We start from the raw sequence: 99,294 nt of genomic DNA, 5'->3' as shown, positions 1-99,294 counted from the left end.
CGCGGCGCGTGGCGCCGGCAGCGCCGGGCGCTGCACGCGCGGCGGCAGCGCAGCGGCGAGCTGCGCTGCATGCGCGGCAGCACGCTGCGCCAGCGCTGCAAGCTGCGCCAGCGCGCCAGCTTGCGAGCCAAGCCCCGCTAGCTGCGCTGCCGCCTCTTCCGCTGCGGTCTTACTCGCAGCGGTAACAAACTCCACAAGCACGTCGATAATATCGAACGCGTGCTTGCGGTAGATCAATTTCACTTCCGCGGCAATCTCTCGGGTATATACCATCGTATACTCGTTGCCGAAAGTAGCACCGGTATTTACGCTCTCAACCAGCCACTGAGGTTCTGGCTGCCATGACAAGCTTGCGATCAGCTCTGGCTCGATCCGCTCGGCTGGATAGCCTACCTTCTCCGCAGCTTTGCGCAGCATATCCTTGACATGCCAATCTACTGCAGCATTAACCTGCGAGGCAAATTCGGTGCGGAACGTTTCCAGTCTGCGCTCTTGCTCCGCAGCTGTCTTTGCCCCGGCGAATAGAAGCCCTGCCTTAAATCCAGGCTTCCGACTCTCGAGGAAGACATGTGCTTTATCCCGAAGTGGAGCAGGCGTAATAATCGCGTTATCAAGCAGCGACTGTACACTCCGACGGAGCTCCGTCCGAATACGATCTGGTTCGGCTGCGAGTCTATACTTTTCTGCTTCAAGCTGAGCCATCTCTTCCTTCACCTTGGCAGCCGCTTCTTCTCCACCTGCCTCGGCAATTAGACGCTCCCGCTCCGGTTCATCCCGCATATCCCACCATTTCTCATGTTCAACAACAAGATGCCGCAGCGAAGCATCCACGCTGTAAGCGGCCAAAGGCACTTTCTCCGCCGCCAATTGAGACAGCAGCAGCTCAAGCTGTTCCCACTCTTGATGAGGGTGATCCGGTTGGCGCAACGACAAATAAACGATTCCAGCTGGCTCCAAATGCCATGCTTGAAACGCTTCCTCCACACTCTTCCGGTATTGCTCGAATGATAATTCACGATCACGGTGTTTATCGATCTGATTAACAATAAAATATAAGGGCTTGCCCCAGTCCTTCAATTGCTTCGCAAATGCAAAGTTAATCTCGGATTGGACATGGTTATAATCCATCACATAAAAAACTACATCCGCCAAATGGAGTGCCGACTCGGTCGACATTCTGTGCGCATCATCCGTTGAATCAATACCCGGGGTGTCAAGAAGTACCGTATGATTGCCAAGACGCTCAGTAGGATAGTAAATCGAGACAGACTCGATATTTTCGCCATCCTTGCAATACTCGTCTAATTGTTCGAGCGGAATATCTACACTAACATGCTCACCATTCTTGATGCTGACCACACTGGCCTTAGCTGTCTCTCCACCGCGAATCGCAACGACATTGGCACTCGTCGGTATCGGGCTGGATGGCAGCAGCTGAGCGCCGCACAAACGGTTGACTAACGTTGATTTCCCCGCGGAAAAATGCCCGCAAAATGCAACAGTAAGCCGGCCCTCGGCCAGCTTACTGTTTAACTCCAATACTTGCTTTTCGTGCAGACTGTCGCCTGCCGCTTGCATCTCTGAAGCGGTCAAGAGCAGCGCATCCGTCATGCCTCGTACTGTCGTTTCCATCATTGTCTATACAGCTTCCTCTTCAGCAGGCAGGCAAATTTCAAATACATTACCATGCTGCAAAATCATAATGTTACGTTCTTTCTCTTTCATAACTACAACTTCAGGCTTCGCACGCATACGCTCGATATACTGGTCAGGTACGTCGCCGGAACCGCTAACCGTTACGCCCTCTACCAGAATATCTTCATTTTCTTGTGGTGGTGATTCCAGGACTTGCTCATAAATATCAGAGAACAGCTCAAAATTATTCGTATACACAGAAATACATTTCATTTGTCATCATCCTTCACTGGCTTTTTTCGGTTTGGTTGTCTTAATTTTAGTTTTCGTTTGTCCGCCCGGCTTCATACGCTGCTTTCCTTCTTTGCATAAATCAAGCAACGGGCATATTGGACATTGCGGGTTTTGTGCTTTGCAGTGATAGCGGCCGAAAAATATAAGCCGGTGATGGGTAAGCGTCCATTCCTCGCGAGGCACAAGCTTCATCAGCTTCTTTTCAACTTCGAGAACGGTATCATCCAGCTTAGCCACGCCAAGGCGTTTCGATACCCTATCGACATGCGTATCTACGGCAATCGCTGGAACGCCAAACGCATTCGAGACAACAACGTTAGCAGTCTTGCGTCCAACGCCAGGCAGCTCCGTTAACTGTTCATGCCCCGAAGGAACTTCCCCTTCATATTTATCGATTAGGATGCGGCATAGCTTTTGAATATTGGATGCCTTGCTGCGGAATAGCCCAATTCGGCGAATATCTTGCTCCAGCTCTTCCAGCGGCACCGATAAATAGTCTTCCGGCCGTTTGTATTTCTGAAACAGATTGACAGTTACTTTATTCACCGTCTCATCCGTGCATTGCGCCGACAGCAGGACCGCTAGGGTCAGTTCGAACGGATTGCTATGATGCAATTCACAATGTGCATCGGGGAACATCTCCGCTAACGTATCCAATATATGTCGCATCTTCTGCTTCGCATTCATCGTCTCTCTCCTAATCCCAAACACTATCGTTCAAAGTGTAGCGAAATTTGTCACGCGGCGCAACCTTATTACGCCTGAAAAAAAGAAAAAACCGCCCTATTGGATGGTTTTTTCACAAAATATAAGAATTTAGACTACTTTCAGCTCTTTTTACATTAAGATTTTACAATTTTGAGAGCTTTATTGTTGAAGGAGTAAATGGTAATTGAATCGCCATCCTTCAACGCAGTAACTTGAATGGCTGCGTTGTTATACAAAATTTTCGTGTCAGAAGTAATATAACTGAAGTTGCCGTTATCTTCCGAAGTTGTCTTGTATGTCCAGATAGTTGCATTAGGAGCATCATATTTCCAATACGTACGCTTCTCGCCTACAGCAACCGTTACGATCGCCTGCTCATTCTCGTCCTTGTACACTTGAATGATATCGCCTGATGCAATTGCTGAGGTAGAATACGTCGTTTGAGTGCCTTTAATTACTTTAACCCCTTTAGACAGGGATACAGTGCTTGTTGTGCCATTCGCTTCTGTGACAGACAAACTACTTGCCGAAACGGAAGATACCGTGCCATATCTCATATTGATCAGCTTAACGGACAAAATTGTGCTGCCGATGTAAGGGACATTAATAATCGTACCGTTCGTTAGCGCACTTATCGTTACGGCAGTACCATTCTCATCCGTAATTGGAACACTCACAAGCGAAATATCTTTTGACGCGTTATCAGCGGTCTTCACAGAGACAAGCTTAGTCGATGTATTAACGGCTGTAACTTGATATTGCAGCGTCTTGTGCACTTGAATAGTTGCTGCTTTCTCTTGATTTGCATCAAGCAGCACAGTAATTGTATCTCCTGCCTGCAAGCTGGATAATGTCGGCACCGAAACACCAGGAATTTGAAGCAGCGGCGATGTATAAGGAATGCTTACCTTCTCACCTGTATCAAGCTTAACAGACAGTAACTTGTCAGTTGAGTTTACCGAAACGAGTGTACCAGTCTGTTTATAGATAAAGCTTAACGAGATAATATTTTTTCCCGAGTATGTGATCTTAACTTTTCTGTTCGCAACGAGATACGCCCTCGCTTGGCTAACCGTAATGGACGATCCATTGTAATCAATTTTACTAGAATCCGTCAGGAACAATGCACTTGCATTCGTCGTGACAGGATCAACTACCGTAAGCAGTTTGTTATCGCCGCTGTAGTTCACAACCGTTGCAGAATCAAGTGTCGAGACATTCCGGTTAACCACTTCGATACGCGTAACTTCCTGCTCATCATTCAAGGTGAGCTTAATATTATCGATTCCTTTCAGCAGATCACTGACGGTAGGCTCTTCAATACCATTAATGATAACTTCCGCATTATCAGCCAGGAACTTGGACTGCAGGTTACCATCTACCAGGTAATTAATCAGGCCGCTGCCCGCTGAATAAAATTGACCTGTCGCCGTATTAGCAACCGTTTGTGCCTCAGCTGTTATAGAAACAACCTGAGGAGTAGTACGGAATGTATCTTCTACAATCGTCAGATTGGTATCACGCTTCAGATCGGAAACTGTCAGCGTCTTTCCTGTGCTGTCCTTTATCGTTACTGCGCTGCTGTAAGGGAATTTTACCGGCTCATCATTAACCCAAGCATAGAAGTAACGGTCCGTTGTATTTACACGGTCCAGCTTCGCCGTTATCGTTTTGATATGCTGCTCAGTACCTTGTGATTCCACATATGATGCTTTGCCCGATTTGCCAATGAGCATGATATCGGAGTAAAGCTTGATATCTGCGGCTTTGATTGGATTGTCGCTGTCCGCCGTATAGAACAAGGAACCTGAGTCCAGCGTGTAACTGGTTTCTTTCCCTTCGCTGTACAAAGTAATAGACGTTGCCGTTTGAGCAGTAACTATGCCACTTACCTGACCTTCGTACGGCACCTGATATTGCTTTTCAGCACGGCTGAACAGTGTCGCTAGACTCGCTCTGTTGACCGGTGCTTTTGGATCAAACTTGGTAGCGGAGACGCCTTTCACCAGTTCAAGCGACACCGCTGCATTCACATAACCCAAATACTTCGGAGTAATCTGGCTGCCGTCAGCAAAGGTAGAGGCAGTCTTGCTAAGATCATCCGCTAATTCTTTCTTATCAATGGCTTTAACCATCAGCTTCGTTACCCATTCCCGAGATGCAGGAGTTGAACCCCACGCCAGCTTAGGATTGGCAGCGGCGTTAGCATATTCCTCATTTTGATCAAGCAAGCCTTTCTTAAAGGCCAGCAGAATATAAGGCTTGAAGAAATTACTTACCTTGAAAGAATCCGGGTATGCAATAATATCATCCGCTTTGATTTCATCCGCAAGACCTGCGAAACGAAGAGCCATTACAACGGCCTCTTCCTGTGTAACGCTTTTTAACGGACGGAATTCCGCTCCGCCTGCGACATTGTAACCATTTACAATACCCTGCAGCGCGAGCTTAGCAACATGCTTCTCCGCCCAAGCAGGAATGGAATCTGTGAAAGGAGTATTGGAAACTGCAGCAGCATAAGCCTGTTGAGTTGGAATTGCGATGGTAGTGCCTCCGGCAAGCAAGGAGAAAGCTAATACGCCGGCAATAAGTTTGGAACGGGATGAATGCATAGGCATAGATGAATAATCCTCCTTAGGAAATGACTAATTATTAGTAGATCGAATCGTTGGATGTTCAAGATCGAAGTGGCCCATCAGGCTCTCCAAGGCTTGTCCATCTACTAAGAGATCATAAGATTGAACAAAGTCGAATTGGAACAAGGTTTTCTGAAGCGAATCCAGCAGCATCTGCTCGCCAGACGACCCAAGTCTAGCTTCGTCAGGAAGGTGAATATCAATGGTGACCGCGTTATTATCATCTAACGTTATCGATTTAAACTCTATCTTCTTCCATAACGATACGCTTCCTTCTGGTCCGTCCTCCTGCAAGGCCTCCAGGGCTTTCTTGACCAGATCCTGACCACTATCAAACTTCACATTGATTTCCTTAACAATCAGCTTCTCTAATTCCGTGTCCGAGTAATAAATTTCAATAGGATTAACCAGCTCTGAGGTGACGGTTTGTTCCTCAGTAGTAAGAGGAGTTGGCGTTGGCTCTACTGTTGCGGCAGTCCCTACAGTAGGACTTGGTGACGGCACATTGGCATTGGTAATACCACTTCCGCCTGACTGCTCGCCTGACTTATTCGTATTCCCACAAGCTGCTGCCGTTAACATAACAATGAATAACAGAATGATAAATGCCGGTTTACGCAATTTCGAATCCCCCGCTCTAAGAAAGTTTCAGATATTCTTTAATTCCAGCTACGATTTCGGCTGCCATCTTGTTTTGTGCAGCGTCATTGTACAAAATATCGGAATCACCTTTGTTAGATAAAAAGCCGGTTTCAAGCAAAATGGCAGGCATCGTTGTTTCCCTTGTTACATGAAGGTTTCCGTACTTCACACCACGGTCTTTCAGGCCAGTTGCTTTTACAAGATGCTTATGAATGACAGTCGCAAGCACCTTGCTGCTGTCGCGTGTATAATAGGTCTCCGTACCTGTAACGCTTGCTGTCGGATTACTGTTGGCATGTAAGGATATAAACAAATCCGCTTTATTGTTCTTTGCGAACGTAACACGGCCTTCAAGTGTGACAAATTTATCTTCCGGTCTGCTAAGCAGAGGCTTAATATATTTTTCTTTGTCCAGCAATGCTTTTACTTTGAGAGAAAGGCTAAGATTTGCTTCCTTCTCCCAACGTCCATTGATACTTTGTGCGCCAGGGTCTGTGCCCCCGTGGCCCGCATCAATAACGACGTTATAAACTTTATCCCCAGGCGTAGTAACTGGAGGCGTTGGATCAACCGGCGTAGTAGGGGTTGTCGTTGTTGGCTCTGTGAGATTAATCGTTAGTACCCCAGCCCCGTCATCTTGAACCTTTGCATCGGCATCTATATCCGTATTCAAGTCGAGCACAAGTCTAGCTGTTGCAGGATTCGTAGAAAACACAGAATATCGGAACATGGCTAAATACGGATTATCGGTAACACTAACACGTGCTTCTGCCCCCATGAATTGCGAGGAGAGCATATCTGAATAAGTTGTATTCGGGAAGTCGATTACGATACGTTTTGGATTGTCGAGCTTAAAAGGATTATTTGCCGTTATCTTACCGGTATAATTAATAATAATGCCGAAATTGCTGTCATACTGGATGGACGTAATTGTACTTGTCTCAACAGGATCAGGTGTTTCCGCTGGCTGTTCTGGCTCAACGGTTTTGTACAAAAAGACAGACCTTGTACTCTGCTCCCACTTCACTGTGACACCAAGCTGCTCACTTACAAAACGAACGGGAATTAATGTCGTTCTTCCGTTTTGAAGCTTTGGGGACATGTCCATTTGCACCTTGTTGTTATTTACGAGTGCCGTGTTGTCGTCAATAGTAAGGATAATTTCGTTTTGTCCGTTATGTATGGTAACTTTCTTCGTGGCTGACGACCAATCTACCTTATACCCCATATTTTCCGACACGACCCGGATAGGAACAAGAGTTACATCTTTTACGATCTGGGGATCATCAGTTGGGGTAAGTAATTGATCATTCAGATAAAGCTTGGGTACAACCGGTTTTGCAGTAGCAGCTTGTCCCACTCCAGAGAATAAAGAAAACAAAACCGACATAAACAACAAAATAGGCACAAACTTCTTTTTCATTTTCCACCTCGATGACTGAAATTGCCTGCATCGAATGTGCTCATTCGACTTTGCTAGACGAAATAATAGACGCTTCTTGTCAGAAAAAGTTGCGTATAGAGGAAAAAAGAGGGCAACTCTTCTTTGAATGAAGAGCTGCCCTCTTTCCTTTGCTATCTATTAACCGAGATAGGCAGGACGCTTTTGTTCATAAGCTGTAATTTTATCTTCGTGCTGCAGTGTCAGGCCGATATTATCCAGACCTTGAAGCAGGAACTGGCGGCGGTGCTCATCGATATCGAACGCAAGATCCAGACCGTATTCGTCTGTCAGCTTTTTGTTCTCAAGATCAACCGTCAATTGGTAGCCTTCATGCTGCGCTGTGCGTTGGAACAGGTCTTCGACTTGCTCTTCGCTCAGCTTGATTGGCAGAATGCCATTTTGGAAGCAGTTGTTGTAGAAAATATCTGCATACGATGGTGCGATAACGACTTTGAAGCCGTAGTCAAGAATCGCCCAAGGTGCATGCTCACGGGAAGATCCGCAGCCAAAGTTCGCACGGGAGATCAAGACGGAAGCGCCTTGGTAGCGTGGTTTGTTTGGTTCGAAATCAACGTTTAAGTCGCCGTTTCTGTGGAAACGCCATTCGTAGAACAAGAATTGGCCAAAGCCGCTGCGCTCGATGCGTTTCAAAAATTGTTTAGGGATGATAGCGTCCGTGTCGACGTTTACGCGGTCGACCGGGGCAACGATGCCCGTCAGTTGTTTAAATTCTTCCATATCGGTAATACCCCTCTCTCACACGTTCAATTAGTTCAACACTTCGGATTTAACATTCCAGTCACGTACATCTGTGAAGCGGCCTTTGATTGCTGCGGCAGCTGCCATTGCTGGCGATACCAGATGCGTACGTCCGTCACGACCTTGACGGCCTTCAAAGTTACGGTTCGATGTCGATGCACAACGTTGTCCTGGTTCCAGAACGTCAGGGTTCATCGCAAGACACATCGAGCAGCCCGCTTCACGCCATTCGAATCCAGCTTCTGTGAATACTTTATCGAGGCCTTCTTTTTCGGCTTGCAGCTTAACGCGGCCCGAACCTGGGACAACGATTGCTGTAACTTTCTCACTTACTTGGTAGCCGCGAGCGATCTCGGCAGCTGCACGAAGGTCTTCGATACGGCCATTCGTACAAGAACCGATAAAGACATAGTCGATTTCGATTTCTGTCATTGGCGTACCTGGTTTCAGATCCATATATTCAAGCGCTTTTTCTGCTGCTTTGCGCTCGTTCTCAGTTGGCAGAGATTGCGGGAATGGAACGGAAGAAGTGATGTCCGTACCCATGCCTGGGCTAGTGCCCCAAGTTACTTGCGGGATCAAGGAATCAACATCGAAATCAACGATAGTATCGTATGTTGCGCCTTCATCTGTAGTCAGTTGTTCCCATGCTTGTACCGCTTCCTCATAGTTAGCTGGCGAGTACTCGCGGCCTTTCAGGTATTCAAATGTTGTTTCGTCCGGTGCGATCAGACCAGCACGTGCGCCGCCTTCGATCGACATGTTGCAGACAGTCATACGCTCTTCCATTGTCAGGGTGCGGATTGCTTCGCCTGTATATTCGATAACGTAGCCAGTTGCAAAGTCAGTACCGTATTTTGCGATAACGCCAAGGATCAAGTCCTTTGCTGTTACGCCTGGTTTACGGCTGCCGTTGAAACGAACTTCCATTGTTTTTGGTTTTGCTTGCTGCAAACATTGTGTAGCCATTACGTGCTCAACTTCGGAAGTACCGATACCGAAAGCAAGTGCACCAAACGCACCGTGTGTCGATGTGTGGCTGTCGCCGCAAACGATTGTTTTGCCTGGATGTGTCAGACCGATCTCAGGACCCATAACGTGTACTACGCCTTGGTCGATGTTATCAAGGTCAAACAGTTTAACGCCGAAGTCTTTACAGTTCTGCGTCAGTGTATCGATTTGTTGTTTGGAGATTGGGTCTTTAATATTGAAACGGTCCTTCGTTGGAACGTTGTGATCCATCGTTGCGAACGTCAGGTCAGGACGGCGTACTTTACGGCCAGTCATACGAAGACCTTCGAATGCTTGCGGCGATGTTACTTCATGCACCAGCTGCAGGTCGATATAAATAATGCTCGGCTTGCCTTCTTCCTGATGAATGACGTGATTATCCCAGATTTTCTCAAATAGTGTTCTTTTCGTCATTATACTCACCCCATCGTTCAAGCGAATCATCGCTTTGCTCTATTAGATGTTCCTAGCATAGCATTTCCGTATTGATTGAACCAAGATATAATATCTATAATGATTATAGGCAATAACTATAAAATAACGATAACTATTCTCATTTGGACTATAAGGGGAATGATGGTAATGGAACTTAGACAACTACAATATGTAATACAAATTGCAATTGAGAAAAACTTTTCCCGTGCTGCTGAGAAGCTGCATATTGCACAGCCTTCTTTGAGTCAGCAGTTATCCAAGCTGGAGCAGGAACTCGGCGTTCTATTATTCCGACGCACCACCAACTCTGTAGAGTTGACGCAGGCGGGTCAGGTATTCGTGGATAAAGCACAATCAATCCTTGATGAAGTTGAACAATTAAAGCAGGAAATGGATGATATGGCACAAATGAAACGCGGCCGTCTAGTTGTTGGCACTTTGCCTATTACAGGCTCGCATATATTGCCGCTGGTTCTTCCTGTCTTTGGTGAGCTGTATCCGCAGATTGATGTGGTACTAGTAGAAGATACGACCGTTAAGCTGGAGCAACTGACGGCAAGCGGAGGAACGGATATCAGTCTGCTTACTTTGCCTTTAGTAGACCAGTCACTGGAATGGGAACCCTTAATGGAAGAGGAAATTTGTCTTGCAGTGCCGCCTAACCATCCTCTGGCTAGCCGGAAAGATGAGATTTCAATAGAAGAGCTTCGAGATGAGTCGTTTGTAGGCTTGAAGAAAGGCCAGGGCTTCCGGCAAATATTAGTTAATCTGTGTCAGCAGGGCGGTTTTACTCCTAATATCGTGTTTGAGAGCAGTAATATAGAGACCGTACAATCGCTTATAGCTGGCGGGATGGGCATCACTTTTGTTCCAAAGATGCTGACCCGGAGTGCAGGCGGAGAATTTGTTCCCGTCTATCTTTCGCTGAAGAGTCATCCCACTCGTACACTGATTATAGCCAGCCGCAAAGGACGTTACTTGTCCAAAGCGGCCGTGGCGTTTATTGAAACGATGACGAAGACAATCAGTCAATATAAATAAACTTTTCTCCTTTAATATAAGGAAGGCCTGCGATCCTCAAATACGGGGATTTTACCGCGTACGGTATCTACCAGAGATAAATCGATCTCCGCATAGACAATGGTCTCCTCTTCGCCCGCTTCTGCGATTGCTTCGCCCCATGGGTCAAGGACCATTGAATGGCCGAAGAAATGAGTTTCTCCACTAATACCTACGCGGTTGCAGGCAATAACGAACATTTGGTTCTCGATTGCTCTTGCAGTAAGAAGTGTCCGCCAGTGGTGCAGCCGTGGATGCGGCCACTCGGCCGGGACAAACAGCAGCTTTGCGCCATCAAGCGCAAGTTTCCGTGCAAGTTCCGGGAACCGGATGTCATAACAGATCATCATACCGGCACCTGCACCCTCAATCTCCAGCTTGCCCAGCTTATCCCCTGCTGCCAAATATTTTTCCTCATCCATCAGGCGGAACAAGTGAATTTTCGAATAATCCCCGATCTGATTACCTTCACGGTCAAAGGCAAAAATCGTATTGTATACACCATCTTCTCGACCTTCCGCAATCGAACCAGCAATAATATTAATGCTGTGCTGACGGCTGAACTCCGACAAGTATGTAATTGTACGCTCTCCATAAGGGTCAGCAAGCTTCGTGATCTCCGTCAAGGCATACCCCGTATTCCACATTTCTGGAAAAACAATAACATCAGGCTTATTTGTCTGGGAAGCTGCTTCCTCCAGCATCGCTGCCAGCTTGGCAAAATTCGCTTCCGGCTGTCCTACCTCTATATTCATTTGCAATAACGCAATTCTTAATGGTTGTGTCATTTGTGTCAGGTCCTTTCTTATATAAAATATCACTTAAAATGCTTTTCCCTAATGATACCTTCTCATGGTTCTGTGTCAAGATGGACAGATTAATGGAGAAGAGGTTAATCATTCCCGTTAAAGGAGAGAACAAATATGCGCCAGAAACGATTGGCAGCCCTGCTGCTCGTACTATCTTTAATGTTCGTATACGCATCCTCTGCCTTCGCTGCAGCACCAGAGGATCAGCCTTTTAAGCCTGTTCAAGTGTTTGATGTGAAAGCAGGCAAAGTTGTGCTCTCAACGCCAAACGACAAGCAATATCAAGAATTTGCAAACAAATGGATTGCATCCATAACCGGATTAGCCCCGCAGCTTACAAATGATGACAGCTGCAATTATGTATATCGTGTACCTCTGGAGAAGCCCGTTACGATTTCTGTCAACGGGACGAAGCTGGTGGCTGACGATGTCTTCTTATTCTATTGTGATGGCAAGCCGCCGCTTCTTCTCGTCTTTGATGAGCAGCGCAGACCGTACCTCCTTCTCTTCAAAGAAGATATTGCACCATTTATTAAGAAGGTCGGTATTCCTGCAACATAGGGTATTATGGGCTAATACCATTGCATCGCTCTATGCCGACTAATTCTTAGAATTCTCCGGAACGAAACGCGCACTACTGCCAATTAGCCAGCAGTGCCGTTTCGCCTCGCTCGACATAAACACTTTTGTCATGCTACATTTAATCTAATGTCGTTATACGATTAGAGAGCATCTATGGTGGAGTGTGAGCAAATGGAGACTCAAATTAATGAACATGTAATAAAACCAGCAGACCGCATGACGGTTCTGCCAACTCAATTTTTCGCCAAGCTTGTTGGCAAAGCAAATGCACAGGCAGCCAAAGGCCGTGATGTAATCAATTTGGGGCAAGGAAATCCCGATCAGCCTACCCCTCCCCATATTGTGGCCAAGATGCAGGAGGCTTCGGCTAATCCAATGTATCACCGGTATCCGCCTTTTAGCGGTTATTCCTTCCTGAAGGAAGCGGTAGCTACACGTTACAAGGAAGATTACGGTGTTGACGTTGATCCTGCTACTGAAGTTGCTATCCTCTTTGGCGGTAAGACAGGACTGGTTGAAATCAGCCAATGTCTTCTTAATCCTGGTGATGTCTGTCTCGTTCCAGATCCAGGTTACCCGGACTATTGGTCTGGTGTTGCTCTCTCCGGTGCAGAGATGAGCTTCATGCCGCTTACGGCTAACAATCGCTTCTTGCCTGACTACTCAGCAATAGATGAGGAAGCGCTGAAACGTGCAAAGCTGATGTTTATTAATTATCCGAATAACCCTACTGGTGCCATTGCTGATTCGGACTTTTATGAAGAAACGGTGCAATTTGCACGCCGTACGGGCGTTGTTGTAGCAAGCGATTTTGCTTATGGCGCTATCGGCTTTGACGGCAAGAAACCGGTCAGCTTCCTGCAAACGCCTGGAGCGAAGGAAGTTGGCGTTGAATTCTACACTTTATCCAAGACTTATAACATGGCAGGCTGGCGTGTTGGCTTTGCGATTGGTAATGCAAAGGTTATATCGCTGATTAACCTGATTCAGGATCATTACTACTGCAGCCTGTTTGGCGGCATTCAAGAAGCGGCAGCACTTGCTCTTACAGGCCCTCAGGATTGTGTTACTGAGCTTACAGCGAAATATGAAAGCCGCCGTGAAGCGGTGTTTGGCGCCCTCGATCGAATCGGCTGGAAAGCAGAACGCCCTGGAGGTTCCTTCTTCTGTTGGCTCCCTGTACCGGAAGGTTATACTTCCGAATCATTCGCGGATCTTGTGCTTGAGCAGGCAGACGTTGTTGTAGCGCCAGGTAATGGTTTTGGCACACATGGTGAAGGTTACGTCCGTTTAGGCCTGTTAACAAGTGAAGAACGGCTGATTGAAGCCATCGACCGGATTGGCAAGCTAGGCATCTTTTAATAGGCACAGCAGATCGGTAAATCCCCGGTCTGCTGCCTGTTTATATGGCGTTTGCCTTGCTTTACAGCAATCTTTGATCATGATATGCTAACATTAACTAAAGATGTAACGTGATGACGGGACTAGTAAGCGAGAATGGCCGTGAACAGAGAGCAAATTCATTAGGCTGCAAGATTTGCCTCGGCTCCTTGCTGAATCCAACCCCCGAGCGGCCGGCGAGAGCTGGACAGCGCCTCCTGTTATGAGGCTTGAGATGGATCGAGTGTGTTAGCTCGGTCAACAAAGGTGGTACCGCGGAAGCTATAGACTTTCGTCCTTTACAGGACGAAGGTCTTTTTATTTTGCCATGAAATGGGATGAGAACATGTCGGAACGAATCGTTGTCAAAATCGGCAGCAGCTCCTTAACATCAGAAGAAGGCGGCCTTAACCGCGAGCAAATCACCTATTTCGCTGCTGAGCTCGCTGCGCTTCATAAGCAAGGATGCCCTCTTATTCTCGTAACCTCCGGTGCAGTAGCTGCGGGGTTCCGCCAAATCGGATACGCTTCAAGACCAAAACTCGTTCATGAGAAGCAAGCTGCTGCTGCAGTAGGCCAGGCGCTCCTCATGCAGGCTTATCAAGAAGCCTTTGGAGAGTACGGCATTGGTGTCGCTCAAATTCTTCTGACACGGGCAGACTTTTCCAACCGGAAACGAATCCAAAATGCACTCATGACGATTGAAGAATTGCTTCGCCTGCACATTATTCCGATTATTAATGAAAATGATACGGTTGCTACCGATGAGCTTGAGCTGAAGTTTGGTGATAACGATAAGCTGTCCGCACTCGTCGCTGCCATGACGAAAGCTAACAAGCTGGTCATGATTACAGACATGGATGGCTTATATACAGAAGATCCTCGTAAAAATCCACAAGCCGTTAAGATCGAACGGGTAGATCAAATCTCAGAAGAGATTATGCAGCTCGCAGGCGGGGCTGGATCAGCTGTAGGTACCGGCGGCATGCGTTCCAAGATTGAAGCTGCACGTATCTCCATGCGAGGCGGAGTCAGAGCTTTTATCGGGAAAGTGCAACAGCCTGGCGACCTACAGTCAGCTATTGATGGCGTTGGCAAAGGCACTTATTTTGATACCCAGTTACATAGTCTTCCGATGAAGAAACAATGGCTTGGCTTCCACTCCATGCCTCATGGACGCATCGTTGTCGACGATGGTGCTGAGCATGCCCTGCTTGTTGGCGGTAAAAGTCTTCTGCCAGCAGGCATTCGTGAAATTCAGGGAGATTTCCATTCCGGAGATGTCGTTGAAGTAACCAGCCTTACGGGCGAAACAATTGGTCGTGGTGTCGTGAACTATGAAGCCTGGCAGATTCAGGCGGTCGCCGGACTTAGCACCGAAGAAGTAAAGCGCAGGGTTGATGTTGGCAGGATTGAAGTCATCCATCGTGATGAGTGGGTATCGCTGCGATAATCGATTTATGAGTTTATTTAAGGAGGAATTTAGAATGACTAGCGAAGTGAGACAAAAAGCAACACTTGCGCAAGCAGCCGCAAGTGTCATGAACAAAATGACAACCGCGCAGAAAAATACAGCTCTTGCAGCTATGGCTAATGCCCTTATTGCGAATCAGGCTTCTATTATTGAAGCAAATGGTAAAGATCTGGAGCGCGGACGGGAGCTTGGCACAAGTCCTTCCCTGCTCGACCGTCTTGCTTTAAATGAAGAACGGGTTGCTGGAATTGCTGAAGGCTTGCGGCAAGTGATTGACCTTCCTGATCCTGTTGGCGAGCTGCTCGAGCAATTCGATCGTCCGAATGGCCTTCGTGTAGAGAAAACACGTGTACCACTTGGTGTAATCGGAATGATCTATGAAGCTCGTCCGAATGTGACGGTTGACGCGGTTGGCCTATGTCTCAAAACTGGCAACTGCGTTGTGCTTCGCGGCGGCTCTGCTGCCCTTGAATCGAACCGCCGTATTGTTGAAGTATTGCGTCATGCACTCACAACAACGGATCTGCCTCAAGATGCTATTCAGCTCATTGAAGATTCAGATCGTGCGTCTGTTAACGAAATGCTGAAGCTGAACGGATTGCTTGATGTGGTTATCCCACGCGGCGGCGCGGCTCTGATCCGTAACGTTGTAGAGAGTGCAACGGTACCGGTAATCGAGACTGGCGCAGGTATCTGTCATACATTTGTGGACGAAAGCGCCGATTATAATATGGCAGAACAAATTGCCTTTAATGCAAAGGTACAGCGCCCTTCCGTATGCAACTCGATGGAGACGCTTCTGCTGCATGAAGCTTTTGCCGAACGCCATTTAGCTCAAATCACTGATCGTTTCCTTGCCGCAAATGTTGAATTACGTGGTGATCAACAAGCCGTCGAGCGCATTGCTCAGGTGAAGCTTGCGACGGAACAGGATTTTGCGACGGAATATAACGATTATGTTTTAAATATTCGTATTGTAGCAAACTTAGATGAGGCACTTGACCATATCCGTAAGTTTAGTACGAAACATTCGGAATGTATCGTAACCGAAGACGCTGCTCATGCTGAGCGGTTCCTGATGGAAGTTGATGCGGCAGCTGTTTATCATAACGCCTCTACCCGCTTTACAGATGGATTCGAATTTGGCTTTGGTGCAGAGATTGGCATCAGCACACAGAAGCTCCATGCTCGCGGCCCAATGGGCTTACCTGCGCTAACATCAACGAAATTCCGGGTTTACGGCAACGGACAAATCCGGGGTTAAAGATACAGTGAATAGGTTGGAGGGAAACAATATGTTATCTATGGAAAAAACAAATGCCAGCGCTAATGTCGAAGCTTTGAAAATCAGCTTTTACGGTGCAGGCTCGATGGCAGAAGCAATTGTACGTGGTCTAATTAATCAGAAGCTTACTAAGCCTGAACAAATTTCTATGCTCAACCGGCAAAATGCTGACCGCTTGAATGAGCTCACTGAACGGTACGGTATTCAAACCGTATTGAACGGCTCGAGCAATGAGCAGTTCCTTCAAGATGCAGATATTATTTTTCTGGCCATGAAGCCAAAAGATGCCGTTAGCGCGATTTCATCGATTAAACATTTGCTCTCGGACAATCAGCTGATCGTTTCCGTCATCGCCGGATTCTCGATCTCCTCCATGGAGCGTGTTCTCGGCAGACCTGCAGCGATTGTACGGACTATGCCGAACACGTCAAGCACGATTGGTCTTGGCGTTACGGGCATCAGCTATTCGGGTTCTGTAACGGCCGAGCAGCGTCAGCTGACAGAAACCATGTTCGCATCGATCGGTATCAACGCAGTTGTTGAAGAATCCCTGCAGGATTCCATCGTTGGCGTATCGGGCAGCGGCCCTGCTTATGTCTATTACTTCATGGAAGCAATGATGGAAGCAGCAGCTAAGCTTGGCCTTCCTGCCAATCAAGCCAAAGATCTGATTGTACAGACTGTTCTTGGCGCAGCCGAGATGGTGCGTACAACAGGTGAAGAACCGGCTGAATTAAGACGTAAAGTAACATCCCCTAACGGAACAACTCAAGCAGCAATTGAATCGATGACGGAGAGCAGACTGACAGAAGCTGTCGTACGCGGCATGCTTCGTTCCGCTGAACGCGCCGGTGAAATCGGAGCGGATATCGAAAGGAGTACGTTATCCTAATGAATCAAATGTGTGTTGCAACTTACCGCAGCTATGACGAGAAAGCGGATTTTGATAAAAAAGCATTATCCATCGCTGTTGGCCTGACCGTTGGCAGCTGGACAGAGCTTCCGGAAGCGCGCAAAGCTGAGATGGAAAAGCATCTGGGCAAAGTATTATCCGTTGATGTTCATGAACTAGCAGGCGGAGAACGGTATGCCGATATTCGAATCGCTTATCCGGATATCAACTTCAGCCGAGACATCCCTGCCCTGCTCGTGACCATCTTCGGCAAGCTGTCAATGGACGGCAAAATCAAGCTGATTGACCTTGATGTGTCGGAAGAGTTCCAATCTGCGTTCCCTGGCCCGAAATTTGGTCTAGAAGGTGTACGTCAGCTGCTTGGAGTTCATGACCGTCCACTTCTGATGAGTATTTTCAAATCCGTAGTTGGCCATGACCTGCCAAATCTGCAGGAGCAGTTCTACAAGCAGGCGCTTGGCGGCGTTGATCTGATCAAGGATGATGAGATTCTGTTCGAGAATCCACTCACTCCACTTGAGAAGCGTGTAGAAGTATGTATGGAGGCTGCTCGTAAAGCACAACAGGAAACGGGACAAAAGCTGCTTTATGCCGTTAACCTTACTGGCCCTACTTCACAGCTGGCAAGCCAAGCCCGCAAAGCGATTGCCGCAGGCGCTAATGCCCTGCTGTTTAACGTCCTGTCTTATGGTTATGATGTTCTGCATGAGCTGAGCAAGGATCCAGATATTAATGTGCCAATTGCAGCGCACCCTGCACTTGCAGGTGCCTTCTACCCGTCACCTCATTACGGAATCGGTGCTTCCGTGCTGCTCGGCAAGCTGATGCGTCTTGCTGGGGCTGATCTAGTTCTCTTCCCTTCTCCGTATGGCTCTGTTGTTATGCCGAAGGAAGAGAATCTGGCTGTTAAGGATGCGCTGCTCGCGCCGTCCTCAACCCTTCGTACAAGCTTCCCTGTACCATCGGCAGGTATTCACCCTGGACTTGTACCACTTATTCTGCGTGACTTCGGAACCGATGTTGTCGTGAATGCAGGCGGAGGCATCCACGGTCATCCAATGGGAACAGCTGCTGGTGGTCAAGCTTTCCGCAGCGCGATTACGGCAGCAATGAACGGAGTACCACTTCGCGAAGCTGCAACGCAGCCAGGTAATGAAGCACTTCAAGCAGCAATTGATGCATGGGGGATTAAAGAATAATGACAACAGCTAAGAAACGCATCATCTTCTGTGACTTTGACGGAACCATCACCGTCAACGATAATATCGTAGCGATTATTAAGCATTTCAACCCGCCGGGCTGGGAAGAGATTGCAACTAATGTACTCTCTCAGAAAATCTCGATCCGTGATGGTGTAGGCCAAATGTTCCGCCTTCTCCCTACTTGCAAGCAGCAGGAAGTTATCGAGTATGGCATCAACAATGTTCAGATTCGTGACGGCTTCGCGGAGCTGCTTCAATATTCTAAGGATGAACAAATTGAGTTTTACGTGACAAGCGGCGGTATCGACTTCTTTGTCTTCCCCGTTCTTGCCCGCTTCGGTATTCCTGAGGATCATATCTACTGCAACGGCAGTGATTTCAGCGGCGAACAGATCGAGATTACATGGCCGCATCCTTGCGACGGACATTGTACGAATGATTGCGGGATGTGTAAAACAACCATCATGCGTCGTTTCCCTGCAAGCGAATACGAACGAATCATTATCGGCGACAGTGTAACCGACTTCGAAGGTGCTAAGCTGGCTGACACCGTGTTCTCTCGCCACTATCTTACGGAAAAATGCAAGGAGCTTGGACTCCCGCATACCGAATTCACAACCTTCCATGATATTGTGCATGAGCTGAAGAAAGAAAGGGCGGTCTAATATGGCTTTTACAGATATTAAGCTGGAACACAAACAACAAGCGCTCGCCGACCTGCGCAGCGTTAAAGAACTATTCGCCTCTCGCGGCTGGTTTGCCGGAACTAGCGGCAACCTGTCGGTACGTGTAGGCGACTTCACGCCGGATGAATTCTATTTCGCCATTACAGCAAGCGGCAAAGACAAAACCGTACATACGCCAGAGGATTATCTGTTCGTAGACAAGAACGGCAAAGCCTGCGAAGCAACAAACCTAAAGCCTTCCGCTGAAACGTTGATTCATAATGAGATTTACCGTTTAACAGGTGCAGGAGCCATTTTCCACGTTCATTCCGTTTATAGTGCTGTAATGTCGGAGTGGTTCTGGGAGCGCAGAGCGGTTCCCGTAGACGGCGTTGAGCTGATCAAGGGACTGAACATCTGGGATGAGGAAGCTCACATCGATATTCCAATTGTCTCCAACTTTGCAGAAATTCCTCGTATCGTTCCAGAAGTAACAGAGCGTCTCGACAAGCGGATCCCGGGTATTATCCTTCGCAAACATGGCATCTACGCATGGGGTGCAAATGCATTCGAAGCGAAACGTCATATTGAAGCGTTCGAATTCCTGTTCGAATACGTGTATCGCTGGGAAATGCTGAACGGCAAAAAATAAAAAGAAGATAGAAAAAGAACTGGCCCTCTCGTTCGTTACGAGTAGGGCCAGTTCTTTATTTATAGGCTTATTTCCTCAGACTCAAATAATTCTTCCATCTTGAATAAGGAGTGAACCACGAATTCCGCATCTTCCAGGTTGGCTCTTCCGGCAGGGTCCCTCTCAATGACACATAATACTTCTTTCAATTCCGCGTCATGAGTAAGCAAATCGGCAGCACTCAGCAGTACTTGACCACCGGTTGTGATCACATCCTCGATAATACAGACCTTCTTGCCTGCAATATCCATACCTTCTGCTAGTTTGCTTGTTCCATACTCCTTCGCTCTCTTCCGAACGAAGACCACTGGAATACCCGTCTTTAAGGAAAGTGCTGTGGCGATCGGAATACCGCCCATCTCAAGTCCGGCTAATACTTCTGTTCCTTCAGGAACAAGGGGTGCAAGCTGTTCAGCAATCGCAGCTAGAATTACGGGATTGGATTCAAACAAGTATTTATCGAAGTAATGATTCGATGTTTTTCCTGAACGAAGCTTGAATTCTCCCGTCAATCTTGACGTCTGGATAATCTCTCTTGCAAGTTCTGTTCTGTCCATATATAGTCCCCTTCTCCATGAAAGTTGGATACCATAAAATTGCACCGTCGAACAGTTTAGCAAAACTTACTTGAATTGTCTATGCGGCTAAAGAGAGTTTTTTCTACAAATGGAGTTACAGGAAATTGTTGAATATCGTTTAGATCGATCCAGGCTGCACCCAGGGAGTCTTGACCATCCCCATCTGTCTTGAGCTCCACGTCATTCTTTAGCAATCGAACCTCATATAGGATACCGATATGGTGAAGCTCCTCCATAATATTCTCGCGATAAGGATAAATGATGGTGTACGATAAGGAATCGAGTATCGATCCCTGCACATCAGTAAGCCCAGTCTCCTCTTCAAATTCTCTTAGAAGTGTCTGATAAGGCTCTTCTCCAAACTCAATAGAACCTCCTGGCAAATCCCATTTTCCTGTATGAGGTCCCCTGCTTTTCTTTATTAGAAGCACTTTATTATCTCTAATCAATATGCCATATACCCCAAGATGAGTATGTCTTTGCATCGCCATGCTCCTCTTAGATTGAAGTCGATATATAGTCTTCTTTCAATTGTTGTTTCGCAATATAAAAGATTTGCCCCATATGCTCGGAAAAATGTGCTGCGCATTGATGCAGCATATCCAGATTTGTCCGTTCCTTGCCGCGAATAATCTGTGTTCGTTCAAATTGCTCATCAGCCATCGTTTGAATGGTATCCATAACCACCTGCATTCGAGAGCGGAATTTGAGCACCAACTCATCTCTCTTCATAAAGATAGGCTTTAATTCGGCTTCCCGATCTCGCACAAAATCTTGAAAAAGAATCCCTTTATTAACCCGTTCCAAAATATTGAATTTATTCGTTAACCACATCCGGTTAAAATCATATGGCATGGAGATCTCCTCTATCATTCGTATTAATCGCCTTTCAGCATGTTAAAAATGCCGCCAGCTACGCTGCCCTCATCCTTGCCGCCTGTACCAAAGCCGCGAGGAGCCGCAGCAAATACACGGCTCGCCAATCGGCTGAACGGCAGCGATTGAATATAGACGGAGCCTGGTCCTTCTAATGTTGCAAAGAATAGTCCTTCTCCGCCAAACAAGAAGGTCTTAACGCCTTTCACCATCTCGATACTGTAATTAACACCAGGAGTGAAGGCAACTAAGCAGCCGGTATCCACAAGCAATTTTTCACCCGGATTCAGTTCTTTACGGATAATCGTGCCACCTGCATGCATGAAGGCGAGGCCGTCACCCTCGAGCTTCTGCATAATAAAGCCTTCTCCACCAAAGAAACCTGTTCCGATCTTCCGCTGGAATTCAATGCCTACAGATACTCCCTTCGCCGCAGCGAGGAAGGCATCCTTCTGGCAAATCATTTTACCTCCAACAGCGTGAAGGTCGATCGGAATGATTTTTCCTGGGTATGGTGCAGCAAAGCTTGCTTTCTTCTTGCCCGAGCCTTCGTTCGTAAAAGCCGTCATAAATAAGCTCTCACCCGTTAAAATCCGTTTGCCTGCATTCATCAGCTTGCCCATTAATCCGCTCTGAGACTGACCGCTGCCATCACCAAATATCGCTTCCATATGTATGCCGTCATCCATCATCATAAGGCTTCCTGCTTCCGCAATAACCGTCTCTGAAGGATCCAGCTCAATTTCTACAAACTGCATATCGTCGCCATGAATGAAATAATCGATTTCGTGGTTGCTTTTCAACAAAATCCCCTCCTGATAAATAATTAACACCACTATCATACTATTATTATCCATCCCATTTCTAACAAAAAAGACATACGAAAATTTCGTATGTCTCCCTTCTATTCCAACTTAACCCTATGCTCGAATCCAAACGGTCATCTCGCCACGCTGACGATTCCCCCACAAATAGTACGGAACAGCCTTCAATTTTACCGGTAGCGAAGCCTGCTGCTGTCCATAAGGGCGATATGGCGTTTCTTCCTGCCAGGATCCTTGTTCATCCAAGCGGCCTTCCGCTTCAATCACAATAGCTCCTCCAAGCAGTTCCGAATCGAAGTTTACTTCCAGAGCCGATGATGTCACAAGGGATATGGCTGCAAGTGGACTAGTGTTGTCGATTTCCTCCAGACAGTAGACAAGTGGTCCACGTTCAATGGCAACCTTTCCGGCATTTGCCCGAATCTCAGGATGAGCCGCCGTCAGCTGCGCTTCCATAACTGGCTCCCACTCCACAATATCTCCATGCTGCCAATTCCGATTAACAAGAGCATAGCCATTCTCTGCTTTGTAATCCGCTGCTTCGCCGTTAATACGGAGTACTGCTTTCTCCCTGCACCAGGAAGGAATACGAAGGGCTAGCGTTACTGCTGCACCCGGTACTTCCGTAAACTCGAAACGGACATTCCCTTTCCAAGGCAGCTCTGACTCTTGCTTCAATGTGACAGAGCCGGCATCAAGCTCGAACTGAGCTATGCTGCCAATAAACAGATGTGTATAGATCGTATTTGTTGCGGCAGATACGGTATAAATATAATCGTTTAATGAACTAAGCAGACGTGCTACATTCGGAGGGCAGCAAGAGCAGCCGAACCATTTCTGGCGCTCTGCTTTTACATGATGACGACCCGGATTTTTCTCGGAAGCCTTCGGCCATACTTCAAGCGGATTAACATAGAAATAGTGCTTGCCATCCTGCGACATACTGCCTGCTACGTTGTTAAATAACGCCCGCTCCATGATATCTGCGTATTCGCTCTTTGCTTCCAGCTTCAACATACGCTGTGCAAAGAAGATAAGGCCGATGGACGCACAAGTCTCCGCATAGACCGTATCATTAGGCAGATCGTAATCGAAGGAAAAGGCTTCGCCATGATGAGTGGAACCAATCCCCCCTGTAATATACATCTGCTTTCTGGTCATGTTGTTCCATAAACGCTGGCATGCCTCAAGAAGCTGCTTGTCACCTGTTAATCTTGCCAAATCAGCCATTGCCGTGTACATATAGACTGCGCGGACGGAATGGCCAACGGCCACATCCTGCTCACGCACGGGCTTATGCGCCTGATTATAAGCTAAGTGCTCTACCTTGGGAATAGGCATTTTTCTTCCTGACCAAAGACTGAAACCTTCACGCTGTTTAATATCTTCAATCAGGAAATTCGGCTCCGCTCCACGTTCATCAATAAAGAATTGAGCAAGCTTCAGATAACGGTCTTCTCCTGTCGTCTGATAAAGCTTCACTAAAGCCAGCTCAATCTCCTGATGGCCGTCATACCCTCTCATTTTGCCGGGCTCCAGACCAAATAACGAATCAATATAATCGGCAAATTTGCACATCACATCAAGCAGCTTGCGTTTGCCCGTTGCGTCATAATAGGCAACTGCAGCCTCGATCATATGTCCTGCACAATACAGCTCATGTGCTTCATAGAGATTGGTCCATTGTTTGCCTGGGTCTTTAATTGTAAAATACGTATTTAAATATCCGTTCTCATGCTGCGCCATCGCAATGAGATCGATAACTTCGTCTGCCGTACGCTCTAGCTCTGCATCAGGATGATTCGCTAGAGAATAACCAACGGCCTCCAGCCATTTCGCCACATCACTGTCCTGGAACACCATACCGCCATAAGGCTGCTCTTCAAGCCCTGCCGCTACGCGGAAATTACGAATCGCATAACTTGGCTCTGCATCCGCAATTCGGTCATTCAGGGCATCCCATTGATAGGGAATTACAGTCTCACGTACCAATTCGGTAAAGCGATTCCAAAATGCATCCTTAATATGTACTTCGCTGCTTCCCAGCTGTCCGTTTAATTGCTTTACCATGAAAGTTCCTCCTGATCGAATATAAAAAATTTGATTCTTTCTGATTTCTAGTTTATTCTCGAAAGGATAAGGAAACTACATATAAAACGACCTTCTTTTATATAAAATATAACACTGCCTGAGGAGGCGCTTACCGTATGATTGATGACTCCTATATATCTTTACAGCTGCCTCCTATCCCTTATTACATTACAACCGGATTATCGGAGTACAAGCCTGGCGACCAGCATCCTGACCGTAGGAACCTCGGCTTGTTTGATTTATTGTGGGTGGTCAAAGGAACCTTGTACATCGGAGAAGAAGATAAACAGTGGGAGGTTAGTGCAGGAGAAACGCTGCTCTTGCTACCGAACAAGTATCACTATTCTATAAAGCCTTGTGAGGTTGACACCGACTTTTACTGGATTCATTTCGACTTCAAAGGTGATTGGGCACAGCATGAATCGGATCCAGCCAGTATGCCGCTGCCCATTCGTCAAACTTGGGAAAATCCATATCTCATCCATCTCCCCCAGTATGCCGCACCACCAGAGTTTGCTTTAGCAGAGCGGCATCTCAGCCAATTATTAGCCTATTCCAATGAGCATCAAAGAGGTGTCTACTGGCTGGAGCAGCAATTATTTATAGAGCTGATTGGTGTACTAGAGGAAAGACAAGATCGTTCCAATGCGGATTCGAGAGCCATGAAGCTTGCCAATAAAACCGAGGCTTATATCCGTCAGCATTACCAATCGGATCTAACCAATGCGGTGCTGGCGGAAGCCTTACATTTTCATCCCAACTATATCGTCAGATGTATGAAAGAAATCTATCACTGCTCTCCAATGGAGTATTTACATCGATACCGGTTAGAGCAGGCCAAGCTGCTCTTGATCAAGACAGAATGGTCGATTGCAGATATTGCGGATAAAACCGGTTTTCGTCACCAGCCTTATTTTTCGAACTGCTTCAAAGCCTATGCGGGCATCTCGCCGCTGCGATATCGCAAGCAATTCTCACCATAACGAGTCCACAGAGGAGTTATAAGAAGATGAATCCGTCTCCGAACAATGCCAATGCAGCCAACACTAGCTGATTCCCCGGCCGATATATTGGCGGTATTACATTAAGCGCTTATGTCTGCTCTTCCTCTGGGAGTACTGAAAGGCACAACCATGTTCTCCATTATTGCGGCTGCAGGTCTTTGTATAGCTCTTGTGCTGCTTAAGCACTGGTATGAAAAAAAGCCTTGTACTCTCCAAAAGAGAATACAAGGCTTTTGCTTGTTATAATCGTTATGATGGCTACCCGCGTGGTCCACGGAATTTCTGAGAATGTGCGCGAGCTTCATCCACATTCGTCACTCGATTGCGGCTCCACTCAATTAGAATACGGTCGATGTACCGGAAGTTAAGCTTGCCGGCAAAGACAGCTTCCTTCAAGGCAAAACGGATCAACTCATCCTGATACCGGTCCTGATCCACCCATCCTGTAATCGTCTCACATTCCATCGGTGATAACAGCCGGCCAAATTCCTGCTCGAAGACGGAGAATATATTGCCAGGATCAGGTGCCCGCTTCACCGTTCGGCGCTCTGCCTTCCTCGTCTCCCGCTTTTCTTCTGCTGCCCATTCTGCAGCCTTCAGCATCCACCCGCTCCAGTTATACGTCTCCGACTGGATGCCCGACATGGAATCAATTTGCTCATCAATCGTAAGGAAGCCTTCCTTCATCAGCCGACCAATGGTTGTTTCAACAACTCGTTCTGTAGACCCTGTCCGTTCTGCGAGCTGCTCCATCGTCGGGAACTCAATGCCTTCCGATTCACGGAACAACATCAGCTGCAAGAGCAGCATCACTTCAGCCTCAGAAAGATTCAAGTGGCGGTATGAGCGGAGCAGCAGTGCAGACACATGCACTCCGCCCTCATTCATTACGGCCGCCATGCCGCGCGAATAGGCTTTCCACATGTCTTCGTTGCTCATAATAACCGATCCCTCCGAAGCTTAACTACTCTATTCGATTATTTCGAATCGCCTTTTACAATCGTATACGTATCACGGGCAATCAGCAGTTCTTCGTTCGTGGGAACAACAAGAACTTTCACACGTGATATATCCGTCGAGATTTGGCGTACTTCCTTGCTGCGTACATTATTACGCTCTTCGTCCAACTCAACGCCTAGGAACGAGATACCTTCACATACTGCTTTGCGCAGAACATTCGAGTTCTCGCCAACGCCTGCTGTGAACAAGATAATGTCTACACCGTTCATCGCTGCGGCATAGGCACCAATGTATTTGCGTACACGATACGTATACATATCAAATGCCAGCTTGGCATTCGTATCACCTTCGCCCATTGCTTCTACAATTTCACGCATGTCGCTGCTGATCCCGGAGATCGCGAGCAAGCCGCTATGTTTATTAAGCATGGAGTTCACTTCATTCAAGGTCAAATCTTCTTTGTTCATAACATAAGGAACGATAGCGGGATCAAGATCACCGCTGCGCGTACCCATCATCAAACCTTCAAGAGGTGTCATACCCATGCTTGTATCAAATGACTTGCCATCCAGAATCGCCGTGCAGCTCGCTCCATTACCGATATGGCAGGAGATCATCTTCAGCGATTCAAGCGGCTTGCCAAGGAAGTCAGCAGCCTGCTGGCTCACATATTGATGCGATGTCCCGTGGAAGCCATAACGACGTACTTTGTGACGACGGTACAGGACTTTAGGAATGGGATACAGGTAAGAAGTATTAGGCATCGATTGATGGAAGGCTGTATCAAATACAACCACCTGCGGCACATTCGGCATATTCGCTTCTACCGCGGTAATCCCCATCATATGGGCCGGGTTATGAAGTGGAGCAAGATCAAATAGCTTACGGATCTCCTGCTTCACATCAGCTGTAACAAGCGCCGAGCTCCTGAACACTTCGCCGCCATGGACAACACGATGACCAACGGCATCAATCTCTTCCATTGATTTTACAGCACCATGCTCAGGATGAATCAACATATCTACAACTTTTTTAACCGCAGTGACATGGTCAAGAATCTCACTAACTTGTGTAACATCTGATTTGCCTGGAGACTCATGAGTAACGATCGAAGAATCCATGCCGATCCGCTCTACACGCCCGCTTGCAAGCACTTCTTCCGTCTCCATATTATAAAGCTGATATTTCAGCGAGGAACTTCCTGCATTAATTACGAGTACTTTCATTAGATACGGTCCCCATCCTTGTCATATTTGAAAAATCCTACGCCAGACTTCACACCAAGATGCCCAGCGCGTACCATTTTCTTCAATACAATGGACGGACGGTATTTCAGCTCCCCGTATTCCCGGAACATGCGCTCAAGTGCAGCAAGGATGGAATCAAGTCCAAATCGGTCAGCCATTTCGAACGGACCATTCTGGAAGGAATAACCGATTCGCATGGCATTATCGATATCTTCAGCCGATGCAACGCCTTCCTCAAGCACATGAAGGGCTTCATTAATGAACAGACAAATAAGGCGAGTCGTCACAAAGCCTGGAGACTCGAACACCATGATTCCTTTTTTCTGGATGACTTCATCAACAAATTCTTTCATCGCATCAAATGTAGCATCGGAGGTTTTCAGACCACGCACAATCTCGACTAGGTCGATCTTGGATACGGGATAAATAAAGTGGAGGCCAATGACACGCTCAGGATGGCTAGTTACACTTGCCAGCTCCGTTAAGCTTAACGTGGAGGTATTGCTTGCAATAATAACTGACTCATTACAAATCTCATCCAGCTGTTTAAATACGAGCTTCTTGCTTTCCAGATCTTCTGTTATGGATTCAATGACCAGTTCGCAGTCAGCCAGTTCGTTATACGTCTGGCAAGGATGAATACGATTCAGGATCAGTTTTTTCTCAGCTTGCGTTAGAGCCCATTTCTCGATTTGCTTATCTAAGTTGAGCTCAATCATTTGCATACCGTATGTTAAGCGTTCCTCAGAGCTTTCGATTAAATACACATCCAGCCCTTTAGAAGCAAGCATTTCTGCAATTCCTTGACCCATTGTTCCGGCGCCGATGACACCAATTTTTTTAATAACCATAATTCTTTTGTTTCTCCCCTTGTAGCTATTCTCTTTTTTCGGCATTGAGAATCATTCTCTTTACCTCTCGATCAAATCCATTATAACCTTTTTTACACAAATAAAGAAGGCAACTGGTGTTAATTTGGTGAACACCAAAAAGAGCGGCAGGTCTAACACCCTGCCGTTCTTTTTGTATATTTTTCCATGCTTAGAAGCCTTATTCTTATGCGCTTTTTGACAGTTGACTTAGTAATGTCCGGAACTCATCGCCGCTAAGCGTTTCTTCTCGAATCAGCACGTCCAGCGACTGAGTAAACACTTCTTTTCTTGCTTCCAGCATGGCTTTCGTCTTCATCATCAGCTCATTCAGAATGGAGCTCGTAATATTTGCCCATTTATCGGGAGTCATCATGTTCGCATCAATAATGCCAAGCTCAGTCAGCCCAGATTCGACCATTGTCCGAACAATGTTCAGCGCTTGGTCAAAATCACCACGGGAGCCTGTGCTGCGGCCACCGTAAAAAATTTCTTCCGCTGCAGCACCACCAAGTGCAATCATGATTTGGCTTTCCAGAAAATCCTTCGTGTACAAATATCGATCCTGCTGCGGGTTATGACGGACATATCCAAGCGCCTGACCACGCGGGGATAAAGCAACCTGCGAGACGCTGCCTGGACGCACCAGCTCTGCTGAGATCGCATGGCCCAGTTCATGAAGGGCCACGCGTTCGCGTTCCTCAGCTGTTGATTCCCGGTCTGTTTTCTCACCCATCATCACTTTATCAATTGCCATTGCCAGATGAGACTCCAGAATCGTCTCACTGCTCTCACGCATAGCGTAGATTGCACCTTCGTTCATCACGCTCTCCAGCTGTGCACCTGAGAAACCAAATGATTCAGAAGCAATACGCTCCAGATTAATACCTTCATTAAGCGATTTGTTCGCTGCATGCAGACGCAAAATATGAAGGCGCCCTTTTTTATCCGGCAGTTCAACTCCAATATGACGGTCGAATCGGCCTGGACGCAGCAAAGCGCTATCGAGTATTTCTTTCCGGTTCGTTGCAGCAATGATGAGAATACGTGGTGCTTCATCAGAATGTATACCGTCCATCTCTGTGAGCAGCTGGTTCAACGTCTGATCATATTCTTTATGCTGACCGCCGTCTCGTTTACCGCCAATGACATCAATCTCATCAATAAAGATAACGGCACTTTTCTTACCGGCTTTTTTCGCTTTCTCCCTTGCTTCCTTAAACAAATCACGAATCCGTCCTGCACCTACACCCACATACATCTCAACAAACTCACTGCCGGAGGCAGCTAAATAAATCGAATCGGTATAATGAGCAGCAGCCTTCGCAAGAAGGGTTTTACCAGTCCCTGGAGGGCCCGTCAGCAAAATCCCTTTCATCGGACGGATACCCAGCTTTGCGATCTCCTCTTGTTTAACAAGAAAATCAAGGGCTTCAATCAACTCTTGTTTTGCTCGATCCTGTCCGCCAATCTGGTCAAAGCTCATCGATTCCAGACGAAGCTCTTTGCTGCGTTTCGACCCTGAACTAGCCATCATCCGGCCTTTGCCGCGCGTAGAGAACCATACCCCCGCTCCTAATGCAGCAAGTAACAAGACGGGCATCACATTAACTCCTTTAAAAGCCAGGAAAATAAACAACATCAAACCAAAGCCAGCTGCGATCTCAATCACATATTTACGCATAAGTCGACACCTCCAGCTGCGCTGGAACGCGCGGAAGTACTACATACTTCGTCGAGGTATCATCCTTCAGCGTAATATAGACATTATTATCATCGAGTGCTGTTTCATAACGAACTCCTGCATTCGCAGCAGCTGCTTTTTGAAGGGCATTCGGAATTTCGGAATAATTCTTCTTCTCCATCGCTTCCGCAACATCGAATAAGACCGAAGACCATACTTTATCTAATTGACCACTGGGAACTGCATTTGTAATATCAAGCTGCAATTCGCGGTTGCCAATAGCGTCCTTGCCTTCTTTTGCAATGTTTTCATAGACATCTTTCAATTTCGCATCCGGCTCAAGTGTAACCTGAACCGACACATGATCTTGATCTATAGTAGGAGCATTCGCCGAGGCGACACCTTCAACCTGTCCAATAGACTTCTGAAAAGGAGAAACGACAGCAAATTGCTTATATAACATCCACCCGCCAAACAGCAGCAATGCTGTAGCAACAGCGGACAACACGAATGGGACAATGCGAAGTTTCATTCTTACTCCTCCTCTTAACTCGTTATATATCACTTCGTATATCATCTCTGCCATACGAAAGTATATCATATATCGACATCAAAGGGACGGTGTAAAAACAGGAAAAGGAGCCAGCCGCTTGCGCGGCTAGCTCGCTGTTTTGGCAGGAAGATGATACTCACTCACAAAAGTTCCCGTACGGAAATCGTAGAATGCGTAGCTGTATTTCTCGGGATTATGGCCTTCTGAATAGAAGACTTCCCACACAAGCTGTCCATTTAACGTACCCGGCTGAATTCGTTTGAATTCTGCAGCCGGTTTGGCTTTCAGCACAGCTTGTTTAATTGAGGCTTTAAGTACACCTTCAGATTCCTTGACAATCTGCACGGCCTTATCCGGGCCAATTAACCATACGTATATCACTTCATCCGCGTCATTCTCGCCCTTCACGATCCAAGAAGTCGTATCCCAAACCTGCTTCGTGATGGACGTAACTTTGGTCAAGCTTGCTGCTTTCTGAGCTTGCTCGCGGATCGGACTCTCAGAGTCCCAGAATGGCTTTTGAATCGTATTGTAGTACATGACTACAATCGCGATAACAGCCAGCAAGGCAACAAGAATCACAGCCAGCCAGCGCTTCGGATTCATGACCGAAGAACGTTTTTTAGATGTCGCCCTCATTATGCTTTCAGCAGCCGCTCGAAGCTTGCTTGTGCCTCGTAACGGATTTTCTCTTCATCCATTAGCGTACACTCACCATTTTGAACAACTTTACGGCCATCCACCCACACATGTTTAACATCTCGTCCTGAACCGGAGTAAACAAGATGCGATACGATATCTGTCAAGGGATAATAATGAGGCTGCTCTATGTCGATGGCAATGAAGTCTGCTTTCTTGCCTTCAACCAACTGGCCAATTTTTTCTTCCTGCCATATGGAAAGTGCACCATATACCGTACCCATGCGTAAAGCCTCCATCGCAGGGATAACGGTTGGATCACCGGATACTCCTTTGTGGAGCAGCGCAGCAAATTTGATTTCTTTAAACAGATCCAAATTGTTATTGCTCGCAACACTATCCGTACCAAGCGACACGGTAACGCCTGCGCGCAGCAGTTCAGGTACTCGAGCTATGCCGCTTGCCAGCTTCAGGTTGCTGACAGGATTATGGGATACAGCTACTTTACGGTCAGCCAGCAATGCAATTTCTTCATCATTCAAATGTACCGCATGAGCAACAAGTGCCGGCCGCGAGAAAAAGCCCAGTTTATCCAGATGCTCGACAGGACGAGAACCGTAATCCCGGACATTTTGCTCCACTTCGGCAAGCGTCTCGGACATATGGGTATGAACAGGCAAATCATAATCATGAGCAGCCTGAACAAATTTTTCAATGTAATCCGGTGGGCAAGTATAAGGGGCATGCGGTGAGATCATCGTTGTAATTCGTCCATCCGCTTTACCGTTCCAATCTCGCGCAAAAGCAATTGCTTCTGTCAGCTTCGCCTGCTGGATCTCCTCGGAACAAAGACCAATAACACCACGTGTCAAACAGCCGCGAATACCCGATTGCTCAACCATTGCTGCCACTTGGTCCATTCGGTCATACATATCAACAAAAGCTGTTGTACCCGTCTTCAGCATCTCGACAATAGCCAAAGCACTGCCTGCACGAGTATCTTGATCGATATATTTGCCTTCCATCGGCCACATTTTTTGCTCGAGCCATACTTGCAGGTTTTGGTCATCAGAGTAACCACGGAGCAGGGACATAGCCGCATGGCCATGTGTATTAATAAGGCCCGGCATAAAAGCAAGCTTGCTGCCGTCTAATCGTTCCACTTGTTCATCCAGCCCAGTTGGAGCTGTCTCACCGATATATGTAATCTGATCATCGGTTACAACCATGTGTCCCCTGAAGACCGAATTGGTATCATTCATCGTGACAAACAGGCCATTTTCAATCCATAATTGAGCCATCTTCAAGTTCATTCCTTTCTTTATTCAAATAATAAGCTAGGCTCAGCAGTTCTCTTGTAAAGTCTGCGTGGTGAATCCGGATATGCTCTGGTAACCGCAATATAGCCGGAGCAAAATTCAAGATCCCTTCAATACCCGCTTCTACGAACTGATTCGCTACATTTTGCGCTTCCGGACCGGGAACGGTAATAATGCCGATCCGGATATTATTTTCCTCTACGACAGCCTTCAGCTTCTCCATTGGCATAATCGGCAGATTATTAATCATTGTCCCAATCTTGCTTGGATGATCGTCGAATACGGCGACAATTTTCATATTGTCTTTCGAGTACTTATTGTAATTACACAATGCATGTCCCAAGTTACCGGCACCAACAAGTGCAACATTAATCCGCTGGTCAAGCTTTAGAATCTGTTGAATCTTCTCAATCAAATAAGAGACGTCGTACCCAATACCCTTACGGCCGAAATCACCGAAATAAGCAAGGTCCTTCCGAATTTGGGCGGGATTGAGGTCTAGCTTGAGTCCCAGCTCCTGCGAGGAAACGGTTTGTACTTCACGGTTGTACAATTCGTTTAACACCTGCAGATAGATGGGCAGCCGTCTGACGACGGCCTCTGATATTTTCGCCTGCTTCACCCGTTTGCCCCCTCTTCCGATTGCAGCCATTCCCGCATTCGCGCTACCATCTGATCCGTATGCATGGTTTCAATCTTTGGACCAGGCAATGAATAGAGGAAATGTTTGCCGTAATACGTATCAATGACTCGCGTATCGTAGATAATAACAATCCCCTTGTCCTTCGTCGTACGAACAAGTCTTCCGAAGCCCTGCTTGAAGCGGATAACCGCTTGTGGAATCGATAGCTTCATAAACGGATTTTGCTTTTGCTTCTGCAATAGCTCCGACTTTGCTTCAACTAGCGGATGATTCGGCGGTTGGAAAGGCAAACGGACGATCGCAAGGCAGGTCAATGCCTCACCTGGAATGTCTACCCCTTCCCAGAAGCTGCTAGTGCCAAGCAAAACCGTTTCGGGCGACTGGGTGAACCGTCTCGTGAGCTTTGTCCGGTTACCGCTGTCAATACCTTGTCCTAGCACTTGAATACCCGAGCCTGCCAAGGCTTCCTTAAGTGGCTCATAGACCTGCTTCAGCATCCGATATGAAGTGAACAGCACAAGCATGCGTCCTTTTGTTTCTACTGCTGCATCCGCAAGCGAGTCCACCAACATAGTAGTAAACTGCTGATCGCCCCCAGCACCTTTTAGAGTTGGGAAATTACGCGGAATAATGACCAGAGCCTGTTCACGATAATTGAACGGCGAAGGAAGCTGAACGGTCTTGAGCCGATTATTTTCTTCAAAACCTTCTAGTCCGAGCTGCTCCTCCGCATACTGGAACGATTTATGAACAGACAATGTTGCAGAAGTAAGCACAATGCTGTCCTTCACATCAAAGAAATATTGCTGAAGCTGTTTGCTGACATCTACCGGAACAGCATAAAGATGAACAGACCGATAGCGGTAAGCCATGCTCGCTTCAATCCAATACACTTCCGAATTTTGCTCCATCTTGAGGAAGGTACGCAGATCATCCTTTACTCTAGTCAAATCACGAACAACGCCATTGAGATCTGTGATAAGTCCTTGAATTGTCTGGTCATCGAGTCTTTCTTTAATATCCGATGCCATTTTATCCACTGTCTTAACGACCCGGCTGAGCTCGGTATGCACATTTGTTTCTATATTCAATACATCGTCCCAGCCTGCCGGAGGGGTGTCACTGCGCAATCGGCAAACCGCCTGACCGTTATCATTACCGGCCTCTCCAGACTCGCCAACAAAGGCATATAAGAGCTCAAACAGCTTATCCCAGTGCTCCTTGACGTCTTGGAAGATCGGAATAACCGTATCAATGGTTTCCGTCCATGCTTGTACCCGCTCATCATCTTCCTGCTGCAAACGCAGTCTAAGTGCTGGCAAGAGACCAGAACGATTATCTTTAAATAGTCTTGTCGTTTGATGTGCTAAGGAGAAGTAATTAATTTGCATGCCAAGATGTTTGCCGGCTACCTCTTCTACATGATGAGCCTCATCAATAATTAAGTGGCTATACGATGGAAGAAGCCTATGATCCGCTTGAACATCCGTAAACAGCATGGAATGATTCGTGATGCATACATCAGCAATATTGGCTTCATGCTTCGCGCGGTGATAATAACAACGCTTGAACCATGGACATTGGCGATTTAAACAGGAATCCGCGTCACTGGCCACCGTCGACCAGAAGTCAGATCCTTTATTGCCGAAGTTGAGCTCCTCTTGATCTCCGGTCTCAGTCTCGCTGAGCCAGACCACCATTTGAGAAGCTGTAATCGCATCATCGATGGGAGCAACTAGATCCTTGGTATTAATTTTACTTTCAAATTTACGCAGACATAAATAATTGCCTCTTCCCTTAAAGATGGAGGCACGGAAATCAAAAGGCAGTATCTCGCGAAGAAGCGGTACATCTCGATGCCTCAGCTGCTCCTGCAAATTGATGGTATGGGTGCTTACAACAATTTTACTTTCCTGTTTAATCCCGTAATACAAAGATGGAATCAGATAACCAAGTGATTTGCCGGTTCCTGTCCCCGCTTCAATCAGCAGATGCCGGTCATTGCAGAGCGAGTCATATACCTCATGAAACATCGTCGTCTGCGCTTCCCGCTCCTCATAGTTCGGGTATTTCTCCATGAATCGCTGCTTGATGCCGTCCAAATATTGCTCAAAAGACATATCCTTCAGCTGATCCGCTTCCTGATCTGCACGTGCTGGCTGCTCTTCGGTCCATTCACCAGCCTTCAGGGCAAACTGATTGAAATACTGATAAGTATTCATATCAATGGAGGTGTGAAGTTCAGCTTGTTTTTGGATTTCGGCCATAAACCAGCTTAGATCGCTTCCGTTGTCTATAAGAAAGGATAGCCGCTGCAAAGTAAGCAGCGGCAATTTCTTAAGCTTCCGAACCGATTGGGCGAATAATTGCGCAGTCGCTATCGCATCGCTATCTGCTCGGTGATGCTGTTCATGGGTAATGCCAAACAGCTCCGTGACAGCGCCAAGCTGATACGTAGTAATCGAAGGATACAGCACTCTTAGCAGCTCAATCGTATCAAGTCTGCGACCGATAAAGGGATGATACCCGCATCGGTCGAGAGCCTGATTCAGAAAGCCTGCGTCAAAGTTTACGTTATGAGCAACGAGTACAGCATCCTCTAAATGAGGGATGAGCTGCATAAGCACCTCATCCAGCTCAGGAGCGTCCGCTACCATAGCAGCATCGATACCCGTTAACTGCGTAATAAATGCCGGAATTTCTATTGTAGGACGAACGAAGGAACTAAACGTTTCCTCGATTTCAAGGTCTTCATTCAGCACGGCTAAACCGACCTGAAGGATATCGTCACCAACGCCATGTCCTGTCGTCTCTAAATCCAATACTGCAAATTTCATTAATTTTCTATCCCCTCATAAGCAGCAAAGCTCGGTACTGCCGAAAAATAAGGATAATTGCTGCGGTGTTTCTTTACAACATTTTAAATTGTTTAACGGGTCTTTAAAGCTTGGGCAAGTTTCATATGCCTTCAGGAAAAAAGATTCTGCCTGCTCCATATTCATATAGATCGCTTGAATGCACCMAAGGGCATTATAGCCTAAAGCACGCCATTTCGGATAGTCCGTTAATGAAATCAGCAATTGGAAATGTCTTTGTGCCTCACTCCAGTTTTGAAGATGCATGTTGGTCATCGCCAGATAAAGCCTCGCCAGATTGCATTCCGGAAGGGTTGAGACTGCTGATTGAAAATGAATGGCAGCATCGGAAAACATAAATAATTTATAATATCCCTGCCCTTTCGAAATCATCATGGCGTACTCATACGGAACTTCCATATCAAGCTCAGCGTTATAAGCTTCTTCGGCTGTGACCGGTTCTGGCTTCTCTGTCTGCTTGACTGTCTCAGGCACCGAAGGCACTGACGATGATGACGTTTGGGTATCGCCTAATTCTGTGCTGCTCTCCATGGCCATTGAAGGCGGCGGTGTCATTTTCGATGGAGGAACTTCAGGTGATCCTGATTGCTGCTCCACAAAACAAGAAAACTTTTCTTCGAAGTCAATCCATTGCTCGACAAGGGAATCGCTCATTTTTTTAAGTGTTGCCATTTGCTCGTCATATTGAAGCTTCTGATCACCAGTTGCAGTTGGATACACCTCGATCAGATGGTCAAGCATTTCATTCATGGCTTCGAACATTTGCTGAAACATTTTACGCATCCCGCCTTCACCAAAGAATTGAGGAGTGTTATGCTCATTCTTTGTTTCGGCAGGGCTTTTCATACCCCGTACCAATCGTTACATAGTGCTGGAACTGAAGCGTTAAAGAACTGTCGCGTGAATTTCCTCAGACAGACTTTTGAGTGGTCGGTTATCACTGTCCAGAATGGTTACAATCGGCTTATGCACTCTTGCTTCCTCGTCGGTCATGGACGCATAAGAAATAATAATAACCTGGTCTCCAGGCTGAACCTGGCGAGCAGCAGCACCATTTAGACAAATAACACCTGATCCGCGCTGTCCCGTGATGACATATGTCTCAAACCGTGCACCATTATTGTTATTTACAATCTGAACTTTCTCATTTTCCCAAATGTCTGCTGCATCCATTAAATCCTCATCAATCGTAATACTGCCTACATAGTTTAAATTTGCTTCAGTTACGGTTGCCCGATGAAGCTTTGATTTCATCATTGTTCTATACATGATCCTTCACCTCTACGACTACATTTGGTACAAATAAGGCATTATCAATTAATCGGGTCGACCCAAATTTTACGGCAAGTGCCAGAATATATTTGTTTTCTTCAAGCTCAATCGGCTCATTCCATACAGGCTGCTCCAAAGAAGGATAAGTCAACCATTCCACATAGTCAATCTCCGCTTGGCCTGCTTCGTTGATTTTAGCTTTTACGCGTGATACCAGTTCTTCGGATGTAATTCCCGGTTCTTTCGCCCATTGCTTCGCAAGAGCCAAAGACTGCGATAATACAACCGCTTGCTGCCGATTCTCTGCTGTTAGATAAACATTACGCGAGCTAAGCGCAAGTCCATCCGGTTCCCGGACAATTGGACAAGGAATGATCTCCACAGGAATATTCAAATCATCTGTCATTTGCTGAATAACTGCAATCTGCTGTGCATCCTTCATTCCGAAATATGCTCGATCAGGCTGTACGAGATGGAACAACTTACTCACGACAAGTCCAACGCCGTCAAAATGTCCTGGTCTTGAAGCACCGCATAAACGTTCAGTAAGCTGACTTACGATAACTGAAGTACGAGGCTTCGCAGGATACATGTCCTTCACTTCCGGCATAAAGACAATGTCGATGCCATTCTCTTTCGCAATAGCAAGATCTCGTGCCTCATCCCGCGGATAACGTTCAAAATCTTCATTAGGCCCAAATTGCATGGGATTCACAAATATAGATAATACCGAAGCTGTATTCTCAGCAGCCGATTGACGCATTAAGCTTGCATGACCTTCATGTAGAAATCCCATTGTTGGTACAAGACCGATAGTAGGGTGATTGGGTGATTGTTTGATTTTAAAAAGTTCGTTTTTCAGTTCAGCTATGGTTCGACACAAAATCACGCTTGGGGGACTCCTCTCCGCTTGCTTGATTGCTGCTGTTATTTGCAGCTGATCCAGCACCATATAGATGATTGATGACTGTCGTCTTAGCGCCAAAGGAATGCTCCTCCGCAGGGAATACGCCAGCTTTCACTTCGTTTACGTAGCTGCTGATGGCACTACGAATGGTTGATCCGATATCCGCATAGGTTTTGACCATTTTTTTCTCGATATAAGGTGATGAATATTGCAAAATATCATGATAAACCAATACCTGACCATCACAACCACGGCCTGCGCCGATGCCAATGGTCGGAATCGACAATTCTTTGCTGATGGCTTCTGCTAAAGGCTCCGTAACGAGCTCCAGCACGATAGCAAATGCTCCAGCAGCTTCAAGCGCCTTGGCATCCTCCATCAGCTTTTCTGCCTCACGTTCGAGTTTGCCTTGAACCTTGTAGCCGCCAAGCTGATGCACCGATTGCGGTGTTAAACCGATATGACCCATTACAGGGATCCCGGCTTTAACCAAAGCTTCTACTTCAGAAGCAATATCCGTACCGCCCTCCAGCTTAAGAGCCTGGGCTCCGCCTTCCTGCATCAGCCTTGCTGCGTTACGCAGCGTAGATTCCCGACCAATGCCATACGTCATGAAAGGCATATCTGTAACAATAAACGTATTCTTGGCACCGCGTGCTACGGCGCGTGTATGGTAAATCATATCCTCGAGCGTGACCGGAATCGTTGTATCGTATCCGAGTACAACATTCCCTAACGAATCGCCGACCAGAATAACATCCAGGCCAGCTTCCTCCGCCAATACGGCAGATGGGTAATCATACGCGGTCAGCATCGAGATTGGATTTTTGTCCTGCTTCATTTTCTTGAGGTTGGTAATTGTCAGACGCTTCCTCATTACGCTTCATCCCCTTTAAGTTTTAGGATAAACACAAAAAAACCTTTTAGCCGCTGCTAAAAAGGTTCCCGAACTAAAAAGGAAACGTATGCTAAGTCTTTGCTTCCTTCTGTCTCGGTCCCTACGGCTCAGAGCAGAGTTTGCCTTGCTAATTCACTACATCTATTACCCTCAGCAGTGCAGCTCTTACCAGATACCGCCTGCTTCTTTCATAGTAACAAAAAAAGGAGTGCCCGTAAACGCCTTTAGCGTACGGGCTCGCCCATTTCTGCGGAAAACACGACAACCGTGCTTCCGTCTTCCTTGCGTACGGTTAATGCACCGCTGGCATCTAGACCAATTGGAACGCCGTCAATTGTACCTTGAGGGGTAATGAGTCGTGCAGGTTTGTTAAGAGATACCGATAACGCTTCCCATAGCGTAATAATTGGACCAAAACCTTTGTCCAAATAAAGCAAATAAAGCTGCTCCCATTCATGCAAAAAGTCGGTAATAATCGTAGTACGATCAAAGCCTTCACCGCTATTGGCAATACGAAGTGAGGTTACTTTATTCAGCATTTCGTCCGGATAATCCAACTTTTCCAGATTGACACTGATGCCGATTCCTGCGATAACATAACGGAGTCTCTCATCTTCCGCTGTGGACTCCAGCAAAATTCCGCTGATTTTCTTGCCTTCGATTAACAAATCATTTGGCCATTTGATACCTATAGACAAGCCAGTCACTCTCCGCAAGCTGCGGCATAGCGCAACTGCAGTAAGCAGTGTAAGCTGCGGTGCAAAATGAATCGGAACCGATGGGCGAAGTATCATGCTCATCCAGATCCCTTTCCCTTGCGGGGATACCCAGCCACGCCCCATTCGTCCGCGGCCATTCTGCTGCTGCTCCGCAATGACGAGTGTACCTTCAGGCTCACCTTCCTCCGCCAGCTTCTGCGCTATATTTTGCGTAGAATCAACGGACTCGAACCAATGAATCGAGCTGCCAAATATTTTAGATTTCATTTGACTGAGCAGCTCAGGTACCGATAATGTGTCTGGCGAAGAAATCAGCTTATAGCCTAATCGGCGCGAGGCGTCAAACTGATAGCCAATGGACTCCAATTTTTTAATCTGCTTCCACACAGCCGTACGACTAACGCCAAGCTGCTGACTGATCATTTCTCCCGATACATAATCGCCGGGATTTTGTTCAAACAATTCAAGCAATCGGTTGGTTGACATCTTTATCAATCCTCGATCTTCCATATTTGAGCTTGCGCAAGCAAAGTTTCTTGTTCATTCGGCAGCTTACCTAATGCAACTTGCAGGAGGAGCTGCTGCAGCATCCGTCCCATCCACGTTCCAGGCTCTTGATTCAAGCCTCCTGCCAGCTGTTTGCCATTCAACTTTAACTGCTTTAAAGTTATTGCCGGCATGTTGTCTAACCATTCCATGAAGAGGTTCGCATGGGGATGAAGAACATGATGCATATCCCATTGTGCAATGGATAACCACCCGCGAGCCGCTGTTTCACCATATTGAATAACGGCATTTGTCCAAGTGAACCGCAAATCTTCACCGTGCTTCATAATCAATTCTGAATGCATGTGCAGGACGGCCATAATCGAGTTCACGCGAGCTGTTGGCAGACGTAATGCCTTTAATGTCTCTTCTGCCTCAGTAGCCGTTAAATGATCAACCATAAGCAGTGCAGCATAACGCATATCTGGATGTTGAAGCTCGTGTATTTGAGTAAAAGGCTTAAAACCATCTGGATTAGTCAGATAAGCTTCTCCAAGCTTGTCCGCTGCAGCTAGCGGGGTACCGCAATAAAACAGCAGTCTGCTTACTGACAGCAGGTGTAACGCATGCTGCGGGGCAGCTCCGCTCATCATACGGTCAAGCTCTGCAAATACCCGCTCCATAGCGATGAATTGAAGCAGCTCACGATGTTTAATTAATGCTCTCCAGGTCTGATGAGCAATGGAGAATCCGAATTGGGAAGCGAACCGGATCGTTCGCAGCATCCTGAGCGCATCCTCTTGAAATCTCGCGTCCGCATCACCTACACAGCGAATCATCTTGTGTCCCAGATCATCTATGCCCTGAAATGGATCATAGAGCTCACCATCAGCATACATCGCCATTGCATTAATCGTTAAATCCCTGCGCAGCAAATCGCCGTCCAGACGGTCGATAAACTCGACTTGCGCTGGACGGCGGTGCTTCTCATATTCCGATTCTGTCCGGTATGTCGTCACTTCATAAGGAATGCCATTATACAGGACAGTCACTGTGCCATGCTGGAGTCCGGTCGGAATACAGCGGGGAAATAAAGCCAACACCTGCTCTGGTCTCGCCGATGTAGCAATATCTACATCCTTGATTGAAAGCCCCATAACCGTATCCCTGACGCAGCCACCAACAAATACCGCTTCATAGCCTTGCTCCCCAAGCTTTTCGAGTACGGGTATTGCCTGCTGCATGATGGTCGGCAAATTGAAGCGTATCCCCATATGTTTCGGCACTTCCCTTCCTGTTCTAAGCCTCACATACCGGAATGGGAAGATCAGCTTCGATCCCTAAAACCCGGTAATAAATCTGCTCATATTGAGTCGTAATCACATCATTACAGAACTCATTGCGCGCCCGGAATAGACATGCTTCCTTGAAGGAGTTATGAAGCTTCTCATCCTTAAGCAGCTGCGTTGCAAAGCCTGCCATACCTTCTACATCGCCAATCGGACATAAGTAGCCAGTTTCTCCGTGAGTAACAAGCTCTGGAATACCACCGGCATTCGAACCAACCGTCGGCACGCCGCATGCCATTGCTTCAAGGGCAACTAGACCAAAGCTCTCTTTCTCCGAGGGAAGCAGCAATAGATCTGCCATCGAAATAACCTGTGCGACATCTTCTTGTTTGCCAAGAAAATGAACACGGTCTTCCAAGCCCATCTGTCTAATCTTGCACTGAATCTTGGACAGTTCAGGGCCTTCACCTACCAGAAGCAGCTTAGCCGGAAGTTGTTTGGACACTCGTTCAAATATATCTACAACATCACTTACACGCTTCACAGGACGGAAGTTCGAGATATGCATCAGGATCTTCTCATGCGGCTCCGCATAATCAGCGCGAAGAGACACTGCATCGCGCGGGTAGTACACCCGTTTATCAACGAAGTTATAAGTTAAATCAATGGGACGAGTGATATCAAGAAGCTGTCTTGTTTCATTAATCAAATCCTGTGACACAGCTGTTACAGCATCACTCTGATTAATCGCAAGACGAATCAAGTCCTTCAGCGACTCATCTTGTGCCAGCACGGTAATATCCGTACCATGGAGGGTCGTAACGGTCTTAAAGCCATCACCAAGCATCTGTTTCGCCAGATGAGCACAAACGGCATGTGGAACGGCATAATGAACATGAAGCAGATCCAGCTTTTCCATCTTCGCAACCTGCGCCATTTTGCTTGCCAAGGATAAATCATATGGCGGATAACGGAAGACGTAATAATCATTAACTTCTACTTCATGAAAGAAAATGTTTTTATGAAATTTCCCGAGACGGAAAGGTATGCTGTGCGTAATAAAATGTATCTCATGGCCGCGCTCAGCCATTAATTTTCCGAGTTCCGTTGCAACAACGCCGGAACCCCCCAGGGTAGGATAACACGTGATTCCAATTTTGAGTTTACGTGCCATATTGGTCGTCCGCCCTTTCATAACATGATGATAATCTATATATTCGACAATGTTCTGTGTTATGTCGTCCATCACTTTTTACCTTTTGTTAAAAATATTCCACAGCATGCGGACGCTTAATCGCAAATCCTTCCGCATACTTCCAGCCTCGTGTTTGACCAAGCAGGCTGTCGCGAGCTTCAACCCGTTCGATATAACGGTCTGTCAGCGGTGTAGCCACACGGTCTTCTCCTGGTGCAGCTGTCTGGAATTGCGACTGATAAGCCATAAGAGACTGTCGCTTCTCATCATAATAATTAGACACATCTACCATAAGCGAAACGTTATCAACATCATTTATGTAATAATAAATCAATTGCTCCACTTGAACAGCCGGCAGCTCTGGCATATAACGGCGAAGCTTGGCATTAAATACGGCTTCCTCAACTAGCTTGCTGCAAGCGATATGATCGGGATGACGGTCTACCCAGTAAGGGGCGAATACTATCCGCGGCCGGGTACGGCGAATTTCTGCTACGATTGCATCAATATGTGATTTTGTCATTTCCAAACCACGATCTGGCAGTCCCAGATTCGTACGGGTATATAGACCAAGCACCGAGGAAGCATTGGAAGCTTCCTGCTTCCTAAGCTCCACGGTGCCGTTTGAAGACATTTCCGCTTCGGTCAAATCACAAACTCCAACCCGTTTACCAGCAGCCGTATATTTCGCAATAGTGCCGCCCATTCCGATCTCTGCATCATCCGCATGAGCACCAAAGACGAGAAGATCTAATGGTGCACTCATGGCTGATCAATACCTGGTTTATATTTATGCACAAGCTCACGCCAAGCAAAGTCTCCACGTGCAAGCGCCCTTACTAGCAGTTCTGCTGTAGCCACATTTGTTGCAACCGGAATGCCCTGCACATCACAAAGACGAAGCAAAGCAATGATATCCGGCTCGTGAGGCTGCGCCATAAGAGGATCACGCAAGAAGATGATAAGATCCATCTCATTTTGAGCAACCATTGCCCCGATTTGCTGGTCACCGCCAAGAGGACCGGACATAAAGCGATGTATTTTAAGGCTCGTTTGTTCCATGATCCGAGTACCCGTTGTACCCGTGGAGAATAATTCATGGGGAGCAAACACGCTTTCATAAGCAGTTACAAAGTTAACCATTTCTTCTTTTTTGCGGTCATGCGCGATAAAAGCAATTTTCAACATCTACAATCCCCACTCTTTCTACGCTGTATAAGAAATTAATCCATTACATGTTCAAAACCATAAATCAAACCACTGTAAGTCATGATTTTTTTGATCGCAACATTAACGCCAGGCATGTAACCAGCACGGTCATATGAGTCATGACGAATTTTCAGCGTTTGACCATAGCCGCCAAATACAACCTCTTGCTGAGCAAATACACCTGGAAGCCTAACACTATGTATACGGAAGCCATTATAATAACCTCCGCGAGCCCCTTCGATAACTTCTTCTTCATTTGGGTTACCTTGACGAAGCTCTTCGCGTACTTGTGAGATTAATTCGGCAGTCTTGATGGATGTACCCGATGGTGCATCCAATTTCTGATCGCCGTGATACTCAATAATCTCGACATGCGGCAAATATTTGGATGCCTCTGCTGCGAATTTCATCATCAGAATGGCGCCGATGGAGAAGTTCGGGGCAATCAAACCACCCAGCCCTTTCTCCTGGCAAAGCTTGTCCAGCTCTTCGATTTGTTCAGGCGTAAAGCCTGTTGTGCCCATAATAGGCCGGACGCCATATTCAATCGCGACCTTTGTATGCTGATAAGCTAACGCAGGCACTGTAAAATCAACGAGTACATCTGCCTTTGCGCCGCTTAGTGCTTCTTCAATAGTTGCGCTAACGGTAACTCCTGTATTCGATTTGCCTGCAAATATACCAGCATCCACAGGACCTGCTGAAGGAGCGACGGCAGCAACGAGCTCAAGCGCCTCGTCCTCCAGCACCATTTTCACAACTTCACGGCCCATTCGGCCGCTTGCTCCGATTACTGCTACCTTAATTGCCACCAAGATCACCTAATCTTTCTGTTGTTGTTTGCCCATCACCCGTCTGCGCATCATTCTGCGCTTCCGATTTACATCAGCGAACAATCTCCGCGCTGCGGAATGTCCGGGGTTTAGTCTAATTGCTTCTCTGGCATTAACCACCGAATCTTCAATACGGCCCATCTCCGAGTATGTCAAGGCAAGTAAATAAAAGGCCTCGAAACTAAGCGGATCAAGCTCTGCCGCCTGTTGAAGCAGGGGCAGGGCATCCAGGTACCGTGATGGTTCTTCAGCAAGCTTAAGCTCTGCCGAGGATACCAAAAGTCTCGACTCAATCGTATGCAGATGGTATAAATATTCGGGATGATTACCTTCAAGCTCTATTGCTTGCTTCGCATATTGATGCGCCTTGCTCCATTTGCCGCTTCTGGCACATGAAACCGCACATTTATGTTGATAGCTCGCATTAAGAGGTTCTGCCGCTATCGCTTGCTCGAACCAATAAATCGCCTGTTCAAAATCACTATTTAGAATAAACTCATACGCCTTTTTCACGCAGCTTTCCCCGTCCATATGCCCATCCTCCTTGTACACAGGTTGATGGTACAGCATATGTAGGAGGGTGTTCTACTGTTCGGCGTTTTTTCTCGTCCAGCGGTCAGCGTCCCGAGTATTGAATTTATTCATGACTTTGTTATGCGCTTCCGTCAGGTCTATGTTGAGAGAATTCGCAAAGCAGGACAGAATAAATAAAATATCGCCAAGCTCCATCTCAATGGAGTTTTCTTCTTCATTGGGCTTTTTCGGCTTTTCGCCATAATAGTGATTCACTTCTCTGGCGAGCTCGCCTACTTCTTCACTCATTCGTGCCATAAGAGCTAATGGGCTGAAATAGCCTTCTTTAAATTGACCGATATAAGCATCTATTTCGCGCTGGATATCGGCTAACGATTTATCTGTCATTGCTGATGACCCTTTCTTCCTTATGTATAACGCTAATAACACCTATGTTAACGTAAAGAAGCAATGAAAACAATGTTTTTTGAGCCGTTCATTAAGCTATAATACTTAAATAGCTTGTTCATGAACTTAAAAGGAGTCCCTCATTATGCCACGGAAATACATGCTTCAACTTCGAACCATATTACCCATTCTATTGGGTACAGCCATCTATGCCTTTGGGCTTCATTATTTCGTGATACCAAATCAACTGATGGAAGGCGGCGTGACTGGTATCGCCGTCCTGCTAAACTACGCTGCCGGCTGGCCGCTCTCAGTCTCAACCCTGATTCTGAATATTCCGCTCTTTGTGATTGGCTGGAGGAAGCTTGGCATTAGCGAAATGGCCTACACCCTTGTTGGTGTTATCTCACTATCCGGATTCCTTGCATTGATGGAATGGATGATTGAAAAGGGCTGGATCGTTACGTTAAGCAATTCCCATGACTACCTGCTGGCAGCTCTTTATGCAGGTGTAACGTTAGGCGGCGGATTAGGTATCGTCTTTCGGGCTGGAGGTACAACCGGAGGCGTCGATATTATCGCCCGGATTGCCTCCCGACGCAAAGCTTTTAGTATGGGGCAGTTTATTTTACTTACTGACGCCATTATCATTGGCATCTCGCTGTTCTATATTCCGATTGAGAAAGTACTGTACACCCTTGTTACTGTCTTTGTCGCATCCAAGTTAATCGACTTTATTCAAGATGGCGCCTATGCGGCCAAATCTTTCTCGATTATTACCGAGCATGGCAAGGAAATGGCTGCCCAGATCACCTCTGAGCTCGACCGGGGTGTTACGTTAATGCCAGCACTTGGCGCTTTTTCCGGACAATCAAAAGAGGTCGTCTACTGCGTTGTTCAGCGGCAAGAAATGCGCCGGCTTAAGAACATCATACGCCGTATCGACCCCAGAGCTTTTACTGTGATTAGTGAAGTTCATGATGTACTTGGTGAAGGCTTTAAAGAAGAATAGACTTAGGAAAGAGGCTTTACGCCATATGGCTGCTGCTTATATTTGCGCCAGCCTATGTACGTAAGAACGGCCATAATAATTGCACCTAGCAGCAAGATCCAGCTAATCGGATTCGCCTCACCTGGTGGGGCGATGACCGGTTCCTCTTCCTCGGAATGACCGTTATCAAATAACCGGTTTAGTGAATATTCCAAATCCTGTATCGAATTGTCGGTCCAATCCTGCTTCGTCTGACCTTTCATCCCCGCTTCAAGAAGAACATTGGTATAATGCATTCGTTCCCTTAACTCCTCGATCCGATCCGCAGGCCGCTGCATCGAAGCAGCAGCTTCAATTCGAAGCAAGTGTTCATTGAAGCTATTCATCGCAGCACGGGCAGCGATAGCTCCGTCATCCGTCTGCCTGTTCCATGAACGGTTTACGCGCTCCAAATCCTCCAGCATCACTTTCTCATACTGCAGCCATAGGGCATGTTCTGGACGAAGCAGCGCATCAGTCGTCAGATGAATGCGAGCCGAAGCTGTTAACCAATCCGAAGTCATTTTACCGTTCTTTAACGTAAATGCGATGGATGAGATACTATCCTCCATCAACATCCATCCAGCAGCTTGTCCGGCTTGCCGAACTTCTTGTTTGTCCATAAGCTTGGCGAGCTGCTGTACATATTTATAGCCAGCTTGGCGATTGTTCCTATAAGCTGCTTCGTACAAAGCTGTAGCCGTCTCGTCCAGACGAAGCAGCCCACTCCGTGATTCGTCAGCATGGCTTGTCCCGATCAGTTCCGATGGAAAGGCTTTAGCAACCGTAACCGAACAGACGGTCATGACGATACTTAAGAATAAGGGCAGTACAATTCGTATCTTCATGGACATCCCTCCTAAAATGAATTTATGAAGGGATGTCCATCCTTATGTCTGTTTTTTTGCCTTTAAAGCTAGACCTCCAACAATAAAGCTGAAGATCGTTAAGCTATAGGTAAACCACATCACCTGTGTCAAATTATCCATTAGGGAATCTGAAAGCCATGGGAAAACATCATAAGTATAATCCACCGTATCATTAAGCAAAAGCCATAAGGTACCGATAACAGCAGCCCCTACTCTAGCCTTCATAAACCTAGCGTATAACAGTACCTCAATAGCCATTGCCGAATGAGAACACATTAACATCCAATGCTCCCAATGCAATGGATCTCCCTGCATACTGCCCGCAATAATCATCGATACAGCCCAGATCCCATATTTAATAGAGGTAACTACCGCCAGACCCTCAATAATCATCCTTGCGCCATTAACAAATTTGGAATTACCTCTTGGTGGAAACAGCCAATACAGCAAGGTGATGGTGAAAAACAAGCTTGCCGTCGGACTATCTGGCACAAAAACAATTTGCCATAGCGGGTGGCTGCTGAGAGTATCCTCAATTTGATTTCCATACCAAATGTACCCATAGATGGTACCAAGGAAATTGCAAATAAACATCAGCCATAAAAAGAGGCGATTCAACAGAAAAGATCGGCTCCAAAACCAAGATATCGGTAACCCCATTAGAATGTACGTCCCTCCATATTACCCATATAGTAAGGAAAACTTCGAAAAAAACCTGATCGCATAAATACGATCAGGTTTTCAAGGTGCTGCTATTATTCAGCTGGCGCTTTTTGCTTCGACAGCCAAGTTGTTAATTGATCAATCTCTTCTGCAGTCAGTGTGCCTTTGAAGGACGGCATGCCGCCACGACCATTCGTAACCGTCTCAACCAGTTCTTCCTTCGACAAACGATCGCCAACACCAGTCAAAGCTGGGATTTGCGGTGGGTTGCCTTTCAGATCTGCTGCGTGACAAGTTACGCATTGCGCTTTCTTTACAATATCCATTGCTGGATCGTTAGCATCAACCAGTGCAACAGCCTTATCTTCTTTCTTCGTTGCGCTTGGTACTTCTTGACCTTTTTCGTGGGCCTCACGTGCTTTCTCTTCACGAACATGATGCTCAGGGATCGAGTTCGTAGCTTCCATCTCATGCGTGTAGTGACTCCAAGAAATTATGGTCAAATACACACAGGAAATTAATGTAAGGAACATAAGAGATGAAGCAATTGGACGACGATAGAAGCGGCGCTCTTTACCTGTGTCCAGGAATGGAGCGAGCAGTAAACCGCCGAACATTACAGCTGGAACACCCATCGTACCAAGTACGATATAGTCACCAGATACCCATGGATATTTCAGGAACTGATACAGGAACAAGAAATACCAGTCCGGCATTGGAATAAAAGCTGCGTTTGTAGGATCCGCTGGATAACCAAGCGGTGCACCCTCAGCAATTGTCCATGTCAGGAACCCGACTAGAACGACACATCCGACCATCCATTCCTTAAGCAGGAAGTTCGGTATGAACGCTTCCGATTTACCGGGGTAGGACGTATAATCTGGCGGAATGTTTGGATGATTGCTTTTCTTCACCCGTGAGTCGCCAACATAAACGACCTTCTCGTTCGATTTATGACCGTGCGCCATAATAAATCCTCCCTTCGCTTAAAGTGGTCCAGAGATGCCTTGCTTCCGGATCATCAGGAAATGCGCTGCGAGCATTGCGATCAGAGCGCCAGGCAAGAAGAATACGTGAATCGCGAAGAACCGTGTTAGCGTTTGTGCGCCAACGATGTCGCCACCATACAGGAATTCACCGATATAAGGTCCGATATACGGAACAGATTCTGCGATTTGTACGCCGACCTTCGTCGCGAAGTAAGCTTTGTTATCCCAAGGCAGCAGGTAACCTGTAAAGCCAAGGCCTAACATGATGAAGAAAATCAGCATCCCTACGACCCAGTTCATTTCACGCGGAGCTTTATACGAACCGGTGAAGAATACACGCAAGGTATGTAAAAACATCATAACAATAACTAAACTTGCTCCAAAGTGATGCATCCCGCGAACAATTCCGCCAAATGCTACTTTATGGTTCAAATAGTCAACGCTTGCATAAGCATTGATAATGTCCGGTACATAGTACATGGTAAGGAACATGCCGGACAAAATTTGAATTACGGTAATAAAGAACGTCAAACCGCCAAAGCAGTATACGAAAGCGGAAAAGTGATGAGCTGGGTTAACATGCTCAGGAACTTCATGGTCCGCAACATCCCGCCATAGCGGCGTAATATCAAGACGTTCGTCAATCCAGTTGTACATCGATTTAAACATCTGCTATCAGCCTCCTATACCCGAGAGTTTTTCTTAACAGGACCTAAGTACACAAAACCGTTTTCAATTTTCGTTTCATATTCATCTAATGGGTTTGGAGCAACTGCAAGGTTCTTACCTTCTACGGTATATCGTGCACCGTGGCAAGGGCAGTCATACTCATGTTTGCCTAAGGTATTCCAGCCAATCGTACAACCCAGATGCTTACAAACTGGCGAAAGTGCAAAAATTTGGTTATTCGCATCTTTCGTAATCCATGCCGAAAGCTCCGGATCACTTACGTACCAACCATCGACCTGATGAATTTGGAACTTGAATTCTTGAGGCTCATTTGTTATTTTGCTCTCTTCAACTACTTTAACCCATGTTCCCTCTGCCTTTTTTGCTAAGAGAGGATCAACCGCAAAACGGACCATAGGCAAAACCGCGCCACCCATCATAAAGGCAGTCGTACCGCCGAGTGTATACGACAAAAATTGACGCCGGGACATCTCTTTGCGTTGAACCGGACGATGCGCGGTTTCTTGATGTTCGTGGTTACTCATCTTCTGTTCTAACCCCCTTTGCCAACCATTTCTCGCGTTCAGCCACACGGCAAAACGCTTGACGAACTAGGACATACACTATAATAGCCTAGGTGCTTGGGAGCGTCAAGAATATGGCTCGCGATTTGTTTACCTATAAAATGCCATTCATAAATTTGTTGGCAATTTGTCACAATTAACCTTGCCATAACTTTTGTTTCCCCAAATCCCATTTTTTTTATTCAAAAAAGACCTTGTCCAGAGCTTGGCTTCCGACTAGGATTCGCCGCGATTCCACATTGCCACCACTGCTTTTGACACAGATGACGCAGTTGGAGCCGCTCCATCTTGATCCGGGTATATGATTAGATCCGCTTCCGGGGATGTCAGCCCTTCTTGATTCTTCGCGGAAAGGACAATGACAAAACGGAATCCTGTTTCCTTCAATGAACGGCAAACTCGTGAGACAATGTTCTGATCAGTGCCATCGCTTATGTAATGCAGTGCAGGATAGGTAACGATCCTTCCTTTAAACGGAATTTCGATCAGATCCATAACATCCCTCAATTGTTCAAGCGCTACTCGCGCTTCATGAGGCTGTTCTATTCCCGTCATGCCGGTTACCGGCAGCAAACAAGTGTCCAGATATGGCTTAAGCTCGTCCCATTGTTCATCTGCAATATCGCTAAACTTCATTCCTGCTCCCTCTCCCTGCTTAAATTGAACCTATCCTCTATGTTACCCATAAAGGGGGATCTTGCCAATCATTGCAACAAAAAAACTCCCGCAGCTATGACGGATTGCTTGCCTCCATCATAGGGCGGAAGTTTCTATTTGCGTAAATTAGCTTTTCAATTGATTTAATTGAGCGGCTAAACGGTAGAACGTATCCTCGTCCCCAACGGCTAACGCTTGATCAATCCCTTTGTAAATCTGATCGGAGCGAAATTTGTGAACGGCTTCATCTAATACCATTTCCGCAGCTAAACCTAGCATTGCTTCATACGCAACTTTCATTTTGTCCATAGGATACACCTCCAAACCGGCGTTTAAGAGATCCTATCGTCTTCGACTTTCGTCACGCGGTGATTAAAGTGAAAGAGTATAGGTCAACTTACTTCGTTCTCTGTCACAATCGAACCGGCTCCTACTTTAAGCATATTCACCATTCTGCGCGCCGATAAGTACGATTGCCCCCATTCCAATTAATATGCCATCGCCTAGTTGGTTTCATAGAATTCTAATAGAGAAACATACGATCTTGATCTTCGAGGCTTACCCCTGCGATAAGCGCTCTTCCCATTTTCGTCATCCGGACAACTGGTCCATGCTCCTGATGTTCACCAACACGCAGCATGCCGAGATGCACCATCATCCCAATCAGTCGAACATCGAGTACCATATCCGCCGAATCATAATAGAACGGCTTAATGAAGGGTACTAGCACTTTACGCAGCGATGCGACTGTAACCCATTGCTCAGCCAAACTGTTCATCCAATGAACGAGTGCCAGCAAATTAGGGATAGGTCCTTTGTAGAGTTTCAACCAAAACTTATACAGCTGTTCCATTTCATTAACCGGTTTGTTATGCAGCCGCTCTTCACCAATTGTTGATAGAGCAAGTACCAGATTATTGTCTGCGAAATACTTCATATAGCTGCAGTAGTCATAAAGGAGAGACATCCGGTTCGGATAATGATGGAAATGTCGGCCGTATCCGAAGCGCCATTCGCCTTTGGATGGCAGCTCCTCCTGGATAGCTAGCTTCTCTAATACTTGTCCGCTGAAGCGTTTGTACATTGATCCATCTGCAGACAACTGCACTTCGTTGTGATAAATATAATGAAGCAGATGATATATATCTTCCTGTACAAGCATCTGCTCATCCCGATACACTTGCGGCTCATCCGTATAATGCAGCTCAGCCGCGAATTTTTTTCGGAGCGTATCACGAAATCTTGTCCTTAGATCCTGCGGAACTTGGAACATATAACGGTTCGTTCCCGTTACACCATTAAACAGCCATCCCTGATGCTTGAACCTGGAAATCATCTCCCGCGGTCCGCTTTCTTTAGGCGCTTCTGCCTCTGCCTGCTTTTTCTTTGAGGTACGCTTCGTTTTTTTCTGCGGCGGCGGTTCTTCGGCTGGCGGCTCAAGTTCACCAAACTTGCTTTGCTGAACCCTCGCTACAAGCTCTTCTAGACTGAAAGAATCTCTCGATTCGAACAGCAAGGAGTTCAAGAACCGCATTTCGTCCAGTTTCATACTGCTGATCTGCGCTTCAAATACATCTTTCCGACTTACGGTTGAGAGAATAGACTGAATCAAATCATTTTTGGAGTGACCATTGCACTCACATTGATACACGGTAGCAATCCGGCTTAATTGCTGAATATCAGCATAGCCCAGCATATCCGACAAATTCATTAAATCTCTCCTTTCCGTAAATACCCGCGCCGCCTAAGCTCTGCTTCGCGAGCTTGTTATTTGATTCGCTAGCAATAATTAGTATCATTATGGGAAAATATTTGAATTTTTAAAACTACTTGTGTGAAAAAGGTTTACATCGCGGTTGGAGAGGGACTGCGCTAGGAAATGTTCTTCGATCGCCATTGATTCCGGATCCCCTTCGATTAGATGTCAAAAGGTTAGGAATCCGGTAATCAAAAGCGAACGCTTCGCTTCTACAGAACATTTCCTTGCTCCGCCCGCCCTCCTTCGCTCGTTTACACACAAAAACCATTTAAAATTCAAAAGCAAGGACAGCAAATAGGGCTGCCATTTATTTGGCAGCCCTTAATTTAATTAGCTATGCGCGCATAGACTTTGCAAGTAAATGTTCTTCGATCGCCATTGATTCCGGATCCCCTTCGATTAGATGTCAAAAGGTTAGGAATCCGGTAATCAAAAGCGAGCGCTTCGCTTCTACAGAACATTTCCTTGCTCCGTCCCCCCCCTTTCGGCTAGATTCACGCAAATTCGGCAGCCCGATTTGATTTAGTCAATTCTGCCCATTTGTAAATGAATCTGCTTTAATCCTCATAATGTCATGACCACGCACGTTGGATTTTCTCCAACGTAATTTTTCTTTCTGCCTGCCCAGTATCCATACGTTGGATTCCCTCCAACCTAATTCATCTGCAACGAGGTTACTGGAGCTTTTGAGTCCATCTGACTGCATCAAATCCAACATAGGTGAGCTAGTAACAGCAATACAGCGATCATGTTGGATGAAATCCAGCATAGTACTTCGGAACAACAAAAATAGGGCTGCCAGCAAATCGGCAGCCCATAACTTCTTAAAACAAAATAATTGACGAGGGAATGATCGGCGAATGTATCTCCTGGAGGAGCGCAGCGCTCGCCTTTGTCATTTTGAATACACAAATAACATCTCATCAAAATTCAAAATGACAACAGCGACCGGAAGGAGATACATTCCCGAGATTGACCCCGTAGTCGATCAAACGAAGATCACTTCTCCAAACTCGGTACTTCCTGCTCCTGCTCCAAATGACGAGTACAATTATACAACAATGGTTCCCACTGCTCGTCCTTCAACTGAAGAATCGAATAGGATAAATTACCTAGATGCTGCTTCTCCATATTGGCACATAACGTATCGAACATCTGCGCGAGGAATCCGCCATGAGAAACCACAAGCAGCCGTCCTTCCGGCTTGCGCTGCTGCCACTCCGCTATAAAAGCTAGGCCGCGGGTACGGACTTCCTCATCGGATTCTAGTCCTCCTGCAACCTCACGCCAATTTTCTCCCCAGCGGTCAATTCGCTCTTGTAAGATAAGCCCTTCGACTTCGCCAAAATTTCTTTCCCGTAATCTTGAATCCCCATCAAGAAGAGGAATATTAAGCTTTTCTGCAATTACAGAGGCAGTCTGTCGAGCCCGCTTCAGATCACTGGAAATAACAGCATCCCACAGCTTCTCATCATGGCTTAACCGGTCGGCTAGTGCATTCGCCTGCTTGATTCCGAGTTCATTTAAAGGTATATCCGTTTGACCTTGAATTTTACCTAGCGCATTCCAATCGGTATTTCCGTGTCGAACCATTCCAATAATCATCTTACTCTCCCTGCTTTCCTCCGGAAATGAGAAAACCCCTATCGTGGTCATTCGATGATTGACGACCGCGGTTAGAGGTAAAATAACAGAAGCGCAAAAGGGACTTCGCATGTCCTAAGGTTTTGCATTAGCTTCGAGTTCTAGACAACCAGTTCAATATTAATAATGACATAACTACACCCAGAAGCGATAGAGCAATCCAATATTGCGGAAAGGTCGGGACGACCTGCAGCACGAATGGATCACTGACACTCGCCATAGGCACTTCAAATTCAGCACTGATAACGAAGTCACTGCCAGATGCATTTGCTGTATCCATTAAACCAGTCAGCTGTGCCATCTTCTCTTCGGAAGTGCCATTCTCATTGCCGTTAATGAAGAAAATCAATGTACAAGTAAAAATAGTCAGACATGCGGCCAGAACAATGGCTAAGTTACGTCGGAAGGCAGGCGAAAAATGATAGCTTTTCTGAGATACGGGCAACAGCCACGATTGTTCAGCATATATGCGATCCATGACGCTGCGATTCACATGTTCCATTTGAGCACTGACAACCTCGTCTTCTTCCGAAAGCATACGTATCATTTCTTCGCTTTCTTCCCATAGACGGTATTGTTCCGCACAGTGCTCACAATCGAGCAAATGAGCTTCCATCGCTTCACGCTCGACGTCTTCCTCAGAAAAATTCCCGAAGAAATCGAACTTGTCTTGTACGTCATCGCATTTCATCGTGTGTTCATCCCCTCGTATTCTTCCATCATCGGCGATTCGCCAAAATAAGGCTCAAGCTGCGTCTTTACGCTGGCTCTTGCCCGGAATAACAACGATTTTACAGAACTCACCGTTTGACCCAAGATATTAGCAATCTCTTGATAGTCGAGCTGATCATATTCCCTCAGAATGAGTGCTGAGCGTTGTTTCTCAGGTAAATTATTAATGGCTTCCCGAACCATCGCCATTCGCTCACTGCGCAGCACATGCTGCTCAGGCACCTGGTCAGGCGGGGCCGCAGGCATCATATTAGACTCGTCTAATGGTACATGAGCCGACTTTTGCTTACGCAGCTCACTTAGTACCGTATTTCGTGCAATCGTATACAGCCATGTCGAAAAAGAAGCATCTACCTCACGAAAAGAATGAAGGCTTCGATATGCTTTATAGAAAGTTTCTGAGCACAAATCCTCCGCTAGCAGCTCCAGCTTTGCACTCTTCAACATATGGTAGATAAAAGATAATATCTTTCGTTGGTAACGTCGCATCAGCTCAGAGTAGAGCTCGATGTTTCCGTCCTTGATCTCACGTATTAATTGGGAATCAGTCATGACAGGCGAACCTCCTCACCTGCGAATTCTTCTTCCCAGTTCGATTATGTAACATTGTACCGAACCGGAAGCGAAAAGTTGCGGTCATTATCATTAAAATTTTCAATAAATACGATGTATGTAATTCGATGCTCAATAGTCAAATTCCTTCTTCTTTCGACAAAAAGGGTTTTCATCCATATTTTAACAACAGGACTGTCATTACGTATTGTAACATACCTACCTGCATTAGTCTTAAAAAATAAATAAACTCTCATTTCTTTAAAAGCAGGAATTTGTCGGAATAACAAGGATATGCTTGTCCAATAAAATGAACAAAAAAAAACCACTCCGAAGAGTGGTCAGCGTTCATGATGAACACTATAGTTTTGGATAGGAGTGGAGAGAAACCATACTGTACTTTTATTATATGTATACGCTTCCACTAAGTCAATGCTTTTTTTGAAAACGCTTAAAAATTTTTTCGAAAGCGTTATCGGCTATATCATTCTTAGGGAGCATCCAACGATTAGCGGTGAACAGCCTTGTATAGAGAAATCATTATCCTTTTTATATGCAACAAAAAAAACCTCTTTCGAGGTTTTATTGGCGAACGGTATATCCGGTTTTATCGAGCAGCTGCATCGCTTGATCCAGATCTTCCTGCGTACGAAAAGATAATCGCAGAACACCAGGAACATCTTCTCTGCTCTCAATGATATTAATATTGCTAAGATTAATCCGGGCACTGCCAAGCTCACTAGCGATGTTGCCGATAATCCCTGGATGATCGGGAACGTCCACATAACAATCGTATAAAGAATGAATTATCCCTTTGCGGCGCTCCGGCAATTTGCTGCGGAATTCACCTGCCGTCTGGAAGGCTTCCTCAATTGCATCACCGTCATGGGATTCAAGCATAACTGCGAATCGCTCGACCTCAGCATTCCAATCCTTCAGAAGCTTAAGAAGCACTTCACGGTTATTAACGAGAATGTCCCGCCAAACAACCGGGTCACTGGCTGCAATTCTCGTAATGTCACGGAATCCACCTGCCGCGAGCAATTCGTACAGACCATTATTCTCATTGTAGCCACGAATTTGATTAACGAGCGCTACTGCGATCATGTGTGGAAGATGGCTGATCGCCCCAACAATCTCGTCATGTGATTTAGCATCCACGCTTACAAGATGAGCTCTTGTATGCACAAGCAGATTTCTAAGGCGTTCCAAATCATTTACTGATGTTGATTCATCAGGTGTAAGAACATAGAAGGCATTCTCGAACAGATTTGTAGACGCCGCTTCTACACCGGAGCGCTCAGAGCCTGCCATGGGATGGCCGCCGATAAACGTTGCTCCGTTCAGCTCCAGTCTTCTGCCGCATTCAGCAACTGAAGCTTTCGTGCTGCCGACATCTGTAATAATACAGCCAGGCTTCAAATTAAGCTTGCTGAGTTCCGTTACATACTCCTCAAGGTTGCCTACAGGCACGCATAGGAAGATAAAATCGGCTCCCTCAGCTGCTTCCTGCAAGGAAGTCGTTGCAAAGTCTACGACTCCCCGCTTCATATATTTCTCTACAGAGGATTGACGGTTCGAATATCCGACTACCGTTAGACCAGGCTTGCCTTTAAAGCAAAGCGCTAGTGATCCTCCAATTAATCCTACTCCAAATATCGCGATCTTCGTCATAAGGCTATCCGCGCACCGCCGCTTCTTGAAGAACTTGCTCGAAAGCGGCAATAAACTTCTCGTTCTGTTCCGGAGTGCCTATAGATACACGAATATAGGTCGGATAATACGTCCAACGCGGTCTCACAATAAGGCCCTTGCGAAGCAACGCTTGGAATACTTCACCGGACGGAAGTTTCGCATCCACCATAATGAAGTTACCAAATGCAGGGAAATATTTCAGACCAAGCCGATCGAATTGACTGTAGAAATATTTAATTCCCGCATTGTTCTGTTCACGGCAGAACTTGACAAAGTCATCATCAACTATGGAAGCTGTCGCTGCAACCTGTCCAAGGCGGTTCGTATTAAACGGTTCTCGAATTTGATTCATATATTGAATCACATCCGCATGACCAATCCCGTAACCGATCCGAAGCGATGCCAATCCATAAATTTTGGAGAATGTGCGCAGGACGATCAAATTACGATAATTCTTCAGAAGCTGGATCCCATCCGGGAAACCTGGCTCATCAACAAACTCGCAATATGCCTCATCCAGAACAACAAGAACATCTTTAGGCACTTGATCGAGGAATGCAGTAAGCTCATCTTCCTTGACAATAGTACCTGTCGGATTGTTCGGGTTACATACCCATACGAGCTTTGTACGGTCGTTAATCTTGGCAAGCATAGCCGGGAAATCATGTTTTCCGTTGTTCAAAGGTACTTCAATAATGCGCGCATTCTCAATTTCGGCATTATGCTTATATTGGGAGAACGTTTCATCTGCCATGATCGTTTCATCGCCAGGTGCGAGATAAGTGCGGCAAAGCATAAGTATAATGTCACTTGATCCGTTTCCGAAAATAATCTGGTTAGACTCTACTCCAAACTTTTTCGCAACCGCTGCATTCAGCTCAAAGCTGGCACCGTCCGGATATGTGGCAATTTGACCTAACTCATTTATGATAGCTGCTTTCGCCAGTTCGGAATAACCAAACGGGTTCTCGTTGGAAGCAAGCTTAATTACTTCCTCTAATCCAAGCTCTCTCTTAACGTCCTCAACCGGTTTCCCTGGCTGATAAACAGGGAGTTGCACAATATTGCTTTTTGGCTGCATCGCCATTCACCTCTTTGTCTTATTGGCTAACTGCATGTTTTCTATTGTCTCACATCTCGTAAAGGTTTTAAAGGGTAGGCAAGTAAATTAGGACAGAATATGACAAAGGTACTGTCCTTTGAAGACTTCATTTGCGCAAATAGAAGCATAGAAAAAGGACAGAGCGGTTTGCTCTGTCCTAACTCACTAGCCCTTTAATCCAGCAACAAACTCGCGGATTTGTGCAAGCCCTGCTTCCCTTTGCTTCTCATCGGTCAGAAGGGGCAGTGATTCTTCGATCTTACGAACGATGGCACTGCCAACAACAACGCCGTCACAGATGTTCTCAAAGCGCTGAACCTGCTCACGGCTCGAAATGCCGAAACCTACCGCAATCGGCAGCTCGGTTGCTTCACGTACTGTAGCAAGGAAATCATCTATACCGCTGTGGAACTCTGCACGTACACCAGTAACGCCCAGCGACGATACACAATAAACGAAGCCACGCGCTTTACGCGAGATCCGAACGACACGATCTTTCGAAGTTGGAGCAACAAGCGGAATGAGATGAACGCCTTTTGCTTCTGCCAATTGACGAACTTCTTCATCCTCTTCAATCGGAAGATCCGGAATGATCAGGCCGCTGATTCCTTTTTCTACAACCAGGTTCATGAACGGTTCCAGGCCGAACTGCAGCACGGGATTGAAGTAAGTAAACAAAATAAATGGCATTTGAACGCCGGCTTCACGTGCCTGTGCCGCTGTTTCAATACAGTCCAGAATCGAGATACGGTTCTGCAGCGCCCGCTCAGATGCCCGTTGGATAACCGGACCGTCTGCCAGTGGGTCTGAATAAGGAACACCTAGCTCCACCATGTTGGCGCCAGCTTGCTCGAGCTCTTTAATAATGGCAATAGATGTCGGGATATCAGGATCCCCGATCGTTAAGAAAGGAATGAGTGCCGTCTTTCCTTCTTGCTTCAATTTTGCAAAAGCAGCATCAATCAAATTCATGCCTCTGCACCTCCCAGATATCCCATGATTGCTTCTACGTCTTTATCACCGCGGCCGGACAAGCTTACAACTACGATCTTATCTTGATCGAGTGTTGGAGCAAGCTTTATCGTTTGGGCGATCGCATGAGCCGATTCCAAAGCAGGGATAATGCCTTCTGTGCGAGACAACAGCTGAAGCGCATCAAGCGCTTCTGCGTCCGTAATCGGGAAGTACTCTGCACGGCCGGAATCCTTCAAGTAAGCATGCTCGGGACCAATACCAGGGTAATCCAGACCCGCTGAGATTGAATGTGCCGGCTGTACCTGACCAAACTTATCCTGCAGCAAGTAGCTGAATGATCCTTGGAACACGCCGTGGCTGCCCATCGTCATCGTTGCTGCATGTTCTTCTGTATCAATACCGCGTCCTGCCGCTTCGACCCCAACAAGACGAACGGAATCATCTCCAATAAACGGATAGAAAATACCAATGGCATTGCTGCCGCCGCCTACAGCTGCAACAATGTAATCTGGAAGACGTTCTTCTACTTCCACGATTTGTTTACGGGATTCATCCCCAATAATCCGCTGGAAGTCGCGAACCATCATTGGATATGGATGCGGACCTGTGGCAGAACCAAGAATGTAGAACGTATCCTCTACATGACTGACCCAGTAGCGGAGCGTTTCATTACAAGCGTCTTTAAGTGTACGCGTGCCGGATAGTACAGGAACAACCTCTGCCCCTAGCAGCTGCATACGGAATACGTTCAGCTGCTGGCGCTTCATGTCTTCCTCGCCCATAAACACTTTGCATTCCAGACCAAGCAATGCTGCAACGGTAGCTGATGCTACACCATGCTGACCTGCGCCAGTTTCAGCGATAACCTTTGTTTTGCCCATACGCTTCGCAAGAACAGCCTGCCCAATCGTATTATTGATCTTATGAGCGCCTGTATGATTCAAGTCTTCACGCTTCAGGTAAATCTTAGCGCCGCCAAGATGCTGGCTTAACCGTTCCGCATAATAAAGCGGAGTTGGACGACCTGAATATTTGTGAAGCAGATCATGTACTTCTTGCTGGAAAGCAGGATCCTGCGAATAATGTTTATAAGCTTCTTCCAGCTCCAGCAAAGCATTCATCAGCGTCTCTGGTACATACCGTCCGCCGAATTTGCCAAAGCGCCCGTTATCATCTGGTACTTGGTTCATGTTCAATCACCTTTCCAACGAATAATCTTATTTTCTCGATGTCTTTATGTCCGTTTGTCTCGACTCCACTCGATACATCAATACCATCAACCTGATTACCTGCGAGAAGCTCGCCTACATTGCCTGAATTCAAACCTCCAGCTACATAAAGAGGTACTTGGATCGCTGCAGCAGCCTTCTGATATTCCGAGATAACCTGCCAATCAAATGTTTGGCCAGTACCGCCGCCAGCCGTATCAATCAATAAAGCGTCAATCGCACCTTCAAAAGGGGATACTCGTTCGGCCGCACTTTGTCCGTCTTTTCCAATGGACATAACCTTCCATACCTTGACGGGAAAACTACTCTTCACCAATCGGCTGAACTCCGGTGATTCTTGACCATGCAGCTGCACCACATCAAGCGGAGCTTTGACCAAAATATGTTCCAGCTCGTTAAGATCCGGGTTGACGAATACACCAACCGTTAGTGGTGCCTTACCATTGGCAGCTTTCAGCTGCTTCGCTGAATGAATGAGGCTGGCAGCTGTCTCCGGATCAACTTGACGTTTGCTAGGAGCAAATACAAATCCTATCTCATGGAAAGGAAGTCCCTCCATCGCTTCTATCGTTGCCGAATCCTTTAAACCACAAATCTTGATTCTTGGCGTTGCTGTCATCCTTGCGTCACCTTCACCGGTCCCATAAGATCAATAACCGCTTGTCCAGCATCCGGCTGGCGCATGAAGTGCTCGCCAATTAGTACACCATTTGCTCCTACCGTTTGCAAATAATCCATGTCCTTGCGACCAGCGATCCCGCTTTCACTAATAACGGTAACTCCTGCTGGCATCAAATCAATTAACGACTCTGTCGTATGCAGATCGGTAACGAATGATTTCAAGTCCCGATTGTTTACGCCAATAAGCGTCGCTTTATCGAGTTCTAGAACACGTTCCAACTCTTCCCGGTCATGGACTTCGACCAGAACGTCCATACCAAGAGATCTGGCCGTATCATATAACGCCGATAATTCAGATGAAGTGAGAATTGCTGCTATTAATAGTACAGCATCTGCGCCAATTAGACGAGCCTCATACACTTGACGATAGTCAATAATGAAGTCTTTGCGGAGAAGAGGAATACTCACTGTCTCTTTAATCAAGCTTAAGTATTCGTTAGAGCCTTGGAAATAATCGCGATCAGTTAATACGGATATACAATCCGCACCTGCGCGCTCATAAGCAGCAGCAAGCTGTGCTGGATGAAAATCTGGACGAATAAGGCCTTTGGAAGGCGATGCCTTTTTCACTTCTGCAATTAAACCAATCTCCCGCTTACGGCCAGTTGTTAGCGCACGCTCGAAGCCGCGGCATTCCGGCAGCAAAGCAATTTGTCGTTCATAATCCGAAAGCTGAAACTGGGAAGCGAGATGAGCAACCTCTTCCCGCTTCGTAACTACGATTTTATCAAGAAACATGAGCCAACTCTCCTGTCGTTTGAATAAGCTTAAGCAATTGTTGCTCTGCTTTGCCGGAATCAATCATCTCGGCCGCAATAGCAACTCCTTCTTGCAACGAATCTGCATGGCCGCCTACATATATGCATGCACCTGCGTTAGCGAGGACGATATCACGGTAAGCACCACGCTGCTGACCGCTGAAGATCCCTCGAATAATCGAAGCATTGGTAGCAGCGTCCCCGCCTATTACTTCAGAGATCGGGTAACGGGTCAGACCAAGATCTTCCGGTGTAAGCTCGTATGTCACCACTTCACCATTCCGAAGTTCAGAAATTCGTGTAGGTGCCGAAATACTAATCTCATCGAGTCCGTCGATACTGCTGACGACCATCGCACGTTTAACCCCAAGCTCATTCAGCACAGCCGCAATCGTAGCTGTCTTCGTACGGTCATACAGACCGATCAGTTGACGATCTGCTCCAGCGGGATTCGCTAACGGACCCAGCATATTGAAGATCGTACGAACGCCAAGTTCACGGCGAGGAGCAGCCGCATGTTTCAGCGAAGGATGATACAGCATAGCGAACATAAAACAAATACCGATCTGATGGAGACATTCAGCAGCTTGCTCAGGCGTCAATGTGATTTGTACGCCTAAAGCTTCAAGAACATCTGCACTTCCTGCTTTGCCGGACATTGCACGGTTGCCATGTTTGGCGACACGGATGCCAGCTGCAGATGCAATAATAGCGGATGCGGTAGATATATTGAATTTATGAATGCCTGAGCCGCCTGTACCACAAGTATCCAGTAAACCTTCCTGCTTCGTTTGGACATGGCTCGAATGCTCACGCATAGCTTCCGCAAATCCTGTAATTTCGTCTTTCGTCTCGCCTTTCATACGAAGGGCTGTAGCTACCCCTGCAATTTGTGCAGATGTTGCATTACCACTCATAATGAAATCCATAACCGACCGAGCTTCTTCACGTGTCAGATCAGTGCTGCTCACAAGCTTATTTAGTGCCCCTTGCATCGTCATTGATTCTGTCATCAAACTCATTTTACAACACCTCTCCACTCGTCACATAGTAATCTGTGTTAACCGCCTGCTCGGCCGTATTGTTCCGTTTACCAAAAATCGCTTCTGCTGCCCGAATCGCCTTCAAGCTTGCTTTAGCTTTATTGACTGTTTCCATATATTCACTCTCAGGTACGGAGTCCCATACGATTCCCGCCCCACTCTGTACATATGCTTTTCCGTTCTTAAACACAATCGTACGGATTGTAATACAGGTATCCAGCGATCCGCCAAAGCCTAAATAACCAATCGCGCCTGCATAAGCGCCTCTCGCTTCATTTTCAAGCTCAGCAATAATCTCCATTGCCCGCAGCTTAGGCGCACCCGACACAGTCCCCGCTGGTAAACAAGACAGGAAGGCATCAAAGAAATCCCTATCCTCACGAAGCTTGCCCGATACATTAGATACGATGTGCATAACATGCGAATACCGTTCAATCTCCATAAAGGAGTCGCAGCGTACCGAACCAAATTCAGATACACGGCCAATATCATTACGTCCTAGGTCAACCAGCATCAAATGCTCCGCACGTTCCTTCTCATCAGCGAGCAGCTCCACCTCAAGTGCCTTATCCTCTTCCGGCGTCTTGCCGCGTGGCCTTGTTCCGGCAATCGGACGCGTCTCTACCTTACGGTTGCCATCAACCTTCACAAGTGCCTCCGGCGAAGTACCTACGATAACTTCATCTCCCATTTTCAAATAGTACATATAAGGTGATGGGTTCATCGTACGTAATACGCGATAGACATGCAGCGGATCAATGTCCGTCTCGATACTGAAGCGTTGGGATAATACAACTTGGAAAATATCTCCTGAGCGAATATATTCTTTGGCCTGCTCAATATTCGAGATGAACTGCTCCTTGGTCAGGTTCGATTGTACATCACCAAGCTCTGGGTCATTCGGAATCGTCCCTCCGGTCATAACCGGAACCTTTAGCGGCTGCTGCAAACGTTCAATCGTTGCTTCGATCTTCTCTACAGCACGATTATAAGCTTTCTCGATAGCTGCGTCGGTTGCTGCATGCGGGATATGAACGTTGCCGATGATTTGAAGCTGCTGCTTGAAATGGTCGAATACGATGACTTGATCGCAGAACATAAATTGCAAATCATTCATTTGCAGATCATCAATTCGATGCTTTGGCAGATTCTCATAGTATTGAAGCAGATCATAACCAAAGTAACCAATTGCTCCACCAGTAAATGGAGGAAGTTCTGGCAGCGAGGGGCTGCGATAGCCGCGAAGCTGAGCTTTCAAGAGCTCAATTGGCTTCTCATCGAATACTTGTTTATCCCCGTTATGTTCGAGTATCATCTTGCCGTTCTTACCGTACAGCATCATGAAAGGATCCGTTCCGATAAACGAGTATCTAGCCCATTTCACACCACCTTCAACACTCTCCAGCAGAAAGGCATGCTGCTCTTTCGCAAAATGCTGGAACAAGCGAATTGGTGTTTCTGTATCGGCAAGCATATAGCGAACAATTGGGATGATATTATACTGGTCGGCCAGTTTCGTTACTTGCTGCAATTCATTTGTCATGGGGGGTTCCTCCTCATAGCTTCGTACCGGAAGCGGCAACGAGCATTCTTTCGTTTGAATGGGGAAGGGCATTAAAAAAGCCCCTGCGGGCGCAGGGGCGTTGAATGTAAGATGATGACAATTGAGATTGCACGCAAATAAAGAATAGACCTAAGGCGCATAACAGCATCATGCCATTCCTTGCGCTTTTAGATAACAAACCTTCTACTCTCTTCTTCACTGCACTCGTCTCTGCTCTTCTCATCTCTACTCAACTATAAAGCCTGCTACCTCAACTAAAACCTGTCTCTTGTCTTGCGTCTCTTCTGTACTATTTATTATTAGTTCTCAATATACTACCGATTAGGCTGTACGTCAATTATGATTTTTTTGATAAATCAGGGCGAAGCACACGTGCGCCAGCTAAGTACACATGATTAATTTCTGCCTGCGACTTATCGGTATTATAATGAATCATGAATCGGATACAACGTTCCAGACTGCCTTTAACCGGCACTTCCAGTGCACACATTAAAGGGACAAGATCCCATCCAGCCATCTGGCGGATAGCGATCGCAGGGAATGTATCATCTAAATCCTGGGTAACCGTAATAAATACGCTGCCGATTTCGCTTGGGTCAATTTCATTTTGCTTCACGATTTCGTTCAACAACTCAAGGGTCGCTTGCAACATCTGTTCTTTCTCATTAGCTTCTACGGTAATTGCTCCGCGAATTCCTCTTACACTCATCTTCTTACGCCTCCAGTTTCAATTGCTCAACAATGTCTCGTACCCAAGCAGACTGAACATCCTTCTTAATGTCCACTTTGCCGATCTCTGCTGGTACAACAAACACCATTGTACTCTCGCTGAATTTCTTATCGTGCATCATTGCATCCATAATGGCATCCACATCGAAATGCTCCGGCAGTTTAACCGGCAGGCCAACTTTAGACAGTACACGTTTGGTTGTTGTATAGACTTCCTCAGGTGCACCATAACGCAATCCAAGCTTGGCTGATCCAATCATACCGATCGAGATCGCTTCACCGTGCAGCAGCTCTCCATAGCCGGCAACTGCCTCAAGCGCGTGCCCAATCGTATGACCAAGATTTAGAATGGCCCGAAGGTCATTCTCGCGTTCATCCTTAGATACTACAGCAGCTTTCACACTGCATCCTTTAAATAAGGCATATCCGAGCGCATCCGGCTCGAGAGCCAGAAGCCGGTCCGCATTGTCTTCACACCATGCCGTAAATTCTGCATCCCAGATCAGTCCATGCTTCACGACTTCGGACAACCCAGCACTAACTTCTCTAGGAGGAAGCGACTGCAGCGTATTCAAATCGTACAAGACCATTTCCGGCTGATGAAATGCGCCAATAATGTTCTTCGCGAGCGGATGGTTAACCGCAACCTTGCCGCCGACACTGGAATCATGTGCGAGAATGGTTGTTGGGATTTGCACAAATTTAACTCCGCGCATATAAGATGCCGCTACAAACCCAGCTAAGTCGCCTACAACACCGCCGCCAAGAGCGACAATGGCAGATTTTCGGTCAAGTCCAGCTTTCAGCGCTTTCGTTACGAGGCCTTCCAGCATGGTCAAAGACTTCGAGCTTTCACCTGCAGGAACTACTGCACTTGCTACTGTAAATCCAGCTTCACGCAGATTGTTCTCGAGCGGCTCCAAATATTGCGGGGCTACACGTTCATCCGTAATAATAAGAAGTGGTGATTTCATGCTGATTTGGTGCTTTTTGAAATAAGCTGGAGCCTCCTGCAAGAGACCTTCGCCGATATAAATGGGATAAGAGCGTTCGCCAAGCTCAACTTTCAGTTCGCGCATGATTAATACCATCCTAACTGTGTATATTCCGAGCGTTTTATTATGTAAACATCTTTGCTCATTATAGTACAGGCTGTATACTTTGACAAGAAATGAGGGCTGTCTGTAATCGTTCAAAAAAAGGCGGATGTTACAGTCATCACTGACTGTAACATCCGCCTTGTCTAACTAGCTGTTCACAAATCGTTTGCTCGTATCCAGCTCCGTCTTAAATACCATCTGATTCATCAAATTCGGTAATTGACGACTATCGAGACCGAGAATTTGAGCACATTCATGAATGGATATGATCCCGCTTCGGTAAGCATGAATCACTTGTCGCTTGTCCATCTTCACCCTCCAATTAAGTTTCGGTTACCACTAGTATTGGAGTCGATGGAAAACGGTATACATGAAATGAAAATTACCCGTCGATTCGTCTGTAGAAGAAGGTATCTGCCGATTCAAAACCATATTGAGAAGGCGAGAAAATTTGTTCTGTGCTTCCGACGAAGAGTAATCCACCGGGACGAAGGGCTGCTGCGAATTTTTGATATAATAAGTGCTTGGCTTCTTCTGTGAAATAAATCATAACATTACGGCAAACGATGAGATCAAAGGAATGGTCGAAGGCATCATGCAGCAGGTTCTGCTGTTTGAACTGGATGGCGTTCTTGAGCTTATCCGACACCGCATACATTCCCTCATCAGGCTGAAAATATTTCTGTCGGAACGCCGGCGGGACATCACGAAGGGAGCGTTCCAAATATTGTCCTTCCTTCGCTTTCTCCAGAACAACCGTATCCAAATCAGTCGCAGTTACCGATGCCTTGCCAAGTGCACCAAGCTCTGAGAGAATCATCGCGATTGTGTAAGGCTCTTCTCCCGTCGAGCAAGCCGCACTCCATACTTTAAGCCGTTCGCTGCGCTGCAGCATCTCCGGCAGGAAGCGGCTTTGCAGCACTTCCCACCGGTTCGGGTTACGCCAGAACTCTGAGACATTAATCGTCATCCGATCCAAAAATTCATTCAACAGACTCCGATTCTGCTCAATAGCCCGCCAATACAGTTCGAACGTATCGTAACCATGTTTTTGCCGCAAAGTCGTAAGCCGCCGCTTCATCTGTGCTTCTTTATATTGCGATAAATCGATGTTCGTCTTATCCTTCATTCTTTGTATAAAAAGATTGAAATCCAGATCCTCCGACATAGCCGCCTCCAGTACTACAGCTCGAGAAAAATTAGATCCAGCGCTGTATCGTATGTTCGTAATCTACAAGCTGCTCAGGAGAGAAAAAATTAGCAATTTCCCTCGCCGCGCTTTCCGGTGAATCCGATCCATGAATCAAGTTTAAGTTCGTATGTACGGCAAAATCTGAACGAATGGTGCCTGGGAAAGCATCAACCGCATCCGTCTTGCCAATCATCGCACGAGTCAGGGCAATGACATTGTCACCTTGCCACACCATTGCAAAGGAAGGGCCAGCTGTAATAAAGGTAAGCAGCGGCTCGTAGAAGGGTTTGCCTTTATGTTCAGCATAATGGCTCTCCGCTAGTTCTCTGCTTACAACCATAAACTTAGCAGCAACGAGCTTCAAACCTTTCCGCTCAAACCTCGACATAATTTCACCGATAAGGCCGCGCTGCACGCCATCTGGTTTAATCATCAAAAATGTTCTTTCCATTAGGTTCCCTCCTAAAAAGAATTGCGAAGCAATTCTTGCTTCGTAAGCATTAACTTAAAGAATTGCGAAGTAATTCTTGCTTCGTAAGCATTAACTTAAAGAATTGCGAAGCGATTCTTGCTTCGTAAGCATTAACTTAAAGAATTGCGAAGCCTTTAATAATTACGTTTTCCTACGAAATGCGCAATGTCGATCAAGTTCTTCTTCGCCCCGATACCAGGCAATCCCTCCAGAGCATGCAAAGCTTTCTTAATATAGTCATCGGCAAGTTGTTCTGCCAGTTTAATGCCTTTACTACTTTTAATAAGCGTAATGGCCGGCTTAGTATCAACATTACCGTTATGCTCCCGAATAATACGGATCTGCTCTAGCAGCGGTTCGCGTACCTTCTCATCCTGTAGCGCCAGGATAACCGGCAGCGTAATGTTGCCTTGACGAATATCCGATCCCGGGGGTTTACCAATCTGTTTCTCGGTGCCAAACAAATCAAGCATATCATCACGAATTTGGAACGTCATTCCAACATTATAGCCATACCGATATAACCGGTTCACCGTATCACGGTCTGCACCTGCGGCTGCTGCACCAAGTTGACAGCTGATTGCAATAAGAAGTGCCGTCTTACGCCTGATGCGCAGCAAGTAATCCCGGATTGATTGTTCTGTGTTGAAAAAATACCGGATTTGCTCCATCTCGCCAATACTCATCTGGACCAATGATTTCGACAGCATCTGGTGGATAAAAGGATCTTCCAGTTCTGTCACAATCGTAAGCGCCTTGCCGAAAATAAAATCACCCGTGTACATGGCAATCCGGTTATCCCATTTGGATTTAACGGTGAGTTGTCCGCGCCGTGTCGATGCATCATCGATGACATCGTCATGTACCAGAGAAGACATATGAATGAGTTCCAGAGGTACGGCAACCTTCGTCAATTTATCCAGATCGTATTGGCCGAACTTGCCCGAAAGCAGCACGAAGACGGGACGCAGGCGCTTCCCCCCTGCCTTCAGCAGGTGAAGAGACGTCTCGCTAAGCAGTTCATCACCGAACGTTATACTTCGTTCCAGCTCCTGCTCGATTCGGTTCATATCGCCTTTTAACTTTGCGAAAATATCTAATAGTTTCATTCTTTCACCTGTTCGGCAGAGATTCTTCTTTATAAAAATGCAGGCTTACCTCATGGTCCAGCAAACCAAGTTCCTTCGCATAACGGAAATATAAGGTCAAACCCTCTTGCTGCTTTTGCCCAAAATCATAATTCAGGCTTGTGAAGTACATTTGCCAATAAGCAGGATCTCCGCCAAGCTGTTCGCAAGCCTTATCAATAAGCGGATTAAGATTGTCTACACTTTGTTCTTTGCTGGCTGTGAAGGCTCTGTACAAACGCTGGAAAGCTTCAGGAGAAGACTCCACTGCTTCTTTGCGTGCTGCTACAACTGCGTACGTCATAGCAAGTCCCGTCCAGAGATTCCACACTTCACCCAGATCAATAACTGTTAGACCTTTGCTATCCCATGACTCGCGAATCGCCGGGTCCCCAATTAGTAGGGCAGCATCTGCCGATTGAAGCATCTGCTCGAGATTAGGTTCAGCGGGTTCGTATACAGGATCAAGCTCATAATACTTTTTCATCAATATTTTAAGTAAATTAACCGAGGTTGCAGAAGCCGTTGTTACTGCAATGCGCTTAGGTGGAGACAACTCGATTGGTTCCTTCAGGAATAGAAGGATTGAATTTACTTTGCCCTCAGAGCCCACCGATAAATGCGGCAGAAGAATATAATCTTGATCATTCATCCCATAAGCATAAGAAGATACAGCCGAAACTTGTATCTCCCCTTCTCGCAGCAGCCGGTTAAGCTCCGCAGGTACCTTCAGTACAACATTAATGCCTGCTTGTTCGGTGTATTCTTCAAGATAGTGAAATAACGGCCATGCATTTGCATAGTCAATACGTCCGACACGGAGCGGCTCATTCGGTCTGCCCATCATGATGTTCATCTCCCCATCTTCTAAATAATTGATGCTCGATCGCCATGTTATCAAGCACTTTGCCGACAAGGAAATTAATCATTTCGTCCATAGATTGCGGTTTATAATAAAAGGCCGGCATAGCCGGAATGATTCTTACCCCAAGGCGTGCCAGCGTCAGCATGTTCTCCAAATGAATCGCATGGAGCGGTGTTTCGCGCGGTACGATGATCAGCTTGCGTCCTTCCTTCAGCATGACATCCGCTGCGCGGGTCAGCAGATCATCCGAGATCCCTCTAGCCATAGAGGCCAAGGAACCCATCGAGCAAGGTACGATAGCCATTCCCTCCACCAGGAAGGAGCCGCTTGCAATACTGGCGCCTATATCGGCGTTCGGATGAAATACCAGTCTGCCAGAAGTTAGCGCTTCTCCAAAATGTTTCTCCAGAGCTGCCTGCCGACGTGACGTATCCCATCCCAGCTCTTCCTTAAGCACACGCCAGCCCGCTTCCGTCACAACGACATGAACAAGGTAGTCTGACTGAAGCAGTTCTTCGATAAGCCGTATGCCGTAGATGGATCCACTGGCACCTGTGATACCAACTACCCAACGTTTGGGTCTAGCTTCTTTCGTCCGTTCTACCATTGATGCACCGCCAGCAAATCAACCATCGCGAATACGAACAGGACTACACTAAGCGTACCATTCATCCCGAAAAATGCAATTTGTACACGGGACAGGTCATTTGGACGTACCAGCCAGTGCTGATAGAACAGCATAACAATCGATGCAACTGTACCAATCAAGTAGACCCAGCTCAGCTCGGTCATCCAGAACAAAGCAAAGAACCCGATTGCTGTTACAACGTGGAAGCATCTAGCGATCCATAGAGCACCAGAAAGGCCAAACCGGGCAGGAATAGAATGCAGACCGTTATCACGGTCATATTCGTAATCCTGTGTCGCATAGACGATATCGAAGCCGGCGATCCAGAGCGCTACCGTGAAGTACAGCACCCACGCCGAAGCATTCAAAGAACCCGTAACAGCGACCCAGCCGCCAAGTGGAGACAATGCGATGGTGAGGCCAAGAAAAACATGGCAGAGCCACGTAATTCTTTTCATATACGAGTAGAGCACAAGCATTGCAACCGCAATTGGCATCAGCTTCATCGCGATTGGGTCCAGATTCGCCGCTGCCACAAAGAGCAGGACAAACGAGACGATAATAAATAATAAGACCTCAAACGATTTGAGGAGGCCAGCTGGCAGCGCCCTTTGTGCCGTTCTTGGATTAGCTTTATCGATAGCTTTATCAATAACCCGGTTAAGACTCATTGCCGCGCTGCGGGCACCAACCATTGCAAGTGCAATCCAGCCGATCTCTCCCCAGGTTGGCAGCCGTTTCTCAACCGCTAATGTGCCAAGTACTGCACCCATAAAGGCGAATGGAAGTGCAAACACGGAATGCTCAAATTTTATCATTTCCAAAATAATACGAAGTTTGCGAATCATTGCTGTGATTTCTCCTTTGTACCGATGTGAAGTGCCGCTATTCCACCGGTCAGTGGATAAGCTTGTACTCCATTTAATCCAGCTTGACGGAATAATTCGGACAGCTGCTTGGCATCCGGGAACAGCTTCAAGGAATCCGGAAGCCACTTGTATTCGTCGAATCTCTTCGCCACCCATTTGCCCATCATCGGAAGCATACGTTCGAAGTATAAGTAGTACAGCCCTTTAAATGGCTGCCACATCGGCTTCGACAGCTCTAGGCACACAACCATGCCCCCAGGCTTAACGACCCGTTCCATCTCCTTCAGAACCTGCAAGTAATCCGGAACGTTCCGAAGACCAAAGCCTATCGTGACATAGTCAAAGGAATTATCGGCAAAAGGCAGCTCCATCGCATTCCCTTGAATAAGTGTAATCTGCTCCTTAAGGCCTTCCTTCTGCAGCTTAACCGCTCCCACATCGAGCATATTCTGACTGAAGTCGAGCCCGGTTATATGGCCGGTGACGCTTGCTTTCGCAATGGCAATCGTCCAGTCACAGGTACCGCAGCACAGATCAAGTGCTGTCTGACTCGGCTGGACGTTCATTTTCCGCATCGTAAACTTTCTCCAGGCTTTATGCCGGCGGAAGCTGAGCAGATCGTTCATCATATCGTATTTCGGTGCAATGTTCTCAAAGAGCGCATGCACATGTTCTTTCGAGCTAGAACTGGAGCTGGAGTTTGCTTTTGCGTTCATCTGTTGTTCCCCTCATTTCGTTAAGCACTGGTATGGGCTGCCATCTTCTCCAAGAATGAATCCGCCAAATCCTGAACCACTTTCTTCAACTGGTCGGATTCGAGCTTAGCTGCTGTACTGCGCAGATTATCTGCCGCGTGTTTTAGCTTGGAGACCAGTCTGCTCTGCAATTCATACTTCCCAAGCAGATCATAAATCAGGGAAGGTTCCGGCTTGCCAGCCAGTCGTTGCTGCTCCTCGGGTGTGCCTTCCTGCATGACATGCCAATAAGCCCAGCTTTGATAAAACCGGGATGGTGAATCAAAACGCTCCATTTCGTCCAGCACTGCCTCGCAGCGACTTACATCCTGCAGCATCTCCGGCCATAACTTCACGAATGCCCCCTCCATCATCTCAGCAAACAACTGGAACATTTCGCTCTTAAGCCGGGTTAGTTTGTTCAGATAATCTTCTGCCTTCAGCTTCGATTGCTGCATCTTTATATAAAGATCCATTTTCAATCGGTTAACCTCGCATACGGCCGTACTAATCTTGGATATCATGCTAATCTGTCCAGCTTGCGACAGAAGCGAATAAAATCGGCTGCTGAAATAATCGCCTGCCAGCACCTTAAGTTGTCTTGCTCTCATTTCTTTCTCTGAGCGCCGGTTCTCCTCCGTATCGATCAGGTCATGCGTATCCATGCCCAGCTGTACGAGCGATACGACAAGCGAATAAAGCTCGCTCTTCGGGGCCAAGGCTCCGTGCTCATTCAGTACAGCGTGCAATAACCGCAGCCTTGGATCGGGAAAAGCAGGCAGCTCGGTGTAAGTTTGAATCATGTCATACTCGACATACTTGGATGCGAGCTCGTTGATACGATATGGTTTCATGGGGTAAGCCTCCGAACAGACAAGCGGAATCGCCGCTAAATAATCTAAACTATTATAGCACAACTTTATGTAATGAGCATACGATACTAGCTGTAACTGAGAATTGTTCATGAAATTGATACAATCCTCTATGAAGATCGGAGCGGCGCAGTTGAATAGGTGTCAATGGGACCAAGCAGCTTCTCAAGCTCAGAGGTATAAGTGATACGCAGCCGCTTTCTCCAGAGCTCATCATGAAGTGGATCCGCATCGGCAAGTTCACTTAAATTTTCTTCCAGCCAGCTGTCCGAACGGCGAACATCCGCTGCAAACAACAATCGACTGCTTTCCTTCGTATCCACGTATCGGATCAGCAGCCGATTAATATTTTCCATCTGGGTGAACGACAATCGAATGAGCTTCTCCATATCCTTATACCAGCGTTCCATCTGCTGATCCTCATCCGCACGCATTTCCACGGTCAGCACGGCTTGGCTCCACTCCACTTTATCTACACTTCCTGTCAATTGCAGCCCAATTAACGCATCAACAAGGTTACTGCTCGTCAGTCTTTTCATTTCGGAGGGATGAAATACAGCAACCTCTCCCCTATCCTTGCCCGGGCCAACGCCTGAGTGAGGCAGCAAGCCAATAACCGCTGTTACGGCTAGCGCAGCTCCAAGCGCTGTGAGATAAGCTTTTCGCATAACGGAATCCCTCCGATCAATTTACGTCGCCAATGATCCTTATATCCCATTTTACAACCAAAGTAGTCAAGCTATGCACAAAAAAAACTCCCTGCACACGATATCGTGCGAGGGAGCTTGTCCGTTCCTATTATTATTGATCTGTATCCACTATACCGTGCTTGGTCATAACTGAAGCTTTGCCGCGGATTTTGACCGCTGATGTATGGTCAGTAAATTGTACGATCAATATTTCATTTTTGTCCAGCTTCTCCGTATGATGGAACTTGGTATCCTGACCACGCGTGAGGCCAATCACTTGAACGCCTTGATCCTTCGCTTTTATAACGATGTAATCGCCTTGAGTCGGCTCCATCTTAACCCTCCTAAAAAGAATTGTCACACAAATGGCTTCTCTAGCCAGTTGTGATAATTCTTACTTCGTAAGCATCCCGCCTAAAATGAATCATCACCCAATATAGCCATGTTAGGGCACATTGTGAGGACTTCATTGCTTCGAAAGCGTATGCTTTAAAGAATTGCCACACAAATGGCCTCTTCAGCCAGTTGTGATAATTCCTACTTCGTAAGCCTTTGGCTGCTCTAGCATCCTATTGCTGCGCTCGATTATACTATAGACCAGCGCCGTCATGCAAGACTTGGTAGTCTACACAAACGAAAGCGTCCGAACGCTGGGCGTTCGGACGCTGTGCAAAAGCAATTAATTGGAGACGAGATCTTTAAGAGATTTGCCAGGCTTGAATGCAGGCATTTTGCTTGCAGCGATATCGATCTCTTCGCCAGTTTGCGGGTTACGGCCCTTACGAGCTTGACGTTCGCGAACTTCAAAGTTACCAAAGCCTACAAGTTGTACTTTATCTCCGCTTTGAAGAGCATCGGAAATCGCTTCGAATACTGCATCAACAGCTTTCGTTGCGTCCTTCTTCGACAGATCGGACAATTCAGCCACTTTGTTAATCAAATCGGTTTTGTTCATTTGTTTCACCTCCCTAAAGACAAATGAAGAGTCATCTTATCCCTCTTATTAACGGAATACTTGAAAAATATACCTCAACCTCAAACAAACTTATAGTAATACAGGCGATTTCCAATTTCAAGTAGCCAAGAGAGGTTCTCTACACTTTCATCGATTTTTCATCTTATCCGCTGCGTCTTCTGGACAAATGAATAAAGGTAACGGCCAGCGCGAGGACAAGCACAGTTCCTTTTACAATGTCATTTGCGTAGTATTGCACCTTCATCATGGTCATGCCATTCAAGAGCACACCGATCAAGATCGCGCCAAAGAATGTGCCGATTACATTAGGTCTGCCGGCACCAAGTACGGAGTACCCGATAAATACAGCAGCGACCGATTCCATCATCATCGGAGCACCTGCATCAATTTGTCCAGTGCCAACCCGAGCAGCATATAAAATACCGCCGATTGCAGCAAAAATACCAGATGCGATATAAGCAGCCATACGAATACGGCGCACGCGTACACCTGACAGGCGGGCAGCTTCTTCATTGCCGCCTGTTGTATACATTTGACGGCCCCATCTTGTGTATTTGAAGAACAAATGAACAAGAATGACTGCAACGACCATCAAGACGACCGGTACAGGTACTCCAAGCAATTTGCCTTGACCCAGCCATAGGAAGGAGTCACTAAACTTGCCTGGTGCTGTAGAGCCGTCCGGCATAGGCATGTTGTTATAGATCGAATAACCCTTTGTGTATGTCTTATGAATACCACCAATGATGTACATAACCGCCAGCGTTGCCAGCATATCCGGTATACGGATTTTGACGATAAGCAGCGCATTAAGCAAGCCCACTATAGCACCAATCAACAGGGCAACAATGATAACAACAACAAGTGGCTGCTCATACCAGACCATTAAGGCCGCTGTCGCAACTGTTGTTAACGATACAGTAGAACCTACCGATAAGTCAAAGCCATCAACAGTCAGGGAGAACGTTACGCCAATGGCGACAAACGTTGTGATGGAAATCGAACGTAATATATCAGACAAATTCGCGTAAGTAAAGAAATGCTCATCCCACATCGAGAAGAATAGGATAACTAAGGCAATAACAAGTAATGATCCAAATTTAAAAATGAAATCTAGTGACTTCTCTCTCATGCCTGCTCCTCCTTGCCGCCGCTCGCATACAGCATCAACAGCTCCTGCGTGGCTTCACCGCGCTGAAATTCCTTCACCAATGCGCCGTCGCACATGACAAGAATTCTGTCGGCAATGCCCATAGCCTCTGCAAATTCACATGTTAAGTACACAATTGCTTTTCCTTGCTCGGCAAGTGATCCGATAATACGGAAAATATCACTTTTTGCACCGATATCAACGCCTTTTGTCGGCTCGTCGAATAAGTACACCTCTGCACCTGTTGGTAGCCATTTGCCTATTGATACCTTCTGCTGATTACCGCCGCTTAAATGGCCGGTTTTCTGCTGAGGAGAAGAGGTCTTAATGCCAAGCTTGCCGATAATCGCTTCTGCATTGTTAGACTCCTTCTTTCCGGACAGAAAGCCGCTCTTCGTTAACAGCTTCAGAATCGGAAGGCTTAAATTGTTTTGCACGGATTCACCAACAAGAATGCCCTGTTTGCGCCGCTCTTCCGGCACAAGGACAACACCTCCGGCTATAGCATCCGCTGGTTCGCTTTTGTTTATGACTCTCTTGCTAATCGATACCGTTCCTTGATCTGCAGGATCAGCACCAAACAGTACTCGAGACAGCTCGGTCTTACCCGCACCAACAAGACCTACGATTGAAACAATTTCACCACTTCTTGCGTTAAAGCTGACATTCCTTACATGGTGGCCGCGCGAAATACCGGATACTTCAAGCAGCGGCTCGCCGATTGCGACCTCCGCCTTCGGGAACTCCTCCTCGAATACTCTGCCAAGCATCGCTTGTACGACTTCATCAATCGTGACAGCTGAAGTAGGCTCGGTCAGGATCTGCTGCCCATCACGCATAACCGTAATGCGGTCACACAGCTGGAACACCTCTGGCAAACGGTGGGAGATGAACACAATGCCTATTCCCTGCTCTTTGAGCTGCCCAATAACACGGAATAACCGCTCCGCTTCCTCGAGGCTTAGCGGTGCGGTCGGTTCGTCAAAAATAACGTATTTAGCTTGCTCGGTAAGTAGTCTGGCGATCAAAACAAGCTGCTTCTCAGCGAGCGTCAGTTCTCCTGCCTTCTTCTTGACCGGAATCGTTGCACCAAGCCGCGCTAAGGTCGCTTCGGCCTGCTTCTCCAGCTTGCGCCAGTTCAGCCATAAGCTGCTGCCTTTACTGGAAATTCGGTCAAGCATAACGTTCTCTGCTACGCTTAGCTGCGGAACAAGAGCGGTATCCACTTCCTGATAGACACAATGGATGCCCAACTGTTTGGCATCCCCGGGTGAATCAATATGAACCTGTCGCCCGTCGATTGTTACGGTACCTTCGTCCTGGCTATATGCACCTGATAATATTTTCATCAAAGTGCTCTTACCGGCGCCATTGGCACCGAGCAGCGCATGAACTTCGCCGCTTTGCAGATTAAAATCGACGTCGCGGAGGGCGGGGACGCCGGAAAAAGCTTTCCGGATCCCCTTCATTTGCAATTGCTTTGCAACACTCATCATGTGCACCTCTCCAGCGTTTCGTTAAAAAGAATTGTGAAACAATTCTTGCTGCGTAAGCATAAGCCTTACTTCGAACCTTCCAGTTCTTTCATCCAGTCTTCATAGTTCTGCGTGCTGCTACCCCAACCATCGATGTATTGGGACAATTGAGTCGTGCTTACTTTCTCGGAAGGCAGTTGATCACGATGAACGTACACAGCGTTCAGTACAACCAGCGGATCGTTTTGCTCACCTTTGAATTCTTTATAAAGCGTACGAACTTGTACGCGGCCGATATCTTTTGGATCTACAGCAGCCGATGCAACCCATGGGCTAGCCGGATCTTGAATCATTTGCAAGTCTTCATCACTCATGTCGATACCATATACTTTAATTTCGGTACGGCCTGCTTGTTGAATCGCACGAGCAGCACCTTTAGCAAACTCATCCCATGCAGCCCAAACCGCTGTAATATCACCTTTGTTCGGGTATTGCTTCAGAATTGCTTCCATTTGTGCTTGTGTATCCATTGCAGGGTTGTTCGCGTTACCGAAAGCTGCGATTTGTTTAATGTCTGGATATTTTTCTTGGAAAGCTTTATATGCCACTTGGCGGCGTTCCATTGGTGCAAAGCCTGCTACCCATACTTTAACAATGTTACCCTTACCGCCAGCGTCTTTCGCAAGCTGCTCTAGCGTCAGGTCAGCCATCGCTTGATCATCCTGTTGCAGAACTGGTACGCCGTCAATTTTCACATCAGCGTCGAATACAACAACTTTGATGCCTTTTTCTTTTGCTTTCTTGATACCTTGCTCCAATGCGCCAGCTTGGCCATGGTCGATCAGAATACCATCGAAACCTTGGTTAATTGCTGCATCCAGGTTAGAGGACATTTTGGCAAGATCGTTATCTGAAGCAAATACTTGAGCTTTGCCGCCGAACTTCTCGACTTGCTCTTTCACGCCTTCTACATATTGTGAAGAAAATGTGCCCGTATTGAATTGCATAACAAGTGCGACTTTCTTACCTTTTAGTGCGTCCAGCTCGCTGTTGCCTGTGGATGTGTTATCTGCCGCGTTCGCTGGTGCGTTCGTTGCAGCGTTGTTAGCGGATTCATTGTTGTTCGTTTTGCTGTTGCCGCATGCCGATGCAATAACTAGAACAATAGCAACAAGCAGTGTCAAAGAAAGTTTACCCCATTTTTTCATGATTTTCTCTCCCTTTTTCTCTAACCATAAATGATAGATGAATTATCTATTTGCTATCATATCATTTTCACCAAGTATGTCAATCGGAATTTAAGTATTATTTTCATTAAAATAGGAAAAAAGAAACATTTAAGCTTGCTTTTGTCGAAAAAGATCGAACTGTGCAACAATTGCCATTATAGTAATGGTTAGGCACAATTGCAATGAATAATTTGTTACAAACAAAAAGAACGGCTGATCCGGCTTGTAAGCCGGTTCAACCGTTCTTTCTTCTAGCTTTATAAAATGATAGCAATGAGACCGCCAGAGCCCTCGTTAATAATTCTTCCGAGTGTCTCCTGCAGCTTGTAGCGGGCGTTATCCGGCATCATGGCGATTTTGCCCTGAATACCTTCGCGCACTAAGGAATGAAGGGATCTTCCGAATATGTCTGACTCCCAGATCTTGATCGGATCTGCTTCGAAGTCCTGCATTAAGTAACGAACCAGCTCTTCGGTCTGCTTCTCCGATCCGATTATCGGTGCGAATTCAGATTCCACATCGACACGGATCATATGAATCGAAGGCGCTGTCGCTTTCAGCCTTACGCCAAAGCGTGAGCCTTGACGGATAAGCTCTGGCTCATCCAGTGCCATCTCAGCAAGCGTAGGAGCAGCGATACCGTAACCGGTAGCTTTGACCATCTCCAGCGCCTCTGCGAACCGATCGTATTCCCGCTTCGCATGAGAGAATTCCTGCATCAGCTGGAGGAGATGATCCTTGCCACGGATTTCAACCCCAACAACCTCCATCAAGATGCGGTCATAGAGCTCATCTGGTGCGTACAGATCAATCTCTGCAACACCCTGCCCCATATTCATGCCGCTAAGTCCGGCTCTTGCGATAAAGTCATAATCCGAGAATTGAGAGACAACACGATCAACATCTCTTAATCTGCGGATATCTTTAACTGTATCGCGAACGGAGTTTTCGTAGTTGCTGCGCAGCCAGTGATTCTCGTTAAGAACCATAACCCAGCTAGGCAGATTTACATTGACTTCATGAACTGGGAACTCATAGAGTACTTCGCGCAGGACAGAAATGACTTCTTCTTCGCCCATTGTCGCAACGCTCATAGTAATAACCGGAATATCGTATTTGGCCTGCAGTTCACCACGAAGTTGAATGGCTTCTTCACCGCGAGGACGCGTCGAGTTAATAATGAGGACGAATGGTTTGCCAACTTCCTTCAGCTCACTGATTACGCGCTCTTCTGCTTCCACGTAAGAACTGCGAGGAATTTCTGCAATAGAGCCGTCAGTTGTTACGACTACACCTAAGGTAGAATGCTCTTGAATAACCTTCCTGGTCCCAATCTCCGCTGCCTCTTGGAACGGGATTGGTTCATCGAACCAAGGCGTTGTAATCATACGAGGACCATTCTCGTCCTCATAGCCCTTCGCCCCTTCAACGGCGTAGCCAACACAATCAACCAGCCTGATGTTCACATCTAGACCTTCGCTGACCCGCAGCTGTACCGCTTGATTCGGCACGAATTTCGGTTCAGTTGTCATGATAGTTTTTCCCGCGGCGCTTTGAGGAAGTTCATCAACGGCTCTAACACGCTCGGCTTCGCTAGCAATATTCGGCAGCACGACCGTCTCCATAAACCGTTTAATAAACGTTGATTTGCCCGTACGGACAGCCCCTACTACCCCGAGGTAAATATCCCCGCCAGTACGTTCGGCTATATCCTTGAAAATGTCCACTTTCTCCACTGAATATCCCCTCCCAATTGATTTTCCGGTTCGCCGCCTTCCACCGGACAAGAGGGCAGGCCAGCGACGCAACTCGTACAGCTTTGTTGGACTAGTAATATCATATTGTCCTAGCTCACCGATTATGCCGATTCCCTCACGAAATCTTTTTTTATTAAATCGGGTCACGTTCTTGCCCTTCCAAGATTGAGTTATATGATCCAGAGAGAGTTTCTATACCAAAAAATCCTCATTACAGATCCGCTGCGGACTGTAATAAGGATTTATCAAAAGCTATAGATTATCGGTTATTTCGCCTGTGTCGTTACTGCTTGCGGTTCCTTATTTACCCAATGATAAACGGGAGCTTTGACCGGTACGAACATATCAGCATCAGCCAAAATGGAGCGAAGATCAGTATCCGCAGTAAGACCATCTTCACCATTCTTCTGAATCGTCTGCATGATATCAATTCCGTAGTCCATATACACATGTCCTTGCTCATCCATGATGGCTGCAAGCGTCTGATAAGAATAGTCGCTGCGCAGATCAGGAGCTTTCTTGTTCATCGCCTTGTAATCTATGTAGAAATAACCCGGGTAGGCTTGCTCACCTTTTGGCCACTCACCATTATGGTTATTAGCGTACTCAGTGACCCAGCTTTGAATATCATTGATTTGCTGATAAGTCTTCAGATTCATCAGTTTGACTTGAGGCTTTGTCTCTTCATTGATAATTAAGAAATAATAATTACCGCCATTCTCGAAGGCTGCAGTCGGGATACTGCTCAAATAGCCTTTGTTCTTCAGTTGAGCAAAATCAACGAGAAACTTTTCATATATTGGTGTATCTGCATCGCTGTTCTTCATTGGAAGCATGCCCGTTTCCGATTGATATTGATCGATGGCCGCCTGGACATTACGAACCGCTTCCTTTGGCGCGGCCTGATTTTGCTTCAACTCACTTTTCGGATACATACATCCGCTTAATGAAAGAACGGTAACCGTAAGAATGACGAGCATGATACCAGATTTCAACTTCTTCTTATTCCACATGACTTGCTGCTCCTCCTCGTTATCGTTCTACCACAAATCATCGCTTTCCTCCGCCTGCTTAGCGAGCAGCTTCTGGACAGCTGCCCGAAGCGGATCAAGCGGCACATCCACCTCTACGAGCCCTCTCGCTTTCGCTTGGCAGGCAAGCCTGCAGCCTAGTTCATCTAAGCCAGCCAGCTTACGCTTTTCGTCATCAGCTATTGGCATCAGATCACTGCCTGGACGAACTTGCACTTTACACATAAAGCAAGCCGCATTACCACCGCAGCGCGTCTGAATAAGGACACCAGCTTTTCTTGCCGCTGTGAGCAATGATGTTCCGGGCTTCACTTCAATGGCCTTACCAGACGGCCAGAATGTCACTTTGGTGCTCATCTAGCAACACCTGCCTGACGATCAGCAAGCAACTGCGTTAATTGCTTTTTCGCTTCCACCGTTAGTACATTTCGCTTTTCCAACTGCAGCCTTAATGTCTCATGACGGGATGGATCCATAATATAATGTTCTACAATTAGTTGAATGCGGTCTTCTCGATTGCGCAGCACGTTGAACCAAAGCTCATGTGCGAGCGGAACAACCGGGACAGCTATATCCCGTTCTTCATGCTGAATAACAACCAGCTCTGAGGATGGTCCCAGCAGCGACCGAACTTCCGTCACATAACGGCAGCCCTTCGCACGCACAACGAAGCCTCCAACCAGCTCTACGGACACTCCTTCTATAACAAAGTGACTCAGCATCGAACGGTAACTGCCGCATTCGCTCAAATGCTTCGTATCCACGGCATAAGGCTCCAGCCTCTCGTGAATCAGATCATAATCTTCGTCATCCGTATATAAATCAATGTCATTAGGTTCAGCCGGCAATGGAAGACCACGAAGCATTAAACCCGTACTGCCTCCTACCACCCATGCTGCATTTGTGCCATTAAGTGCCTGGACGATGGCAGCTAAAGCGCTCTCGATCTGTGTTCTTTTCCCCATCACTGCACATCCCTCCAAGCATAGTCCCCTTAACACGTCAGAATCAAAAATACGGCTTGTTAATCGCTTTGATCGGTATCTCTTTATTATTCACGATAGCCTGACAGGCAAGACGGTATCCTTCTTGGAACTCCTCCGGCTCCATCCGATCCCATTCCGCATCCGTAATTCCTGCGAGACCAGCTGCTCCCTCTTCTATGAAGCAGCGACATCTTGCACAAGTTCCACGTGTACAATTCGAGGACCAGTCAACCTTCGCCTTTAACGCGAGCCGAAGCAGCGACTCACCAACCTCTGGCTCGACAATCGCGGTTTTTGTTCTCCCCTTTAGTTCAATCATGAGACAATGATTCCTTTCACACCAGCATTATGTACGTTCATGCAGCTACAAAATCGCGATTAATCCACATAGAAAACCAAACACAAGCAAAATAAAAGAAATAAAGGATAAAGAAAATTTAAGTACGCCCTTTGTCTTTAATCGGGCAAATGTAATCATAACGGCGGCGATCGCCATCAACCCTATTCCGATTAAAGATACCCACATCTTCGTCATTGGATCCATGAACTAATCTACTCCTAATCGATAACCGTGATAAATGCAACAATTATTATAACATCAAGTATAAAAAAGGACAAAAAAACCCAAAAGCTGCTGAAAAAGAGCAGCTTTTGGGCGTTTTGTGTTACTTAATCATCATTTTGATCAGCGATTCTATACCGCCTATGCTCATGCCGCTTGCTTTCACGGCCTTCACAATATCATTCATCGTTTTATCGGAGACTGGAACCTTTGCCATATCCGAAACCTGCTTAATCAGCTTGCGAAGCTCTTCTTCATTCTGCATCGTTGATGCCGATACACCATTCGCCAATTTTTTAACTGCATTCTCGGAAATGTTTTTCCCCGTTTTCTTGTTTATTGCATTAAGAACATCTTTGGAAATATCTTTAGCCATTCTATTCCCCTCCTTCGATGTCGCTGCGGACCATATAAGCATTAGCCTTGCAACATCATATGAGAGGGGGAATTGAATGGTATAGGCGCATGTCTTAGTCTAGCTGTTCAATTTCATGGGTCTTTAACCGGCCCATCAAATTTTCAACCGCTGATTTTGGTGAATTATTTGCAAACAAGACACTATACAGCTCAGCCGTAATCGGCATTTGAACGTTATATTGCTTAGCAAGCTCATTTGCTGCACGTGTTGTACGAACTCCTTCGACAACCATGCCCATACGTTCCAGCACTTCATCAAGAGGCGTACCGTCTGCCAGCATGGAGCCTGCACGCCAGTTCCGACTGTGCTGGCTCGTACAAGTTACAACCAAGTCACCAACGCCAGCAAGACCCGCAAAGGTAAGCGGGTTTGCCCCCATTGCTGTGCCTAGGCGGCTGATCTCCGCTAGACCACGCGTTAACAGTGCTGCTTTGGCGTTATCTCCAAAGCCAAGGCCATCAGATAAGCCCGCGCCAAGCGCGATAATATTTTTAATCGCACCCGCTACTTCAACGCCTACAACATCCGGATTCGTATAAACCCGGAAATCGGTGTTCATGAAGGCATCTTGCGCCTGCTCGGCTGCTTTCAGATCAGCCGAAGCGACAACAACCGTTGTCGGCTGTTTGCGAATGACCTCTTCCGCATGACTTGGCCCGGAGAGGACCACGATCTTTTCCGCAGGACGGTTAAGCTCCTCCGCAAGTACCGTCGTCATCCGTTTTAACGTTTCAGCTTCAAAGCCTTTTGTTGCATGGACAACCAATGTATCTTCCGTTAGATATGGAGCGGCTTGCTTCGCAACCAGCCGCATTGCAGACGAAGGAGCTACGAATAACGCTAGCTCTGCTCCTTGCAGCGCTTCCTGCATATCTGTTGTCGCATACAGCGATTCCGGCAGAATTACGCCAGGTAAATACTTCTCATTCGTACGGCTCGTATTCATCTGCTCCGCATGCTCAGCCGAACGCGTCCATAGCTGCACATTGTAGCCATTGCTCGCCAGTACAGCAGCAAGCGCAGTTCCCCAGCTTCCTGCCACCAGAACCGCAGCACGCCCTTTATGTTCCGTCTTTACTTGCGTCATCTGCCAATCACGACCCTTTCTTAGCTCCTAGCTTGTTCTCCGTTCCTTGCAGCAGCTTCACGATATTCGAACGATGACGCCAGAATGCAAATATGCACAGAATAAGACTAACCGTTAATACGGGAGCGGAATAATAAAAAATCGCAATAAGGACAGGCGTCAAAGCCGCGAAAATAAGTGATCCAAGCGATACGTAACGCGTAATGGCAATGACGATAATCGTAACTACACCGGCAACAAGGGCCGGTACAAAGGCAAGCGCACAGATTGCGCCAATCGTAGTCGCAATTCCTTTGCCTCCTTTGAAGTTGAAGTAGATCGGCCAATTATGCCCCATAATAGCAGCGAGACCACATATTGCTGATGTCCAATCATCCTGTCCCAGCCAGTGGCCGATCCATACAGCAGCAATCCCTTTACCGAAATCAAGCACAAAGCAAAGCAGGCCTGGGCCTTTGCCCAGAACACGAATGGTGTTTGTTGCGCCTGCATTGCCGCTGCCATGCTCCCTGATATCGATGCCTTTGACTAATCTGGCAATAACAATGCTAAACGATACCGAGCCTAGCAAATAACTCAGAATAACCGCGATTACAGCGTATATCAAGCTTCTTCTCCCCTAATCTTCATCGGACTTCCGTCTTGTAAACAGACGGACAGGCGTTCCTTCGAAATCGAAGGCTGCACGAATCTTATTCTCCAAGTAACGCTCGTACGAGAAATGCATCATCTCCGGATTGTTTACGAAGATAACGATCGTAGGTGGCTTGGTCGCCACTTGCGTCACATAGTTGATTTTGAGGCGCTTACCTTTGTCAGTTGGCGGCGGGTTATAAGCAACCGCATCCGATACGACATCGTTAAGCAGATGCGTCTGAATCCGCATCGCATGTTGTTCCGATACATGGTTAACAACAGGGAGCAGCTTATGCAAACGCTGTTTTGTTTTCGCAGACAGGAAGACAATTGGTGCATACGTCATAAACAGGAAGTGGTCACGGATATTTTGTGTGAACGCCTGCATCGTTTTATCATCTTTATCAACGACATCCCACTTATTCACGACGAAGATTGAAGCTTTGCCCGCTTCATGAGCATAACCGGCAATATGTTTATCCTGCTCGATAATGCCCTCTTCCCCATTAATGAGCACAAGTACAACATCGGCACGCTCTATTGCTTTCATTGCGCGCATAACGCTGTACTTCTCTGTGGATTCATAGACTTTACCACGTTTACGCATACCGGCCGTATCAATGAGTACATACCGCTGGCCGTCACGCTCGAACGGGGTATCGATTGCATCACGTGTTGTACCTGCGACGTCGCTGACAATAACACGCTCTTCCCCAAGTATAGCGTTGACAAGCGAGGACTTCCCTACATTCGGGCGGCCGATCAGGGCTACACGAATAACGTCGTCATCATAGCCGTCATCCTCAAGTTCCGGAAGCTTCTCAATGGCCGCATCAAGCAAGTCGCCGATACCAAGTCCATGCGAACCGGATATTGCGATTGGTTGACCGAAGCCTAAGCCGTAAAATTCATAGATCTCATCCATTCGGTTCAAGTTGTCCACTTTATTGACAGCAAGAACAACCGGTTTACGGGAACGGAACAGCATTTGTGCCACTTCTTCGTCTGCATGTGTAATGCCTGTTTTGGCGTCGCACATGAAGATGATGACATCCGCTTCCTCGATTGCAAGCTCTGCCTGCATCCGGACTGATTTCATAATTTCATCTTCACCATCAATTTCAATACCGCCTGTATCTACGATGCTGAATGCTTTACCATTCCATTCTCCTGGGCTATAAAGACGGTCCCGGGTTACGCCCGGTTTATCTTCAACAATTGCGAGACGATCGCCAACCACCCGGTTAAAAATGGTGGATTTGCCCACATTCGGGCGACCGACTATTGCAATAACGGGTCTTGCCATAGCTGAATGCTCACTCCTTCAGAAATACTCACGCTTAACATCATAGCAAAAAACAACGTTCTTGGCTAACTTTTCATCTTTTAGTGATGGTTTACGATAATGATCGTACCATTTTTCAAGTCATGCGCACTGGCATCCAATATTTTCTCCAAAAGAAAAGCAGTCTGCTGCATCGCTGCCTCATCAGGTGCTATAAAGATAGGAGCCCCACCGCCTATTTTATCAGGCTCAAGAGATACAACTGCAATAATCTTAGCCATTATTAGCTGCCTCCTTATTTACCGACGCTTCTGTAGGCATACGAACGGCAGATTCCAGGATAGGCACCTTATTAATGATAAGCAGCGCTTTCTCCACATCCATATCCTGCGGCAGGAAAAATATCGCCATCCGCCCGTCTTTCATATCCAGCTTAGCCATTGGAATTAATGCCGGCTCTCCGTCATCACGATAAACACCCAGGATCGTGGACAAATCATAAAGAATAGCCTGCCGTTGTCCCAAATTGCTAATTGTTACTTTGCCATTGGGATTATAAGGCGTCAGAATAAATCCCATTCCCCGTTCTTTAATGATTTCTTGGTTAGCCTGAAGGCCAACGTTCATGATATAGATATCACCAACAAATAGATCCGGCCCGTCGACCCGCACTTCCGCGCTTTCTGCACGGACGATATGGGACATGGCTTTCCCCGATTTCAAATACTGAACAAACAAAAGAGATAGAATGCCGCCCACTATTCCAAAGTAAACATTCCAGACGATGGAGAATAGGCATGTAACAAGTGCCGTCATAATAACCAGGTAGTTGCGTCCTTCAAACACCATTGCAATGCCTTCTATGTAGGTCGACCCACGAGGGACTAGCTCCATGCTGTCAATCTTCGTCAGCGTCGTCCTCTCCATGCTCCTCACATCCCTGAACTGCTGTGCCGCGAGCGACAGGAAGGTGATTGCCGTGTAGTCTTTATTGTAAAGTGCCGGCACGGCAACGGCACCAAGCGCTGCAGCAATAACGCCAAGTGAGATATGGATGATTCGTCCATGCGGGTAAGTTGGGTATTGCCTGTAATCGGTACGCAGCATAAGAAGACGGGATACAATACCGAATACGATACCCATCAATACACCGATTAACATTTTATGTTCCACCAAATAAGCATTCATTCCGATGAACTTCCTCCTTTATTCCTCCATGGAATCGGTATAAATCGAACTACGCCTGCACGGGCAGCCAAAAAGACCAGACTAACGACTCTGGAGGCGGCAAAGGCTATCCAAACGCTGTCCCACCATTGCAAGGAACCAATGGCAGCTTCATATAAGTTCCTCTGCAGCAAGGCATGAGCCAACTCCGCAGTGGCGCCTGCGAACAAGAGAACCGTGAATTGATGCTGACCTTTCGATGAGAAAGCAGAAGCCAATACTCCCGCTACAATAGGCCCGTCCAATAATGGATCCAGCAAGAAGAAGACCGGATCTACACTATACATCTTCCTTACACTGCCCCAGATCATACCGGCTAGGAGCGCACAGATCAGCAAATATCCTCTCGAATCCCAGACTAATGGACCACGCATGGCAAGCAAAGCAATCAGCATAAGCAGAATGGTGCCTGCATAGAGGTGGATCTGCACGTTTCCTAGATGAAAGGTTTCCTGAATTGGCTGTAGAGTTACGCACACCGAGAGCGCAATAATAAACCACTTTTTGTTCTTCATAGGCAGCCCTACAAAGTCTGACCATCCTGTTGTCATTAATATAAAAGCCATTAGCATAATCCAAATTGAAATATATCCGGCATTCACCAGCATGATCACCTCTCGTCGACCTATTATGCTCCAAATAAAAGGGGCTATTCCCGATTTTTTCAAATTGAACATAGAAAAGAGGCTAATCCTGTAATCAGGATTAGCCTCTTAAAGTCAACGATATTAATTATTTCAATTTGCTCAGCTTATCGCCGAAACGTTCTGCCAGGGAATAGCTCATGCTCGAGCTGTTCAAGCTGACATTCGGGTTGTTACCCAAATCTTCTGCTTTAACTGGACGCTCGCCACGTTGTGGTCTGCCACCTGCTTTAGGTGCTTTCTGTTCAGCAGCCGATTGCTCTGGCGCTTCTTGTGTTTCTTTAATGCTCAGGCTGACACGCTTCTCAGCAGAGTTGAAATCGAGCACTTTCGCTTGCACTTCTTGGCCTTCTTTCAATACTTCGAAAGGAGTCGCGATGTGGTGGTGAGCGATTTGCGAGATGTGTACAAGACCTTCAACACCTGGTGCGATTTCAACAAAAGCGCCAAATGTTACAAGGCGGCGTACAGTACCTGTAACGATATCGCCTACATTGAATTGGCCTGCAGCCGATTCCCAAGGACCTGGTTGAGCAGCTTTCAAGCTCAGGCTGATTTTACCAGCAGCTGGGTCAACTTTAAGTACTTTAACCGTAACCGCTTGACCTTCCGAAACAACATCTTTCGGATGAGCCACATGCTGCCACGACAGCTCAGATACGTGAACCAGACCGTCGATACCGCCGATGTCAACGAATGCGCCAAATGGAGTCAAGCGTTGTACAGTACCTTCCAGCTGCGCTCCTACTTGCAGACCAGCGATCACTTGTTGTTTGTTTTGTTCGAACTCAGCGTCCAGTACTTCTTTCGCAGACAGGATCACTTTGTTGTTCTCACGGTCGATTTCTTTTACTTTAACGCGGAGCGTACGGCCTTTGTAATCGCTGAAGTCTTCAACGAAATGACGCTCAACCATCGAAGCTGGAATGAAGCCGCGTACGCCAACGTCAGCGACAAGGCCGCCTTTTACAACGTCAGCAACAACTACTTCAAATACTTCTCCGCTCTCGAAACGGGATTGCAATCCGTCCCAAGCTTTTTCGCCGTCAATCAGGCGTTTCGACAGAACGAGTTTTTCTTTCTCGTCGTCAATGCTAACCACTTTCAGTTCAACTTCTTGGCCAACTTGAACAGCTTCGCTCGCGTTGCCCAGTTGAATCGCGGAAAGTTCGCGAACCGGGATGACACCGTCATATTTATATCCAAGGCTTACATAAGCTTGGTTATCATCGATTTTGACGATCGTGCCTTTTACAGTATCGCCTTTTTTCAAGGACACAAAGTTGTCCATAGCTGCTTGGTCTTGAACATTGATTTCTTCTGACATGGAAATAACCTCCTCAATTCTTACCCACACTTTATTTAAATCCACTTTCACATATAGAAAGCAGTATTTAAAACGACTGTTATTTGTTCTTCTTAATCATCTCATAAATACGAGACATAATGGCATCCGTAATACGGTCCAGCTTATCCGGAGAGGATTCATTAATAATAGCAGAAATATCAACTGGTTGGCCGTAGTATACTCTCACTTTACGGAATAGCTTATAATTGCCCACTACCGCTACAGGAATAATGGTAGCACCGCTGCGGTAAGCAATCATAGCCGCGCCTTTCTTAGCAGCAGTCCCGTCCGTGTTCCTTGTTCCCTCAGGGAAGATCCCCATTACTTTCCCTTCACCTAGAAGGTTAAGTGCAGAGCGGATCRCATCTTTGCCGACACCCCTCTTAACAGGAAATGCGCCCCAAGCCCGGATCAATGGACCAAAGACTGGAATTTTGAACAGCTCTGATTTGGCCATATAATGAACCTTGCGAGGTACCCTTATTCCGACAGCCGGTGGGTCCAGAAGGCTTAAATGGTTCGAGCACAGAATCACGGAGCCATCTTTTGGGATGTTCTCGAGCCCTGTCACTTCGAGTCTGAACAATATTCCATACAGGAAACTAAACAATGCTCTAAAAATTCGATATAACATTAGTTTACTTCGCCTCCGCCAATTTGGTTCGGCTTAATTTCACAATTGCTGCCGCAACTTCATCGATTGACATTGACGTGCTGTCGAGCACGATAGCATCCTTCGCACAAATAAGCGGGGATAACTCGCGCTGCTCATCCAAACGATCGCGTTCCGCGATTTCTTGCTCAAGCTGCTCCAAGGAGATCGATTGTGTATCCGACACTTCCTTATAACGGCGAAGAGCACGTTCTTGTACGGATGCGGTTAGAAAAATTTTAAGTTCTGCGTTCGGCAGTACATGGGAACCGATGTCCCGGCCATCCATGACTACACCTTTGCGTTCTGCTAATTGCCGCTGCAGCTTGCCCAGCAGTTCTCTGACAGTTTCATTCGCAGCGATATGCGAAACCGCAAGGGTTACCTCACGAGAACGGATGAGATTTGTTACATTCTCGCCATTTAGAAATACGGCTTGACCGCTTTCACTCGGCGCCAGCTTAATGTCCAGCGTCTTCACTAGTGCGGAAAGCTTCTCTCTGTCCTGAGGTACAATAGCTGCCCTCTGGGCACTAAGTGTAACGGCTCGATACATTGCTCCTGTATCAATATAAATGTAATCTAGCTGTTCGGCAACCTTGCGCGCGACCGTACTCTTGCCTGCACCGGCAGGACCATCAATCGCAATGTTAATCCGGTCGCTGTCACCGTCTTGCTGCATCACCAACATCCTACCTCCTCAAAAGAATTAAAACACAAGCAGCCTAATTTAGGCTGTTCGTGATGATTCTTGCGTCGAAAGCCTAAACTTAGTTAAATGGCTGGCCGAATGCTGATGTTGTTGCGAGCATCTGCCTCTCAAGCATTAGCGGCTTGGCCCGTTCTAGCGGTCCATAAACAATGAAATATAACCAGAAATATGTATAAGTTATACTTCAAGGTGAAACGGCTTCGCTGTTATCTGATAGCGGGGCGCGTTTCATTCCAATGAATTCTAAGCGTTATTTATAAAATCAAACTTATAAATTCTTAGCCTTATTAAAACCAAGAAAATCTTAGAATCCAAGAAAAAAGCAGGCACCGCCTGCATCGTGAAAATTATACCACACAATAAATACAGATGCAAAAACGGAAACCGCCCAAAGACGCCGTTACAGCGCCTAAACAGCCTATCGATAGGCTGTACCTTCCCAGCGGTCAACAGCCGTCAATAAGTGTCGAAGCATGTCATTTTGAAGCAGAAGCTGCGCTCCTATAACACCTGCTATTAATACAACGGCGATCCAGGCCAAACGTCTGGAGACCATATCGATCTGTTGTTTTAACTGCTCTTCATCTTCTGTAATCCGCATGGGCAGCTCTTCCTTTTTTTGCTATTTCACCGATAGGATGCCAAGGTCGCCTGCTTCTTATACAGTCATTATCTGCCGCGGAATTCCAGTTGTCTTTCGAAGCAATATCTAATTATTTTCTGCCGTTCACTGTCGCTGATGGCTATAAATTTACTCATGACTTGCTTGCGGCCTGTTACGAGATCCACAACTCTGACAACCTCTGCCTTAAATGAGGAATGCTCAATAGTGCCGTTCTTGTATGGAATAAGCAGCCAGCAGTCCATCTCCATTCCAGGCTTAACCGGCCACTTGCTATCGCAAATATAGGAAATGCCTCCACCACCTACATCATCCGTTACAGTAACAAAACGGATATTGCCGGATAAATTAATCGCGATTTCAAGATCTGCGGCAACCCGCAGGAAATGCCTGCGCTGCACCTTCGTAATCCGATCCGGATCAGGCTTGCGAATCTTTATCATCTTTACAACATCATCACGAAAGCCAATTACATGCGAATCGAAATAATGTTTAATCCCATCTTCTGATAAGTAGTAAATCGACAGCTCGTCCCCTAAGAAAAGCCGTTTCATACGGCTGGTCGTCAAATTTATTGGATTTTCAATTAACAGACCATCTTCCAGCTCGTCAGCAATTCTAGCTTTGTACTGGGCAGCTGCCTCTTCTTCGTCAGCAGAAGCGATCTCGAAAAACAACATTTGGTTTACTCTAGGCAACAATTGGCTCCCCTCCCATATTGGTGTTTATTATAACACGTCAATTTGAGGGGAGCCATATCGTTATTTGCCGGAACTTGTCCGTTTGTCGAGTGGTGACAGCTCTTCGATCGATTCTTCGACACCGGTCTCCGAATTGATATAGATTCGGTAATCACTGCCATTCACCCGACCGGTGAACTCATAACAAAGTGTTTCCTCACCCATCTCATTTAAGATGAGTGCCATCTGGTCATTGGCTACTTTAAATTCCGGATTAAGCGCTTTTCGCGCTTCTGCTTTCGTCAGCTTCGCTTTAGGCAAGCTGCGTTCATGATGCTCATAGACATAATCATTTGCTTGAAGACCAACTGCTTCACCATTATCAAGGGCAACTTTGACAGTCACTTTTTCTGGATAAATCAATACGCCATTCTGCGTGCTTACGAAAGTAAAGGCGCCTGTATTCTCGAACATGTTATAGCTTACAGCCCGCATTCCTTTAAAGCCATGATCGCCCAGGAATTTTTCAGCTGCTGCCTGCGCATTGTCCTGATTAATTTTCTTCTCGCCAATATCACGGGAATCCATGAACCAGATCAGCTTGCCGCCTTTTTGTGTATAGTCCATCTGCAGCTTCTGGCCTGATTTCGGATCGGTTACAGAAGCAGAGTAAGAGGAATATTCGGTCCCCTTGCCGTTCTCTACCACACGGATTTCTTTAGGCTCCGTGCCCATAAATTCCTTAACATGCTTTTTGATATCATCAGCTGTTACCATTTTACCGCTTAACATATTAATTGAACGCTTCTGATACATGCTCGCAACCGATGGACCCCAGTTAATTTCTGGATATTCGCTTACTTTTTTGTCCACCGTCTTGAAGCCGTCGATGATTGTATTGTCATTCGGAGAGTTTTGTTTGGCAAGCGCCACTTCTACGTCCATCCAGCGCAGATGATCGCTTAGCACCTTCTCCTGCATCGCAGATAGATTTTTCGAGATATCTTCGGAGTTGGCATATAACGTTTTTAGCGTTTTGAATTCATCCGGAGATAAGGGTTGCTTGGACAAATCACGAACCGACGTTTTGTAAGCAAAATTCGCGATCCGCGATAAAAAGTCTTCTGCTTCATTAAACGGCAGCATCGTTAAAGGAAGCTGGTTAATCTCGTTCTGCGCTTCACTTGTGAGGCGCCACACATTAACAAGCCCTTTGCGGTGGTAGCTTTGAGATGTGGAGTTAACCGCCAGCGTATTACCGAGCTGCTGATGCAGCTGCTCAACATGATAGGTTAAATCATGAAAGGCACGCTGGTACTGATTCTCCGCCTTAATAAGAATCGAATTTTTCTCCTGATGCTCTTGATAGCCCCAATACACTGAACCAATTAAGAATAGGGTCATAATGGGAAACAGCACCGCACTTAGCCGTTTATACATAACAAAAAAGCTCCTTTCTTCTACCAAACCTAGCGTTAGTTTGGTTTGCAGAAGGGAGCTTTATGCATCTGTGTCAAATGCTGTGTTCTTCAATATCCAAATCATTGATGTTATTGCAGATACATTGTTTGAAGCCGGTATCAATCATACCTTTCTCACGTTTGCCGCGCAGGACAAACTTCTCTCCGCATACATTGCATCGAATCGTTACCTTTACCCTTGGTTCCATTCATGCCTCCATCAATATCCAATTATTACATATCAGTATGGACGAAAGCCTTAAAGTTTAATCTCATCTTCCCTGCTAAGGAAGCGGAATGGCGACCTCGAATTGGCACGATGCATTTTACGGAGGCCCCATACCCACAGAGCGACCATGAAAGGAATAATGACGTAAATCCAGTTCGTCTTGAACGAAATCATAATATAGTCATACGTACCGTGCAAGAGCAGCGGCAGTGCAAGCGAAATACCCAAATAAATATTCCGCTTTGAAGCTGTGGCGAACTTCGCTTTGCCCACATAATAACCCATCATGACACCAAACAGCGCATGTCCGGACACTGGCAATAATGCACGCATAAGCAGTGTGCCGTAGGTAGCCGGCGAGTAGATCGCATACAATACGTTCTCCAATGTCGCAAAGCCAAGCGAGATCGATGCCGCATAAACGATACCGTCATAAGGCTCATCGAACTCGGTATGATTATAGATCATGTGGTAGAGGACGAACCACTTTACAAATTCCTCTATTCCTGCGGATTCCACAAACGAAAACAATACTGGGTGATCTCCAAGCCATAGCTGCAGGCCATGTTGGATCACAACAATCGGCACAACTATAAGGACACCGAGCAGAAACATACGAACGACCATATGAATCGGCTCTGCATCATAACGGTCCTTCAAATATAAATAGGTAAGCAGCGATACACCAGGGGCAACCGCAGCAGTCAGCACTGAGAACAATAGCAATTCGATGTTTCACCTCCCAGGCATCCGGCGTGCCGAGCCAGTTATACCCAGCCGCGAAAACGCACCGCCTCTGCCATTTTGCGAACGCCAGCCATATAGGCAGCTAACCGCATGTTTACATTTCGAGATTTGTGTATTTCATATACTTGGTTAAAGCCGCGAATCATCATGACACGCAGCCGATCATCTACTTCTTGTTCATCCCAGTAGAAGCCTTGATTATTCTGGACCCACTCGAAATACGAAACAATAACGCCTCCGGCACTTGCGAGAACATCGGGCACCAGAAGAATACCGCGTTCTGTTAGTATCCTTGTCGCTTCGAGCGTGGTAGGACCATTCGCTGCTTCTACAACAATCGTCGCTTTAATGCGAGGAGCATTCTCTTCTGTAATCTGATTCTCAATTGCAGCCGGAACAAGTACATCGCAATCGAGCTCAAGCAGATCGGTATTCGAAATGGTCTGAGGGAAAAGATTCGTTACATTGCCGAAGGAATCACGCCGATCGAGCAAGTAAGGAATGTCTAATCCATCTTCATTATACAACGCTCCGTTCACATCGGATATACCAATTACTCTCGCACCGGCCTCATGCATGAATTTGGCAAGATAACTTCCAGCATTGCCGAAGCCCTGAATGACAATTCTTGCCTTATTCAGTTCAATACCTCTTAATGCGAGTGCCTCATGAATCATAATGACCACACCACGAGCTGTGGCAGTCTCGCGGCCTCTGGAGCCGCCAAGTACAATCGGCTTGCCGGTAATAAAACCAGGTGAATCAAATTCTCTTATCCGGCTGTATTCATCCAGCATCCAGGCCATAATTTGTGAGTTCGTCATCACATCTGGGGCCGGTATATCTTTCGTTGGACCGACAATTTGGCTGACGGCACGTACATATCCGCGGCTAAGCCGTTCGAGTTCTCCGAAAGACATCTTTCTTGGGTCGCAGATCACGCCGCCTTTGCCTCCACCGTATGGCAAATCGGCAATCCCGCATTTGAGACTCATCCAGATCGATAATGCTTTTACCTCTAGCTCCGTAACATCAGGATGGAACCGCACTCCGCCCTTCGTTGGTCCTACAGCATCATTATGCTGTGCACGGTAACCCTTAAAAACTTTGGTTATGCCGGTATCCATCTTAACTGGTATCCGCACCGTTAGAACGCGCATCGGTTCCTTCAAGAGATCAATCATATCTTCTTTGTAGCCAAGCTTCAATAGGGCTTCTTCAATCACAACCTGAGTAGATTTGAGAACATCATGTGTATTTGCATCCGCCATAATTACGTTCACCCGCCTTTGTCTACTTGTAATATGAGCGTGTATACATCACGATATTCCAAAAGTACCCCAATACATGCAAGAAGAGCATCATGCAGACAATTAATTGTCTGCCGATGCTCTATCCCATGTGCTTCTCAATTATAGAAATGAGTGCAAATTTCCCGCACAGCTTGAGAGGGCATAATTACTTTACCGTACTCCTCAAGCATGGCGTAAGTGACGGATGTCGCTTCTCCATATTCAGCAAGCAGCGCTATAACTGCGTTATGACGCGATGTCTCAATTAGAGCAGGCTCAAGCGCTAAAATATATCTGCCGTTGTAGGAGAATAATCTCCCATCTTCCGTCAAAGAGGCCGCTTGCAGCTGTTTGCAGACATTAATGACATCCTCAAAATCTCGAAAGGAGTACATGACGATATCGCTCTGCTCCATTGTAACTTCCATTTCGTATATCTCGTCTTCCGTGTCTTCATCGTCGGTTGCCCGCTCATCGGATACACCGTTCATCTTACCACGGGTGACGATCACCACCATTCCTTGGGCGGGGAGGGCAAACACTTCGACCGCAAGAGGGCCGCTGGCATCGAACCCAAGTTCACTGTATGCTTGTTCCATCATTTCACTGAATAGATCGTGTACTTTGGGAATTTCGCGCCACATGTCTTCCTTCTGGATCCCCCGCTCGAGCAGGTCGTCGAACGTCAGGAAAATCCGTATCTTGTCCTGACTAAGCCGTTCGATTTTCATGACAGGATCCTCCTCTGCAGCATCTGTTGTATATAGCGTATGAAATTATTTGCAGGATGTGATCAAAATGATCAAATCGTACTATGTAAATACTTTATCATGTCTGTCCTCGGATTGCACCTAAATTAGGCAAAAAAAGAATCGTTTGAGCCGCGCAAAAGAAGGCGCGGACATCAAGCGATTCCATGAACTACTTCATTAATGCGGTTTGGAAGACGATTCCGCCATGATCTCATTTGCCTGCTCTTTTAGCCCGGGTTCACTGTTGATTAAGTGCTCAACCTGCTCCCAGCCTCCTCCTTGCTTTACGGCGGTATCGTCTGAATGCTTTGGGGCTATTGATGAAGCCGACATCGTCATCTTCATTCCTCGTTTCATCATCATCGATGCAGCACTTTTACCAATGGATGAACACGCACCTGCAAGCGAGCTGGATGCCCACGCTGCCATACCGGGTCTTTTGCGCGACACGTATACCGCAGCTGCTATCCCGGCGACTGCACCTAACATAAACCCGCCGATTCTCATGATTTAAGTAACCTCCTTCGGGGATCGTTGCAACAATTATTTTCTCCCTTAAGAGCTCATACATTCTCCTCAAATAAAGGAAACGGACATTAAGCTTAATCCTATGCTAAGATTGGAATAGTATTTACCAAGTGATCCAACAAACGACAACAAGGCGGAGATTCGATGACGAAAGCACATTTGAGAAAAATCTATGCTGTACTTGCCATTACTGCAATTTTGTCTTCCTGCAGTTCTCCTTCAAAGACAACAACTGTGGAATTAACTCCGGAACCATCAGCAGCTTCAACTGACGTGCAAACAACAGTTGCTCCTAAAGTCACTTCCGAACCAATTCAAACTGCACAGCCTACACCAAGCCCGTCTCCTGAATTGATGGCACCACTGTATAAAATGACTAGCGTCTACCGGTTCGTTCCAATAGATGAAACAGCTACGACTAAGAAGGCAGTACTGTTGACATTTGATGATGCTCCCCATAATGAAGAAGTAATCGTGAGCCTGCTTGATACACTTGATAAACATAATGCAAAAGCGATCTTTTTCGTAAACGGTTACAGAGTCAAGCAGCATCCTGAATTATTGAAGAAAATCAATGAACGCGGTCAAACGATTGGCAATCATTCCTGGGACCATATCGATCTGAAGAAAGAAGATAAATCTAAAATTGAATCACAATTGGCTGATGTTCAATCCGAAGTCAAATCCATTATCGGTAAGGAGCCGCACTTTTTCCGTCCTCCTTACGGTTCCGGTGGTGACATAGTAAAAGAAATCGCAAAAAACCACGGCATGTTATACATGACGTGGTCGAATGGTTCTCTGGACTGGGAACAGAAATCGCCTGGAGACCCGGATAAAGTGGTCACCAATGTACTGGATCAGCTCCACCCAGGGGCGAATATATTGATGCATGAATTAAAATGGACAGCTTCGGCTTTAGACGATCTCCTTACAAAACTGGAGGAGAAAGGTTATACCTTTATAGATCCTGAAACGATCAAGGTTAATCTGTAAATCGGATGCCATACCAGAAAAGCCCTGCCACTAAACAAACGAACAACAGGAATAACGCATTATAATACCATTTGGTAACTTTTTGAACACTTGAAGGGTGTTTCTTGCGTCTAGGCGGCAGCGCCTCTGCATTCGTGTCGGTCGCGTTGCGAGGCGCAAGAGCTGCCGCCTGTTCCTGATGTCCTTTGCCTCTTGAGCTACCGAATTTCTCCACTCTGCTCATCACTGCTCTGTATGCTCCCTCCTGAATCGAATAATAAGACCCATTATAAAGTCAACAACAAAGTGTGCAAGAATTGGTGCCCATAATGTGCCTGATTCCACGTAAATCCAGCCTAACCCATAACTAATGGAGAAGACAAGACCAGTAGGAATCCAATGTTTTAGATAACGGACATGAATCGCAGCGAAAATAATACTTGTCCAATAGGGACCAAATGAATGCTGTACAGCCCCCCGGAATAACACTTCTTCACATATGGCAACGACCAGAGAAATAACAGCAATATGCCATACTGGTCGCAAACGGAAGATACGTTCATTGATTCCACCATCGTCCGTCGCTTCCTCAGGAACCCATCTTGAAATGAGCAGATCTACAACAATAACTGCTGCCCCTAAGCCTAGCCCCCACCATAGGAAATTAAGGTTATTTGGAATTTGTAATAATTGAAATGGATTGGAACGCTGAAATAATGCCCATATCAAACCGATAATAATAGTAATCGCTTGTGTTACGTAAAGATTTACAAGCAGCATGCGGTCGTCGAGCTCATCGACTGACAACTGACGCACGCGGATATTACGGAGATCGAATTTTTTCAT

General features: G+C 46.6%; 109 protein-coding genes. 12 read left to right on the top strand and 97 right to left on the bottom strand.

Annotated elements, in window-relative coordinates; translation table 11 throughout:
* The 8 genes from AB4Y93_RS07560 to leuC form a co-directional block, all read right to left on the bottom strand.
* Positions 1-1,635 (bottom strand): dynamin family protein (locus tag AB4Y93_RS07560; protein ID WP_441890489.1); only part of this gene is annotated, 1,635 nt, incomplete at its 3' end.
* 3 nt (positions 1,636-1,638) lie between these two features.
* Positions 1,639-1,908, bottom strand: a complete 270-nt coding sequence (locus AB4Y93_RS07555) for an NAD/NADP transhydrogenase alpha subunit (protein WP_167273340.1) — start codon at positions 1,906-1,908, stop codon at positions 1,639-1,641.
* Between the two features lie 6 nt (positions 1,909-1,914).
* On the bottom strand, positions 1,915-2,616 hold the full coding sequence (gene nth, locus AB4Y93_RS07550) for an endonuclease III (protein WP_167273337.1): 702 nt from the start codon (positions 2,614-2,616) through the stop codon (positions 1,915-1,917).
* A 155-nt stretch (positions 2,617-2,771) separates the two neighbouring features.
* Complete coding sequence (locus tag AB4Y93_RS07545) at positions 2,772-5,255, bottom strand: S-layer homology domain-containing protein (protein WP_441890486.1); 2,484 nt, start codon at positions 5,253-5,255, stop codon at positions 2,772-2,774.
* A gap of 27 nt (positions 5,256-5,282) precedes the next feature.
* On the bottom strand, positions 5,283-5,894 hold the full coding sequence (locus AB4Y93_RS07540; RefSeq protein ID WP_441890484.1) for a GerMN domain-containing protein: 612 nt from the start codon (positions 5,892-5,894) through the stop codon (positions 5,283-5,285).
* A gap of 16 nt (positions 5,895-5,910) precedes the next feature.
* Positions 5,911-7,338: an N-acetylmuramoyl-L-alanine amidase gene (locus tag AB4Y93_RS07535; RefSeq protein WP_441890482.1), complete on the bottom strand. Its 1,428-nt coding sequence runs from the start codon at positions 7,336-7,338 to the stop codon at positions 5,911-5,913.
* A 159-nt stretch (positions 7,339-7,497) separates the two neighbouring features.
* On the bottom strand, positions 7,498-8,097 hold the full coding sequence (gene leuD, locus AB4Y93_RS07530) for a 3-isopropylmalate dehydratase small subunit (protein WP_441890480.1): 600 nt from the start codon (positions 8,095-8,097) through the stop codon (positions 7,498-7,500).
* Between the two features lie 30 nt (positions 8,098-8,127).
* Positions 8,128-9,543 carry a 3-isopropylmalate dehydratase large subunit gene (leuC, locus tag AB4Y93_RS07525; protein WP_441890478.1) on the bottom strand — a complete coding sequence of 472 codons (1,416 nt, stop codon included), beginning with the start codon at positions 9,541-9,543 and terminating at the stop codon, positions 8,128-8,130.
* 168 nt (positions 9,544-9,711) lie between these two features.
* Here leuC and AB4Y93_RS07520 point away from each other — a divergent pair, with 168 nt between their 5' ends.
* On the top strand, positions 9,712-10,605 hold the full coding sequence (locus tag AB4Y93_RS07520; RefSeq protein WP_441890476.1) for a LysR family transcriptional regulator: 894 nt from the start codon (positions 9,712-9,714) through the stop codon (positions 10,603-10,605).
* Between the two features lie 11 nt (positions 10,606-10,616).
* Here the strand turns inward: AB4Y93_RS07520 and AB4Y93_RS07515 are convergent, their stop codons facing one another.
* Positions 10,617-11,411, bottom strand: coding sequence for a carbon-nitrogen family hydrolase (locus AB4Y93_RS07515; RefSeq protein ID WP_167273314.1), 795 nt, complete (start codon positions 11,409-11,411; stop codon positions 10,617-10,619).
* Between the two features lie 135 nt (positions 11,412-11,546).
* Here AB4Y93_RS07515 and AB4Y93_RS07510 point away from each other — a divergent pair, with 135 nt between their 5' ends.
* The 8 genes from AB4Y93_RS07510 (at position 11,547) to mtnB (ending at position 19,585) form a co-directional block, all read left to right on the top strand.
* Positions 11,547-11,993 carry a hypothetical protein gene (locus AB4Y93_RS07510; RefSeq protein WP_441890474.1) on the top strand — a complete coding sequence of 149 codons (447 nt, stop codon included), beginning with the start codon at positions 11,547-11,549 and terminating at the stop codon, positions 11,991-11,993.
* A gap of 192 nt (positions 11,994-12,185) precedes the next feature.
* Complete coding sequence (locus AB4Y93_RS07505) at positions 12,186-13,376, top strand: pyridoxal phosphate-dependent aminotransferase (RefSeq protein ID WP_441890472.1); 1,191 nt, start codon at positions 12,186-12,188, stop codon at positions 13,374-13,376.
* A 364-nt stretch (positions 13,377-13,740) separates the two neighbouring features.
* A complete protein-coding gene (proB, locus tag AB4Y93_RS07500; protein WP_441890470.1) occupies positions 13,741-14,847 on the top strand; it encodes a glutamate 5-kinase in 1,107 nt (368 codons plus the stop codon).
* 34 nt (positions 14,848-14,881) lie between these two features.
* On the top strand, positions 14,882-16,132 hold the full coding sequence (locus tag AB4Y93_RS07495; protein WP_441890468.1) for a glutamate-5-semialdehyde dehydrogenase: 1,251 nt from the start codon (positions 14,882-14,884) through the stop codon (positions 16,130-16,132).
* A 31-nt stretch (positions 16,133-16,163) separates the two neighbouring features.
* Positions 16,164-17,045, top strand: a complete 882-nt coding sequence (gene proC, locus AB4Y93_RS07490) for a pyrroline-5-carboxylate reductase (RefSeq protein ID WP_441890466.1) — start codon at positions 16,164-16,166, stop codon at positions 17,043-17,045.
* On the top strand, positions 17,045-18,265 hold the full coding sequence (locus AB4Y93_RS07485; RefSeq protein WP_441890464.1) for a 2,3-diketo-5-methylthiopentyl-1-phosphate enolase: 1,221 nt from the start codon (positions 17,045-17,047) through the stop codon (positions 18,263-18,265). The genes proC and AB4Y93_RS07485 overlap by 1 nt, the downstream gene beginning before the upstream one ends.
* A complete protein-coding gene (locus tag AB4Y93_RS07480) occupies positions 18,265-18,933 on the top strand; it encodes a 2-hydroxy-3-keto-5-methylthiopentenyl-1-phosphate phosphatase (RefSeq protein ID WP_441890462.1) in 669 nt (222 codons plus the stop codon). Before AB4Y93_RS07485 ends, AB4Y93_RS07480 begins: the two co-directional genes overlap by 1 nt.
* Before the next feature lies 1 nt (position 18,934).
* Positions 18,935-19,585 (top strand): methylthioribulose 1-phosphate dehydratase, encoded by a 651-nt coding sequence (gene mtnB / locus AB4Y93_RS07475; RefSeq protein ID WP_441890459.1) that lies wholly within the window; start codon positions 18,935-18,937, stop codon positions 19,583-19,585.
* A gap of 59 nt (positions 19,586-19,644) precedes the next feature.
* Here mtnB and pyrE read toward each other — a convergent pair whose 3' ends face one another.
* From pyrE to AB4Y93_RS07450, 5 genes are all read right to left on the bottom strand, one after another.
* Positions 19,645-20,181: an orotate phosphoribosyltransferase gene (gene pyrE / locus AB4Y93_RS07470; protein ID WP_441890457.1), complete on the bottom strand. Its 537-nt coding sequence runs from the start codon at positions 20,179-20,181 to the stop codon at positions 19,645-19,647.
* 56 nt (positions 20,182-20,237) lie between these two features.
* On the bottom strand, positions 20,238-20,687 hold the full coding sequence (locus tag AB4Y93_RS07465) for an NUDIX hydrolase (RefSeq protein ID WP_441890455.1): 450 nt from the start codon (positions 20,685-20,687) through the stop codon (positions 20,238-20,240).
* 13 nt (positions 20,688-20,700) lie between these two features.
* Complete coding sequence (locus AB4Y93_RS07460) at positions 20,701-21,057, bottom strand: DUF1572 family protein (protein WP_441890453.1); 357 nt, start codon at positions 21,055-21,057, stop codon at positions 20,701-20,703.
* Positions 21,058-21,080: 23 nt separating this feature from the next.
* Positions 21,081-21,920 carry a TIGR00266 family protein gene (locus AB4Y93_RS07455; protein ID WP_441890451.1) on the bottom strand — a complete coding sequence of 280 codons (840 nt, stop codon included), beginning with the start codon at positions 21,918-21,920 and terminating at the stop codon, positions 21,081-21,083.
* A gap of 78 nt (positions 21,921-21,998) precedes the next feature.
* Positions 21,999-23,972 (bottom strand): glycoside hydrolase family 127 protein, encoded by a 1,974-nt coding sequence (locus AB4Y93_RS07450; protein ID WP_441890449.1) that lies wholly within the window; start codon positions 23,970-23,972, stop codon positions 21,999-22,001.
* Between the two features lie 137 nt (positions 23,973-24,109).
* Between AB4Y93_RS07450 and AB4Y93_RS07445 the strand changes: the two genes are divergently transcribed.
* Positions 24,110-24,976, top strand: coding sequence for a helix-turn-helix transcriptional regulator (locus AB4Y93_RS07445; protein ID WP_441890447.1), 867 nt, complete (start codon positions 24,110-24,112; stop codon positions 24,974-24,976).
* Between the two features lie 279 nt (positions 24,977-25,255).
* Here AB4Y93_RS07445 and AB4Y93_RS07440 read toward each other — a convergent pair whose 3' ends face one another.
* The 21 genes from AB4Y93_RS07440 to AB4Y93_RS07340 all read right to left on the bottom strand — a co-directional run bounded on the left by AB4Y93_RS07440 (position 25,256) and on the right by AB4Y93_RS07340 (position 45,516).
* Positions 25,256-25,936, bottom strand: coding sequence for a DnaD domain protein (locus tag AB4Y93_RS07440; protein WP_441890445.1), 681 nt, complete (start codon positions 25,934-25,936; stop codon positions 25,256-25,258).
* Positions 25,937-25,974: 38 nt separating this feature from the next.
* Positions 25,975-27,183, bottom strand: coding sequence for an acetate/propionate family kinase (locus tag AB4Y93_RS07435; protein ID WP_441890443.1), 1,209 nt, complete (start codon positions 27,181-27,183; stop codon positions 25,975-25,977).
* The gene (locus tag AB4Y93_RS07430; RefSeq protein WP_441890441.1) at positions 27,183-28,055 is read right to left on the bottom strand and encodes a 3-hydroxyacyl-CoA dehydrogenase family protein; all 873 of its coding nucleotides are present in this window, start codon (positions 28,053-28,055) and stop codon (positions 27,183-27,185) included. Before AB4Y93_RS07430 ends, AB4Y93_RS07435 begins: the two co-directional genes overlap by 1 nt.
* 205 nt (positions 28,056-28,260) lie before the next feature.
* Positions 28,261-29,757, bottom strand: coding sequence for an AAA family ATPase (locus tag AB4Y93_RS07425; RefSeq protein ID WP_441890439.1), 1,497 nt, complete (start codon positions 29,755-29,757; stop codon positions 28,261-28,263).
* Positions 29,750-30,289: a hypothetical protein gene (locus AB4Y93_RS07420; protein ID WP_441890437.1), complete on the bottom strand. Its 540-nt coding sequence runs from the start codon at positions 30,287-30,289 to the stop codon at positions 29,750-29,752. Before AB4Y93_RS07420 ends, AB4Y93_RS07425 begins: the two co-directional genes overlap by 8 nt.
* A gap of 126 nt (positions 30,290-30,415) precedes the next feature.
* A complete protein-coding gene (locus tag AB4Y93_RS07415; protein ID WP_441890435.1) occupies positions 30,416-30,949 on the bottom strand; it encodes a cell wall elongation regulator TseB-like domain-containing protein in 534 nt (177 codons plus the stop codon).
* Complete coding sequence (locus AB4Y93_RS07410; RefSeq protein ID WP_441890433.1) at positions 30,949-32,250, bottom strand: amidohydrolase; 1,302 nt, start codon at positions 32,248-32,250, stop codon at positions 30,949-30,951. The genes AB4Y93_RS07415 and AB4Y93_RS07410 overlap by 1 nt, the downstream gene beginning before the upstream one ends.
* Positions 32,231-32,890 (bottom strand): redox-sensing transcriptional repressor Rex, encoded by a 660-nt coding sequence (locus AB4Y93_RS07405; RefSeq protein WP_441890431.1) that lies wholly within the window; start codon positions 32,888-32,890, stop codon positions 32,231-32,233. Before AB4Y93_RS07405 ends, AB4Y93_RS07410 begins: the two co-directional genes overlap by 20 nt.
* Positions 32,887-35,748: an ATP-dependent DNA helicase DinG gene (dinG, locus tag AB4Y93_RS07400; protein WP_441890429.1), complete on the bottom strand. Its 2,862-nt coding sequence runs from the start codon at positions 35,746-35,748 to the stop codon at positions 32,887-32,889. Before dinG ends, AB4Y93_RS07405 begins: the two co-directional genes overlap by 4 nt.
* Positions 35,749-35,763: 15 nt before the next feature.
* Positions 35,764-36,561 (bottom strand): tetratricopeptide repeat protein, encoded by a 798-nt coding sequence (locus AB4Y93_RS07395; RefSeq protein WP_441890427.1) that lies wholly within the window; start codon positions 36,559-36,561, stop codon positions 35,764-35,766.
* 111 nt (positions 36,562-36,672) lie between these two features.
* Positions 36,673-37,056: an aspartate 1-decarboxylase gene (gene panD, locus AB4Y93_RS07390; protein ID WP_167273205.1), complete on the bottom strand. Its 384-nt coding sequence runs from the start codon at positions 37,054-37,056 to the stop codon at positions 36,673-36,675.
* A complete protein-coding gene (gene panC / locus AB4Y93_RS07385) occupies positions 37,049-37,948 on the bottom strand; it encodes a pantoate--beta-alanine ligase (protein ID WP_441890424.1) in 900 nt (299 codons plus the stop codon). Before panC ends, panD begins: the two co-directional genes overlap by 8 nt.
* Entirely contained in the window at positions 37,923-38,843 is a 921-nt protein-coding gene (gene panB, locus AB4Y93_RS07380) for a 3-methyl-2-oxobutanoate hydroxymethyltransferase (protein WP_441890422.1), read from the bottom strand. Before panB ends, panC begins: the two co-directional genes overlap by 26 nt.
* 245 nt (positions 38,844-39,088) lie before the next feature.
* Complete coding sequence (locus AB4Y93_RS07375; protein ID WP_441890420.1) at positions 39,089-40,069, bottom strand: biotin--[acetyl-CoA-carboxylase] ligase; 981 nt, start codon at positions 40,067-40,069, stop codon at positions 39,089-39,091.
* A 5-nt stretch (positions 40,070-40,074) separates the two neighbouring features.
* Entirely contained in the window at positions 40,075-41,343 is a 1,269-nt protein-coding gene (locus tag AB4Y93_RS07370; RefSeq protein ID WP_441890418.1) for a CCA tRNA nucleotidyltransferase, read from the bottom strand.
* Between the two features lie 25 nt (positions 41,344-41,368).
* Entirely contained in the window at positions 41,369-42,532 is a 1,164-nt protein-coding gene (bshA, locus tag AB4Y93_RS07365) for an N-acetyl-alpha-D-glucosaminyl L-malate synthase BshA (protein WP_441890537.1), read from the bottom strand.
* Positions 42,533-42,620: 88 nt separating this feature from the next.
* Positions 42,621-43,319 (bottom strand): bacillithiol biosynthesis deacetylase BshB1, encoded by a 699-nt coding sequence (gene bshB1 / locus AB4Y93_RS07360; protein ID WP_441890416.1) that lies wholly within the window; start codon positions 43,317-43,319, stop codon positions 42,621-42,623.
* Positions 43,316-43,741 carry a methylglyoxal synthase gene (locus AB4Y93_RS07355; protein WP_441890414.1) on the bottom strand — a complete coding sequence of 142 codons (426 nt, stop codon included), beginning with the start codon at positions 43,739-43,741 and terminating at the stop codon, positions 43,316-43,318. The genes bshB1 and AB4Y93_RS07355 overlap by 4 nt, the downstream gene beginning before the upstream one ends.
* A 35-nt stretch (positions 43,742-43,776) precedes the next feature.
* A complete protein-coding gene (gene dapB, locus AB4Y93_RS07350; RefSeq protein WP_441890535.1) occupies positions 43,777-44,535 on the bottom strand; it encodes a 4-hydroxy-tetrahydrodipicolinate reductase in 759 nt (252 codons plus the stop codon).
* A gap of 48 nt (positions 44,536-44,583) precedes the next feature.
* Positions 44,584-45,126 (bottom strand): tetratricopeptide repeat protein, encoded by a 543-nt coding sequence (locus tag AB4Y93_RS07345; protein WP_441890412.1) that lies wholly within the window; start codon positions 45,124-45,126, stop codon positions 44,584-44,586.
* Between the two features lie 54 nt (positions 45,127-45,180).
* Positions 45,181-45,516, bottom strand: a complete 336-nt coding sequence (locus AB4Y93_RS07340; protein ID WP_441890410.1) for a nucleotide pyrophosphohydrolase — start codon at positions 45,514-45,516, stop codon at positions 45,181-45,183.
* A 145-nt stretch (positions 45,517-45,661) separates the two neighbouring features.
* Between AB4Y93_RS07340 and AB4Y93_RS07335 the strand changes: the two genes are divergently transcribed.
* Entirely contained in the window at positions 45,662-46,528 is an 867-nt protein-coding gene (locus AB4Y93_RS07335) for a YitT family protein (protein WP_441890408.1), read from the top strand.
* Positions 46,529-46,530: 2 nt separating this feature from the next.
* Here the strand turns inward: AB4Y93_RS07335 and AB4Y93_RS07330 are convergent, their stop codons facing one another.
* The 60 genes from AB4Y93_RS07330 to AB4Y93_RS07035 all read right to left on the bottom strand — a co-directional run bounded on the left by AB4Y93_RS07330 (position 46,531) and on the right by AB4Y93_RS07035 (position 97,452).
* On the bottom strand, positions 46,531-47,394 hold the full coding sequence (locus tag AB4Y93_RS07330; RefSeq protein ID WP_441890406.1) for a sporulation protein YpjB: 864 nt from the start codon (positions 47,392-47,394) through the stop codon (positions 46,531-46,533).
* Positions 47,395-47,436: 42 nt separating this feature from the next.
* The gene (locus AB4Y93_RS07325; RefSeq protein WP_441890404.1) at positions 47,437-48,075 is read right to left on the bottom strand and encodes a DUF1405 domain-containing protein; all 639 of its coding nucleotides are present in this window, start codon (positions 48,073-48,075) and stop codon (positions 47,437-47,439) included.
* Between the two features lie 95 nt (positions 48,076-48,170).
* The gene (locus AB4Y93_RS07320) at positions 48,171-49,046 is read right to left on the bottom strand and encodes a c-type cytochrome (protein WP_441890402.1); all 876 of its coding nucleotides are present in this window, start codon (positions 49,044-49,046) and stop codon (positions 48,171-48,173) included.
* A gap of 18 nt (positions 49,047-49,064) precedes the next feature.
* Positions 49,065-49,736 (bottom strand): menaquinol-cytochrome c reductase cytochrome b subunit, encoded by a 672-nt coding sequence (gene qcrB, locus AB4Y93_RS07315; protein WP_015844031.1) that lies wholly within the window; start codon positions 49,734-49,736, stop codon positions 49,065-49,067.
* 14 nt (positions 49,737-49,750) lie between these two features.
* Positions 49,751-50,281, bottom strand: a complete 531-nt coding sequence (locus AB4Y93_RS07310; protein ID WP_441890400.1) for a ubiquinol-cytochrome c reductase iron-sulfur subunit — start codon at positions 50,279-50,281, stop codon at positions 49,751-49,753.
* Between the two features lie 255 nt (positions 50,282-50,536).
* Positions 50,537-50,956 (bottom strand): DUF2487 family protein, encoded by a 420-nt coding sequence (locus tag AB4Y93_RS07305; protein ID WP_441890398.1) that lies wholly within the window; start codon positions 50,954-50,956, stop codon positions 50,537-50,539.
* A gap of 147 nt (positions 50,957-51,103) precedes the next feature.
* Positions 51,104-51,286, bottom strand: a complete 183-nt coding sequence (locus AB4Y93_RS07300) for an IDEAL domain-containing protein (RefSeq protein ID WP_167273144.1) — start codon at positions 51,284-51,286, stop codon at positions 51,104-51,106.
* A gap of 214 nt (positions 51,287-51,500) precedes the next feature.
* On the bottom strand, positions 51,501-52,688 hold the full coding sequence (locus AB4Y93_RS07295) for a hypothetical protein (protein WP_441890396.1): 1,188 nt from the start codon (positions 52,686-52,688) through the stop codon (positions 51,501-51,503).
* A 1,047-nt stretch (positions 52,689-53,735) separates the two neighbouring features.
* Positions 53,736-54,341 (bottom strand): histidine phosphatase family protein, encoded by a 606-nt coding sequence (locus tag AB4Y93_RS07290; RefSeq protein WP_441890394.1) that lies wholly within the window; start codon positions 54,339-54,341, stop codon positions 53,736-53,738.
* Between the two features lie 127 nt (positions 54,342-54,468).
* Positions 54,469-55,071, bottom strand: coding sequence for an anti-sigma factor family protein (locus AB4Y93_RS07285; protein WP_441890392.1), 603 nt, complete (start codon positions 55,069-55,071; stop codon positions 54,469-54,471).
* A complete protein-coding gene (locus AB4Y93_RS07280) occupies positions 55,068-55,664 on the bottom strand; it encodes an RNA polymerase sigma factor (protein WP_167273126.1) in 597 nt (198 codons plus the stop codon). The genes AB4Y93_RS07285 and AB4Y93_RS07280 overlap by 4 nt, the downstream gene beginning before the upstream one ends.
* A gap of 582 nt (positions 55,665-56,246) precedes the next feature.
* A complete protein-coding gene (locus tag AB4Y93_RS07275; RefSeq protein ID WP_441890390.1) occupies positions 56,247-57,338 on the bottom strand; it encodes a prephenate dehydrogenase in 1,092 nt (363 codons plus the stop codon).
* Between the two features lie 4 nt (positions 57,339-57,342).
* Positions 57,343-58,440 carry a histidinol-phosphate transaminase gene (hisC, locus tag AB4Y93_RS07270; RefSeq protein WP_441890388.1) on the bottom strand — a complete coding sequence of 366 codons (1,098 nt, stop codon included), beginning with the start codon at positions 58,438-58,440 and terminating at the stop codon, positions 57,343-57,345.
* Between the two features lie 186 nt (positions 58,441-58,626).
* The gene (gene trpA, locus AB4Y93_RS07265) at positions 58,627-59,433 is read right to left on the bottom strand and encodes a tryptophan synthase subunit alpha (RefSeq protein ID WP_441890386.1); all 807 of its coding nucleotides are present in this window, start codon (positions 59,431-59,433) and stop codon (positions 58,627-58,629) included.
* Positions 59,430-60,626: a tryptophan synthase subunit beta gene (gene trpB / locus AB4Y93_RS07260; protein ID WP_441890384.1), complete on the bottom strand. Its 1,197-nt coding sequence runs from the start codon at positions 60,624-60,626 to the stop codon at positions 59,430-59,432. Before trpB ends, trpA begins: the two co-directional genes overlap by 4 nt.
* Positions 60,607-61,284 (bottom strand): phosphoribosylanthranilate isomerase, encoded by a 678-nt coding sequence (locus AB4Y93_RS07255; RefSeq protein WP_441890382.1) that lies wholly within the window; start codon positions 61,282-61,284, stop codon positions 60,607-60,609. Before AB4Y93_RS07255 ends, trpB begins: the two co-directional genes overlap by 20 nt.
* Positions 61,281-62,084, bottom strand: coding sequence for an indole-3-glycerol phosphate synthase TrpC (trpC, locus tag AB4Y93_RS07250; RefSeq protein ID WP_441890380.1), 804 nt, complete (start codon positions 62,082-62,084; stop codon positions 61,281-61,283). Before trpC ends, AB4Y93_RS07255 begins: the two co-directional genes overlap by 4 nt.
* Entirely contained in the window at positions 62,074-63,126 is a 1,053-nt protein-coding gene (gene trpD, locus AB4Y93_RS07245) for an anthranilate phosphoribosyltransferase (RefSeq protein WP_441890378.1), read from the bottom strand. Before trpD ends, trpC begins: the two co-directional genes overlap by 11 nt.
* 1 nt (position 63,127) lies before the next feature.
* The gene (gene trpE, locus AB4Y93_RS07240) at positions 63,128-64,690 is read right to left on the bottom strand and encodes an anthranilate synthase component I (protein ID WP_441890376.1); all 1,563 of its coding nucleotides are present in this window, start codon (positions 64,688-64,690) and stop codon (positions 63,128-63,130) included.
* Positions 64,691-65,048: 358 nt separating this feature from the next.
* Positions 65,049-65,420, bottom strand: a complete 372-nt coding sequence (gene aroH / locus AB4Y93_RS07235) for a chorismate mutase (protein WP_441890374.1) — start codon at positions 65,418-65,420, stop codon at positions 65,049-65,051.
* 4 nt (positions 65,421-65,424) lie between these two features.
* Positions 65,425-66,519, bottom strand: coding sequence for a 3-dehydroquinate synthase (aroB, locus tag AB4Y93_RS07230; protein WP_441890372.1), 1,095 nt, complete (start codon positions 66,517-66,519; stop codon positions 65,425-65,427).
* A 168-nt stretch (positions 66,520-66,687) separates the two neighbouring features.
* Positions 66,688-66,849 carry a hypothetical protein gene (locus AB4Y93_RS07225; RefSeq protein ID WP_441890370.1) on the bottom strand — a complete coding sequence of 54 codons (162 nt, stop codon included), beginning with the start codon at positions 66,847-66,849 and terminating at the stop codon, positions 66,688-66,690.
* A gap of 73 nt (positions 66,850-66,922) precedes the next feature.
* A complete protein-coding gene (locus AB4Y93_RS07220) occupies positions 66,923-67,708 on the bottom strand; it encodes a CheR family methyltransferase (RefSeq protein ID WP_441890368.1) in 786 nt (261 codons plus the stop codon).
* A gap of 31 nt (positions 67,709-67,739) precedes the next feature.
* Positions 67,740-68,183, bottom strand: a complete 444-nt coding sequence (ndk, locus tag AB4Y93_RS07215) for a nucleoside-diphosphate kinase (RefSeq protein WP_441890366.1) — start codon at positions 68,181-68,183, stop codon at positions 67,740-67,742.
* Between the two features lie 155 nt (positions 68,184-68,338).
* Entirely contained in the window at positions 68,339-69,313 is a 975-nt protein-coding gene (locus tag AB4Y93_RS07210) for a polyprenyl synthetase family protein (RefSeq protein ID WP_441890364.1), read from the bottom strand.
* A 4-nt stretch (positions 69,314-69,317) separates the two neighbouring features.
* Complete coding sequence (locus AB4Y93_RS07205; RefSeq protein ID WP_441890362.1) at positions 69,318-70,178, bottom strand: menaquinone biosynthesis protein; 861 nt, start codon at positions 70,176-70,178, stop codon at positions 69,318-69,320.
* Positions 70,159-70,803 carry a UbiX family flavin prenyltransferase gene (locus tag AB4Y93_RS07200; protein ID WP_441890360.1) on the bottom strand — a complete coding sequence of 215 codons (645 nt, stop codon included), beginning with the start codon at positions 70,801-70,803 and terminating at the stop codon, positions 70,159-70,161. Before AB4Y93_RS07200 ends, AB4Y93_RS07205 begins: the two co-directional genes overlap by 20 nt.
* The gene (locus AB4Y93_RS07195; RefSeq protein WP_441890358.1) at positions 70,797-71,672 is read right to left on the bottom strand and encodes a UbiA-like polyprenyltransferase; all 876 of its coding nucleotides are present in this window, start codon (positions 71,670-71,672) and stop codon (positions 70,797-70,799) included. Before AB4Y93_RS07195 ends, AB4Y93_RS07200 begins: the two co-directional genes overlap by 7 nt.
* The gene (locus AB4Y93_RS07190; RefSeq protein WP_441890356.1) at positions 71,669-72,409 is read right to left on the bottom strand and encodes a demethylmenaquinone methyltransferase; all 741 of its coding nucleotides are present in this window, start codon (positions 72,407-72,409) and stop codon (positions 71,669-71,671) included. The genes AB4Y93_RS07195 and AB4Y93_RS07190 overlap by 4 nt, the downstream gene beginning before the upstream one ends.
* A gap of 20 nt (positions 72,410-72,429) precedes the next feature.
* Complete coding sequence (locus tag AB4Y93_RS07185; protein WP_441890354.1) at positions 72,430-73,281, bottom strand: heptaprenyl diphosphate synthase component 1; 852 nt, start codon at positions 73,279-73,281, stop codon at positions 72,430-72,432.
* A gap of 128 nt (positions 73,282-73,409) precedes the next feature.
* Positions 73,410-73,967 (bottom strand): hypothetical protein, encoded by a 558-nt coding sequence (locus AB4Y93_RS07180; RefSeq protein WP_441890352.1) that lies wholly within the window; start codon positions 73,965-73,967, stop codon positions 73,410-73,412.
* Positions 73,968-74,100: 133 nt separating this feature from the next.
* Positions 74,101-74,322: a trp RNA-binding attenuation protein MtrB gene (mtrB, locus tag AB4Y93_RS07175; RefSeq protein WP_167273051.1), complete on the bottom strand. Its 222-nt coding sequence runs from the start codon at positions 74,320-74,322 to the stop codon at positions 74,101-74,103.
* A 345-nt stretch (positions 74,323-74,667) separates the two neighbouring features.
* Positions 74,668-74,943, bottom strand: coding sequence for an HU family DNA-binding protein (locus tag AB4Y93_RS07170; RefSeq protein WP_127494178.1), 276 nt, complete (start codon positions 74,941-74,943; stop codon positions 74,668-74,670).
* 163 nt (positions 74,944-75,106) lie between these two features.
* On the bottom strand, positions 75,107-76,096 hold the full coding sequence (locus AB4Y93_RS07165; protein ID WP_167273048.1) for an ABC transporter permease: 990 nt from the start codon (positions 76,094-76,096) through the stop codon (positions 75,107-75,109).
* Positions 76,093-77,610, bottom strand: coding sequence for a sugar ABC transporter ATP-binding protein (locus tag AB4Y93_RS07160; protein WP_441890349.1), 1,518 nt, complete (start codon positions 77,608-77,610; stop codon positions 76,093-76,095). Before AB4Y93_RS07160 ends, AB4Y93_RS07165 begins: the two co-directional genes overlap by 4 nt.
* 65 nt (positions 77,611-77,675) lie before the next feature.
* A complete protein-coding gene (locus tag AB4Y93_RS07155) occupies positions 77,676-78,797 on the bottom strand; it encodes a sugar ABC transporter substrate-binding protein (protein ID WP_441890347.1) in 1,122 nt (373 codons plus the stop codon).
* A gap of 278 nt (positions 78,798-79,075) precedes the next feature.
* Complete coding sequence (spoIVA, locus tag AB4Y93_RS07150) at positions 79,076-80,554, bottom strand: stage IV sporulation protein A (RefSeq protein WP_441890345.1); 1,479 nt, start codon at positions 80,552-80,554, stop codon at positions 79,076-79,078.
* 287 nt (positions 80,555-80,841) lie between these two features.
* Entirely contained in the window at positions 80,842-81,588 is a 747-nt protein-coding gene (locus AB4Y93_RS07145; protein WP_441890343.1) for a hypothetical protein, read from the bottom strand.
* 27 nt (positions 81,589-81,615) lie between these two features.
* Positions 81,616-81,963: a 2Fe-2S iron-sulfur cluster-binding protein gene (locus AB4Y93_RS07140; protein WP_441890341.1), complete on the bottom strand. Its 348-nt coding sequence runs from the start codon at positions 81,961-81,963 to the stop codon at positions 81,616-81,618.
* Positions 81,960-82,571, bottom strand: coding sequence for a nucleotidyltransferase domain-containing protein (locus AB4Y93_RS07135; RefSeq protein ID WP_441890339.1), 612 nt, complete (start codon positions 82,569-82,571; stop codon positions 81,960-81,962). Before AB4Y93_RS07135 ends, AB4Y93_RS07140 begins: the two co-directional genes overlap by 4 nt.
* A gap of 43 nt (positions 82,572-82,614) precedes the next feature.
* A complete protein-coding gene (locus tag AB4Y93_RS07130; protein WP_441890337.1) occupies positions 82,615-82,911 on the bottom strand; it encodes a 2Fe-2S iron-sulfur cluster-binding protein in 297 nt (98 codons plus the stop codon).
* Between the two features lie 45 nt (positions 82,912-82,956).
* Entirely contained in the window at positions 82,957-83,136 is a 180-nt protein-coding gene (locus AB4Y93_RS07125; RefSeq protein WP_441890335.1) for a DUF2768 family protein, read from the bottom strand.
* 121 nt (positions 83,137-83,257) lie between these two features.
* Positions 83,258-83,530, bottom strand: coding sequence for a stage VI sporulation protein F (locus AB4Y93_RS07120; RefSeq protein ID WP_167273030.1), 273 nt, complete (start codon positions 83,528-83,530; stop codon positions 83,258-83,260).
* A 94-nt stretch (positions 83,531-83,624) separates the two neighbouring features.
* A complete protein-coding gene (locus AB4Y93_RS07115) occupies positions 83,625-84,659 on the bottom strand; it encodes an NAD(P)H-dependent glycerol-3-phosphate dehydrogenase (protein ID WP_441890333.1) in 1,035 nt (344 codons plus the stop codon).
* Positions 84,660-84,666: 7 nt separating this feature from the next.
* Positions 84,667-85,266 (bottom strand): glycerol-3-phosphate 1-O-acyltransferase PlsY, encoded by a 600-nt coding sequence (gene plsY / locus AB4Y93_RS07110; protein WP_441890331.1) that lies wholly within the window; start codon positions 85,264-85,266, stop codon positions 84,667-84,669.
* Between the two features lie 12 nt (positions 85,267-85,278).
* Positions 85,279-86,601: a ribosome biogenesis GTPase Der gene (der, locus tag AB4Y93_RS07105; RefSeq protein ID WP_441890329.1), complete on the bottom strand. Its 1,323-nt coding sequence runs from the start codon at positions 86,599-86,601 to the stop codon at positions 85,279-85,281.
* A gap of 80 nt (positions 86,602-86,681) precedes the next feature.
* Entirely contained in the window at positions 86,682-86,861 is a 180-nt protein-coding gene (locus AB4Y93_RS07100; RefSeq protein WP_167273017.1) for a capping complex subunit for YIEGIA, read from the bottom strand.
* On the bottom strand, positions 86,854-87,768 hold the full coding sequence (locus AB4Y93_RS07095; RefSeq protein WP_441890327.1) for a YIEGIA family protein: 915 nt from the start codon (positions 87,766-87,768) through the stop codon (positions 86,854-86,856). Before AB4Y93_RS07095 ends, AB4Y93_RS07100 begins: the two co-directional genes overlap by 8 nt.
* Entirely contained in the window at positions 87,765-88,415 is a 651-nt protein-coding gene (locus AB4Y93_RS07090; RefSeq protein ID WP_441890325.1) for a YphA family membrane protein, read from the bottom strand. Before AB4Y93_RS07090 ends, AB4Y93_RS07095 begins: the two co-directional genes overlap by 4 nt.
* Positions 88,416-88,539: 124 nt before the next feature.
* Complete coding sequence (gene rpsA / locus AB4Y93_RS07085; protein WP_441890323.1) at positions 88,540-89,778, bottom strand: 30S ribosomal protein S1; 1,239 nt, start codon at positions 89,776-89,778, stop codon at positions 88,540-88,542.
* Positions 89,779-89,857: 79 nt separating this feature from the next.
* On the bottom strand, positions 89,858-90,433 hold the full coding sequence (locus AB4Y93_RS07080) for a lysophospholipid acyltransferase family protein (protein ID WP_441890321.1): 576 nt from the start codon (positions 90,431-90,433) through the stop codon (positions 89,858-89,860).
* Positions 90,434-90,437: 4 nt separating this feature from the next.
* Positions 90,438-91,142 (bottom strand): (d)CMP kinase, encoded by a 705-nt coding sequence (cmk, locus tag AB4Y93_RS07075; protein ID WP_441890318.1) that lies wholly within the window; start codon positions 91,140-91,142, stop codon positions 90,438-90,440.
* A 439-nt stretch (positions 91,143-91,581) separates the two neighbouring features.
* On the bottom strand, positions 91,582-91,764 hold the full coding sequence (locus tag AB4Y93_RS07070) for a hypothetical protein (protein WP_441890316.1): 183 nt from the start codon (positions 91,762-91,764) through the stop codon (positions 91,582-91,584).
* A gap of 68 nt (positions 91,765-91,832) precedes the next feature.
* Complete coding sequence (locus tag AB4Y93_RS07065; protein ID WP_441890314.1) at positions 91,833-92,486, bottom strand: flagellar brake protein; 654 nt, start codon at positions 92,484-92,486, stop codon at positions 91,833-91,835.
* Between the two features lie 60 nt (positions 92,487-92,546).
* Positions 92,547-93,905 carry a germination protein YpeB gene (gene ypeB / locus AB4Y93_RS07060; RefSeq protein WP_441890312.1) on the bottom strand — a complete coding sequence of 453 codons (1,359 nt, stop codon included), beginning with the start codon at positions 93,903-93,905 and terminating at the stop codon, positions 92,547-92,549.
* Positions 93,906-93,978: 73 nt separating this feature from the next.
* Positions 93,979-94,134: a hypothetical protein gene (locus tag AB4Y93_RS07055; RefSeq protein ID WP_167272991.1), complete on the bottom strand. Its 156-nt coding sequence runs from the start codon at positions 94,132-94,134 to the stop codon at positions 93,979-93,981.
* Between the two features lie 50 nt (positions 94,135-94,184).
* Entirely contained in the window at positions 94,185-94,880 is a 696-nt protein-coding gene (gene prsW / locus AB4Y93_RS07050) for a glutamic-type intramembrane protease PrsW (RefSeq protein WP_441890309.1), read from the bottom strand.
* A 41-nt stretch (positions 94,881-94,921) separates the two neighbouring features.
* Entirely contained in the window at positions 94,922-96,172 is a 1,251-nt protein-coding gene (locus AB4Y93_RS07045; protein WP_441890307.1) for a Glu/Leu/Phe/Val family dehydrogenase, read from the bottom strand.
* A gap of 137 nt (positions 96,173-96,309) precedes the next feature.
* Positions 96,310-96,924, bottom strand: coding sequence for a genetic competence negative regulator (locus AB4Y93_RS07040; RefSeq protein WP_441890306.1), 615 nt, complete (start codon positions 96,922-96,924; stop codon positions 96,310-96,312).
* A gap of 198 nt (positions 96,925-97,122) precedes the next feature.
* Complete coding sequence (locus tag AB4Y93_RS07035) at positions 97,123-97,452, bottom strand: hypothetical protein (protein ID WP_441890304.1); 330 nt, start codon at positions 97,450-97,452, stop codon at positions 97,123-97,125.
* A 165-nt stretch (positions 97,453-97,617) separates the two neighbouring features.
* On the opposite strand from AB4Y93_RS07035, the gene AB4Y93_RS07030 reads away from it, so the two are divergent.
* A complete protein-coding gene (locus tag AB4Y93_RS07030) occupies positions 97,618-98,469 on the top strand; it encodes a polysaccharide deacetylase family protein (protein ID WP_441890302.1) in 852 nt (283 codons plus the stop codon).
* Here AB4Y93_RS07030 and AB4Y93_RS07025 read toward each other — a convergent pair.
* Both AB4Y93_RS07025 and AB4Y93_RS07020 read right to left on the bottom strand, forming a co-directional pair.
* Positions 98,459-98,695 carry a hypothetical protein gene (locus AB4Y93_RS07025; protein WP_441890300.1) on the bottom strand — a complete coding sequence of 79 codons (237 nt, stop codon included), beginning with the start codon at positions 98,693-98,695 and terminating at the stop codon, positions 98,459-98,461. The two genes, AB4Y93_RS07030 and AB4Y93_RS07025, sit on opposite strands and share 11 nt — an antisense overlap.
* Positions 98,692-99,294: a CPBP family intramembrane glutamic endopeptidase gene (locus AB4Y93_RS07020; protein ID WP_441890298.1), complete on the bottom strand. Its 603-nt coding sequence runs from the start codon at positions 99,292-99,294 to the stop codon at positions 98,692-98,694. The genes AB4Y93_RS07025 and AB4Y93_RS07020 overlap by 4 nt, the downstream gene beginning before the upstream one ends.

It is taken from the genome of Paenibacillus sp. YAF4_2 (assembly GCF_052113225.1).
In the GTDB taxonomy this organism is placed as follows: domain Bacteria; phylum Bacillota; class Bacilli; order Paenibacillales; family Paenibacillaceae; genus Pristimantibacillus.
The sequence above is the reverse complement of the archived record's forward strand: the minus strand, read 5'-3'. Positions and strand labels throughout refer to the sequence as shown.

What these genes read in the sequence shown, in the direction of transcription:
- qcrB (WP_015844031.1), bottom strand. Translation starts at nt 49,736, where the DNA reads ATGTTTAAATCGATGTACAACTGGATTGACGAACGTCTTGATATTACG.
- AB4Y93_RS07040 (WP_441890306.1), bottom strand. Translation starts at nt 96,924, where the DNA reads ATGAAAATCGAACGGCTTAGTCAGGACAAGATACGGATTTTCCTGACG.
- pyrE (WP_441890457.1), bottom strand. Translation starts at nt 20,181, where the DNA reads ATGGACAGAACAGAACTTGCAAGAGAGATTATCCAGACGTCAAGATTG.
- leuD (WP_441890480.1), bottom strand. Translation starts at nt 8,097, where the DNA reads ATGGAAGAATTTAAACAACTGACGGGCATCGTTGCCCCGGTCGACCGC.
- AB4Y93_RS07115 (WP_441890333.1), bottom strand. Translation starts at nt 84,659, where the DNA reads ATGACGCAAGTAAAGACGGAACATAAAGGGCGTGCTGCGGTTCTGGTG.
- AB4Y93_RS07135 (WP_441890339.1), bottom strand. Translation starts at nt 82,571, where the DNA reads ATGGGGAAAAGAACACAGATCGAGAGCGCTTTAGCTGCCATCGTCCAG.
- AB4Y93_RS07120 (WP_167273030.1), bottom strand. Translation starts at nt 83,530, where the DNA reads ATGGCTAAAGATATTTCCAAAGATGTTCTTAATGCAATAAACAAGAAA.
- AB4Y93_RS07340 (WP_441890410.1), bottom strand. Translation starts at nt 45,516, where the DNA reads ATGACAGATAAATCGTTAGCCGATATCCAGCGCGAAATAGATGCTTAT.
- AB4Y93_RS07300 (WP_167273144.1), bottom strand. Translation starts at nt 51,286, where the DNA reads ATGGACAAAATGAAAGTTGCGTATGAAGCAATGCTAGGTTTAGCTGCG.
- AB4Y93_RS07355 (WP_441890414.1), bottom strand. Translation starts at nt 43,741, where the DNA reads ATGTTGAAAATTGCTTTTATCGCGCATGACCGCAAAAAAGAAGAAATG.
- AB4Y93_RS07420 (WP_441890437.1), bottom strand. Translation starts at nt 30,289, where the DNA reads ATGAAACTTCGCATTGTCCCATTCGTGTTGTCCGCTGTTGCTACAGCA.
- panB (WP_441890422.1), bottom strand. Translation starts at nt 38,843, where the DNA reads ATGAGGAAGCGTCTGACAATTACCAACCTCAAGAAAATGAAGCAGGAC.
- AB4Y93_RS07205 (WP_441890362.1), bottom strand. Translation starts at nt 70,178, where the DNA reads ATGATGGGCAGACCGAATGAGCCGCTCCGTGTCGGACGTATTGACTAT.
- AB4Y93_RS07070 (WP_441890316.1), bottom strand. Translation starts at nt 91,764, where the DNA reads ATGCGGATTACAGAAGATGAAGAGCAGTTAAAACAACAGATCGATATG.
- AB4Y93_RS07375 (WP_441890420.1), bottom strand. Translation starts at nt 40,069, where the DNA reads ATGTCAACCAACCGATTGCTTGAATTGTTTGAACAAAATCCCGGCGAT.
- AB4Y93_RS07090 (WP_441890325.1), bottom strand. Translation starts at nt 88,415, where the DNA reads ATGCTGGTGAATGCCGGATATATTTCAATTTGGATTATGCTAATGGCT.
- AB4Y93_RS07185 (WP_441890354.1), bottom strand. Translation starts at nt 73,281, where the DNA reads ATGAAACCATATCGTATCAACGAGCTCGCATCCAAGTATGTCGAGTAT.
- AB4Y93_RS07430 (WP_441890441.1), bottom strand. Translation starts at nt 28,055, where the DNA reads ATGGTTATTAAAAAAATTGGTGTCATCGGCGCCGGAACAATGGGTCAA.
- AB4Y93_RS07495 (WP_441890468.1), top strand. Translation starts at nt 14,882, where the DNA reads ATGACTAGCGAAGTGAGACAAAAAGCAACACTTGCGCAAGCAGCCGCA.
- AB4Y93_RS07410 (WP_441890433.1), bottom strand. Translation starts at nt 32,250, where the DNA reads ATGGCTCAATTATGGATTGAAAATGGCCTGTTTGTCACGATGAATGAT.
- proC (WP_441890466.1), top strand. Translation starts at nt 16,164, where the DNA reads ATGTTATCTATGGAAAAAACAAATGCCAGCGCTAATGTCGAAGCTTTG.
- AB4Y93_RS07030 (WP_441890302.1), top strand. Translation starts at nt 97,618, where the DNA reads ATGACGAAAGCACATTTGAGAAAAATCTATGCTGTACTTGCCATTACT.
- AB4Y93_RS07425 (WP_441890439.1), bottom strand. Translation starts at nt 29,757, where the DNA reads ATGCGTAAATATGTGATTGAGATCGCAGCTGGCTTTGGTTTGATGTTG.
- AB4Y93_RS07460 (WP_441890453.1), bottom strand. Translation starts at nt 21,057, where the DNA reads ATGCCATATGATTTTAACCGGATGTGGTTAACGAATAAATTCAATATT.
- AB4Y93_RS07335 (WP_441890408.1), top strand. Translation starts at nt 45,662, where the DNA reads ATGCCACGGAAATACATGCTTCAACTTCGAACCATATTACCCATTCTA.
- AB4Y93_RS07535 (WP_441890482.1), bottom strand. Translation starts at nt 7,338, where the DNA reads ATGAAAAAGAAGTTTGTGCCTATTTTGTTGTTTATGTCGGTTTTGTTT.
- hisC (WP_441890388.1), bottom strand. Translation starts at nt 58,440, where the DNA reads ATGCAGCCAAAAAGCAATATTGTGCAACTCCCTGTTTATCAGCCAGGG.
- AB4Y93_RS07275 (WP_441890390.1), bottom strand. Translation starts at nt 57,338, where the DNA reads ATGACGAAGATCGCGATATTTGGAGTAGGATTAATTGGAGGATCACTA.
- AB4Y93_RS07450 (WP_441890449.1), bottom strand. Translation starts at nt 23,972, where the DNA reads ATGGTAAAGCAATTAAACGGACAGCTGGGAAGCAGCGAAGTACATATT.
- AB4Y93_RS07345 (WP_441890412.1), bottom strand. Translation starts at nt 45,126, where the DNA reads ATGGACGGGGAAAGCTGCGTGAAAAAGGCGTATGAGTTTATTCTAAAT.
- AB4Y93_RS07290 (WP_441890394.1), bottom strand. Translation starts at nt 54,341, where the DNA reads ATGATTATTGGAATGGTTCGACACGGAAATACCGATTGGAATGCGCTA.
- aroB (WP_441890372.1), bottom strand. Translation starts at nt 66,519, where the DNA reads ATGCGCGAACTGAAAGTTGAGCTTGGCGAACGCTCTTATCCCATTTAT.
- der (WP_441890329.1), bottom strand. Translation starts at nt 86,601, where the DNA reads ATGGCAAGACCCGTTATTGCAATAGTCGGTCGCCCGAATGTGGGCAAA.
- AB4Y93_RS07145 (WP_441890343.1), bottom strand. Translation starts at nt 81,588, where the DNA reads ATGTGGAATAAGAAGAAGTTGAAATCTGGTATCATGCTCGTCATTCTT.
- AB4Y93_RS07170 (WP_127494178.1), bottom strand. Translation starts at nt 74,943, where the DNA reads ATGAACAAAACCGATTTGATTAACAAAGTGGCTGAATTGTCCGATCTG.
- AB4Y93_RS07280 (WP_167273126.1), bottom strand. Translation starts at nt 55,664, where the DNA reads ATGACTGATTCCCAATTAATACGTGAGATCAAGGACGGAAACATCGAG.
- bshB1 (WP_441890416.1), bottom strand. Translation starts at nt 43,319, where the DNA reads ATGAGTGCACCATTAGATCTTCTCGTCTTTGGTGCTCATGCGGATGAT.
- AB4Y93_RS07480 (WP_441890462.1), top strand. Translation starts at nt 18,265, where the DNA reads ATGACAACAGCTAAGAAACGCATCATCTTCTGTGACTTTGACGGAACC.
- AB4Y93_RS07455 (WP_441890451.1), bottom strand. Translation starts at nt 21,920, where the DNA reads ATGATAGTGGTGTTAATTATTTATCAGGAGGGGATTTTGTTGAAAAGC.
- AB4Y93_RS07155 (WP_441890347.1), bottom strand. Translation starts at nt 78,797, where the DNA reads ATGAAAAAATGGGGTAAACTTTCTTTGACACTGCTTGTTGCTATTGTT.
- AB4Y93_RS07440 (WP_441890445.1), bottom strand. Translation starts at nt 25,936, where the DNA reads ATGAGCAACGAAGACATGTGGAAAGCCTATTCGCGCGGCATGGCGGCC.
- AB4Y93_RS07545 (WP_441890486.1), bottom strand. Translation starts at nt 5,255, where the DNA reads ATGCCTATGCATTCATCCCGTTCCAAACTTATTGCCGGCGTATTAGCT.
- dinG (WP_441890429.1), bottom strand. Translation starts at nt 35,748, where the DNA reads ATGAAATTTGCAGTATTGGATTTAGAGACGACAGGACATGGCGTTGGT.
- mtnB (WP_441890459.1), top strand. Translation starts at nt 18,935, where the DNA reads ATGGCTTTTACAGATATTAAGCTGGAACACAAACAACAAGCGCTCGCC.
- AB4Y93_RS07555 (WP_167273340.1), bottom strand. Translation starts at nt 1,908, where the DNA reads ATGAAATGTATTTCTGTGTATACGAATAATTTTGAGCTGTTCTCTGAT.
- AB4Y93_RS07195 (WP_441890358.1), bottom strand. Translation starts at nt 71,672, where the DNA reads ATGATTCGCAAACTTCGTATTATTTTGGAAATGATAAAATTTGAGCAT.
- trpE (WP_441890376.1), bottom strand. Translation starts at nt 64,690, where the DNA reads ATGACAAATGAATTGCAGCAAGTAACGAAACTGGCCGACCAGTATAAT.
- AB4Y93_RS07200 (WP_441890360.1), bottom strand. Translation starts at nt 70,803, where the DNA reads ATGGTAGAACGGACGAAAGAAGCTAGACCCAAACGTTGGGTAGTTGGT.
- AB4Y93_RS07140 (WP_441890341.1), bottom strand. Translation starts at nt 81,963, where the DNA reads ATGAGCACCAAAGTGACATTCTGGCCGTCTGGTAAGGCCATTGAAGTG.
- AB4Y93_RS07510 (WP_441890474.1), top strand. Translation starts at nt 11,547, where the DNA reads ATGCGCCAGAAACGATTGGCAGCCCTGCTGCTCGTACTATCTTTAATG.
- AB4Y93_RS07035 (WP_441890304.1), bottom strand. Translation starts at nt 97,452, where the DNA reads ATGAGAATCGGCGGGTTTATGTTAGGTGCAGTCGCCGGGATAGCAGCT.
- bshA (WP_441890537.1), bottom strand. Translation starts at nt 42,532, where the DNA reads ATGGCACGTAAACTCAAAATTGGAATCACGTGTTATCCTACCCTGGGG.
- AB4Y93_RS07465 (WP_441890455.1), bottom strand. Translation starts at nt 20,687, where the DNA reads ATGCAAAGACATACTCATCTTGGGGTATATGGCATATTGATTAGAGAT.
- AB4Y93_RS07520 (WP_441890476.1), top strand. Translation starts at nt 9,712, where the DNA reads ATGGAACTTAGACAACTACAATATGTAATACAAATTGCAATTGAGAAA.
- AB4Y93_RS07125 (WP_441890335.1), bottom strand. Translation starts at nt 83,136, where the DNA reads ATGGATCCAATGACGAAGATGTGGGTATCTTTAATCGGAATAGGGTTG.
- dapB (WP_441890535.1), bottom strand. Translation starts at nt 44,535, where the DNA reads ATGGGCCGTGAAGTTGTGAAAATGGTGCTGGAGGACGAGGCGCTTGAG.
- cmk (WP_441890318.1), bottom strand. Translation starts at nt 91,142, where the DNA reads ATGTTGGTGATGCAGCAAGACGGTGACAGCGACCGGATTAACATTGCG.
- trpB (WP_441890384.1), bottom strand. Translation starts at nt 60,626, where the DNA reads ATGAACCAAGTACCAGATGATAACGGGCGCTTTGGCAAATTCGGCGGA.
- AB4Y93_RS07435 (WP_441890443.1), bottom strand. Translation starts at nt 27,183, where the DNA reads ATGAAAGTACTCGTAATTAATGCAGGAAGTTCCTCGCTGAAATATCAG.
- AB4Y93_RS07515 (WP_167273314.1), bottom strand. Translation starts at nt 11,411, where the DNA reads ATGACACAACCATTAAGAATTGCGTTATTGCAAATGAATATAGAGGTA.
- AB4Y93_RS07325 (WP_441890404.1), bottom strand. Translation starts at nt 48,075, where the DNA reads ATGGGGTTACCGATATCTTGGTTTTGGAGCCGATCTTTTCTGTTGAAT.
- AB4Y93_RS07165 (WP_167273048.1), bottom strand. Translation starts at nt 76,096, where the DNA reads ATGAGAGAGAAGTCACTAGATTTCATTTTTAAATTTGGATCATTACTT.
- AB4Y93_RS07055 (WP_167272991.1), bottom strand. Translation starts at nt 94,134, where the DNA reads ATGGAACCAAGGGTAAAGGTAACGATTCGATGCAATGTATGCGGAGAG.
- AB4Y93_RS07310 (WP_441890400.1), bottom strand. Translation starts at nt 50,281, where the DNA reads ATGAGTAACCACGAACATCAAGAAACCGCGCATCGTCCGGTTCAACGC.
- AB4Y93_RS07100 (WP_167273017.1), bottom strand. Translation starts at nt 86,861, where the DNA reads ATGGCTAAGATTATTGCAGTTGTATCTCTTGAGCCTGATAAAATAGGC.
- AB4Y93_RS07295 (WP_441890396.1), bottom strand. Translation starts at nt 52,688, where the DNA reads ATGAATTTGTCGGATATGCTGGGCTATGCTGATATTCAGCAATTAAGC.
- AB4Y93_RS07445 (WP_441890447.1), top strand. Translation starts at nt 24,110, where the DNA reads ATGATTGATGACTCCTATATATCTTTACAGCTGCCTCCTATCCCTTAT.
- AB4Y93_RS07370 (WP_441890418.1), bottom strand. Translation starts at nt 41,343, where the DNA reads ATGGGGATACGCTTCAATTTGCCGACCATCATGCAGCAGGCAATACCC.
- AB4Y93_RS07320 (WP_441890402.1), bottom strand. Translation starts at nt 49,046, where the DNA reads ATGGCGCACGGTCATAAATCGAACGAGAAGGTCGTTTATGTTGGCGAC.
- AB4Y93_RS07305 (WP_441890398.1), bottom strand. Translation starts at nt 50,956, where the DNA reads ATGAAGTTTAGCGATATTGCAGATGAACAATGGGACGAGCTTAAGCCA.
- AB4Y93_RS07210 (WP_441890364.1), bottom strand. Translation starts at nt 69,313, where the DNA reads ATGAAACTATTAGATATTTTCGCAAAGTTAAAAGGCGATATGAACCGA.
- trpC (WP_441890380.1), bottom strand. Translation starts at nt 62,084, where the DNA reads ATGTTTCTTGATAAAATCGTAGTTACGAAGCGGGAAGAGGTTGCTCAT.
- AB4Y93_RS07020 (WP_441890298.1), bottom strand. Translation starts at nt 99,294, where the DNA reads ATGAAAAAATTCGATCTCCGTAATATCCGCGTGCGTCAGTTGTCAGTC.
- AB4Y93_RS07130 (WP_441890337.1), bottom strand. Translation starts at nt 82,911, where the DNA reads ATGATTGAACTAAAGGGGAGAACAAAAACCGCGATTGTCGAGCCAGAG.
- AB4Y93_RS07180 (WP_441890352.1), bottom strand. Translation starts at nt 73,967, where the DNA reads ATGCGAAAAGCTTATCTCACAGCGCTTGGAGCTGCGCTAGCCGTAACA.
- proB (WP_441890470.1), top strand. Translation starts at nt 13,741, where the DNA reads ATGTCGGAACGAATCGTTGTCAAAATCGGCAGCAGCTCCTTAACATCA.
- AB4Y93_RS07220 (WP_441890368.1), bottom strand. Translation starts at nt 67,708, where the DNA reads ATGTCGGAGGATCTGGATTTCAATCTTTTTATACAAAGAATGAAGGAT.
- AB4Y93_RS07225 (WP_441890370.1), bottom strand. Translation starts at nt 66,849, where the DNA reads ATGGACAAGCGACAAGTGATTCATGCTTACCGAAGCGGGATCATATCC.
- AB4Y93_RS07330 (WP_441890406.1), bottom strand. Translation starts at nt 47,394, where the DNA reads ATGAAGATACGAATTGTACTGCCCTTATTCTTAAGTATCGTCATGACC.
- AB4Y93_RS07095 (WP_441890327.1), bottom strand. Translation starts at nt 87,768, where the DNA reads ATGAATGCTTATTTGGTGGAACATAAAATGTTAATCGGTGTATTGATG.
- panD (WP_167273205.1), bottom strand. Translation starts at nt 37,056, where the DNA reads ATGTATAGAACAATGATGAAATCAAAGCTTCATCGGGCAACCGTAACT.
- ypeB (WP_441890312.1), bottom strand. Translation starts at nt 93,905, where the DNA reads ATGTATAAACGGCTAAGTGCGGTGCTGTTTCCCATTATGACCCTATTC.
- AB4Y93_RS07255 (WP_441890382.1), bottom strand. Translation starts at nt 61,284, where the DNA reads ATGACAGCAACGCCAAGAATCAAGATTTGTGGTTTAAAGGATTCGGCA.
- AB4Y93_RS07160 (WP_441890349.1), bottom strand. Translation starts at nt 77,610, where the DNA reads ATGATGAGTGTTGCAAAGCAATTGCAAATGAAGGGGATCCGGAAAGCT.
- AB4Y93_RS07045 (WP_441890307.1), bottom strand. Translation starts at nt 96,172, where the DNA reads ATGGCGGATGCAAATACACATGATGTTCTCAAATCTACTCAGGTTGTG.
- AB4Y93_RS07505 (WP_441890472.1), top strand. Translation starts at nt 12,186, where the DNA reads ATGGAGACTCAAATTAATGAACATGTAATAAAACCAGCAGACCGCATG.
- trpD (WP_441890378.1), bottom strand. Translation starts at nt 63,126, where the DNA reads ATGAGTTTGATGACAGAATCAATGACGATGCAAGGGGCACTAAATAAG.
- rpsA (WP_441890323.1), bottom strand. Translation starts at nt 89,778, where the DNA reads ATGTCAGAAGAAATCAATGTTCAAGACCAAGCAGCTATGGACAACTTT.
- trpA (WP_441890386.1), bottom strand. Translation starts at nt 59,433, where the DNA reads ATGAATTTGATTGATGCTGCTTTTGCAAAATTGAAGCAAGAAGGAAAG.
- AB4Y93_RS07285 (WP_441890392.1), bottom strand. Translation starts at nt 55,071, where the DNA reads ATGAAATGCGATGACGTACAAGACAAGTTCGATTTCTTCGGGAATTTT.
- ndk (WP_441890366.1), bottom strand. Translation starts at nt 68,183, where the DNA reads ATGGAAAGAACATTTTTGATGATTAAACCAGATGGCGTGCAGCGCGGC.
- AB4Y93_RS07415 (WP_441890435.1), bottom strand. Translation starts at nt 30,949, where the DNA reads ATGAGGGCGACATCTAAAAAACGTTCTTCGGTCATGAATCCGAAGCGC.
- nth (WP_167273337.1), bottom strand. Translation starts at nt 2,616, where the DNA reads ATGAATGCGAAGCAGAAGATGCGACATATATTGGATACGTTAGCGGAG.
- AB4Y93_RS07190 (WP_441890356.1), bottom strand. Translation starts at nt 72,409, where the DNA reads ATGAACGCAAAAGCAAACTCCAGCTCCAGTTCTAGCTCGAAAGAACAT.
- mtrB (WP_167273051.1), bottom strand. Translation starts at nt 74,322, where the DNA reads ATGGAGCCGACTCAAGGCGATTACATCGTTATAAAAGCGAAGGATCAA.
- aroH (WP_441890374.1), bottom strand. Translation starts at nt 65,420, where the DNA reads ATGAGTGTAAGAGGAATTCGCGGAGCAATTACCGTAGAAGCTAATGAG.
- AB4Y93_RS07485 (WP_441890464.1), top strand. Translation starts at nt 17,045, where the DNA reads ATGAATCAAATGTGTGTTGCAACTTACCGCAGCTATGACGAGAAAGCG.
- leuC (WP_441890478.1), bottom strand. Translation starts at nt 9,543, where the DNA reads ATGACGAAAAGAACACTATTTGAGAAAATCTGGGATAATCACGTCATT.